This window comes from Halomonas sp. CSM-2, from assembly GCF_002119345.1.
Taxonomy (GTDB): domain Bacteria; phylum Pseudomonadota; class Gammaproteobacteria; order Pseudomonadales; family Halomonadaceae; genus Vreelandella; species Vreelandella janggokensis.
This window is the reverse complement of the sequence record NZ_NBYR01000008.1, coordinates 57,672-170,229: the sequence shown is the minus strand read 5'-3', so window position 1 is coordinate 170,229 and position 112,558 is coordinate 57,672. Positions and strand designations below refer to the sequence as shown.

The window sequence follows — 112,558 nt, the reverse complement described above, 5'->3', positions numbered from 1 at the left end:
TGGACGCCGAGATCCTGGCTGATGTCTATCTTGCCATGACCGGTGGGCAGACGGCGCTCACGCTGGATGCTGAGGTCAACCAAGAGCAGCGTAGCGATACTCCGTCCGAGGCGGGGCTGTCGGTTCAGCGCATGTCATTATCGCCTGGGCAGCTTCGGGTCATTGCGCCAAGCCAGGAAGAGCGGCAAGCGCACTTGGCGAAATGTGAAACGCACCAGCTTCGCTGGTTCGAGGATATGCCGGGCAATGCTTAGACGAGAAATACCCCATGAAGCACGGGAAGGGCGTGTTATTTACCTTTCACGCAGTCGTCTTGCGCCTGCCGAGTCGACACTAGATCGCGAGGCATTGACCCCTCTCCACCCCTGGCAAAAGTGGACTCAAGAAATGCAGCCGCTTTGCTACTGGGAGGAAGAGCCTGTTGCGCTGCAGTTAGCCTCATCGCCGGGCGAAGGATGGATAGACGGGCGGCAATGGATGGGTGAGTTGCCGACCCACTGGTATTCGCTGTTATCCACCGCCCTGCAAGTGGGAGCGTGGCTGGAAAATCATCGCTTTTGTGGTCGCTGTGGTGCAGAAGCAACAAAGCTCTCCACTGAATTTGCGATGCATTGCCACGCCTGCGGTCACCGTAACTACCCACGCATCTCGCCCTGCATTATCACGCTGGTGACCAGTGGCGAGGCGATGCTGCTGGCACGCAGCCCGCGTTTTCCGCCTGGCCGCTATTCAACTCTGGCGGGGTTTATTGAACCGGGAGAATCCGCTGAAGAGGCCGTACATCGAGAAATTTTTGAAGAGGTGGGCGTCCACGTAAGCCAGTTACGCTATTACCAAAGCCAGGCGTGGCCATTTCCCCATTCACTAATGCTGGGTTTTTTTGCCGAGGCGACCACACGGCGGATTCGCATTGACGGGGTGGAAATCAGTGATGCAGCGTGGTTTTCCCCCCGCCAACTGCCTACGCTACCGCCGACCTATTCGATCTCTCGCGAGCTGATCGAAACCCATTTAAACCATTGGCGATGAAAAGGGTGGGGAGCCGTCGGCTTATTCGCCGGGAAAGAGGCTCGTCAACTTGGTGGCCAGCATCACGTTACCCGTTGCCTTGAGTTTGCCGGTCATGAATGCGGTCATGCCATTGATGTCACCATTCATGATGCCTTTCAGCGTATCGGTGCTCATGCTCAGGCTGACCGACGGGTCGTCGTGCTCACCCTCTTGAATATCGAGGTTGCCATCCTGGATATCCAGATAGTGACTGCCCGCATCAGAAAAATGAAACTGGAAAATCTCATGCATCCCCTGAGCGGCTTTTGGGTCAAAGCGAGCTTGCAACTTTTCGAGGGTGTTGGTTGACATAATAGCGTTCCGTTAAAAAACCAGATGGAATGAATAATGGGATGAAATGGCGTGCAATGTGAAGCGACATCGTACCATTGGCCACCTTGGGGCGAGAGAATATTTCAAACATATGTTTCATATCAAGCGCCGTTTTCATGCAGCGGTCAACGGTGGCAGCTTGATGCACATCAATCAAGGAGACGCACGTGAACGAATGGGTCGTAGAGATAGGTACGTTTATCGTACAAGCCTGCATTATCGTCGCTGTTATCGGCATCGGTGTATTGCTTATTGCACGTGCCAAGGCAGAAGGGGAGCGCGATTTAACCCTGCACGTAGAACCCCTGCACGAGCGTCGCCGTAGCCGCGCTCGTCGCCTGCGGCTCGCGGCGACGCCTGCCGGTATTCGCAAAAAGCTGCTCAAGACTTTCCGTCGTGAGGACAAGCATCGGCGTAAAGAAAAGGGCGAAACTGAGACGCCCAATGTGTGGGTGCTGACATTCAAGGGCGATATGAAAGCCTCGGCCACCGAGCATTTTGCCCAGGAAATCTCAGCGCTTATCGAGGTCGCCAAACCTGATGATGAAGTGGTGATCTGTCTTGAGTCGCCCGGTGGGCTGGTTCACGCCTATGGTCTAGCTGCTGCCCAGTTGGATCGTTTGAGAGAGGCAGGGCTTACGACGACTGTGTGCGTGGACAAGGTGGCGGCGAGTGGCGGCTACCTGATGGCGTGTACCGCGCATCATATTAAAGCAGCGCCTTTTGCCGTGGTGGGGTCAATTGGCGTGGTCGCTCAGATTCCTAACATCCATCGCTTGCTCAAGCGCCACGATGTCGACGTTGAGCTTTTAACCGCCGGTAAATACAAGCGAACATTGACCCTGTTGGGTGAAAATACCGACGAAGGGCGTGAAAAATTCCTCGAAGATCTTGAGAATACGCATCAATTATTCAAGCGTTACGTTGGCGAGCGTCGCCCCGATATGGATATCGATGCCTTGGCGACGGGGGAGATCTGGTACGGCAGTGAAGCATTGGATCGCAAGCTGGTCGATAGTGTCGGCACCAGCGAAGCGTATTTGATGGAGCGTATCGCAAAAGCCCACGTTTATCGGGTAAAACTCGAGCCCCCCAAGACAGTTGGCCGCAAGTTTGGCCTGGCGATGGCCAGCGGCGTAGAAAATGCCGTGCTTAAAGGACTAAGCATGCTGGAAGCCACAGGTTGGCATCGTCGTTAAGTACGATTTGCTGCTGCCTATCAAGCAGCAAAATGGTCTGCCAAGGTCATGATGATGGCCTTGGCGCTATCACTGCTGAGCGAATAATAAATCGTTTGTGATTCCCGCCGGGTATTCACCAGTTGGTCACGCCGTAAAATTGCCAAATGCTGCGAAAGCGCGGACTGACTCAGTGCCAGCTGCTGATTAATCTGTGTTACCGAAAGTTCCTTACCTGCGAGCAAGCACAAAATCTGCAACCGTTTCTCATTGGCCAATGCTTTCAACAGGTTGGTTCCCGCCTCGATGGCGTGACCGTTATGATTAAGCAGGCGTGCAGCACTCTTGGAAGCCGACATGGGGATCTCCTGGTCTACCTTTGAAAGGTAGCGTTGTTATAGGTTGTTGAAGGCATGGCCGCGATGTAGTGTCTGATTATTTAATGATCAGTAAATTAGCGTGGTTTGTCCAAGTTGTTGTTTAACGGTTTATCAATGGTAATCAACGCATTTTGTCGACAATGAAACCCATTCCGCGAATTATCTCCCACTTGTAGCCCATGGTCTTAGAGAAAAGCATCGGCTTAATGCATAAAGTGTCAACAATCCTGAGAGCCTTCCCCAATCACAATAACGATAGGTGTTCCCATGCGCCGCTACCCGCAGCTTTACCAGCAATCTATTGAGCAACCAGAACAGTTTTGGGCCGAGCAGGCCAAGCGGATTCCCTGGATGATGCCGCCCACGACGGTACTGTCCTACGATGAACAACAGCACGCGCGGTGGTTTGCCGACGGTGAGATGAACCTTTGCCACGCGGCCCTGGACTACCATGTGGATCAGGGGCGAGGAGAGCAGGCCGCCATTTTCTGGGATTCGCCAGTGACGCAAACCGAGCAGACCATTACTTACCGTCAGTTACGGGATCGGGTAGCGGCATTTGCCGGCGGCCTTCAACAGTTAGGCGTTGTAAAAGGCGACCGGGTGGTCATCTATATGCCGATGATTCCGGAGGCGGTGGTCGCCATGTACGCCTGCGCCCGACTGGGCGCGATTCATTCCGTTGTATTTGGTGGTTTCGCTCCCCACGAACTGGCCGCACGCATCGAAGACGCCGCACCGAAAGTCGTTGTTGCTGCCTCCTGCGGTATCGAGGGTGGCAAGGTAGTGGCCTACAAGCCGATCATCGACCAGGCCCTGGCCTTAAGTCCGCATCAGCCCGATGCCTGCATTATCAAAGTCCGCGCGGAGTGTGACGTCGAGTTCAACGAACGGGAATACGACTGGGAGGCCCTTGTCAGCCAGGCGACTCCGGCCGACTGCGTACCGGTAAAGGGCACCGACCCGCTTTATGTGCTGTATACCTCAGGCACCACGGGAAAACCCAAAGGCATTGTGCGCGACACCGCTGGCTATGCCGTGGCGCTTGCTTACTCGATGGAGGCGATTTATGCCCTGGCGCCGGGCGATGTGTTCTTTACCGCGTCAGACGTTGGCTGGGTCGTCGGCCATTCCTATATCGTCTATGGCCCACTGTTACACGGATGCAGCACGGTTCTTTATGAGGGCAAGCCGGTCAAGACGCCCGATGCTGGGAGTTTTTGGCGTCTCATCGAAAAATATAACGTCACCAGTTTCTTTAGTGCACCTACGGCCTTTCGTGCGATTAAAAAGGAAGACCCGGATGCACAGTGGCTGTCAAAGTACGACATCAGCTGTCTCAAGCATCTTTACGTTGCCGGTGAGCGGCTTGATCCGCCGACCTATCACTGGCTTGACGATCTGCTCGACGTACCGGTTATCGACCACTGGTGGCAAACTGAAACCGGCTGGCCCATTGCCGCCAATCTGCCGGGTATCGAACCCATGCCCACCAAGGCCGGGTCGGCGACCGTACCTGTTCCTGGCTTTAATGTGCAGGTGTTGAATCGGGATGGCGAGCAAGCAGCCCCCATGGAACAGGGCAGCGTTGTGATCAAGCAGCCGATGCCCCCGGGTTGTTTAACCGGTGTTTGGGGAGATCCAAAGCGCTTTCACTCTGCCTATATGGCAGCATTTCCGGGCTATTACCTGACCGGAGATGGCGGCTTTTTTGATGAGCAGGGTTACCTGTTCATCATGGGGCGCACCGACGATGTGATTAATGTGGCAGGCCACCGGCTTTCTACCGGCGAGATGGAAGAAGTCGTGGGCGGTCATCCGTCGGTCGCCGAATGCGCGGTCATTGGTGTCCATGATGATCTAAAAGGGCAGTTGCCTGTTGGCCTGGTGATTCCCAAGGATGGTTACACTGAAGGTGAAGAAGCACTCGAAGCAGCATTGATTGCGCGTGTACGCGAGCAAATTGGCCCGGTGGCCTGTTTCAAGCAAGTCATTGTCGTCGACCGGCTGCCCAAGACACGCTCCGGAAAAATCTTGCGGAAGTTGCTGCGCAACCTGGCCGATGGCCAGGAGGTGGGCATTCCTTCCACTATCGATGATCCCACCAGCGTCGATGATGTGCATCGCGCCATGTGCGATCACCGGATCGGTCGCGCGAACGAAACGCCACCTCACGCCTAGCCTTTGCTGACCGCCGCCCACTTTTAATGCGGTCGAGAAGGCGTATAATGCGCCTCTCGCCGCACTGGGTGCGCAATACATTGAGGGTTCCCTAACCCCTCGTTATACAAAAAGGCTAGCCGCATGTTTGTTTTAAACGACGCTCAGCACCGCCGTTGCCTCGCCGTCATGGTAGCGTTTCACATAAGTATCATCGCCGCCAGTAACTATCTGGTTCAGCTTCCTTTCAGCCTGTTCGGTTTTCATACCACCTGGGGCGCCTTTAGCTTTCCGTTTATCTTTTTGGCCACTGACTTGACCGTCAGGCTGTTTGGCAAAGGGCCTGCGCGAGCGATTGTTCTGCGCGTCATGCTGCCTGCGCTGGTCGTTTCGTATGTGATCTCCGTGGTGTTTCCGCAGGGCGATTTCGCAGGTCTGGGCGCATTGAGCGAAGGCAATCTATTTGTCGCGCGTATCGCAATGGCAAGCTTTTTGGCTTACGTTATTGGGCAGTTATTGGATGTGCAGGTGTTTGATCGTCTGCGACAGTGGGTATGGTGGGTCGCGCCGGTGTTTTCTACCGTGCTGGGCAACCTGGCCGATACCTTTGCATTTTTTTCGGTCGCCTTTTACCAGAGCCCGGATCCCTTCATGGCCACCCATTGGGTGGAAATTGCTGCCGTCGATTACGCCATAAAGCTTGCCATCAGCCTGCTGTTTTTCCTGCCACTGTATGGCCTGTTGCTATCCTGGTTAACGCGTCGGCTGGTGGTCTGGACCGATCAGACTGACGTCGCGCCGCGACCGGCCTGATAGCCCATCAACCGACGAGGAGCCACGATGAATGACGCCATGCCGATAGATTTACACTACCTTGACCAGCCCTCGGAAGAGCACGCCGATGCGACTCCGATGGTCGTCATTCACGGTCTTCTCGGCAGCGCCGACAACTGGCGCTCGCATCTCAAGGTATGGCAAGCCTCACGGCGGGTGATTGCGGTTGACCTACGAAACCACGGCCGTTCGCCTCATGTCGAGGGAATGAGCTACGCCCAAATGAGTGCCGATGTCGTCGCCTTGCTCGACAAGCTCGGATTATCGCAGGTTCATCTGGTGGGGCATTCCATGGGCGGCAAGGTGGCGATCAGCCTGGCCCGTCAACACCCGGATCGCGTTGCCTCACTGGTGGTGGCGGACATTGCCCCAGTGGCTTACCAGCATGGCCATGATGATGTCTTTGCCGCGCTCGAGCGGGTGAGGGAAGGGCAGCCCGCTAATCGCCGCGCAGCGGATGAACTGCTTGCTGAACACGTCGATTCCCGGCCGACCCGGCTGTTTCTTGCCACTAATCTGGTGCGAGGCGAGCAAGGTGGGCTCAAACTGCGCGTTGGGTTGGATTACATCCGCCAGGATTACGAGGCAATCATCGGTTTGCCGTCGGGGGAGGCGCCTTACAACGGACCGACGCTGGTACTACGCGGCGATGAGTCCCCCTACGTGAGCGACGCCATGCTGCCTGCGCTGCGTGAGATACTTCCCGCCGCACGTGTCGTGACGCTAAAACAAGCCGGGCACTGGCTGCATGCCGATCAGCCTGTGGCTTTCCAGCAATCAGTTGACGCATTTTTGACAGCGCAAACTTCTTCAGTCAACTCATAGAGCCTTGATGGATAGGCCATACTCATCAGGTTCACGTAAGAAACGCTGCAGGATCCGATAGCTGTCGATATCGAAGCTGGCTGACTCGGCATCCAGCTTCTTGGCGGCGGCTAAAGTGGCGGCACTTCCCAGGTAGCACCACTGATTTACCACGTGCCAGGCCACTGCCTTGTGCTCCGGTGGGGATTCCTTGATGACAATCCGCCCCGGCCACGGCCAGGTGTTGACCTGTAGGGGCTGCAACGCTGTCTGCGCGCGCTGTGTGTGGTCGCTGATTGTTTCGTTACCGCAACAGGCGCCCCGGCACTTTCCTACCTGGCTGGCAAAACAGCGGCCTTTACCCGCTTCCAGGCCCAGCACCTGCGGGCAAAGCTGATGCGTTTCGGCTAGCCCACGTAAGGCCTCCTTGGCACTGGAAGCATTTCGGTAAAGACCGAAGAATCCTCCCGTTGTCGGTTGATTAAGCGCCGTGCCGCTGAGCAATTGTGGCTGTGTCGCCCCCTCTGGCCAATGCCAGGTGGTCAGGTTGCGCTGCTTGCGTAATTGACGGTTCATGATCGGTAGCAGTGACTTGACCAGTTGGGCTTCCCGTAGCTGGGCACCCAGGTCGCCAGCTGTCTCTTCCCATTCTATATGCTGTATCTGCTCGACCATTCGCATCGCTTTATGATCGTGGCGGGCTCGCCGAAAATGGTCGCGCACGCGGTCGCGTAGGCGGATACTCTTGCCGACGTAAAGCGGTAGCCGGTTATGGCCATAAAACAGATACACTCCAGGCCTGGATGGTAGCTGGTCGAGCATGTCCTGATCAATCCGTGCCGGTCGTTGACGACCCCGGGTTTCATCCAATTGCGTTTGCCGTTTGGTCGGTGATTAACAGCCCCCCGACTAGAGGGTATGGGGATCGATGGCCAGGCGTGACACTGGCAAAAGCTCATCGCTGAGGCCTTGCTGTAAAAGAAATTGTTCAAAGGCCTGATAGCGGCGGTTATCCACCGCACCAGGTGACAACGCGATACGCCTGAGGAGGTCTTGCCAATTTGCTGCATTAATGGGGTTATCAAGCACCGGTTCGGCACTGATCAGTAACTCCCAGGCGGCATCGGGGTTTTCCAATATCCAGTAATGCGCGTCTTCAATGGCCCTGACAATGTGAGACCAGGTCTTGGCACGACGGGCGGTACCGTCTCGGTTGGCCAACAGTATCAAGCCGTCGTAGCGCGGAATATCCAGGGCACTGTGGCGTATAACCTGCGTATTGATGCCTTCATTCGCCAGTTGTTCAGGTAATGAATGAAAGGGCGCATCGATGACCGCATCGACCTGCTCCTCAGCGAAAGCACGGCGAATGTCAAAATGCAGATTAACCGGAGGCGCGACATTGCCAGCCTGGGTGAGTGCCTTGGGGATCAAATAAGGGATGAACAGGTCAAGACCTTCGCGGCTTGTGTAGCCGTAGCGCATCCTTGCAAGTTTATCCTTGATGGGATCTTCAATCTCACCTGCCACGACCACTGCGCTTAGCGGTGTTTCGATCAGCGTGGCGATACGTACGATAGGAGCTCCATCATGCACGTAGAGATGCAGTGAAGGCTGGCGACTTAAGGCAAAATCGATTTCATCGGCCGCTAATAGCTTCAGTCCGACGCTTGGGTCTGCCGGTGTCTGGAGCTCAACCTTCATGCCTTGGGCGGTAAACAAGCCACGTTGCTGAGCCACGATGAGCCCTGCGTGCTTCGGGCTCAAAAACCAGTCCAGCATGATGCTGACCTGTTCAAGGGGTGGTGGCTCAAGGGGAGGCGCTGGGGTGACGGCGTTGGTAGGCGCCTCCTGTTGGGGCTCCTCTGGTTCGGCATCGGGCGTCCACCAGGCGGGGGGAACCTCGACGCTGCTGTTAAGTTCGAGCTGGCTGTCACTGTTCGTCTTCTGAGCATCCGACTCATTTGCGTATGTCATTGAACTTACGAATAATAAAACGACCTTTATAGACAGCAAAACATACCAAGTGCGACACAAACGGGTCAGCATCATCAATCACTCCCAGTAACAGAAAGCAAAGTGTATCTGGCACGCTAATCATCTGACCAGCCTTCAATTACGCCTTGTCAGTCCATGAGGCGCAGTAAATTCAACGCTGGCATGCGATAATCAGCGTGCTTAGAGAAGAGACGGAGAGTCATGGACGCAATCTACACGTTTTTCTTGGTCGGCGGTTCCTTGATGGCGCTCAGTATTCTGGCGAGTCGTCTTTCCTCGATGATGGGGGTTCCCCTGCTCCTGATCTTCCTTGCGCTGGGGATGGTCGCCGGTGAAGAAGGACTGTTAGGGCTCCAGTTCGATGACTATTACATGGCGTTCACCATCGGCCATTTAGCGCTGGCGATGATTCTACTGGATGGTGGCCTGCGCACACGCCTGAAAACTTTCCGCGTCGGCTTCAAGCCGGCGCTTTCACTTGCCACCTTCGGGGTCTTTATCACCAGTGCCATTGTCGGTGGCATCGCCATGCTGGTGTTTGATCTATCGCTCGCCGAGGGGTTGCTGGTGGGTGCCATTGTAGGCTCCACCGATGCCGCCGCGGTGTTTTCAATGCTAAGCGGACGAGGTGTCAATCTCAATGAGCGGGTAGGGGCCACGCTTGAAATCGAATCGGGTACCAACGACCCGATGGCGATTTTCCTGACCTTGATGTTGGTCGAATTGTTGGTTGGTGATATCGGCGGTCCCATTGAAACGCTGCTGTTTTTTATTACCCAATTCGGTATCGGCCTGGTGGTGGGACTTGGCGGCGGCTGGCTGAGTGCCAAGCTGTTGCGCTGGCTGGACCTGGCCCCGGGCCTCTACGCCATGCTAGCGCTTGCCCTGGGCTTCAGCGTCTTTGGCCTCACCAGTGTACTCGGCGGCAGTGGCTTCTTGGCGATCTACCTGGCGGGCTTGATGATCGGCAACCAGCCGGGCCGCCATCTCAACTTTATCCTGCCCGTTCACGATGGCCTGGCGTGGTTGAGTCAAATCGGTCTTTTCCTGGTGTTGGGGCTTCTGGTAACGCCCAGCGAGCTCTGGGACGTCGCGCTTCCCGCCGCCTTGGTAGCGCTGGCCCTGATTTTCATTGCCCGCCCGCTGGCCGTGTTGATTACCATCAAACCGTTTTTCAAGTTTCGCTGGCGGGAAACGTGGTTTATTGCCTGGGTGGGTCTGCGCGGCGCGGTGCCGATCGTGCTGGCCATTTTCCCCTTGATCGACGGTGTGGAAAACGCCTCGCTCTACTTCAATGTGGCCTTCGCGGTGGTGCTTATGTCGCTTCTGATCCAGGGTGGCTCGCTGACTGTCATGGCTCGCTGGCTAAAGGTGGAGGTGCCGACGGGTACCACGCCTGATCGACGCGGTCCGCTGGGTATATTGCCGGAAAACGACTACGAGATGTTCGTCTACTCAGTTGACAACAAAGACCTTGAAGACGTGCCCATCCGTCTTCTGCGCTTTCCCTCCGGTGCACTTATCTCGGCGCTATTCCGTGAACATGCCATGCTGCACCCGAAAGGCAGCACCCGACTCAAGCTGGGCGATGTAATTTGCGTAATCGGCCGTTCGGAAGACCTGAATGCGCTCAACCGTCTGTTTAACGGTGATTCAAAGTTAAAAAGGGATCGTGCCTTTTTCGGTACCTTTACCCTGGATGGCAGCGCCCAAATGCAAGATATTGCCCAGGCTTATGGTCTGACCTTGAGCCCAGGTGAGAAGGACATGACCCTGGCCGAGTTTGTATCGCTCCGCGTAGGCGGTCACCCTGTGGTAGGTGACGATGTGGACTGGCATGGCATCCATTGGGTTGTCAGCGATATGCAAGGCGGAAAAATCACCCGTGTCGGGCTAAGGTTGTACTAAAGGCGTTGACTTCCAAGGAAAAGCTGGTAGTATATGCATCCGTAAGCCGGAGGGATGGCAGAGCGGTTGAATGCACCGGTCTTGAAAACCGGCAAAGGTTAATAGCCTTTCCAGGGTTCGAATCCCTGTCCCTCCGCCACCTCTATATTAAAGCCCCGTTTTTACGGGGCTTTTTTGCGTTTCTAGTCCCTTCGTTTCTTGTTCAATACCCCTTCTACTAAATGCACAGGTCCTTTACTTGGTCCAGATCGTGTCTACGGTTGTTTAGCAACCTCCGTCGGCGCTTGGCGCTCTTGTTGTTTTCACCTTTCAGGTGAGGTGGGGCGTTATCAACGTTGATACGTGACCAGATCATCTTGAGAAGCTCATTCATGCGGCCTTAGGCCCAATAGAATGACGTCTGCGCACCGCTGCGTTATGTTTTGGATGCCGCTAAAGACCTGACTGCTTCCTAGTGGGTGGTTCACCTACTGTCCTTCTGGCTTCCTTTAGCACCCTGTCGCAACCAGGAGCTATCACCATGCGCTTGATTCAAAAGCACGACCAGAACATGACGGGCAGGGACTTCATTGTCAGCGATATCCATGGGCAATACGACTTGCTGCTGGAGTCCATGGCGCAGGTTGATTTTGATAAGACCAAGGACCGCCTGTTTTGCGTGGGTGACTTGATCGACCGCGGCGCTGATTCGTTGAAGTGTCTATCGCTACCCTTCGAGCCTTGGTTTTTCGGCGTGCGCGGCAATCACGAAATGCTGGCATTGGAGGCTCTAGAAAGGGGTGGAAACGCTGAAAGTCTTTGGATGATCAACGGCGGTACTTGGGCGAACAAAGAGAACCGGACCGAAGTTCACAGATTACTCCTCAAGGCGTTGAAGTATCTGCCCTATGCACGCCAGGTGGAGGTGATGGGGCAGCAGATAGGCATCGTTCACGCGGAGTCGCCCGCTGACTGGTCAATGATTGAAGATGCAGGCCCTGCCGAAAAAGAACAAATCGTGTGGGGGCGTTCCCGTATCAAGCGTATGGAAAAAACGCCGGTGACTGGCATCGATGCGGTGGTGGTCGGGCATACGATCATCGAGCGACCGACGTGGTTGGGTAATGTGTTCTATATCGACACCGGCGCTTTCCAAACCGGGCGATTGACGTTGATCAATGCCCGGGAGGTGTTGGCATGAACGGGAGCGAATGTCGGCCACCCAGTAGGGCTAGTGCGTTCTAAACGGTAGTTTCGCGGGGATGATCTCTTTCGCACCGCTAGTTGAATAGTATGATGATTCCCGTCAAATAAAGGCCGATTATTGCCATGCTTTCAAATCCAATACGGCCCGGCCCTTGCTCTTGTCGATGCAGAAGGCCCAACATGAGCACCCCCGTCATCAATACCGTAAGGGCAACCCATAACATCACATGATTGGGGATGACGTGATAAATGGAGCCGCCCCGATAAGCTACATCTGATGCGGCGGCAAACAATGTATCAAACGCATTACCACCGATAATCCCAGCCACTGCGAGCGTTAGCGCTCCCCGTCGCACCGCTGCAATCGTCGTTACAAGCTCGGGTAACGATGTGACGACTGATGTGAGCAGGACACCGACGGCGGCTTGGCTAAGCCCTGTTTCGGCAGCAATAATCGTCGCGCTACGTTCCAGCAACCAGCCGGTGAAGCCTATTGCAAGCGCGAGACCCAGGAAAATGAGCCATAGCCGCTTGAGCGTAATTTTTCCAGACGGCTCATCGGGCTGGTCCTCACGCGTCTCGCGGGTTCTTGTCGGGGACCACATCGGCCGTGTGTGAGCATTTTTAATCAGCCTTAGACCAAATAGGTAAGCAATAAATAATAACGGTGTGATCGGATGTATCTGCCAGAAAATCCACTCAGGCGCGAAACGCCCCACCAGCAACAGGCTGAGAAGGCACAAAAGTAATGCCCCCTGAATCAGGTTACCAAGAGAGGCTGCCGCGTGTTCGAGATTTGCACGTCGATATACCATGTCGGCGATCGTTAAAAATAGCGTCTGGACGGCGATACCGCCTAGCGCATTACTCATTGCCAGTTCGGGTTTATCAGTCCAGGCAGAAGAGACCGATACCACAATGCCTGATAGCGAGGTAGCCATTCCAAGCAAAACAGCTCCCGCAATCGCTTCACCTAAGCCAGTGCGATCAGCGAGGCTATCAACCACTCGAGTGAGTCGGGTACCCACGATACCAATGACAACTGCGCAAAAACCGAAGAGGGCAAACGCGGCCAGAAGCGAAATATCATTGAGCAATGTGAACATTCAGTTTCCCTCGTTAGGGCATATCGCTGTGTCATGCCGAGAATGTTTAACACTGGCTCATTAGAAAGCATGAGTTCAAGCAATAAGTGCCTCACCAACAGTATTCAGGATCGATAAAAAAACATTAAGCTGTGGGGCATGCGATATTACCTCAGCTAACGATCGGTGAAGTCAGCTTCGCTGGCTAAATTCTAGAAAAATCGCCGTTTTACTCGGGGAGTATGGGACCTTGTCGTCACTAAAAACGCACTACCAGGTGCATTGGTTGACCGGTCAGTTCTGTGGCGGTGGCAGTGAGTCAATGTATCGCCAGTCCATTGAGTCGAGGGTGCGGTTTGAATCCTGCCTTTACTTGATTGTGGCCGCGTTGATCTTCGGCATGTTTGCCATTTCGGATTATTACCTTCTGGGCATCACCAGAGAGTTTTATTTGCTGCTCGCTATGCGTATCGGGGTGGTGAGCTTCTGCCTTATGCTGGCCTTCATTATCGGGCGCTGGGGCGGCTATTCGAGAAAAGTCTGGCTGCATGCTTTGCCGCTATGGCTACTGGCGACGGGTATCATTTTGATTGTGCCATTACGCCCCGAAAGCCTTCCCACTCAGGTAACAGCGGTAGTGGTAGCCACGATGGCTTTTTATCTTTTGATTCCCAACCTCCTGACGGTAGCGGCGCTTGCCAGCCTCTATTTGAATATTGGGTTTTTGGTCTTTGCAGTGCTGTTTGCGGCGCTTGGCCCAATGACAATGCTTCGCATAGCGCTGCTGTTGATTATGGCCAACGTGGTGGGGTTCTGTGCATTGCTGCGTATTGAGAGCCTACAACGTAAGCAATTTGCGTTGCTTCACGAAGAACGTGGTCAGAATCAGCAGTTGCATGAGGAAATCGTTCGCCGAAAATCACTGGAAACGCAGCTGCGCGAAGTGGCAGAGCGGGATGCTCTGACAGGATTAAATAACCGCGGTCATTTCATGAATTTGGCCGAAAAACTATTGCAGCACTCACAACTGGAAAAGGTGCCGTTCGGCTTTTTCATGATTGATGTGGACCACTTCAAAGTCATCAACGACACCTGGGGCCATCGCCATGGGGATTGGATTTTGACCAAGATTGCCGAGGTCTGTGTTCAATCTCTGCGCCCTACGGATGTGATAGGGCGCTTCGGAGGGGAAGAATTTGTGGTGGCCCTTCCTAATATCAGTCCTGAAGACGCGCAAATGGTGGCAGAACGACTTAGAAAACAGGTCGCAGATCTGCCATTACAAAAAGAAATGGAAAAACTATGCCCAAGCGTTACGATCGGCATAGCGATAGCGCACACCCAGGACGTTGATCTCGAGACGCTGATCACGCGAGCTGATCAGATGCTTTACAGCGGCAAACGTCAAGGCAGGAACCGGGTGGTAATGTACGACAACCCGCGAATAATCCGGTAACCACTCCTTCCACAACGCCGAAGATGGCGGCAGCCAAAAATATGAAGTGGGCATTTTCGTTTGGCGTGCCACCGGTAAGATTAACCACCAAGGTTCCTGCAAGCAGCTAAAAGCGCCCTGAATAAGGGCGCTTGCTAATACGGGGTTTTGCGGAAAACGTACCCAAAACGAAGCTTCATCACGCAAGCGGCATTCAGGCCGGTAGGATGTTTTGGTTGACGCGGAAGAGGTTTGTCGGATCAAACTTCTTCTTGAGCTCCACCAGTCGCTCGTAGCTCGCGCCATAGGCGAAGGCAATGCGGTCGGTTTCATCATCGGTCAGGAAGTTGATGTAGGCGCCATCACTGGCATAGGGCTGGGTGCGGGTAAAGAATTCACGCGCCCAGTCGATGCAGCGCTCGTCCTCGGCAGCCGTCTCCCAACGGGCATGCACGTTTAGCACGTAGTTGGCGTCGCGGCTCGAGTAGGCCATCGCTTCGGATTGGGCCCGGCCCGTTTGGCCGCCTAACGTGGCAATAAATATCTCGCACTGTGAAGACGGTAGAGTGCCGGCGTATTCGATGATGGCATCGACCGCCCCTTCGCCAAGCGACGAGAAATTATGCGACTTCCAGTAGTTGCGGGCGCCTGAGGTTAACAGTGGATCGAACGCCTGTTGCCAATCGGTATATGGCTGTACGCCGATATGCTCACCATGGGCGGTACCGAACCCACGCAGCGGTTCGATGTGTTTCTCGCCTTCAGCAGGATCACCTGTGTAGCAAATGGCCAGTGCGACAATCTCTTTCCCGTGGACAGTCTTGGGCAGGAAGGGCAAGGGAGGTGCCTTGCGGGTCACCATCCACACGTTGAGTTCATCAGGCATCGTTTCCGTAAAACGGGCGAACTGCGTGATGACCGATTTCGCCTGATCGAAGGGAAAGACGATGAGACCGCACAGCACATTCGGGCCTACGGGATGCAGCTGGTACTCGAAACGCGTCACGATACCGAAGTTACCGCCTCCACCGCGAAGTCCCCAGAAAAGGTCGGCGTTTTCCGTTTCACTGGTGTGCAACTGTTGGCCATCGGCAGTAATCACGTCCATACCGAGCAGGTTGTCGATGGTCATGCCGTACTTGCGGCTGAGCCAACCGAAACCACCTCCCAGGGTCAGGCCGGCCACACCCGTGGTGGAGTTAATGCCCAGCGGGGTGGCAAGGCCATACGCTTGGGCAGAGGCATCGAAATCTGCGAGGGTGCAACCAGGCTCAGCATATCCGCGATGAAGCTTCTGATCTATGAGTACGCCCTTCATTAATGAGAGGTCGATCATCACACCATTGTCACAGACAGAATTGCCTGCAATGTTGTGACCACCGCCACGTATGGAAAAGGGCAAGTCGTTGGCGCGCACGTAGTTCAGGGATTGGACAATATCGTCCAGTGAAGAGCAGCGGGCAATCATGGAAGGCCTGCGGTCGATCATGGCATTCCAGATCTGTCGCGTTTCTTCGTATTGCACATCATCCGGAAGCATCACACTTCCCGAGAAATCGGCCTTAAACGCCTCTATTGCGGTTTGAGAAATATGGTTCATGACGACCACCGTTGCGTGTGCCCGAGGCAGGGACGCATGGAAAGAGCGTCGGGCGGAGAATGGAAGAAAACAAATCGGCTGGCGACTCGCCCCCAATCCTCACAGCGACCCTTTGATTGGCATTTCGTCAGTGGATCATCATAGTGTAGGTCAGACTGTTAACAATCGCGTTTATTTATTGGGTGGACTCATGGAGAATCCTAGTCTCATAGCGACTGGATCTCTGGCAAGTAGTTATCGCCGTTCGTTTTCGGTAACTCTCGGCCCATATAGTGAGTAGAGCCATTGATGAAACGAGCGGGAAGCTACAGTGTTTCTTCCAGGAGCAAGGCCAATCGCTTGAGATGCAGTTCATAGGCGGTTGCATTAAAAGAAGGAGCGTCCTTGGCCGTGAAGCCGTGGGCTGCGCCTTTGTAGAGTTCGGTGGTGAAGTGCACGCCAGCGGCGGCTAGCGCAGCGTCCATGCGGGCGATCTGCTCCGGTGGCAAAAGCTCGTCCTGGTCGGCATGTCCCAAATAGACGTGCCCCTGAATATTGCCGACCACGTGTATCGGACTGTTCGGGTCGTCTGCTTCCGCCAGCCGGGCCGAATGGAAACCGGCCGCCGCTGCAACGCGGTCGGGGTGCTCAGCTGCCATGCGAAGCGCAAACGCCCCAGTCATGCAATAGCCGACCGCCGCGATCTTGCCGTCAGCAAATTCGGCCTCGTTATCAATGCCGTTCAGAAGGGCAATGAAGTCACGGGACTGTGCCTCGGGCGTGAGGTGACCGGCATACGCTAATAGCGTTGGCCTTACGTCCGGGTCACGAAAGGATTTGCTCTCCGGCACGACAGAGCCTTGCGCATCACGGTAGTAGACGTTAGGCATCAACACGGCATAGCCATTGTTGGCGACCTGCTGGGCTTTCTCGTGATAGCAGGGCCGCAAACCGCCGATATCCGTGAACAGAATAACGGCCGGAAAGGGGCCTACGGCGTTCCCGGGCGTGAAGATATGAGCGTCGATGGTGCCGTCGGTGGCGGGAATTTCGATAGCACGAGACATGAATAAGCTCCGGCTTGTCGATAGCGAGTGGTTGTTATCACAGTCGAATATTACACAGATAAATCTAGCCGAATAAAGGCTTGTCATCCTCGTAACTTGGCGTGATCGACGTAAAACTCCTATGTTGTCGGAAAGGCGATAGGAGTAACAATAATGGATGCACTTGCGCGGAAGCTCGGCCTCAGGACGGATCCCACTATATTTTTCACCTCCGCAGGGATCATGATCCTTTTCTTGGTAGTGATTTTAATTGCGCCGGGCCCCATAGGCGATGCCTTCGGCGCCGGACGGGAATGGATCGTCACCAATCTTGGCTGGTTCTTTATTTTCGGGGTGACGAGCTGGGTGGCCTTCCTGCTTTGGGTGGCGATCAGCCGTTATGGGGCAATCCGCCTGGGTGGCAATGATGCCAAACCGGCTTATAGCAATATCTCCTGGTTCGCCATGCTGTTTGCGGGCGGTATCGGCACGGTGTTGATGTTCTGGGGCGTAGCGGAGCCTATTTCCCATTTTACGACGCCACCAAGGCCGGATGTTGAACCCTTCTCTGTAGAGGCCGCTGACGATGCCATGAGCTTTTCGATCTATCACCTGGGGCTGCATACCTGGGCGATCTTCGCCATGCCGGGCCTTGCTTTCGCCTACTTTATCTATCGTTTCAATCTGCCGATGCGTTTTAGCTCGGTTTTCTACCCATTGATTGGCGAGCGCATTTACGGTTCCGTCGGTAAATCCCTCGATATCTTTGCCATTCTCGGTACCCTTTTTGGCGTGGCAGTCTCCATTGGCCTGGGGACTCAGCAGATCAATGCGGGGTTAACGGAGTTGTTCGGTATTCCTGATGCAGTGATGCCCAAGGTGCTGATCATTGCCATTCTGACAAGCGTTGCTGTCGGTTCGATCGTGGCAGGGCTGGATTCAGGTGTAAAACGGCTTTCCAATATCAATATCGGTATGGCCGTTGGCCTGATGATGTTTGTGCTCTTTACAGGCTCTACCGTTTTCCTTTTACGTGCCGTTGTCGAGACATTTGGGCTCTATATATCGAACCTGCTGCCCATGGCGTTCTGGAATGACACCCTGGCGACCTATACCAACGATGATGGCAGTGGCTGGGGATGGCAGGGCAGTTGGACCGTATTCTACTGGGCCTGGACAGTCACCTGGTCGCCGTTCATAGGGATCTTCGTGGCACGGATTTCCCGCGGGCGGACCATCCGCGAGTTCGTGCTTGGGGTGCTGTTCGCGCCCTCCATTTTCACGTTGATCTGGTTTGCGATCTTTGGCTGGTCGGCGATGGAGATTGACGGAATCGGGCCCGAGGCCCGGGAAGCAATGGGCGAGCAGGCCGGTGTCTTGTCTGCTGCCGTCGGCGAAAGCATTCCACTCGCCATGTTTGCGTTTTTCGAGAATTTCCCGGCCGCTACATTGATTCAGGGTCTGGCGGTCGTCATCGTTGCCATCTTCTTTGCCACGTCATCAGACTCCGCGTCCCTGGTGGTCGACATGCTATGTACCGGCAGCCCTGACCCTGGCCCTTGGCATCAGCGCGTATTCTGGGGGGTCTCTGAAGGCATGTTGGCGGCAATGCTCATTGTGCTTGCCGGCGATGCAGGGCTGACGGCATTGCAGGAGGTGATTACCGTTGTCGGTCTGCCAATGTTCATTCTGGTGTTTGCCATGATGTTCGCGTTGTTCCGTGGGTTGTCCCACGAAGACCTTGGGGCGGTGAAGGTTGGTGATCCACCCAAACCTGAGGAGTTATCAGCGAGCGAGAAGGGGAGAACCTAAGCCCCTTTCGAAGATCAAAAGATTCTAGGAAACTTGAGACAGCATTTTCCGGATCCATTACCGCAAGGGGAGAATGGCAATGAGTCAACGCGATGAATTCATCGAGGAAATGAAAGCCAGGCTTGATGAGTGGAATGCTGAAATCGACAAACTAACCGCTCAGGCCCGTCAGGCCAGTGATGAGGCCAGAGTCAAATACCACGAAGACATTGAGCGACTCAAGAAGCGCCAGGCGGAGACTCAGCAAAGGCTCGAGGAACTGCGCCATGCCAGTGAAGAGGCCTGGGATACCGTTCGCCAGGGCATGGACGATTCCTGGGAATTGATGCGCAAAGCTTTCCGGGACGCCTCCTCTCGTTTCAAGTAGCCGGCGCTAGCCCCATTAGTTGGAGGCACGACCGTCCTGCGGTTGCGCCTCATTGCCTTCGCGTAGTCGTTCGATAGACGCACTTCCCTGCTCTGACAAAGCGGCGAGGCGGTCGATCTGCTCATCCAGGCGGGGCAGGGCTTCCTGACGGTAGGTTGAAAGGTCGTCGATTGCGCCCATCACCTCGCCAAACGCCTCTTCGAGCACCTGCATGTCGAGCATCGCCGAGGAGGCCCGCTTCTGGATGTCCACGCCCTGCTGGCGTAGTGCCTTGGCGGTTCCGCCGATCATCTGCGATGTGGTGGAATTTAGGGATTCGATGCGGTCCAGCACCAGACGCTGATTGGCCATGGCCATGGCGACCGTCACTGCAACGGTAAGGGCCGAGACGGTCACGTTGATGGCCCTGTCCACACCGCGCATCAACTCCCGGTTGTTGCGGATGATGACTTCCAGCGCCAGTACACCCTGCTGGCTCACCGCCAACTGTTGCTGAAGATCGACAATGCGTTGACGAAGCGGAAAGAGCAGCTCCTCTTCGATAAATTGACGCCGTGGGTCATTCACGTCACGGTCGGCGACATCATCCTGAAGTCGCTGATCGATCAAGCGACCCAGCGTGATCTGGCGGTTCAGCTCACTGAGGATGTCATTGAGCGCCTTCTGGTCATCGCTAAGAGTGAGGTTGTCACGATGTAGCATGTCGCGACCGCCTTCCAGCTCCTCGATGATCGCGTCCAGGGCCTGCTGGGCATTCTCGAACTTGCGGAAGTAGCGCTGCAAGCGGCTGTCGACGCCGGGAATGATCGCCATCACGCGATCCAGTGCGCTGGGCGCCAGGCGATGACGGGCGGGGTCGAGGCCTTCCATCCGCCCCCGTAGGTCACTTAGCGCCTTGGCAACCGGCCCACCTTCGTCGCCCTGGTGGGCCAGCTTGCGGAGCGGTGTTTGCAGCATGGCACTGCGATGGGCGGCCTGCTGCTGAAGCTCCAGGCCCATTTCGTCCACGGCGCGGCGCTGGCGAACCGCTGATGCCTCGTCGCCTTCGGCTAGAATGTCCTCGATAAAACGGTCAGCCAGGGACGCGAGTTCGGGGTCGATATCCTGCTTGTCAGGCTCAACTGACTCGTCCTGGCGCGCCCCCAATTGGCTGGCGATCTCGTCCACCGGTGGCAGGGAGAGGCGAGGTTGGTCATCCGATGGCTGAGTCATGAGCGTCTCCAGAGGATAAAAAAACTAAGTGATCAAAAGACCGTCGTAAAACGTTACTCTATCAATGGCTACCGGATCAGTCTTTGCGCGCATACCGATCGGCGCCTTCGACGAAGCGGCGCAGATCTTCCAGCGCTTTATCGGTGGTAACGGACGCCTGGGGTCGCGTTGTTTCGATGCGTGACATGGAAACGGCGGTATCGTCGAGCACGGTAAGCGCCGACTCAATTCGGGCGGCTCGCTCATTGAGCCGATGTTCGGTCTCCACCAGCAAGTCGAGGCGACGCACCAGGGCGGCACGTTCCTCATCGCTTAGCCGTTTGCCATCCCGTTCCAGCCGACCGCGCACGTATTGGCCGTCCACGCTGACCACGCCGCGGGCCTGGGAGGCCATGGTCGTCAGTGTATCCACCGCGCCGAGACATACCTGGGTGACCAGCCCGCGCGAGCGCTCAAAGGCCAGCTCGCCCGTGTGGAAGCGACCGCTCAGGACGTCCATGACATGGCGGTAGCGGCTGTAGAGACGGTCCGCGAGAATCGCCAGGTCAGGACGCTTGACGTCCAGCAAGCTCTGCTTGGCCCGACACATGGCCAACACAAGATCATCGGCACCCTCGGGTGGTCTTGCCGGATCGAGCACCGAGACGCCAGCTTCATAGGCCTTGCGCTCCTCCTGGGCTCTGCGCTGCTGCGCTTCGGCGATACTTTGAGCCTCTCGACGGCGTTCACGGCGGCGAGCAAGCCAGCCGCGTAGCGTTCGCTCGATGGGCAGCGCCACCGGAATGGCAACAATGCCCGCCAACCAGCCAAACAGACTAGGGCTGAAACCACCCCAAAGAGAGGTTAGCCATAGCAGCATGCTGATGAAAGGGATGATCAGGCAATAGCGGAAGACGACCTGTAGCCGCCCTTGGGTTGCCACCGGAAGCGCTATACCGGGGTTGTACAGGCCGACCAGTAACCAGGGGAGACAGGTCATGAAGAGGCCATAGGAAAATCCCTGCAGGAATCCCAACATTGATGCGATTATCCTTGAGTGATTGAACGCCTAGAGTAACCGAGCCGGGATGATCAGCACCAGCAGCGCTGGCACTCTAATATTGACTTGCATCCTCCATGTGGATGGTATTGATGAATTTATGGATCAACATTGCACTTCACCAACAACTTGATTGCGCCCGTGATGCTTGCCTGTGTAGAGAGAGGTATCCGCACGATGAAGAATGCTTTCTTCTGTTGCGTCATCCGCAGTGAAATGCGCAACCCCGCAGGTGACAGAAATATAAAAGGTAGCACCGGTATGCGTAGTGAAGGCAGTGTTGGCAAGCTTTTGTCTGATATCATCAGCGATTGCTAATGCAGCGTCTGGCGTTATTTCAAACAGCAGCACGGCAAATTCCTCTCCACCCAAACGCCCGATGACATCGGTCTCTCTGAACCGTTCCTTGAATAAGCGGCAAACTTGCTTCAGTACCTTATCGCCTACGGCATGCCCATAAGTGTCGTTGACGTTTTTAAAATGGTCGACATCAAAAAGCAGGACGGCGGCGTTATGTTCGCTTCGACAAAAATGAGAAAAGGCTTGTCGAAGTCGTTTCATAAAGTGACCTCGGTTGAATGTGCCGGTGAGGTCATCAGTGATTGCTTGATTTCTTAGGTTTTTCTCCAGCACCTTGTGGTCGGTGATGTCCTGTAAAGTGCTGAGGAGAATATCAGGGTCGTCGGGTGCAGAGTTATCGGCAACTTCATGTATCCAGCGCACATTACCACCAGGCTGGACGATACGATATTTGATATCAATGGCGCCGGTTTTCTTAAGTGTCTGCTGTGCCTTGGCAACTTTTTTCCGATCAGAGGGATGCACCAACCTGATAAAGTCCTTTCTATCAGGTATGAACCGGTCAGGGTCAACGCCAAAGAATTCGTAAACCATCTCTGACCAATACATCTGCCCAGTTGATAGTGACATCTGCCAGTAGCCGAAGCCTCTTATCTTATGCAGTTTTTGTAGCATGATCGCGAAGGACTGCCACTCTTGCGATGTCGAAGGCATACCGAAAATTCGAGATGAAGTCTGCATGCCATGATTTGCGGGGTTGATAGTGTTCCTCGATGCCATTTTTACGGCTGCCGAATGAGGGCCCTGAGGCCATACCTCTTAAAAATTAGTGCTTGGGTCAGCATCCATAGCCAGTACCCAGATTATCCAATGTACTTGAAGGTCAATGAATTGTTCGACTGCTGATTTTTCTATTGGCCTTGAATAAAGATGCCACCATCTTTTCCTTAAGCACCCTTTAAGGCGCTCTATCATTGGGTGTGTCAATGTCGTTTTATGTACCAACCGTTGTAAGGGGCTGAGATGCCTTGCGTGTTGAAGGCATGCCAAAGATCCCGTGCTGGTATGTGGAGATGTGATGAAGTGCCTGAATGCCATTTACATGGCTGCAGGATGAGAGCCCTGAGACCACGCCTCTAAAAAATTGAGTGCTTTGTCGGCATCAACGGGACGGCTGAACAGGTAGCCCTGAAGGACATCACAGCCAAGCTTTTCCAATAGCGTCTGCTGTGTCTGGTATTCAACGCCTTCGGCAACGACCGTCAGACCAAGGCCGTGAGCGATGCGGATAATGCCGCTCACGAGATTGATGGCTTTTTCATCATGAGGCAGGTCGTCGATAAAGCTCTTGTCGATCTTAAGCACGTCAACGGGTAAGCGCTTGAGATAATTCAGTGACGAATAGCCAGTACCAAAATCATCCAGCGCCAGAGATATACCGCTGTTTCGCAGCTTATCCATGGTCGAAATCGCGCGGTCGATATCTGTCAGCAGGCTTTCTTCGGTAAGTTCCAGCGTCAGGCGCTGTGGGGCCAGGTTGTGCTCACCAAGGGTCCGCAGAACCTGCTCGACAAAATTGGGTTGATAAAACTGGTTAGCGGGGATATTGACCCCGATTTTCAACGAGGGGTCGCTGAGCTTGAGGGGCCAATGGAAGGCTTTTTGGCATACAAGCTCAAGCGACCAGTCAGTCAGTAACCGTGACAGCCGTGCATTTTTTTCGGCAATGGGGACGAACTCTCCAGGGCTGATGGCCCCCAGCTTGTTATCCTGCCAGCGCGCTAGTGCTTCGAACCCAACCACGCCGCTGCCATCGGCGGAGACCAGCGGCTGGTAGTGTTGCTGCAATTTATTCCCTGACAGAGCCGCTTCAAGGCGCTGCTCAACCTCATGTCGACGTAACGCACTTTCTTCTGTGCGATGGGTAAAGACATGAATGTTTTCATATGTCTTGGGTGCCTTTAGCGCTGTACGAGCCCTTTCCAGCAAATCATCCGGGTTGATTCCATCACTTGGTGAGACGCTGACCCCTACGTCGATTTTCGGTCTTACCGTATGACCATCGAGATCAATGGGAGCGTTCAGCTTGTTGATAATCGGCTTGATAACGCCGAAAAGATCGCGCAGTGAATAGATGGATACCACGGCACCAAAACGATCAATGTCGATATTGCCAGCTGTCAGGATACCGATATCAGGGGCAATGAGACGATCGGCCAGGCATTTAAGAATCGCGTTACGATACTTGCGACCATGAAGCCGACTAATCTCGTCTAGGTTGTTGATCCGCAAGTGCAAAACAACCAGATGGTAAGATTCGGTTTCAGCAAGTTGGACTAGATTGTCCAATGTTTCGCCCAGCAAGGTTTCGTCGGGTAGGCCCGTTCGCGCATCCCGTTGATTAATACGGCTGGCCTGGTGGCGCATCTCGAGTATCTGCGTCTTGATGTTGATCTGCTCTTCGACAATATTGCCAAAGGCGAGCAGCCATGAACGCTCAACTTCATTGAGTGCGCGCGGCTGGATATCACTAAGACAGAGCGTACCGATTGCCTTTCGGTTTGGGTCGCGTAACACGACGCCAGCGTAGAACCGAATATAAGGATATGAAATCACGGCCCTATGGCGTTTGAATAAATCGCTCTCCAATGTATCGGACACTTCCATATAACCGTGCTCTAGCGCATGGATACAGAAAGAAAACTCGCGTGAGATTTCACGCCCTTCCATGCCGACTGACGATTTCAGCCGCTGACTATTTTCATCGAACAGTGAAATGAAAGCGATGGGCACATTGAATACCTGGGACACCAGGTGGATAAAACGATCAAAGTGCGCTTCTGGGGCGGCATCTGGTGAATACTGAGGGGTGAGGCCGTTGTCATCGTTTTGCAAAGGGGGGCAGCGGTTACTTTCGTCATCCATTGAATATGCCTGCTTGAAGCTGAGCACGCAGGTAACCAGCCGGGGCATTGACACTCGTGCTTTAAACGATAGTAATTGATTTAATCATTCCTGCGGGTATGTTTCAAATGTTCTAGGGGTTTTTATGTATATATTGGTGCTCATGTGCCTCTTAAAAAGCTGTTCACGACGAGGAAGGTAAGTATTCTCGTCAGGGGGGTGTAATAAATCGTTTTGCTCAGCAGTCAGTGGGAGCGTCCAAAATCAGTGGGGCATGCCGTAAAACAGCATTGATTAATGAGGAGTGCGAAGTGAATCCACAAGAAGGTTCCGGGTCAGCTATCAGAGTGTTGGTTGTCAACGAAAGCGGTTTTATTCGTGAGGGACTTTGCAAGGTTATCGAGCGGTTCAGGGGAGTTGACGTGGTGGGCAGCACTTCTTGTGCTCATGATCTGGACGCGGTGGTGCAAACCTTGTGCGTTGATGTTGCCTTGATTGACGCACAATTCCCCAGTCAGGCGGGGTTTGATGCCGCTCGTCAGCTTCACGAAAGCGGCGTCGAAACGCGGGTGGTCATCCTGTCGGTCAATCCTAGCCTGACGGATGTAAGAAGAGCATTTCAGGCAGGGGCTATCGGTTTTTTGCTGCGTAGCGCTGGTATCAGCGACCTTGAAATAGCGCTGCGTGTCGCTGTTAAGGGGGAGATGTTTTTGTGCCCAACCTTACTCAAACGGTTGTATGAATCATCGGCGTCAGAAGGTATTCTAGACGGCGAAAACATAGGTGCTGACACCCATCAAAATTGTCATTCGATTGAGGATATGCTCCTTAAGGCACAGCACTTGGGTATGCTCCAGCAGGATAGCTAGTCAGGGTTTTTACTTATACTGCTTTGTCGATCACTGCGTTAACGTGCAGGAACGAATATACACCTAAATTTCTAATGTTAACTTTTTATCCAGTAACGGGGTGATGCGCCTGCTAGGTTCACGATTCACGATTGAACACACCCTCAGCCAAGAGGGAGTTACAGGCAACAACCTGTCAAGGTCAACAGCATAAATTCATGAAATCTAATGACAATACTATCCAGATACTACTGGCGGATGAACATCAGCTCGTTCTTTCTGCGATCAGCTCGCTTATTGAAACCTTTGATGACATGACGGTGATTGCCGAGGTTGGCTCTGCGCAACAGTTGCTGAAAGACGACGACGTATATACCGATGTTGATGTGGCACTTATCGACGCAACGTTGCTTTCGATGAAGGGAGTCGCGTCATTGAGTCGTCTCAGGAAGCGGTGCCCCAAAGCGCGGGTCGTGATTCTATCCAGCTATTCCAGCGATAGTTTCATTCGCCGCCTTTTCGAAGAAGGGGCACATGGATTTCTACATAAAAACGCTGACGTCGATACACTGGAATTGGCAATCAAGAAAGCGTCGATGGGCGAGTGTTTTGTATTTACTTCCATGGAACCTGAGCAATTCGTTGAAGCAGCCTCCGTTGTCGGGACCTCCGCCATCCCGGATAACCCCTTGACCTCGCGTCAATGCGAAGTTCTTGAGCTGGTGGCAAAAGGCTTTCGCAGCAAGGCCATTGCTGACCAGCTTAACGTCAGTATTAAAACCGTCGAGACCCATCGAGCCGATATTATGCGTCGCCTGGGGGTGAGGCATACGGCAGGGCTCGTTCATGAAGCGATTCGATTTGGCTTATTGGTTTCACCCAACGAAACGGATGAACCTGAATGAACAACACGATGGTTATCCATGTCCTCGTTTAGTCCTTCCAGATGGCTGCCCGGTGGTCATTTGCAAACGCTGTATAGCCCATTGTTTCGTTCAGAACTGCTTTTAGCGCGCGAGCGTGAGCGGATGACACTGAAAGATGGGGACTTCCTTGATCTCGACTGGTATGGCCGTCGTGACGACGATACGCCTTGCGTCATACTGCTACACGGGCTGACCGGCAGTTCTTCGTCACGTTATATCCTGGGCCAGCAGCAGGCGTTAGCCTTGAGAGGCTGGCAGAGTGTGGCCGTGAATTGGCGCGGCTGCTCTGGACAGCCCAATCAGCTCGCTCGCGGTTATCATTCTGGGGTGAGTGACGACCTGGCTGAGGTTGTCGGGATGCTATCCATGCGCCGACCGGCCCAGCCTCTGGCGGCCATTGGTTATTCGCTGGGCGGCAACGTCCTGTTGAAATACCTGGGCGAGCAGGGCAGTGCCACCCCGTTGCAGGCAGCCGCCGCCGTTTCGGTACCGTTTCGTCTGGACCACAGTGCCGAGAGGATTCGTCAGGGCATGTCGAAAATATATCAAGCCCGTTTTTTACGCGACCTGGGTCATTACATGAAAGACAAGCGCCAGCGATTCTCCATCAATGGCGACCCCGATGAATACGCAAAGCTGTTAGCTTTGGGGTCGCTCAAGGGGATGTCCACGCTATGGGAATTCGATGAGCGAGTAACGGCCCCCTTGCATGGTTTTTCAAGCGCTGCCGACTATTACCAGCGATGCAGCAGTCTGTATTTTGTTTCGTCGATCACTGTGCCGACGCTGATCATCCAGGCACAAGACGACCCCTTTCTTTATCCGGAAAGTGCACCACCTCCACAGTCATTACCTTCCAGCGTGACGCTTGAGTTTCACCGCCAAGGAGGGCACGTGGGCTTTATTGAAGGCACGCCCAGATCCCCCGGCTATTACCTGGAGCGGCGTCTGCCAGCGTGGTTGGCGTCTACGCTATCAAACGCCGAGAAGTGGGCGAGCTGCGCGTGAAATATTGATTGTGTTAGTGAGGCGTTGCACTACTATGCAGCTATAAGGCTCATTGGGAGCCCTTATGGAAAGACGCCATGCTAAAAGGTCTGATTATCTGTTTTGCTGTGCTGTTTGCACAATTAGCGGTACTGCATGTGATTGACACGCGTCTCTACAACTCATCGCAGGACGCACGTCAAACCGCGGTGACCAAGACCACACCGCTGAAAGACGATGAGGAAGACGTGCAAAGTTGAGGCGCGGACATCAACATACCCAGCGGGGCTAACCGCTGGGTCACTCGATTTAGAGCATGTCCTCCAGCCAGACCGTAAAGGCTTGCCAGGAGCGCCGGTCGGCACGTTCATGGTAAGCATCACTTCCGAAGACGCTAAAGGCGTGTGGCGCGCCAGAATAGATACCGACTTCGTAGGTAACTTCGGCGTTTTCCAGTTCGCCGGCCAGGGTCGCTACATCGCCGAGGCTCACCGATGAATCGGCGCCACCGTGGGCAATGAAGATCGGTGCCGTATCACTTGAATAGGCCTGCCCCTCGGGCGTGGTCAACCCACCATGAAAGCTGGCATACGCCGCAATATCTTCGGCCTCATAAGAACGGGCGATCTCCAGTGCCACTGCACCGCCAAAGCAGTACCCCATGATCACGGTGTTATCGGCGGCACCCTGTTGCCTTGCCTGCGAAAGGCCACCGAGGGTAAGCGCTCTCATCCGTTCCCTGTCTTCGTAAAGCCGATTGGTGGCCGCCCGTTTGTCTTCAACTGCCTGGGGCCGGTTGCCTTCCCCGAACAGGTCCAAGGCAAACACGTCAAAGCCTTTTTCGGCGAGCATATCGGCACGTTCCCGCTCATAATCATCCAGCCCGTCCCAGTCATGAACGATCAGCACGCTGCCTTGTGCGTCGTCACCACCCGAGACGAAATAACCTTCGAAATCTTCATCATTGATGGAGTAAGCCACATCCTGCCCGGCGGGGGAGAAAGCAAAAGTAGCCTGAGCCAATGACATCAGCACGATGGTGCTGGCAGGGAATAGAATTTTTTTCATCATCTTGGTGTCCAAGGTGGGAATGGGTATCAAGGAGGTTCTTAGCAAGCATAGCTAACGCTTGCTAAACTGACACAATGTTGAAAGTCTCAACGCTGAAAGACTAATAGCGTGGAAGACAAAGACTTGCGTCTGGAACTCGGTAACGGCATGCTGGTCAACTGTTTGATAGATCATTACGGAGCATGAACACATGAGTTACAACGACTCGCATATTGCGCAATCAGCCTCTGGCGGTGTAGCCAATTCGGTTAGCACCAACAAAGTGCTGCGTAACACCTACGCGTTGTTGGCGATGACGCTACTTTTCTCTGCGGTCACCGCAGGCGCCTCCGTCGCGATGGGCGTTCAGCAACTGAACATCTTCGTGTTCTTCATTGGTGCATACGGGTTGATGTTCCTGGTCCATAAAACGGCCAATTCAGCGCTAGGGCTGCTTTCTACCTTTGCCTTCACAGGCTTCATGGGCTTCACCTTAGGGCCGATCCTGTCCGCCTACCTGGCACTGCCCAATGGCGGCGCCTTGATCATGAATGCCCTGGCCATGACCGGCATCACCTTCATCGGCCTATCAGCCGTCGCCCTGATAACGAAGAAAGATTTTGGCTTCCTGGCCAACTTCATGGTGGCCGGTGCCATCGTGCTGGTGCTCGCGATGGTGGCGGCGTTGATTTTCAACATCCCCGCGCTTTCACTGATGGTATCGGCTGGCTTCGTACTGTTTTCTTCAGCGGCCATTCTTTACCAGACCAGTGAAATCATCCATCGCCAGGGTGAGACGAATTATATTCTGGCCACCATCACGCTCTTCGTCTCTATCTACAACCTGTTTATCAGCCTGTTGTCGCTGCTCGGTTTCATGAGCAACGAGTAACCCATCTGGCGTTACACATAGCAGCATGTCTCAACAGACCCTATTACCAGGGTCTGTTTTTTGTTATATGCAGGATGTCACTCGCCACACCGATAGGTAAGGGCAATGAATTACGGACTGTTAGTCATGGGGGCCCCCTACAGCCAGCCGGCGCCTCATTCGGCGCTCAGGTTTGCCCATGCGGTGTTGGCAAGGGGTCATCAGCTCGCCGGCGTTTTCTTTTATCACGACGGTGTTCATAATGCGTCAATGCTAATGACCCCGCCGCAGGATGAGTTGAACCTGCGCGAAGCCTGGAAAGCGCTTCATAAAGACCACAATGTGGCGCTGGATGTATGTATCGCCGCGGCGCTGAGGCGTGGTGTCATCAGTCAATCTGAAGCATCCCGCCATGGCCATGATGCCTTTAACCTGGAAGCTCCCTTTGAGCTGACCGGGCTTGGTCAGTTGCTGACGCTGCAACAACGCTGTGATCGTTTGATTACCTTTGCCAGTTGAGGCCGTCCATGCATGAATCAGAAGACCTGTTGGTGATCATTCGTCATGCTCCCCATAATTCGAACTGGCTGCGTGAGGGACTTGACGCCGCTCTGGTTGGCGCCGCCTTTGGGCAATCTGTCAGGCTGCTGTTCATGGGGCAGGGTGCGTTGGCACTGTGCAGGGAACAGCAGGCAGGCGCCCCGGGGCAAAAGGCCAGTCTGCCGACCATCGACATGCTCGAGATGTACGATATCGACCAGTTGAATGTCCCCCAGCGAGTGCTCGACGACCTCAAGCTTCCTCTCGATGCGCTTGTCGATGGCGTAACACCGCTCAGCGAGGAGCAAGTCAAAGCGCTGTTTAGCCAAAACCGCCCGATCCTCAACTTCTAGGGTGTTTCATGATCCTGCATATTTTGACAACCCCTCCCACCCATGAGGCCGCCCAGCAGGTCGAGCAGGCCATTCAGGCGGGGGATACCCTGTTGCTGACCGAAGCAGGCGTGATGGCGGCGCTTAACCCAGATTTACACTGCTGGACGCAGAATGACTACGCGGTATTTTTGCTTGAAGAAGACCTCGTCGCCCGAGGGCTTTCAAGCATTGCCGCAACCCATGGGTTGGCGGCCGTGGATATGGAAGGGTTTGTAGCGCTGACTGAGCAGCATGCACAGTCGGTCACCTGGTATTGAATAGCTGATAGGCAACAGTGAGTACACTGATGGAGAACACCGACGCTAACGTACTGCTTGATCCGGAAGGGTACCTCGTCGACATGAGGGACTGGTCAGAAGCGGTTGCTGACCAGTTGGCCGTCGATGAAGGCATCGAATTGACGTCCGAGCACTGGGAAATCATCCACTTGGCGCGCGGTTTCTATCGCCGTTATGAAATGGCACCGGCAATGCGACCGCTCGTCAAAGCCACTCAGCAGACGCTGGGTAGTGACAAGGGCCGCTCTATTTACCTGATGCGGCTCTTTCCTGGCAGTACCGCCAAGGTGGTGGCGCGCATTGCAGGGCTTCCCAAACCCACCAACTGCCTTTGAAAACAGCCAGGCAGCGTAACCGCTGGTCGGCCGTTAGCTCGATGCCGCAAAAGGCAGGCCCAGCAATGCCTTGAGATGCGCCTCCACACCGCTTGCCAGCGATGTCGGGTTATAGCCGCCCTCCAGCGAGGAGACAAGCCGGTTATCGGCATACAGCGTGGCAATTTCCATCGCCATGTGCGTGATCCAGTAGAAGTCCTCATCCACCAGGCATACATCGCCCATGGGGTCATCACGGTGGGCATCGAACCCGGCGGACATCATCACCAGGTCAGGCTTGAAGCGGTGCAACGCCGGTAGCCATTGGCTTTCAATCAGGCGACGGAATTCGGGCCCTTGCGTGCCGACTTCCAGGGGCGTATTGACGACGTTTTGCCATTCGCTACGTAAATATCGCCATGGGTAGAAGGGATACTGGAAGCTGGTGCAGATCAGCACATCCGGATCATTCTTGAAAATATCGATCGTGCCGTTGCACTGGTGGACGTCAAAATCCAGGATGGCAATGCGCTGGGCACCGTAGCGTTCCCTTGCATAGGCCGCGCCGACCGCTATGTTGTTGTAAAAGCAAAACCCCATCGCCTCGGCGGCTTCGGCATGATGCCCAGGCGGGCGAATCGCACAAAACACATTATCGGCTTGGCGCTTGAAGACCTGGTCGATCCCTTTGATAACCGCACCAGCGGCATAACGAGCGGCTTTCAGGCTATCCGGGTTCATCAGAGTGTCGTTATCAAGCGATACGATGCCTTGCCCGGGCAGACATTTGGTAAGGGCGTTAAGATGACGTGTGGCGTGCACTCGATTGAGTGCCGCTTCATCCGCTTCCCTGGCATCGGCCTGCATGGTTTGCTGCAATAAGCCTGACAATGCCAGACGCGCTCGAATCGCCTCCAGTCGATGAGGGTTTTCAGGATGTTCCGGCCCCATATGATGCAATAAGCAGTCCGGGTGGGTAAGGTAGGCAGTGATCATTCAAGCGCTCCATGGTAGCTAGTATCACCTTAATCGCGACACGCTGATAGGCGACAGTGTCCATAAGTCTTACATCGCGCTGCACCGTTCCAGGAGAGGCAAACGTGAGTACACGTTTCTTGCACCATTTTTTCGAACCCCGCACGCTTGCCGTCATTGGCGCATCCGAGAACCCAGCGTCGCTTGGGGGCTTGGTGCTTCGCAATATTCATGAAGGCGGGTTCAAGGGGCGACGTTGGGCGGTTAATCTGAAAGGCTATGATCAGGTCTTCGGTGACCCCTGTGTCAAGCGCGTTGACGACTTGCCTGAGGTGCCTGACCTCGCCATCATCTGCTCGCCCATTGACGGGGTGCCCAAATTGATCCACCAGTTGGGCAAGTTTGGGGTAAAAGCCGCCCTGGTACTTTCCGGTGGCGCTTATCTGGATCGCGACACGGGCAATAAAGGCTCGATACGCGAGCGCATGCTGAAGGCTGCCCGTGAATCCGGCATCCGCGTGCTGGGGCCTGAGTGCATGGGCCTTATCGTGCCAGCTAAAAAACTCAATGCTTCATATGCCAGTCAGCCGGTCAAGGCAGGCCGAGTGGCGTATCTTGGCCAGTCAGGCATGTTGGCCAACGCCATGATCGATTGGGCAGCCGGGCGCGATGTGGGGTTTTCGCACCTGATTACCGTGGGTGACAGTGTCGATGTGCTATTGCCGGATCTGATCGATTACGTAAATCAGTTCTCACCGGCGCAGGCAATTCTGCTCCATCTTGAGCGGATTTCCGACGCGCAGCATTTCATGACCGCGGTACGTGACGCCTCGAGAAACCGGCTCGTGCTGGCCATCAAGAGCGGAAGAACCTTTGCTTCGGATATTTCCGGCATGGCCCCGACGCCGGGTATTGCCAATCGCGATGTCGTGTTTGACGCGGCTTTTTCACGCGCCGGGGTAGTGCGTGTCGACGACTCCGACGAGTTGCTGGATGCCCTGGAAACCCTCTCGCGCATGAAACCATTACGTGGCGACCGCCTGGCGGTGGTGTCTAACGGTTTGGGGCCTGCCATGCTGGCTATCGACAAGCTGGTCAGCGCCGGAGGCAAGCTGGCCGAGTTCAGCGATGAAACACAACAAGCGTTGCATCAAAGCCAGGTCGATTTCAGCAAACCCGGTGAAAACCCCGTTGACCTGGGCGGTAATGCCACGCCCGAGCGGTTTGTCGAGGCGCTGAAAATTGTCGCCGCAGATGCCAATGTGGATGCGGTCCTCGTGGTGCATGCACCAACGCGCCTGGCGCCTTCGCTGGTCACCGCACAAGCGCTGATTGCCAACCGCAAGGCCTTCCGTCGTAATTTATTGACCAGTTGGATGGGGCTCAAAGAGGCGTTGAATGCTCGCCACGAATGCAACCTGGCCGGCATTCCCACTTATATTTCGCCCGAAAAAGCGGTGAAAGCCTTCATGCATATGGTGGACTACCAGCGCGTTCAACAGCTGCTTCAGGAAACACCGCCCAGCCTGCCGTTTTCCACCAGTGCTGATATTCGCGCAGAGTGCCGGACATTGATCAGCGAGGCGAAGGCCGAGGGCCGTCAGACGTTAAGCCACTCGGAAACGGCGCAAGTGCTTGAGGCTTACGGCATTCCTGCAGCGACCAGTTATTACCTTACCAGTGCCGAGCAGGCGTTGGACATTGCCGGGCAGATTGAAGGACCCAAGGCGCTGAAGGTGGTGCATGAGGGCAATTGTCGACCCTATCGCTATCGCAAGCACCCGCATAAGATTTCGGCAGGGCTGCTTCAGGATCTTGAAACCCCCGAGCAGGTGGCGGATGGCGTTCGCCAACTGGGCGAAAAGGTGAACGAAAAGTACCCCGAATACGCGATCCATGAATACTGCCTGCAGCCCATGCAGCGCGGCAAGCATTCCATGCAGGTGTGCGCGGGCATTACCCGGGACCCGGTATTCGGCCCGCTGATCGTGTTTGGCATTGGTGGCTATAAAGTCAATGTACTTGCTGACCGCCAAGTCGCTTTACCGCCCCTCAACATGAGCCTGGCGGCGGATGTGGTCAATCGCACCCACGCCGCATCGTTGATCCGCGAACACTCGTCAGACCCCGACCGGGATACCCAGCACTTATGCCAACTGCTGGTAAAGCTGTCACAAATGGCCTCGGATCTGGGCGAGCTGCGTGGGCTTGAACTTAACCCATTGCTGCTCAACCGGGACGGCATGCTGGCCGTCGATTTTGCCATGGACCTCGGCCCCCCGGCACGCTTTGCCATCATGCCTTATCCGGAAGAGCTGCGTGAATGGCTGACGTTGAAAAACGGCTGGCAAGTCGAGGTGCGGCCGATTCGTGCCGAAGATGCGCCGTTGATTACCAATTTTCACCGCCAACTTTCCGAAGAAAGTATTCGTTTCCGCTATTTTCATAACAAGTCGGATTTAACCCAGCGCGATCTTTCGATGTTGTCGCATATCAATTACGACCGCCAGATGGCGTTTATTGCCGAACATCAACGCGATGATGGCAGCAAGGAAATGCTCGGGGTGGTGCGTGTCTGGAATGATCCGGATAACATTCGAACGGAATTTTCGGTCATTATTCGCGACGACATGCAGGGCCTGGGGATCGGCAGCCTGTTAATGAAGAAAATGGTCGCTTATTGCACCCACATTGGCACCCTGGAAATGGTGGGCAAAATCATGCCGGATAATCATCCCATGCGGGCACTGATGAAACACCTGGGCTTCACTTGTCGTTACAACATGGAAGAACAGGTAATTGATGCCATCATGCGGCTCAACGAGCCCGAAAGTGAATGGCAGCGCCACCGGCTGGAAAGCCTGCCGGACTAGCCGCTGGGCATGGCTAGCCCGCCACCTTGGCCAGCCACAGGGCAGAGGGGCTCAGGGCGCCATGCGGAAAGAGTTCCACTCGCCGCCTTCGCGACGCTCAAAGCGTATACGGTCGTGCAAGCGACTGGGTTGGCCCTGCCAGAATTCGATCATATCGGGATTCACGCGGTAACCGCCCCAGTGGTTGGGACGCGGAATTTCTTGCCCTTCATAGGCTTGTTCAAAACGCTTTTGCCGTTCTTCAATCCAGTTACGGTCCGGTATCACTACACTCTGGGTGGCAATCCAGGCACCTAACTGGCTGCCACGTGGGCGGCTGGCGAAATACGCGTCGGACTCTTCAGCGGCCACCTGCTCGACGGCTCCCTCAATACGCACCTGGCGGGAAATCGATGGCCACCAGAAGGTAAGCGCCGCGTAGGGCACATTGTTGAGTTCACTTCCCTTGTGGCTATGGTAATTGGTGTAAAACACCATGCCGCGCTCGTCGAACCCTTTCAAAAGCACCACGCGCGCGTGAGGGCGCCCCTGGCTGTCGACGCTTGCCAGCGTCATGGCATTGCTGTCTTTGCCTTCCTTTTCGATAGCCAGATTGAACCATTCATCAAACAACACGAGGGGATCATCAGGGGCCTGGGATTCATCGAGTTGGCCACCTTCATAATCACGCCTGATATCCGCTATGTCGCGTGCCATTGCTAGGCTCTCCATCAAGAATTTTTTACATGGTGTCGGGTGTGGTCACAAAGCTCAAGCCCTGATTAGCCCTGAGCACGTAATTGGCGGCTGCGAAACCGCGCAAAGGCCATGCAACCGGTAAACAAAGCGAGCGAGAGAACGGCCTCGGTGACGCCACGCAAGGTTTGAGTGGGTAGGGTGGCCACCATCACGCCCTGGCTGAAATACAGCAGGCTGACAAAGGCTAACCAGGCATGCCCTCGCGGTCGCCTTCCGATAATAGAAGGTAGAAACAGGATCAGGGGAAGCACAAAGGCTGCCATGGGGCGCCAACTGAACGCCGCGTCCTGCACCATGAAACCACGTAACAGCATCATTATCAGCAACAGGCCAAAACTTGCCAATACCCACTGCCGTGCCCGCAAGGTGAGAAGATCAACGCCGTGCCGTTGCTCAAGCCGCTCCAGCCACTGCTTCATGATGTCTCCTCGCGCATTGTCCGCATCGCCAGCGCCAGTTTGGCGAGGCGCTTGCCCTGAGCGACGCACAGGGCGCGCTCGTGTTCATCGACTGAGCGGTCGCTCCTTGGCCCTGCCAGGTGGCTTGAGCCATAGGGCGTTCCACCGGTTTCTGTGGCCAGCAGCTCAGTGGCGCTATAGGGCACGCCAGCGTAGACCATGCCGTGGTGAAGCAGCGGGACCAGCATGGTCAACAACGTGGCTTCCTGCCCACCATGCAGGCTCGAGCTTGAGGTAAAGGCGGTTGCCGGCTTGTCGATCAGGGCACCATTGATCCAAAGGCTGCTGGTGGTATCCAGAAAATATTTAAGTGGTGACGCCATGTTGCCAAACCGGGTCGGGCTGCCAAGCGCCAGGGCGCTACAGTGACGGAGATCGTCGAGCTCGGCATAAATCGCGCCTTCCTCGGGGATCTCGGGGGATGTCGCTTCGCAGGTGGGGGAAACCGGCGGCACAGTGCGCAGGCGCGCTTCAATGCCTGCCACTTGCTCTACGCCGGCGGCCATCTGCTGAGCCATGGTGGCGGTCGCACCCGAGCGCGAGTAATAAAGTATCAAGACATAGGGCAATGAACCGGACATAGTAACTCCAAGCAGATTATTCTCTTAGGGTACCAGAGCAATGTGGGCAGCGGGTAATGCCAAACGCATACCTTGCGCATTGGGCAGCCGTTGATAGACCCAGGCACGGGTGCTATCGGCAAGCTGCTTCTCCACCCGCTCGTAGCGAACCCCCAGGCGTTCATAGCGATCCAGGCGAGCGAGTTGATCGGCGGTGACGCTCAGGCGAAGCCCTTTCACCTGGCTGCCAGGCGAAGGCGATAAATCAAGCCCGTTGCGCTGATGGTCTTCAAGCGTGGCTGGTTCAGGGTCGCCCGAACCGCCCATCACCACCCAGCGAACCGGCGCATAGCGCAACGTGCCGTAGACAAACACCTGGTGTGTGCGCTGTTCGATATCCGCAAGATCGTCGGGTCGCTCATAAAACCACGGGCTGAGCATGGTCAGCCAAAGCCACCCGGCAAGGCCCAGTAGCAGTATTGTACATAGCACCAACAGGCGTTTTACCCAGGCCATGGTGTTTCCTTATGTAGCAGGCAGAAAGCGTAGCGTGGCGTGCGTCAGCGTGGAACACAAGCGTAACAAGACGCTTAAGCAATCAGTGCGTGTTTGGTAGGATAAAAAGCCTATCCTGTCGGAGAGCCTGCCATGAACCAGCCACTTCGTGATGAAACAGACTTTCGGGCGCTTGTGGGCGACGTGAAACCGCTAGCGGATAAAAACCGCGCAGATACCGGTGATGCGCGCAAGCGTCCTTCCGAGGCCCAATTGGCAAGGCGCGAACGCGCTGAAGCAGAGATTGATGAGCGTAACTTTCTATCCGATGATTTTGTCGACCTGATACCCCCCTTTGACCCCATCGAGTACCGCCGCGAGGGAATCCAGCAGGGGGTGGTTGATAAACTCAAGCACGGCGGCTACCCGGTCCAGGCACAGCTTCACCTGCTCAGACGGCCTCTGGCCGAATGCCGGAGACTGGTATTTCCCTTTATTCAGGATGCTTATGCGCACGACCTGCGTTCGGTACTGATTGTCCACGGGCGTGGGCGGGAGATCGACAGCCCGGCCAATGTGCTGCGCTCCTATATTGGCAAATGGCTGATCCAGTTTGATGAAGTACAGGCCTACATCTCCGCCCAGCCGTCGGAAGGTGGGCTGGGGGCTACCTGGGTCATGCTACGCAAGAGCGATCGGGCGAAAGCCAACAACCGTGAACGGCAACAGAAGCGTCGTGGCTAGCCAGCGACACATAAGCCGTCAAAACAAAAGGGGCAGCCGTTGGCTGCCCCTTTGCGTTTAGATGACTGACGCACTTAGTGGCTAGCGTTAAGGCGTTTTTCAAACAGTGCCTGGCGTTCTTCGACATCCGGCTGGTAGCGCACACTGAAAAAGCTCAACGCCCGCAGGGCATCTTCGGGATGCTGGTCATCGCGCAGCGCCATGGCGGTAAAGCCACAGCGGCGCATGTATTCCAACTGGTCGACCAGCACATCGCCAACTGCGCGCACTTCACCGTTGTAGCCGAAACGCTCGCGTAACAGCCGGGCAAGGCTGTAGCCACGGCCGTCGGTGAATGCCGGAAAATGAATGGCGACGGCCGGGGCCGAACGGATCTCATCGGCCAGGGTCGCCGTCAGTTCGCAATCGCTTGCCAGCAGCGGTGCCAGCTCGGTGTCTTCCTGATGAGCCTTCCAGAGCGCCAGCGGTACAAAAGCAGGGCGTTGCTCGGGAAGTGCCTCAGCGTCGTAAGACACGCACCAGGCATTTTCCGCCGCCAGTTCGCCATTGGCGATCAGGTGATCGGCATGAACCGGCGTCATCTCAACCGCCTCGGCCTGTTTGTCATTAGGCGGCATACACACGCTCCTTGAAGGGTTTCAGTCCAATACGGCGATAAGTGTCCAGGAAGCGTTCATCTTCATGGCGCTGGGCCACGTAGACTTCCAGCACTTTCTCGACAACCCCGGGGACGTCTTCACGGAAGAAGGAGGGGCCAAGAATCTTGCCCAATGAGGCATCATCGGTCGAATTGCCGCCAATCGATACCTGGTAGTACTCCTCGCCCTTTTTATCGACGCCCAGAATGCCGATATGGCCCACGTGGTGGTGGCCACAGGCATTCATGCAGCCGGAAATATTCAGATCCAGCGGCCCCAGGTCGTAAAGGAAATCGAGGTCTTCAAAGCGTTCCTGCAATGCCTGGGCGATGGGAATCGACACCGCGTTGGCCAGGCTGCAGTAATCGCCGCCAGGGCAGCAAATAATGTCGTTGAGCGTGCCCACTGTCGGGTTGGCCATGCCCAGTGTTTCAAGCTCTTGCCAAAGGGCTTCCAGCTCGTCCACCGGCACGTCGGAAAGTACCAGATTCTGCTCATGGGTAACCCGGACTTCACCGAAGCTGTAACGGTCCGCGAGGTCGGCGATGGCGTCCATCTGGTCAGCCGTCACGTCGCCAGGGGCATGCTCGCGGCGCTTGAGCGATAGCGTCACGGCCTTGTAGCCGTAAACCTTGTGGTCAGCCACGTTATTGGTCACGAAGCGTGCAAAGCCTCGATTTTCCTGACGAAGGCGCTCGTAATCCTGCACAGCACTTTCAGCCACGCTGCGACGTTCCGGTTCGGGGAAGTGGCTTTTGGCTGCCTCGACCGCCGCCGCATTGAGCGTCTGGGGGCCGTCTTTCAAATGCGCCCACTCTTCCTCGACGCGACGGCGGTACTCTTCGATGCCCAACGCCTTGACCAGAATCTTGATCCGCGCTTTGAACTTGTTGTCGCGACGCCCGAACTGGTTGTACACCCGGACGCACGCTTCCAGATAGGTCAGCAGGTGCTGCCAGGGCAGGTCGTCGCGCACCACATCGCCGATCATCGGCGTGCGGCCCAGACCACCACCCGCAAGGACTCTTACGCGCAATTCGCCTGCCTCGTTGTACCACAGACGCAGGCCGATATCGTGGACCTGGATGGCCGCACGGTCCTGGGAAGCACCGCTGACGGCGATCTTGAACTTGCGCGGCAGATAGGCAAATTCAGGGTGCAGCGTCGACCACTGGCGAATCAGCTCGCACCAGGGACGCGGATCTTCCACTTCATCGTTGGCAATACCGGCAAATTGATCGCTGGTGGTATTGCGAATGCAGTTGCCGCTGGTCTGGATCGCGTGCATCTGGACGTTGGCCAGATCCGCCAGGATATCCGGCACGTCTTCCAGGGCAGGCCAGTTGAGCTGAAGATTCTGGCGCGTGGTGAAGTGACCGTAGCCACGGTCGTAGCGACGGGTAATACTCCCCAGCGCACGCAGCTGATGGCCAGCCAACATGCCGTACGGGATCGCAATACGCAGCATGGGCGCATGGCGTTGGATATAGAGACCATTCTGCAAACGCAGTGGACGAAACTCTTCTTCTCCCAAACGCCCGTCGCGGTAGCGATCCATTTGATCGCGAAACTGAGCGACGCGCTCATCTACCAGCGTTTGGTCATGAATATCATAGCGATACATGGGGCACGGTCCTGCTAAAGCGAAGTTGTCACGTTGAAACGGGACGAATCAGTGTCGCCACCTTAACGCGGGCATCATATTCTACAAAAGAATATATAATTATCTTTTTATCTCAAAATGGTATTTACGCTAGCGACGTCGCCCACCGGCGGCGTTGCCATATCCAGAAAAAAGCAGCTGAGTTAATGATGCGATACATCAACTGCATTAGCCAAATGCCGAGCAGCCCATAGCCGAGACTGACGCCAACCCACCAGGCCAGCGGTAAAAAAAGCAGCCACTGCAGGCTCAACGTTAACAGCATGACGGTTCGCTGAGCGCCCGCGCCCATCAGGGCCTGGGCGAGTACCAATGCGGCGACGTCAATGACCATCATCAGGCCCGTTAACTGAAGCGGCAAAGTGCCAAGCTTAATCAATTCCGGCGCCTTGAAAAACAGGCCAAGCAGTTTGTCCGGCATCCATAGCATGGGCAGGGCCAGTACGACCAGCAGCAGTGCAGCTACCCAGAGCGCGTCCAGACCCCAGCGGTGAGCTTCTTGCTCGGCGTCCCGCCCCAGGGCTTCACCCACCAGGCTCATTGCGGCAACCCCGACACCCACGCCCGGCAATATCAGCAACAGCGACAGGTTGATCAGCACGTGCCCCACCGCAACACTCGCGGTGCCGAGCTGGCTCAACAGCCAGAAAAGCACGGCATAGCCAGCGGCAAACCAAAGCTGCTGGGCCGAGTGCGGCAACGCCAGCCGGGCCGTGGTTCGCAGCCCCTGTATGTCAGGTCGTAACTGGGCCCATGTCAGAGCGCTGCTGTGGCGGGCGGTGATGCCTATCCAGAGCAACAGCCCCACGCCCACCGACAAGCTGGTGGCAACGCCAGCACCACTGGCTTCCAGTTCGGGAAGCCCGGCAAGGCCAAAAATCAATCCCGCGCTGAGCACCACGTTAAGCAGGTGAACCGCCACAATAATGCGCAAATACAGGCGAGTGTACTGACGGCCATTCCAGTAACCACGAAAGCACAGGGTGAGCGCAATCGCCGCCAGCGACAGCACACGCCAGCGGAAGTAATCAACTGCCACGTCATGAACGTCCGGCGTCGGCGAGATCCAATGCATAATCAAAGGCGCCTGCCACCATGCCAGCAGCGCCAGTAATGTGCCACTGATCAAGCCAAGCAGCAGGCCCGCCTGCAACGGCAGGGAGAGGCCAGAATGACCCGCGCCCAGGCGCTGGGCGGTTTGTGATTGAACGCTGGAGGACAGCCCGAACACCAGGGCGGTCATCATGAACATGGCGTAACCGCCAAGGCCAACACCCGCCAACGCTGTTTCGCCTAGACGGCCCACCAAGGCGGCATCGACCAGATTGAGCATGCTCTGCGAGAGCATGCCCAGTATGACCGGCCAAGCCAGACGAACCACTATGCCGTGGCGGTGGGCGACGTAGGGCACAGTCAGCTCGGGTCGTAGGAAAGCACTGGTGACAGCCAGCGCTCCATTTCCTCGAGCGGCATCTGTTTACGCTCAGCCAATACCTTGACCTGGTCTTGGGTAATCTTGCCGGTTGAAAAATATTTGGACTGCGGATGCGAGAAATACCACCCTGATACCGCCGCGGCAGGCCACATGGCAAAGTTTTCGGTCAGCGCCAGTCCGGTATTGGCGGTGGCGTCAAGCAGTCTGAACAGCGTTGCCTTCTCGGTGTGGTCAGGGCAGGCCGGGTAGCCGGGGGCAGGGCGGATACCCTGGTATTTCTCGGCAATCAAGGCGTCATTATCGAGCGACTCCTCGGGCACATAGCCCCAGAACTCCTTGCGCACACGTTCGTGCATGCGCTCGGCAAAGGCTTCCGCCAACCGGTCCGTCAGGGCCTGAACCATGATGGCGTTATAGTCGTCCCCCGCCGCTTCATATTCTTTGGCCAGTTCATCGACCCCGTGCCCGGTGGTCACTGCAAAGCCACCAATCCAGTCCGCTTTGCCGCTGTCCTTGGGGGCGATGAAATCCGCCAGGCTGTAACAGATGCCGTCGCGCCCTTTGGTGGTCTGCTGACGGATATGGTGAAGTCGTTCGACGACATCGGTACGGGATTCATCGGCGTAGACTTCAATGACGTCGTCGTCGACAGTATTTGCCGGCCAGAAGCCAATCACGCCCCGTGCCTGGACGCGCTTTTCATCAAGCAGCTTGCGCAGCATCACCTTGGCATCTTCAAACAGGTTGCGGGCGGCTTCACCGACCACCTTGTCATCCAGAATCTTGGGGAACTTCCCTGCCAACTGCCAGCTCATGAAGAAGGGTGTCCAGTCGATCCGCTCGACGAGTTCATCAAGCGGGTAATTATCGAAGGTTTGTAGCCCCAGTTGATGAGGTTTGCCCGGTGTGTAGCTGGCCCAGTCGGTCCGGAAACGCCGCTTACGCGCCTGGGTGTAGTCAAGGTCGGCGGCTTTGGGGCGACGCTTGGCATTGCGTTCACGAACCTTTTCGTACTCTTCGCGTATTTCGGCGATATAGGGCGTCTTGAGGGACGGGGTAAGCAACCGGCTGGCCACCCCAACGGCCCGGGACGCATCGGTCACATAAATCACCGGATGGTCATACTGGGGTTCGATTTTAACCGCCGTATGCGCTTTCGAGGTCGTTGCACCGCCAATCAGCAGTGGCAGGTCCATGCCGCGACGCTTCATTTCCTTGGCGACGTGAACCATTTCATCCAGGGACGGCGTGATCAAACCGGACAGCCCGATGATATCGGCGTTGTGATCCTTGGCGGCCTGGAGGATTTTCTCGGTGGGCACCATTACGCCAAGGTCAATAACCTCGTAGTTGTTGCACTGAAGCACCACGCCGACGATATTCTTGCCGATATCGTGGACGTCGCCCTTGACCGTCGCCATGACAATCTTGCCCTTGGCCTGGGTGTCAGCGCTTTTTTCGGCCTCGATATAGGGAATCAGATAGGCGACGGCCTGCTTCATGACGCGAGCGGATTTGACCACCTGGGGCAGGAACATCTTGCCCGCGCCAAACAGGTCGCCGACCACGCTCATGCCGTCCATCAATGGCCCTTCAATGACCTCAATGGGGCGTTCCGCCTCGGCGCGTGCCAGTTCGGTATCGTCTTCGATATGCGCTGTGATGCCTTTGACAAGGGCATGTTCGATACGCTTGTTGACCGGCCAGCTGCGCCACTCCAGGTCTTCTTTTTTCGCCGCGCCGCTGCCATCGCCTTTATAGTTATCGGCAATATCGAGCAGGCGCTCGGTACCGTCGCTGCGACGGTTGAGTACCACGTCTTCCACGGCGTCGCGCAGTTCGGCCGGCAGATCGTCGTAAACGGCCAACTGACCGGCATTGACGATCCCCATGGTGAGCCCCGCACGAATGGCGTGGTACAGAAAGACCGAGTGAATCGCTTCGCGTACCGGATTATTACCCCGGAACGAGAAGGAGACGTTGGAAACGCCCCCGGACAGCATCGCATGGGGCAGGTGTTCGCGAATCCACTGGGATGCCTCGATGAAATCAACGGCGTAGTTGTTATGCTCTTCGATACCCGTGGCAATGGCGAAAATGTTGGGGTCGAAAATGATATCTTCCGCCGGGAAACCGATTTCATCTACCAGCAGGCGGTAGGCGCGCTCACAAATCTCGGTCTTGCGGGCGAAGGTATCAGCCTGGCCTTCCTCGTCGAACGCCATCACGACGATGGCGGCCCCGTAGCGCCGGCATTTGGTCGCCTGCTCGCGGAAAGCTTCTTCGCCTTCCTTGAGCGAAATGGAGTTCACCACTGCCTTGCCCTGCACGCACTGAAGGCCGGCTTCGATGATTTCCCATTTGGACGAGTCGATCATGATAGGCACACGGGCGATGTCGGGCTCGCCGGCGATCAGGTTCAGAAAGCGCACCATGGCTTCCTGGGATTCCAGCATGCCCTCATCCATGTTGATATCGATGATCTGGGCGCCGTTTTCCACCTGCTCCAGCGCGACTTCCAGCGCGGTGGTGAAATCTTCTTCCACGATCAGTCGCTTGAAGCGCGCCGAGCCGGTCACATTGGTGCGCTCGCCGACATTCACAAACAGCGAGTCGGCCTCGATGTTGAACGGTTCAAGTCCCGATAACCGGCATGCGCGCGAACGCTCTGGTACCTCCCGGGGCGCCAAACCGTGAACGGCTTCTGCAATGGCGCGGATGTGTTCCGGCGTCGAGCCGCAACAGCCGCCGATAATGTTGACCAGGCCGCTCTGTGCAAACTCGCCGACGATGGCCGCCATTTCTTCAGGCGTTTGGTCGTATTCGCCAAATTCGTTGGGCAGGCCCGCGTTGGGGTGGGCCGATACAAAGGTGTCGGCCTTGGTGGAAAGCTCTTCGACGTACTGGCGTAATTCCTCGGCACCCAACGCGCAGTTTAGGCCCACGGAAAACGGCTCGGCATGGCGAATCGAATTCCAGAAAGCTTCCGTGGTTTGCCCCGACAGCGTCCGCCCGGAAGCATCGGTGATGGTGCCGGAAATCATCACTGGCAACCGGTTGCCCAGGGACTCGAACAGTTCATCAAGGGCGTAGATCGCGGCCTTGGCATTCAGCGTATCGAAGATGGTCTCGATCATGATCAGATCGGCGCCGCCTTCGATCAGCGACTTGGCTGCTTCAAGGTAATTGTCGCGCAGCTCATTAAATGTGACGTTACGCTTGGCAGGGTCGTTGACATCCGGCGACAGCGACGCGGTTCGCGAGGTAGGGCCCAGCACACCCGCCACATATCGCGGTACGCCGGTCTCTTCGGCAACGGCGTCACACACTTCCCGGGCCAGCCGTGCCGATTCCCGATTCAGCTCCGGCACAATATCTTCCATGCCATAGTCAGCCTGGGAGAGGCGCGTGCTGTTGAAAGTGTTGGTTTCAATAATATCGGCACCGGCCTCGAGATAATCGCGGTGAATGCGGGTCACCACGTCGGGGCAGGTCAGCGCCAGCAAGTCATTGTTGCCTTTCAGGTCCGACGGCCAGTCACTGAAACGCTGGCCACGAAACTCCTCCTCGCTCAGCTCGGCATTCTGCAACATGGTCCCCATGCCGCCATCCAGGATATGGATACGTTGATTCAGGCGTTGGGAGAGGGTGGCAATCAAATCACTAGCAGCCATGGCAGGGGGATGTCTCCAGCGTCACAGTCAAAAAAGGTATTTTTATCGTCGGCAATCGCCGTTCAAATGAACCAACGGCGCACTATGATAACAAAGGGTGCCAGGCGGGGCAGCAATGTATTGTTTATGAATGCCATAGGCCCCATTAACAATACACCGGAAATAGCCTAGTAAAACAGTCGGGATTGTGTCGGCGCGCTGTTTTGCTTACCATAGACACAAAATGACATGTGAAGTGGCCCCGCCACTGCCACGGGAGGAAAACAACCCTCATGACCACGACAGCAGAAGCCGATACCAACGTCGATACCCAGGGTATTGATATCACGAACAGTGCGCAGGATTACCTGGCGGAATTGCTGGAAAAGCAAAACGTAGAAGGCATCGCCGTGCGCATTTTCATCACCCAGCCAGGTACACCTTACGCCGAAACGTGTCTGGCCTATTGTCGCCCGGGCGAAGAAGAGCCGACTGACGAAAAGCTTGAGCTCGAAAAAATCAATGTGTTTCTCGACAAGAACAGCTTGGCGTTCCTTGAAGAAGCCGTGGTCGACTTTAACGCCGACCGCATGGGCGGTCAGCTGACCATCAAGGCCCCAAACGCCAAAATGCCCAAGGTCAACGCGGACAGCCCACTTGAAGACCGCGTCAACTATGTTCTGTACAGCGAGATCAACCCAGGTCTGGCCTCTCACGGCGGAGAAGTCAAGCTGGTCGAACTGACCGAGCAGAACATGGCGGTGCTGGCCTTCGGCGGTGGTTGCCAGGGGTGTGCGGCCGTTGACCTGACCCTCAAGGACGGCGTCGAAAAAACGCTTATGGAACGTATTCCCGAGCTTGGCGGCATTCGTGATGTGACCGACCATTCGGACACCACCAACGCTTACTACCGGTAAGCGATAGCGTCCCAACAGCATTATGATGCCCAGCACCCGCTGGGCATTATCGTTTAAGAGTGCCCGTTGATGCTAGCCGTCTACTCAAGGCTATCTTTATCTTCGCGCTCACCGTCCTGATCACGCGACAGTGATGTCGGCAGGTCGGTTAACTGTCGCTGCATGGCGTCCATTCTTGACCAAAGCTGCTCCTGCCAGGCCTTTTCGCGAGCGTCATGCTGCCGCGCTTCTTCGGCTAATGCCGATTCTGCATCGTCGAGTTTCTTGATCGCCTCTTGGTAGCGTTGCTCCAGCGCATTCAGCGCTGCCTGAAGCTGCTGTTGAGCTTGCTGCTCGGCATGCGCCTCCAACTGATACTGATAGATTGATTTTTCCAGCGTTTTAACCTCTTGGGCCAGTTTCTCGTTGCGTTTATCAGCCTGTTTCAGCCGCTGCTGGTAGGCGCTTTCTTCCTGTGCCCGTTCCTGTCGGGCGCTGTCCAGCAAGCTCATTAGGCGATCTTCGGCAGCTTCATGGCGCTGCTCTTCCTGAGTCAGGCGCGCCTGCCATTCGGCTTGCTGTTGGCTGAGCTGATCGGCATGTTGCGCCTGATGCTCACCCAACTGTTGCTGGGCTCGCTCATAGGCGGACTGCCACTTGGCCACCTCTTCACGTGCCTCTCTTGCTTGAGTCCGCCACTGGGCTTCATCGGCTTGGCTGGCCGCCAGGTCTCGACTAAGCCCCTCGACGCGCGTTTCTGTATGACGCAGATGTTCCGCCAGGGCGCTTTCACGCTGCTCCGCATTGGCGGCCCGCTGGTCGGCGTCGTTGGCTTCAAGCTTTGCAGTCTCAACCTGGCGGTCGGCTTCTTCACGGTAATGGCATAACGCATCGTGCGCCGCCTCCCTGGCTTCCTTCCATAGTTCACTGGCAACGCTGACCACTGCCTCAGGCAACCCTTTGGGCGGTGGGACGTCACGGTTGTGCTCACGCTCAAGACGCCACTGGCGGAAATGTTCACTGATGGTGGTGAAGCTACCCGTACCGAGCACTTCACGAATACGCTGCACGCTGGGCGTATCGCCTCGGCTGAGCAACGTATCGATGGCCTGCTGTACATCTTGATATTGAACGCCGCTGCGTGCCATTTGCGAGCTCCTTATTGGGGTTAGTGGCAGTCATTATCCCGCCCCGGGTCATACAAGGCAATATTACGTAATATGTAAAGTGTAATTTATTTATTTTAAATTGGTTAAATTCAAGATTACCCGTATTATCTTGAATTTATAAGGTATAAAAGGCAGACTTGGCGCACCCGTTAGCAACTGGGCCGAATAAGAAGGGAAGAGGGACGATTAGGGTGAGAGAGGAGCAGGGTCGCCAATGGAAACGCGAGATAATACAGCTATCGCCAACCCGATATCGCCGCTGGAAAACCTCAGCGGTTCGCCGGTTTTGCCACACATTACCGCCAACACGGATGTGGAAGCGGTGGCGGCGTGGCTCGCCGAGTACCAGGACAGCCCGCAAACCTGGAAGTGCTATCGTCGGGAAGCCGAGCGCTTGCTGCTGTGGCTCAAGGCTCAGAATTTGACGCTTGGCCAGGTAAACCGTGACGTGCTGCGTCACTTCGAGAACTTCCTGGCCGATCCGCAGCCAAGCGCGCAGTGGGCGGGGCCTACCAAGCCCCGTCATCACCCGCAATGGCGCCCGTTTCGAGGTGGTCTTTCCCCGGCCAGTCGCCGGCAAAGCCTGATCATTCTGCAGGGGTTATTCAGTTGGCTGGTAGAAGCAGGCTGGGTGCGCCATAACCCATTTCGCCTGATGCGCGATAAATCGCGTCGCTTGAACAACCAGGCGCCGCGGATTGAGCGCTATCTGGAGCGCGAGCTATGGGGGTGGCTCTGGCAGTGGCTTAACCAGCCAGCGGGGAAGGGCGAACGCGACCGTTACGAAATGGCCAGGCGACGTTTTATCTTTGGTTTTGCGTACCTGCTGGCTCCCCGCGTGAGTGAAATGGCCGATGCCCGTATGGGCGATTTTCATCAAAGCGAGGGCCGTTGGTGGTGGTCCGTCGTTGGCAAGGGCAATAAGGTCGCCCATATTCCGCTACCCGCTGACATGCTGGAATGCCTGGCTGAATGGCGACAAACCCTGGGACTCGCTACCACGCCACCCCATCACGACGATACGCCGGTACTTCGCGCTTTGGACAAGAAGCGGGGGATTGGTCATAACCAGCTCTACCGTCTGATACGTGAGACTTTCAACGAAGCGGCCAACGCGCTGGAAGCGGCTGAAGGAAGCCCTGCTAATATCGCGGCGTTGCGTCGAGCAACCCCCCACTGGTTGCGCCATACGTCCATTACCCATCAAGCCCAGGCAGGCATCAGCCTGCGGCATCTGGCCGACAGTGCTCGCCACTCGCGCCTGGATACCACGGCGCGCTATCTGCACAATGAGGCTATCGAGTGGCACCAGCAACAGCAGCGCCATCAGATTGAGCCGAGAGTCACCCAAGACGACGCTGAGACGTTATAATGGGCGGCATACGTGACACCAACGCTAAAGGAATCACCATGAGCACGTCCGGTGCCGAGTTAGCCCAGCAGGAACTGATCGAAGAGTTCGACATGTTTGATAACTGGATGGACCGTTATCAATACATCATTGATATGGGCAAGCAGCTCCCCCATTACCCAGACGAGTGGAAAACTGACGAGTATAAAATTCAGGGGTGTCAGTCGAACGTGTGGATGCACCATGAACAGCAAGACGACAAGCTGATCTTCAAGGCGACCTCTGATGCGGCGATAGTCTCGGGCTTGATTGCCGTGCTGCTGCGTATTTACAGCGAAAGAACCGCTGCCGAGGTGAGCGTCACAGAGCCGCATTTCATGACGGATCTGGGCCTGGACAAGCACCTGTCGCCAACGCGTAGTAACGGCTTGCATGCCATGTTGGAGCGCATTTACCAGGTTGCCCGGCAGAGCGCTTAATCACGCCGGGAGTGATGGTGACCATCGGTGTGAGCGTGTTCCTCGTCTTCCCGGCACAAGGCTTCGCTGCGCCCGCCGGGTACGGGGTCCATCCCGCCGTTGCTTCCCGGGTGGCATTTCAGAATACGCTTCATCGCCATCCAGCTACCTTTGAACGGCCCGTGTACCTGAATGGCTTCAATGGTATAAGACGAACAGCTTGGCCAAAAACGACAGCGCGGGCCGAGCAGGGGGCTTAACGTATATTGATAAGTGCGCACCATGACAACCAGGCAATGACCGACCAGCCAACGAACGGCACTAACCAGTGCGCGCCAAGCCGTCATGGTGATGGCTTGGCGTAGAGCTCGGCGGGGTCAATAAGTGGCTCGCTGTTGACCGTCACGCCTTCACTTGAAAGTGACAGGTAAAAGCAGCTTCGCCGACCCGTATGGCAGGCAGGTCCTGTTTGGTCCACCTGGAGCAGCAGCGTGTCTCCATCACAGTCGAGGGCCGCTGATACGAGATGCTGCTGCTGGCCGGAAGACTCACCTTTTCGCCATAATTTGCCGCGCGAGCGTGAGTAATAGCATACCCGCTGCGTTTGCAGTGTTTCTTCCAGGGATGCGCGGTTCATCCAGGCCATCATCAATACTTCGCCGGTATCGTGCTGTTGGGCGATGGCTGGCATCAATCCGTCCGCATTAAAAGCGGCGGCATCGAGCAACGCCGTGACTGAGAGAAGGGTATCCGCGGGAGATGCCGACTCAAGGTCTTTGAGTAATGAATTTTTGGAGGACATGTTCACGATTCCTCATGGGGTTGGCAGCGCTGGCATAGCCCCTGTAGCTCAATGGTTTGGCGCTGTACATTGAAGCCTTGACGCTGGGCGAGGGCAGCCAGTTGATCGCTGATTTCATCCAGGTGGAGTTCTTCCACGTAGCCACACTGTCGGCAGATAAGCAGTTGAAAGCCATGGGCATGCTCCGGACATGCGCAGGCAACATAGGCGTTTTGCGATTCGATACGGTGCACCAGTCCCTGCTCGATAAGAAACTCGAGGGCACGATACACCGTCGGGGGGCGAGCAGCCGCGTGCTCTGTGGAGAGTTTATCAAGTAGATCATAGGCCTTTAAGCCGCCGCCATGACGCGCAATCAGTTCAAGCACACGGCGCCGAATAGGCGTAAAGCGCACCCCCCGCGTGTGGCATTGGGATTCTGCCTGTTGTAATAGCACATTGGCGTGTGTCATAGACGTCTCGTTGACCATGGTGAGCGCAGTTCACGCGCTGAAGAGTAGTTTACGCGCTTGCAGGAGGCGTGTCAGGTGGGTCAATCAACTCACTCACGCGGGCAAAATGATGCTGTGCAAACGCCACACGCTTCTCGGCCGGCACACCATCGGGCTGACGTTCAATAAGGTCCAGGCGGCGGCGCAGCCCTTCACCGTTGGTCATCTGGATGGCAAGACCGGGGCGGGCATTGAGCTCTAATAGCATCGGGCCATGCTGGCGGTCGAGCACCATGTCGGTTCCCAGGTACCCCAAGCCGGTCATTTCATAACAACCGGCCGCTAAGTTAAGCAAGGTTTCCCACTGCGGAACTTTGAGACTAGCAAGATCATGCCCTGTATCGGGGTGGACAAAGCAGGGACGATCAAACTGAACGCCGCGAAGGGCAGCGCCCGTTGCCATATTAAGCCCCACCCCGACAGCCCCCTGATGCAGGTTGGCCTTGCCATCCGACGCCGCCGTGGAAAGTCGCATCATGGCCATGACGGGGTAGCCTTTAAAGACGATGACACGAATATCGGGCACGCCTTCATAGGTGTAGGCCATCAGGCTTTCATCAAAGTTGATCAGTGTCTCGACAACGGCGACATCGGGTGAGCCGCCAAGCGAATAGAGTCCTGACAGGATATTCGATACATGGCGCTCGATGTCGGTGATCGACAGGCGAGCACCGCTGGGCTTGATAAAATCGTCGCCCTCAATCTTTTCAACCACCAGAATCCCTTTGCCGCCGCTGCCTTTGGCCGGCTTGATCACAAAGCCATGGTGGCCTGCCAATATGCGTCCGATATGTTTGACCCCAAACTGCGTCGTCACCGTGCCGATTAACGCCGGAGAGGTAATTCCATAACGCTGCGCCAGTAGCTTGGTTTTCAGCTTGTCATCGACCAGCGGGTAAAGACGCCGATTGTTGTAACGCCCGATATAACGGATGTTACGCCGGTTCATACCAATGATGCCTTTGTCACGCAGTTGCGTCGGCCATGTCCAATTGCTCAGCAAGCTCATGAGGGTTTGTCTTCCTCGGTAATGGGCTTGAAGCGCCTCAGTTCCAGCAGGCGGTAACCGGTGTAATTACCGAGCAAAAGAATCAGCGCCATCAAGATAAACTGAACCCCCAGGAAGTTGAAGGTGATGTGTCGCACCCACGGATTGTTCATGGCCAGGAACGCAATGACGGCTGTCAGCAAGCTCCCGCCGCCCTGTATCAGGACCTGCTTGGGACCTTCTTCTTCCCACAGAATCGACATCCGCTCGATCGTCCAGGCCAGAATGATCATCGGGAAAAAGGTAATGGTGAGTCCGGCGTTCAAGCCCATTCGGTACGCCAGCACCGAGAACACCGAGATGATGGCAATGACGGTGATGATCACCGCCGAGACCCTGGCAACCAACAATAAATTCAAGTAAGACAAGTAATTGCGGATTATCAGGCCTACCGATACGACCAGCAGAAAACCAATTAATCCGGTTGCCAGACTGGTCTGGATGAAGGCGAGGGCAATCAGTACAGGCATGAAGGTGCCCGAGGTTTTGATGCCTACCAGTACGCGCAGGAAGACGACGACCAGCGCCCCAATCGGGATAAGCAAGATGGTTTGGAATAGGGCCTGTTCTTCCAGCGGGAGGCTGTGAATCGAGAAATTCAGCAGCGTATCGTTGGAGTTGTGGTTACGTACCGCCGCGGATGCGGGCTGATAGTGGGTCATCATCGAGAAGCTGACCCGGGAATTGGTCCCGCCTTGTACCTCAAGTACAGCGTCGCCGGTCGTTTCCCATAGCAGCAGATTGTCAGGCTTGCCTTGGACACCGGTAATGGGATGAAAAAGCGACCATGTTTCATCGTTTTCATCGAAGACCTGAATCCAGGTGCTCAGCGTTTGTCGGCGACGGCCATCGTCAAGTAGCAAGCCGCTAACCCCTCGAGCTTTCACACCTGCCTGGTTAAGCAGGCGAACAACCAGTGGTGCAGGGTCCATCTCGCCAAGCAGAAGGCGAGCATTTTCATCCTGGCGTTCTCCGTTTGTATCGCGAATCAACTCCCGGGCAAAGGTGGCGTTATTGGCACTTCGCTCCCAGGCTTCCTCGATAAGCTGCTCAGCAGCTGAGTCGTAAGGACTTTCCCATTCGACGGCAGGAGGAAGCTCAGGTGCAGTCTGCACCGGCGCTTGCGCCTCGGGCGATACCAGCATTTGAACGGAATAATACAGCTGCTGTTCACCATCAGCCTCGCGAATCGTCCACTCCGCACGCCGACCTGCTTCATCTGCCTGGTAAGCCAGCCCATAACCGGAAGACGCTGTGTTCTCGGTGAGTATGCGGTATCCGGCCTGCTGGGTCGGCAGTGCAAGATCAACCTCTACAGGCCCATCCTGAGCATCAAAGGTGATGACGGCCTCGATTTCCCATACCTGGCGCTGCTCACCTGGCACCCAGGGTATTTCAAACTGCAGGTGACGATGTACACTCATCGCAATGCCGGCTGCGAGCAATAAACCGACAATAAAATAAAAGGGTAGCCGTGACATTAAGATTCCTTTCAAAAGTGACAGTGGCGACTGTCGTTATTCTTCACTATCGTCCGAGTCGGCCGCTTCATCCTCAGCCGCTTCGTCGGCGGGCTCACCACCTGGGAATTCAGGTCGATCGAAGCGATAAGTTTCAGCCACATCAATAAGGGCAATATCGAGTAAAAAACGACGACCAAGCAGAACAGGGTAGTCCAGGTGACTGCGGTTACTAAGGGTGAACTCCACATTTTCGCTAAGCGGACCCAGGGTTAGCAGCAGGGAAATCACCAGGCGCGATTCTTCTCCGGAGGCCTGTACAATACGGACGCGACGCTCGATAGGCGCTTCAATCCACTCATCGCGGATACTTTCAACCACGACATCTTCTTCATTAAGCGCCAACTTGAAGCGCACCCAGTCTTCACCGTCACGCTCAAAGGGCGTGATGTCACGGGCAGATAGCGATGATGTATTGGCGCCTGAATCCACTTGGGCCTGGAGATAGGTACCAATACTCGGCAATCCCACCCATTCATTGCGGCCAAGCAGCGTTTTATTTTCAAGCAGGTCGTTTTCAACGTTACATTCTTCACGAACCACGATGGATTCTTGGTTGTGCGCATCCAGTTGCTGCACGTCGTTACGTAGGCGACGAAGCAGGCTGCCAACTTCACGCACATCGGCGGTGAAGACTTCCTGCTGGTCAAGCTGGCGTTGCTGCAAGGAAGCGGTCTCGCCACACTGCTGGGACAACTGGGTCTGTAACCTATCCATGCGCATGTTGAATGCTGCTTCATCAAGAGGCGGAGGGCCTTCGGGAGCAGGCTTCGGCAATGCACAGCCAGACACCAAAACAGCCGAACCTACTATCAACCAAACAACACCTTTACGCATAACATGGACATCCGTGATCAATAAGAAGATGAATGATAAGGAGTAGTGAGACCGGTTGTCCAACAACCGCGTGGTGTTATTTACCGGCAATCCATTCAATTTAACATAATATATATTATGCGAACCGAAAGGATAGATTGGCTTTAGCCACAATTCCTGCGATAGTCTTGACAGTAATTATACATGCCACGTTGTCTATATAGGAAAAACGCGATGAGAAAACCTGTACACGCTACCGTTATCGCCCTCTTGGTTGTTTTCCTTGCCAGCTGTTCGAGTGTCGACATCGAAGATTACGCCGATACAGAACCGCGACTGGATATTGCGGAATACTTTACCGGCTCAACACGCGCCTGGGGCATGGTACAGGATTACAGCGGCGAGGTTCAGCGCCGGTTTACCGTGACCATCGATGGCCGTGTTGAAAACGGCACGCTCATTCTGGATGAAGACTTCGTGTTTGCCGATGGCGAGACAGACAAGCGCGTATGGCGCTTCGAGCGTATCGATGAGCATCGTTGGGTGGGTACTGCCAACGACGTCGAGGAGCCCGTTGAAGCCCGCCAGTACGGTCATGCGTTCCACATGAATTACCCACTTGATGTGGCGATCGGCGATAGAACGATAAACTTCACCATGGATGACTGGATGTACTTACAACCAGATGGACGATTGATCAATCGTACCGCGATGAAAAAGTTTGGTTTAACCCTGGGTGAGATCACGCTGGTTTTTGAGCAAGCAACGCCGCGATCAAAATAATAGTCGCTTTGATGCATCAGCCTCTGCCGCACCCAAAAACAGCCTGCTGATCAGCAGGCTGTTTTAGTACTAAGGTTTTAGTACGGTGTGCCAAAAAAGCTTGAGCCCCATGGCTCAATCATCGGCTGGTGCGTACGAGCCATCTTCACGGTGTACTTCGTTGCCTGTGATTGGCGGTGTGAACACACAGGCCAGATGCATCGTTTTATGAGCACGCAGCAGGTGTTCGTCATGCTGGTCAAGAATGTAGATGTCACCGGGCTTGATCGGCCAGATTTTGCCATCTGCCAGGGTTTCTACCTCACCCTCACCTTCGATGCAGTAGACGGATTCATAGTGATGCTTGTAATGAATATGCGTTTCGGTGCCTTCGAAGATGCGCGTAATGTGGAACGAGAAGTTGCCACCATCATCAGCCAGTACCAGGCGCGTGCTGTCCCAGTTTCCGTTTTCGGCTGTCACTAAGCGATCTGTTTGGCGAGCTTCTTCAATGTTGCGAACGATCATACGTGTGCTCCAGTTCAGAGGCGGCCCGGACGGTACCGCGTACGTTATATCTTAGCGGAAGATCAGTAGCGTTGTTACTCGCTAGCGACGGCTTTGACACATTTTTCCAGGATATCCAGCCCTTCCAGCAGGTCTTCATCGCTGATGGTCAGCGGGCACAGGCACTTGACCACTTCACCGTCTTGACCGCTGGTCTCGATAATCAGACCGTGTTCAAACGCCATACCGGTGATTTTATCGGCGATATCACCTGATACAACGTCGATGCCACGCATCAAGCCACGGCCTCGCTCAGTCGCTGGCATGCCGTTTTCGGAGAGAATAGCGGCTAACGATTTAAAACGCTCTTCTACAATACGGGCTTTACGCTGCACGTCACGCTCGAAGGTATCGTTTGACCAGTATTTTTTGAAGGCGGCAGTGGCCGTGACCATCGCCAGATTGAAACCGCGGAAGGTACCGTTGTACTGACCTGGCTTCCACTTATCCAGTTCAGGCTTGATGAGCACATGGGCAAACGGCATCCCGAAGCCTGACAGCGACTTGGAGTTGGTCACCATATCAGGGTTGATGCCCGCGTGCTCGAAGCTGAAGAACTTGCCGGTACGACCACAGCCTGCCTGGATATCGTCAATGATCAACAGAATGTCGTGGGCTTTACAAATCTCTGCCAGGCGTTTGAGCCACTCGATACCGGCGACGTTGATACCGCCCTCGCCTTGCACCGTTTCGACAATCACCGCGGCTGGCACATCCAGACCGCCCGATTTATCCTTCAATAGCTTCTCGAAATAATCGAGAGTGTCGGCATGTTCGCCCATGTAGCCATCAAAAGGCAGGAAGCTTGCTCCCTGGGTCGGGATGCCACCGGTGGCTTCGCGGAATTTACGGTTACCGGTGGTTGCCAGGGCCCCCATGGTGACGCCGTGGAAACCGTTAGTGAAGGTGACGATGTTGTGACGCCCTTTCGCAACACGCGCCAAGCGGATGGCGGCTTCTACCGCATTGGTGCCGGTAGGGCCAGGAAGGTGAACTTTATAATCCAGTCCACGAGGCTTGAGAATGACATTTTCAAGCGTTTCCAGATAATCGCGTTTTGCATCGGTCCACATATCCAGGCCGTGAACGACACCATCTGTTGCCAGATAGTCGATCATGGCTTGCTTCAGATGAGGGTTATTATGCCCATAGTTCAATGTGCCCGCACCGGCGAGAAAATCGATGTATTCTCGGCCGTTTTCATCGGTCAATCGGGCATTCTGCGCCTTGGTGAACACCACAGGGAAAGAGCGAGAATAGGTACGAACATTGGATTCCATGCGTTCGAGTGTCTGGGTCTGCATTAGCGACCTCCTTTTTAATAAGAATCAGTTTGCCAAGCGAAAGGAAACAAAGGTAACGCGAGCGGGAAAACCGGTCAGATGTTGTGGGTATTGAACGGACCAATACGCACCAGGTTTTCCGGATCGTGCTCGCCCCCGAGTTGTTCGGTTGAAAAGTACTCGCGGCTGTTCAGTGGTGCCTGCCAGCGGCCTGCCAGCCGTTTGAACAAGCCCCATGAAGCTTGGTTATCGGGCGTGATCGTCGTTTCAAGGTGGTGGACATCGGCCAATTCCGGGCGCGACATGATGGCTTCGACCAGGCGACGTGCCAGCCCGGTTCCCCTGGCCTTTTCACCCACGGCCACCTGCCATAAAAAATACGTATCCGGCGCATTGTCCTTTACATAGCCAGATACAAAACCAACGATTTCACCTTCTTCATTGGTCGCAACGGCACAGGTGTCACGGAATTGGGTGGCTAGCAGAAGATAGGCATAGGCGGAATTTACATCCAGCGGGGGGCACGCTTTTATCAATTCATATACCCCCCAGCCGTCTTCGGCATTAGGCTTGCGAATGTACAGCGGGGTGTCCGCATGGCCAACAACGGCATCGGCGACGGTCGGTCGTGCCAAGTCTGCTGAAGGGGTAAACGGCGGTATTGGGGTGCTCATGGTTATGCTTCGCTGTTGCGATTTTGGATGTGATTATAACAGCTGCTTATGAGCAATTCAAAAATCATGTTATTCAACTCCCTATTTTCGATAATTATTTATTATACGAGAAGCCTGTCCTTGGCGAACTGGATGCCGTTACCCCTCTACTGCCTATGATGAGTTTAGCTTAAAGACAGTGGCTGCCCAGGGCATATTGAAGCGCCACTATCTCCGGGAAGGCGTACGCATCGTGACAAATTCTTCAGCGCCGGTGGGATGAATCCCGACCGTATTATCAAAGTCTCTTTTGGTTAATCCTGCGCGCACTGCGATGGCAATTCCCTGGATGACTTCCCCCGCGTCGTCACCGACCATGTGGGTACCGACAACCACATCGGTCGCATCATCCACCACGAGCTTCATCAGGGTGCGTTCCTGGCTGCCTGACAGCGTATGCTTCATGGCTCGAAAGTCAGTGCGATAAACGCGGATGGCGCCAAATTGCTCCCGTGCAGCTTCTTCCGAAAGGCCGACCGTGCCAATGTTGGGGTGGCAGAAAACGGCCGTTGGCACGCGGGTGTAGTCCAGGGGAGCAGGCGCCGGGCCACCGAAGTGGTGGTCAGCTAATTGCATGGCTTCCGCAATGGCGACCGGGGTCAGCTCGGGCGTATCAATCAGGTCCCCAAGGGCAAGAATTGACGGGACCTCAGTTTCAAAGCGTTCATTGACCGATAGCTTGCCCTGCTCATTTAGCGAAAGGTCTACCGATTCCAGGCCCAGTCCGGACACGTTGGCACGGCGCCCTGTCGCAGCCAGAACGGCATCCACTTCAAGAGTATCCCCATTGCTGAGCGCAACCTGGTAGCCAGTGTCAGTTTTCTCGATTGTCTCGATATTGGTATCAAAATGGAGATGGACACCTTGGCGGTCCATTTCCTGACGCGTGAACTCACGCACCTCGTTATCAAAGCCTTTCAGGAATAGGTTGCCGCGGTAGATCAGATGCGATTCGCTGCCTAGCCCATTAAAAATACTGGCAAACTCAACGGCAATATAGCCACCGCCTAGCACCAGGAACCGCTCCGGCAGACGTTCAAGATCAAAAATCTGGTTGGAAGTCAGGGCATGCTCATTGCCAGGGAACGTCGGTACCCAAGGCCAGCCGCCGGTAGCCAGAAGGATACGCTCGGCCGTCACATGCTGCTCGTCGCCCTGCTGATCGGTAATCACGACCGAGTGCTCACTGTTCAGGCGGGCTCGGCCGTTATAGAGGTTGACGCCTGCGGTCTCAAGCAAACGCTGATAGATGCCATTGAGTCGTTTGATCTCGCTGGTTTTATTGTCCCTTAGCGTCGCCCATTCAAAACGCGCCTCGCCAGGCAGTTGCCAACCGAAACCACTGGCATCATCGAACGCGCTATGGAAATGGGACGCATAGGCATAAAGTTTTTTAGGCACGCACCCCACGTTGACGCAGGTGCCGCCTAGATAGAGATCCTCTACAATGGCGACGCTGGCCCCCTTGGCAGCGGACATGCGTGCAGCCCGCACGCCGCCGGACCCGGCGCCAATCACCAATAAATCGTAGTCGTAACCTGCAACCTCTGACATTTCAAACTCCTATATCGTCAACGCGGCGAATGTTGACCCGCTGTCGAGAGAAGGTTAAAACCTTCCTCTGATTAATGTACGTGATGGCTGCCATGATTAACGATGAGCATGCCGGACGTAATGATGAAAAAATTAAGTAATCGGAGACCCAATGTCTGACCCTATTGAGACGTTACTAGAGAACAATCGCGCCTGGGCGAAGCGCATGTGCGACGAAGACCCTGATTACTTTAAACGACTCTCCGAGCAGCAAAATCCTGATTATCTCTGGATTGGCTGTTCCGACAGCCGGGTGCCCGCCAATCAGATCATTGCTTTGCCCCCTGGCGAGGTATTTGTCCATCGCAACGTCGCCAACCTACTGCATCATACCGATATGAATGCACTTTCAGTGGTGCAATTTGCTGTGGATGTGCTCAAGGTCAGCCATATCATGGTGGTTGGGCATTACGGCTGCGGGGGAATCAAGGCAGCGGTAATGGGTGGCGAATGCGGCGTCGTCGACTATTGGCTACACTCGGTTCGCGAGCAATACAATCAACATCGTCGTTCGCTTGAACATCTCCCGCTTGACGAGCAAATTGACCGCATGTGTGAGCTGAATGTAAAAGCGCAAGTCAATAGCCTGTGTCGCACCAAGATCCTTCAACGTGCCTGGCAGCGTGGGCAGCAGATTTCGGTTCATGGTTGGGTCTATGGCTTGAGCGATGGACACGTAAAAGACCTCAATTGCACCATCAACGGCCTTGAACAAGTCGAAACGTTATACCGCATTGACCGTCTTCAGACCGATGATTGACTGCCTCTCGCCCGCGGGTTCTGCGCGGGCGACAGTAACATCCAGCAGGTTATCCGATAGGACAGCTGACACCCGTACCCTTGATGCCACAATAGCCATTGGGGTTTTTGTATAGATATTGCTGATGATACGCCTCAGCATAATAAAAAACGTCCAATGGCTTGATTTCAGTGGTGATATCGCCTTTTCCAGCGGCGTGAAGTGCCTCCTGAAATACCTTGGCACTTTCCTCGGCTGCCTGATGCTGCGCCGTTGTCGTCGTGTAAATCGCTGAGCAATACTGAGAGCCAACATCATTACCCTGGCGGTTTTTCTGGGTAGGGTCGTGCTGCTCCCAGAAAACATTCAGCAATGTTGCCAGTGAGACCTGGCTCGGGTCGTAAATAATTCGTACGGCCTCGGTATGGCCGGTACGCCCCGTGCAGGTTTCTTCATAAGTCGGGTTGGGTGTTTGCCCCCCGGCATAACCTGCCGCCGTCACATAGACCCCCGGCAAATCCCAGAAAAGACGCTCCACGCCCCAGAAACAGCCCATGCCCACAACCAGTTCCTCAGTCTCTGAAGGAAAAGGCGGGTGCAGAGAGTGGCCGTTAACGGCATGGTGATCACTGGTCGCAATGGGTGTCTCGCGACCCGGCAGAGCGAGCTCCGCCTGGCGAGTGGCATTATGGGTGTCAAATATAGACATGCTGCTTACCTCATTGCTGATCGAAAATAGTTGGGTTACCAGAACGACTGAAGGTGTAGATCAGATCGACTGCCTGATTGGCCCCGGAAACCGCCTGTACATAAAGGTTGCGCCACAAAGTGTAGCGTAACGTTAGTTCTGCAATGGGTGAAAAAATTCCCACCCCGTAGCTTATCCGGATATCGTCAGTCAGTTGCCCACTCAATGCCACCTGGCTATCTTCACCGGAACCTGCCGTATCCAGCGTCAAATCGTCGATGCCAAAGGCCTCGCCAATAGAGCCAACCGCCCCGCCCGTGCGACCCAACGACATGCCAATCAGCGCGGTGGTTAAAGCGCTGTCGACACCACCGCCTGAAGCCTCCGGGGCTCGCCCTCTCAACACGTAGGAAAGCGCACGGCTCTCATTCATGGGGGGCTCGGAAAAAATGGCAATATTAGGCTGTTCAGCATTACCCGTTACACGAAGGCCGGCAATGACATCGTCTTGGGTCACATCCGGGTTGCGTATGGCCTCAAAGTCGAGAATGGGCAGCCCAGGTGGGCCACTGAACAGCAGTTGGCCGCGGCGAATGAGCAGGTCCTGGCCAAATGCCTGGAAGCGTCCGTCGATCAGGTTGACCTCGCCAAATAGCTGTAGCGAACCGCTATCCTGACGAACTTCTAATGTACCTCCGAGCCGAGATTCCAGCCCATAAGCTGAAATCATCATGTCGCGGCCTAACGTCAGGGTAATTAACACATCCAGCTCCATGCCATCACTGGCCAGCTCATCCGCCGCACTGGGGCCGTCTTCTCCACGTTCTGCCTGGCGGCGTGCCTCCTCGGCCGCCTGCCTATCCTGGCGCTCGGTAATAATCACTTCATCGGGGCTGGGTGAGATGGCAGACGACGGCAGGTCTCCCACTTCTAGCCGTGCCCATGGCAAGTCAACATTGCCGCGGACTTGCAGTCGCTCGGGAGTGACCCGGATACGAATATCCGGGGCGGCTTCCAATCGCCCAAACTGCGGTAATACCACCAGTATGGGTGATTGGGTTGCGTTGAGGTTTACGCCCACTCGCCAGTCATCATCCGCTGGCCAGTTGGCATTCCCGTCAATATCAAGCTGGCCTCGCTCGGCTGCCAGGAACCCATCAATCGTCCCTTCTTCGCCCTCGAACGTTATGTTCACCTCGCCATCTTGTACATCGACAGGAATATCGGGGCCATTTACCTGGATGCCAAGCAGCGCAAGCTCGCCCTGCAAGTCCGGCTGAGTGGTGGTGCCAGAAATATCGATGCGGCCATTCAAATCCCCCGCAAGCTGCTCAAGGGATACCACCATGGGCCGATACGGAGCCAGTGATACGCCATTGGCTTCAAGCGAGCCGGACAGCTCCCCCGCGCCGAGTGGGTCCAAGACCGATAGCGCAAGTTCGATATCCCCCGCCTCTTCAAGCGATAGCAGCACCCTGCCATCCGCCTCGGCCTGTGTGGCGGATACCTGAGTATCCAATGAGATACGCGGCAGCTCAACGGGCTGGCCATAATCATTAACCGCCGTGACTGCCAGTTCGCCTAGCACCTCGACATCGGCTTGCCAACGCTGGCCTCCCTGGCTCCATTGGGCGGCCAGGTCCGCGGTTGTATCACCATCGACCTGCCATGCTTCGGGTAACCAGGGTTCCAGCGCTTCGATAGGAATATCACGCACGCTAAGCGCCGCTTGCCCCTGGTCAGGCGATGCGACCGTCGGTTGGTCAGCGCATACCCGGCCACCCTGCTCGCGAACCAGGCAAAACGGCGTCAAACGGGCCTCACTGCTGGCGAGATTGAAAACGATCTCAAGCGGATCTTCCAGTCGAATATCGCCTGCCTCGGTGTCAATTTCCAGCGGTGTCAGACGCGCCTGGTAGCGCTGAGCAGCCTGGTCGAACTGACCACTGAGGCTGATCAAGGCGCGTTCCAAGGCGCCGTTCGGCTGACCATCCACATTGATCTCCAGTTGATGCGATGACAGGCGTCCATCCAGCGTTAGATTCGCTGCAGCCAGCGACTGACCGCCGGCAACCAGATTCTCGAGTGCCAATGAAACATCCAGTTGTGGATCTTCCAGCCCTTCCACATTAGCGTTCAGGCGCAACTGTTCAATGCGGTTTTGGGCAAACCGCAGCACGTCGCCGTTGAGCGTCGCTTGAAGCTGGGGTTGCTCCAGGCTACCCCGAGCTTCAATGTCGCCGCGGATCGTACCAGCAAGATCAGGGGAAAGCGTTTGCAGCTCGCGCAGATCAATATCGGCGTCCACGGCAAGCGCGTCAGGCTGAACCGAACCGCTCGCCGACAAGCGATTCTCACCCTGACGAAAGCGCAAACGCTCAATGTTGGCCTGCAAGTCACTGTTGGCATCAAAGGCAGCATCAAGCTGCAGTGGGTAGTCACGCAGGTCACCGCTCAAGCTTAAATTCGGCACATCGACCAACCAACGTGTGTCTTGCTGACGAACGGTGAAAGCGAGTTCGCCGTCGATATCGCCTTCTAACTGGTCAATAAACAAGGCGGGATCAAATTGCTCGAGCCCAACCCGGGCATTAACCGTCAGCGGCGCCGTCCAGTCGACACGGCCTTCGCTTGTCAGTTGACTATCGCCTGCGACGAGCGTCAATGGCTGCCAGATGAAATGTGCCGTATCGCCTTTTCCGTTCACCGTGATGTCGGTTTCGGGCAATCCAGGGCCCTGAGCCTTCAAACCCAGCTGTAGTTGATAAGCGTCGAGGTTACCGCTGGCCTCCAGGTCCATATCATTGATGACAAACCCCTCACTTGAAGAGGTTTCTTGAGGATTTTCGTTAATCGCCGCATTGGCCGGCAGCGGCCATGTCAGCTCATTACTTTGCAGGTGCGCCTTAAAGGGGAGCACCGGGTCCAGGGCATTCACCTGGCCTTCCAATGACGCGTTAATGGCCCCTTCCGCGTCAAACTGTGCCGTCAAATCGCTTAGATTTCCCGACAGATCCAGTGTGAATGCCTGACCCTTCAGTGCCGGTAACGGTTCCTCCAGAAACAGTGTGGTTTCAGCCCGTAATTCCAGCGGATAGTCGTCACGCAGTGCAACATTACCCGCCAGGTTAAACGTTGCATCGGCAGACGACACCGCGAAGTGTTCGATTACAATGTCATTACCCTGGGCTCCAACCCCGAGACTTAATCGTTCGACGAGATAGCTGAAGCGACCCGCCACCTCGATATCATTAACCGTCAGCGTAGCGAGGTGAATATCGACAGGCAGACGAACCTCGGGCAATTCGATGGGAGAGCGATCTGAGGCTACGGACTCAGTGGTCGCGCCAGTCGTTTCTGCAGGTGGATTTTGTAACGCGATCGAGGCATCAATAGCCGCAGCGGTTAACCCTATTTCACCCTCTGCTGGCGCCAGGCGTGCCCCCACTGACGGCGGCAAATAAAGCCGTGGGTTTTCCCAGTGCGTCGGGGCAATATCAACCTGTCCGGCGCTTGCACTTAACGAGGTGCGAAAAGAGGTCCAAGCGAACCGGGTCCCATCAGGTAGTTGCAGGGCGACATCATCCAGCACCAGTTCCCTGAGCTCGACGGGAAAGGGAAAACGGAATGGAGACGTGCCCTCTGAACCTGCCGCCTCTGCGGGGGCTTCTTCATCACCGCCGCCGCCAGACAGGCGAATATCAACGCCTTCCAGGCGTAGCGTATCCAGGCACAGCTTGCCGGACAGGACACAGTCATCCGCCCATGCAAGCTCAAGCTCGTCAATCCGAACCTCTGCGCCTGGGGCGTCAAGCCGGAAACCGCTAAGCCGGAACTCATCGAGTACACCGCCCACGTGTTCTTCGACGCTGAACCAGCCGCGATCCTGGCCCTGGGATAGCAATACGCCGGTTCCCCACGGTGACAGCGCGACCCCCAACAATAGCGCTATGGCGCCAAACAGCCATAGTGGGAATAGCAACACCAGCCGCAGCATACTCCAGCACAGTAACCACAGGCGGTAGCGACGTGATAACGCTCGGCGACCAGTCGCAGGCGTTTGCTTAGCTTGAGACACATCGCTCTCCTAGAATTCGGGTCCAATCGAAAAGTGCAAACGCCAGTTATCGTCGGCGTCGTCAAAAGGATGCGCCACGTCCAAGCGAATAGGGCCAACCGGGGACACCCACCTAACTCCTAAGCCCGCGCTTTTTTTCAGATCAGCGGGGCCCCAGTTGTCAAAGGCATCCCCGGCATCGATAAAGGCGGCTCCCCACCATGCACCGGTCACGCGGCGCTGGTACTCGAGGCTAGAGGTAAGTTTTTGCTGGCCACCACGCAGTTTGCCTTCATCGTTACGGGGCGAGAGTCCTTCGTAGGAATAACCGCGTACGCTGCGATCGCCGCCGACAAAGAACCGCAGGGACGGGGGAATCTTATCGAAATTTTGGGTCTCGATGGCCCCGACACTGACGCGTGCCAAAAAGCGGTTATCATCGCCGTAGGTGCGAATCCATTCGGTGTCACCCGTTAGGCGTAAAAACTGGGCGTCCGATCCCCAGACCGGATCAGAGTACTCCACCGAAAACTGCTGGCGGTCCCCCCACAGAGGAAAGCGCTGTGGCCTGGTGCGCGTACGTGACCATTGAATGCCGGGGTAGAATAACCACACTTGATCGGCCTCCCCCCCTTGGTTGAAATCCTCATAGGTCGTTCGAAAGTACAGCGACTGTACCCAGTCATTGTCGAACTCCCAGCGCCGAGCGATTTCAACGGTACCTTCCAGCGAGTCGGTATCGCTGTCATCGACGTTGCGGACACCGTATTGAAGGCGATAGCTATCACGCAGCGGGTCTTCGAGGGGAACGTCGTAGACGCCGGTAAAGCGCTGCTCAGGCGCTGACAGGTAGAGATCGTGATCCAGGCTATGGCCATAGCGGTTGATCCATGGCTGGTCCCAGCCGAACCGTAACCGTGCGCCTACGTCAGTGGCGAAGCCTATGCCTGTTTCAAACTGGTGCCGATTGGCAGGCTCTACACTGACATCGATGGGCAGGGCTGTGTCGTCGGTTTGTTGCGTGCTCAACGCGCTGGCAAGTGCGGCACTGGTAATCCTTGGCCGCTCAGGCTGCGATTCGGTTGCCGATACCCACCATGGGTCACCACCACCAGGTGGGGCGAGTGTCAGTTCTTGGGCAGTTTCCAGGCGTGGCTTGACGGATACTGAGCTAAACCATCCGGTCTCGGCAAGACGTTGGTTAAAACGCGCAAGGGATTCAGCCAAATAAGGTTCATTCACCTGGTACGTGCGCATCTGCTGCAGACGTTCGGGTTGAATGTGGCTCCCAGTGATCATCGTCTTGCCAAACCGGTAACGCGGGCCACTGTCAAAATCCATATACAGCCGGGCACTTTGCAAGTAGGGGCGAACTTCCATTCGACGCTCAGTAAATCCCCAGTCGAAGTAGCCTCGTTCAATCGCCAAACCGGAAAACTCACCCCGCAGTCGATCCCAGGGCGCGTGGCGCAGGGTATCTCCCACTTTCAAGGGGAATCCCGCCAACGCCTCATTGAATGGCTCATCCTGAGCGGCGTCACCGAGTATGTTGATATCCAGTGTTTCGATGGTGACCTGGGGGCCTGGCTCAATGGTCAGGTGTGGATTACCCTCCGCTGGTAAGTCGATGGAAATATCGGGTTCATAATAACCGTAAACGCGCATCGCTTCCTGGGTGCGTTGGCGGATTTCACCCACCAGACGGCTTTCGGTGTACTCGTCTCCTTCGAGATTCTGCAGATAGGCGCGAATATTGCCCTCTACCTCATCTTCCACACCTTCAAGCGTCGCGCTCAGTGCCCATACGGCGGGTGCAGCCATCCCCAGCGGCAATGTTACCAAGTGTGCGATGACCGCTGCTGAAAGCCACTGCCGTTGTCTTCCCATACATTTTCCCTAACCTAATCATCGGCGTGCTGCCTTTCAGCAGGTCGTGTCAATTAACGCAACATTTCAAGTTGTGCACTGAATGCCAGTTGCGCTTGGCGAACCTGGCGTAAATCGTTTTCGAGTTCATCCAGTCGCTGTGACAATCGACTCTCTAGTGTTTCGTTGTCGCTCTTTGCACTCTCTAGCTCACTTAGCGATGCTTCAAAGCGTGACCATTTCTCTTGTCGCTCGGCGTCGCGGGCACTGAGGCGTTCGTCAATATCGTTCGCCAAAGCGGCCACTGACGTCTCCAACGCTTCCAACTCTTCGCGGCTTTGAGCCTCTACATGAGCGATTTCCTCGGTTAACGATCTACGCCCCGATGTCCCAGCTTCTTCCAACGCATCCAGCGACGTGTGTATGGCGGCAAGCTGGCTATCGCGAACAGCCGCTCGCTCGCGCTGCTCCTCCAGTCGCTCAAGCAATGGATCAATGGTGTCAGTGGCAACAGTGCTTTCATTTTCGGTAAGTACGTCGTAAAGCTCATTACGAGTATCCGTTAGCGCTATCGACAATTGTTCCTGCTCTTGGAACAAGGTACTCATCTGAGCTTGGACAAAGGTTAACGTATCTTGTACATCACTGTCACCCGAGTCTAGTCTAGCGTGCATGTTCGATACCTCACCACTGACCCGCTGCAACTCCTCCTGAAGCCGCTCGCGCTCGAGGTACAGACCAATCGCGGCCGCCACCAACAGGCCAATCAACAAAAACATGCACAGCCAAAGCGGCCATAGCGAAGGCCCCTTACGATGCTTGACATGCTGCGATGCAATACTCTGATCGGCATCCGGTACAATGCGCGAAGATGGGGCTCTATCGGACATGCAGTTTCCTCACAACGACGTTGGATCGGCGCGCCGACCTATTCCTCGATACTGTAACCCACAGCTGGCCACAAATTCAGGATCATAAATATTTCGGCCGTCCAGTATCAGCTTATCGCCAAGCTGTGAAGCCAAGTGTTTCCAGTCTGGATTCCAGTAGATTTTCCATTCTGTTACCAACATTAACGCATCGGCATCTTCACAGGCATCGTACGGGTTATCGACAAAGGTAACCAAATCATTCCTTGGGCCAACGGCCGCCATTAATGCAGGCGTGGCCGCAGGGTCGTGAAGCTTGACGTGAACCCCTTGCGCCCAGAGGGCGTTCAATAACGTCAGTACCGGCGCATGATCAATACGTGCTGTGCCTGGCTTAAAAGCGGCTCCCCAGATGGCAATCGTCTTCCCTTCAAGCGCGCCGCCGTAGTAGGACCATAGCTTTCTGAATAATGTCTCTTTCTTCTGTTCATTGATATCCAGCACGTGTTCAAGCAATGCAGACTGTCGCCCGCTGGCGACCTGCACGTCGGCAAGCCTCATCAAATCCCGCGAGAAGCTTGGCCCGCCAAACCCACAGCCTGGATAAAGGTATTCATACCCGATACGTGAATCGGCCCCCATTCCCTGCCTTACATGCTCGACATCAACGCCCAGGGTATCTGCCAGCCCCGCAATTTCGTTCATGTAGCTGATGCGCGTGGCCAACATGCCGTTAATGGCAAGCTTGGTTAACTCAGCGGCACGCGTGGGCATCACCTGAAAAGCATCACGGCGTCGATTGAAGGCTCTCAGTAACTCTCTTAGCTTTTGCTCGGCCAGTTGATCATCACAACCCAATAGCCAACGGCCAGGGCGTGTAAACGACGCCCAGGCTCGCCCTTCTTCCAGCGTATCTGGCAAGGCAACGCCCAGAGCGCACTCCCCTGTCAGGCGCTGTAACCGTTCGGTATCACCGACCGGGAAGGTCGAGTTATTGACCAGTATGCTATCGGTCTGCCATCTCAGCGCGGGGTGCTGCAGCAAAGCGGCTGCCGACTCGCGCTGTGATGGTGAGAGTGCTAACCACAGCACATCGACAGCCAGATGCGTTTCCGGCTGGGCAATAACCGTTAAAGCGCCACTCTCCAGAGCTTGCTGTATCTGCTCAACGAGTTGTGGTTCGCGGCGTAGCCAATCCTCGTTGAGGAGCGTCGACCACGGTGTATCTCCATGAGGAAGCCATGCCACCACATGGCCCACAGAGGACAAGGCCGCCGCCGCGGTTGCGGTGCTTAATTCACTACCGTACAGGAGCACCCGCATCGATTAGGCTCCCTGATGGTAGCGCGCGAGCAATGCTTTAAACTCATCACCCAAGTCAGGGTGCCTGCGTGCATAGGCCAGCGTTGCCTCCAGGTATCCCAGTGGTTGTCCGCAATCGTACGTCGTCCCTTGCATACGATAGGCCTGAACGCCCTGCTGCTCACGAAGCGTTTCAATGGCATCGGTGAGCTGAATTTCCCCACCGGCGCCGGGTGGCGTCTTGGCAAGAATAGGAAAAATCGCGGCGGGCAAGGCATAGCGGCCGATGACCGCCAGATTCGAGGGAGCCTGGTCACGCGCCGGCTTCTCAACCATGCCAACCAGGTCGGCAGAGCTGGCGGGAGCCGGCACATCACCTGCGGGGGCAACAATGCCGTATTTTTCCACAAGCTCCCACTTGACTTCCTCGACCATCAGCTGAGCGGTGCCCTGCTGGTCGTAAGCCTCGAGCATTCCTTGCAGATCGCTGCGCGGGGTGTCGCTGTTGTCCACCAACACATCCGGCAATAGCACGGCAAAGGGTTCATCGTCGCCAATAACTGGCTGTGCGCAAAGTATGGCATGTCCCAGTCCCAAGGGCTCACCCTGGCGTATACTGATGATATTGACGTCATCAGGCACCATTTCCCTGAGCGAGGCCAACAGATCATGCTTCCCCTTTGCTTCCAGGCTCGCCTCTAATTCAGCATGGGTGTCGAAATGGTTTTCGATGGCGCCCTTATTACTGCTGGTGACAAACACGATATCGCGAATACCTGCGGCAATTGCCTCCTCGACCACGTATTGAATGACTGGCCGATCCACAATGGTGATCATTTCCTTGGGAATGGCTTTGGAAGCGGGCAGGCAGCGGGTACCGAATCCCGCAACAGGCAATACAGCCTTACGAATCATAAGAGGTCCTTTTCATGCGTTCCGGCTCAGGAGTGGTTAGAATGCCTATCATACTGAACGCGCGTTGGGTTTCCAGTTCGCCGTTACACTGCAAGTATCAGGCCACGGTCTTTCCCATGCTTGCTCAATGTTGATGGAGTCAAAACATGTCAGCGACACCAAAGGATAGCATTGCTCACCAATACCAAGGCAATGTTGATAACGCCGAAGTGGCGAAATTTGAAGCACTTGCCAGTCGCTGGTGGGACCCGCAGAGTGAATTTAAACCCCTGCACGATATAAATCCCTTACGACTCGACTTTATCGATGCCAGGGCAGGATTAGCGGGCAAGAAAGTGCTGGATGTTGGCTGCGGCGGCGGTATTTTAAGCGAAGCCATGGCCCGCCGTGGTGCAAAGGTGACCGGTATTGACCTGGGTGAAGCACCCTTGGGCGTTGCCCGCCTGCATGCTGAAGAGCAAGGCGTGACGATTGATTACCGCAACATCAGCGTGGAAGCACTGGCGGATGAACAGCCAGGCCAGTATGACGTCGTCACCTGCATGGAAATGTTGGAGCATGTTCCTGACCCGGCGTCGGTCGTGCATGCTTGTGCGGCCTTGGTGAGACAGGGTGGCTATGTGTTTTTCTCTACCCTTAACCGGACGCCGAAATCCTACGCCTTTGCCATTCTCGGTGCCGAGTACGTGCTGAAGCTACTGCCTCGGGGAACGCACGACTATGCGAAATTCATCCGCCCCTCGGAAATGGCGAGTTGGAATCGGCATAGCGGTCTGGAAGTGCGCGAACAGATCGGGCTGACCTACAACCCCCTGACCCGACGCTATCGGTTGACCGAAAACGATGTCTCGGTCAATTACATGATGTATTGCCGTAAGGTGCAGGCATAATGCCTGTCTGCTCATCGCCCCGTGCCGTGCTGTTTGACCTTGACGGCACCCTGGTGGATACCGCGCCGGACTTAGCTGTCGCCACCAATGCATTGCGTCAACACCACGGTTTGACACCGCTACCGTTCGCCACGATTCGCACCCAGGTGTCAAATGGCGGTAACGCCTTGGTGAGCCTGGCGCTGGGCAGTGATCTTGGCGTTACTCATCAGGCAGAGGCTCGTCAGTTTCTGCTGGACGCCTATGAAGCCTCGGTTGCGGTTCACAGCCGGGTATTTTCACCTCTGGATCAATGGCTCGCTGAATGGCAATGCCAGGAACGCCCCTGGGGAATTGTCACTAACAAACCCCGTCGCTATACCACGCCGTTGCTCGAGGCCTTGTCGCTGACGCCGGGTGCCCTGCTTTGCGCGGATGATCTGACCGTCAAAAAACCCGATCCCGCTCCGCTGATCGAGGCCGCTCGGCGATTAGGTGTCAAACCACAGCATTGCTGGTATGTCGGCGATCATCTCAGAGATATGCAAGCCGCCAGAGCAGCCGGCATGACGGCGGTGGCGGTTGGCTACGGGTATATTGCGGAAGGCGATGATTATCGTCTGTGGCCAGCACACTGCTGGTATCAGCAGTGTACTGAGCTGGTCGATGCGCTGCCTGATATCGCTTGAACACCCCTCAAAGGTCAAGTCTGCTTGGGGGGTTGGGCATCGATTTTCTGACCATGGGTGCCTGCGCTATCGGGCCCCATCAACCACAGGTACGTGGGCATAATGTCATCGGGGGTACGCAAGTTGGCGGGGTCTTCACCAGGATAAGCATTACGCCGCATTTGCGTCCGGGTAGCGCCTGGATTAAGGGTGTTAATGCGCAGGTGGGGCTCACTATCCAATTCGTCGGCCAGTACCTCCACGAACCCTTCGGTGGCAAATTTGGATACGGCGTAGGCCCCCCAGTAGGCACGGCCTTTGCGGCCGACACTGGAAGAGGTAAAGATGACCGAGGCATCGTGGGAGCGTTGCAACAACGGCAATAGCGCCTGGGTCATCCAGATGGGGCCATTGATATTGACCTGCATGACCTGCTCCCAGAGTGCGGCATCGTACTGCGCAAAAGGGGTAATACGACCCAGTAGACCGGCATTGTGCAGCAGACCGTCCAGACAGCCGAACTCTTTTTCGAGGGTGTCGGCCATGTCGTGAAAATCCTTGAGCGTGGCGCCCTCAAAATTGAGCGGAAAAATGGCCGGTTGAGGGCCTCCGTCCGCCTCGATTTCATCGTACACACGCTCTAACTTGGCAATGGTGCGGCCAAGCAGGATCACGGTCGCACCATGGCGGGCGTAACTTAGCGCCGCCGCACGCCCTATGCCGTCACCTGCGCCAGTGACCAACACGACACGGTCACGGAGCAAATCGGGCGCTGGCTGATAATCAATTTTACATGTCATCGCAGACCCTCCTGGCGGCTTTTGCCATCAACTGCCCTGGCGAAGAAAATCATCGGCCAGCCCCGCCGCACTGCTTTGTGGATAATCATCCTGCACTTTTTCGAGGAACGCACGACTTTCTTCCGCTTCGCCCTGCCGGGCCTTGACCAAGCCAAGCTTGTACAACGCATCCGGCACCTTGCTGCTACCATCATAGTTGTCAATCACGCGGGTGAACGCTTGCTCGGCGGCATCCAGTTCGCCTTCCGCTGCATACAGCTCACCCAGCCAGTAATGGCCGTTGGCGGTCAAGCTGGTATCGGGATAGGCTTCCACAAAGGCTTCAAAGGCGGCGATGGCTTCGTCGAAACGGCGCGCCTGTACATGTGCGAAGGCGTCCTGATACGTCTGCCGCGCATCCTCACTCACATCGCTTGGTGAGGGAGTATTGGCAACTTCCTCGGCGGCGTCAGGCTCCACCTCGGGTGTCGATTCCTCGATTTGACTCTGCCCAATGCTCATCAGGCGGTCTTCAATATCAAGGTATTGCTGCTGTGATTGGCGGCGAAGTTGCTCCAATTGGTGACGCAGCTCTTCAATTTCACCACGAAGACGCTGAATTTCCTGCTGGTGCTCCTGCACCGTGTTGAATAAGACGAGGCTTCCATTGGAGCCTCCGCCCTGGGTCTGGGCTTGTTCATAAAACCCGCCGCCTGAACCTGAAAGGTCTTCGACAACGGGCTGTTGGGCAACACTGGCAAGGGGCAATACGGATAACGGGAGCACTAAGGCTCCCGCACCGCACAGCCTCTCAATGTAACGCTTGAGACTGTGATTCATGATGACTCCAAAATGACGAATCCTAATGCGTGTTGATTATCACGCGGGTCATCAATAATTGAACACAACGCGACGGTTTTGTGAATATGCAGCCTCGCTGCTACCACGTTCAGCCGGACGCTCTTCCCCATAGCTCACCACGCTCATTTGCGAGGATGAAACGCCTTGAATGTTCAGAAAGCGCTCGACGGCGTTGGCACGGCGTTCACCGAGGGCCATGTTGTATTCACGGGTACCGCGTTCATCGGTATGCCCGTGCAAGACGACGTTGACATCCGGGTTTGAACGCAGATAGCGCGCGTGGGCCATCACGACAGATTCGTATTCGCTTTTAATCGTGTCGCGATCGTAGTCAAAATAGATGGTTTTGACATCCGGAATACGCGAGTCGGCCTGTTGACTGCGATCAGCGCCTGATGTGGCGCTGCCATACTGACCGCTCGTTCCGGTGCCCGAGGTGCTGCTGGCGCTTCCATCACGGCCATCCTGGCTGCCGTATGAATCACCGTCTTGAGTGCCGCCGGTGCTTGAACAGCCTGCGATAACGGCGATAGAAAGCGCGACTGCCAATGAGCGAGCCAACGGTTTAAGTTGCATAATCAGACTCCTTGCCTGAAAACATGAATGGATTTCAGTTGTTTAAAAACGGTGACCATGCGGGGTCACGCACATCACCTTGGGCAGCGGGCAACCTGAATGACGAACGGCCATCGGCAGAAACGGCACTCAGCACCCCGTTGTTACCCTGTTGGGTAGCGAAGATTACCATGGTCCCGTTCGGTGCAACACTGGGTGATTCATCACTAGTGGAATCACTCAACGTGACCAGGCGACCACTGTCGATTTCCTGACGTGCGACTTGAAAACCACGGTCAGAACGGTGGATCAAAAACAGGTTTTCGCCATCCGGCGAGAAACGCGCCCGAGCGTTATAATTACCCGTGAAAGTCATACGCTCCGTTTCACCGCTACCGAGCGTATGCTGATAAATTTGCGGCCCACCGCTACGGTCGGACGTGAACACCAGACGGCGACCATCCGGCGACCATGCAGGTTCGGTATCGATACTGTTGCTATCCGTAACGCGAGTGAGCGAACGGTCGGCGATTTCCATGACATAAATATCGGGCTGACCGTCTTTTGACAAGGACATGGCCAACCGGCGGCCATTTGGCGACCAGGCAGGTGCACCGTTAATCCCCTCAAACGATGTAATCCGCGCACGATTACCGCTACTCACTTCCTGAATATAGATCTCCGGGCGTCCACTCTCGAAAGATACATAAGCAAGCTTGCCACCGTCCGGTGACCAGGCAGGTGACAAGATGGGCTGGTCGGACGTCAAAATCTGCTGGCTATTGCGCCCGTCTGCGTCGGCTACGTACAGGCCATAGTCGGTGTTATCGCCAACCCCTTGCGCGGTGACATACGCAATTCGCGTCGAGAAAGCACCGCGAATGTCAGTAATCTCCTCAAAAATCTGGTCGCTGATATAGTGCGCGGCACCACGCAGATCATTTTCACTGGCCGTCACGGTTTCGCTCATCATGCGCCGCTGGCCGCTGATGTCCATCAGATCATATTGGATTCGATAGCCAGTGTCTGTCCGTTCGGTTCTGCCAACGACCAGATAACGAACATCCAATGACCGCCAGGTGCTGTATTGAACATCCTCTGCCTCGTTGGGTTGCTCAAACATCGAACCGCGATCCAGGGGATCAAAAAAACCGCTGCGATCAAGATTGTCATGAATGATTTGTGCCACGTCTTCGGGCATACCCTCTGGACCCTCGAACGGCACCACGCCTATGGGTAGCGCCTGATCACTGCCGCGGGTAATTTCGATGGTTAAATTGGCGCTAGCAACTGTGCTCATTGCCAGCAACAGACAGAATAGCCATACCTTGCTTATGGTGTGCATCAGCGAACATCCCCCGGGGTAAATCGCAGATTGAATTGACGTAAATTGCGCTGCTGTCCAGCCGGCAGCTCACGCAGCTCAACGAACGGTGCTGCATGTTCGATTGCCTGCATCGCCGATCGATCAAAGTTGCCATCGCCGCTTGACGATACCACCGACGTGGTCAGCACTTCGCCTGACGGCCCTAACCTGACTTCAAGCGTAGCACTCATCGAGTCGCTTGCGTCTGACGGAATTATCCATGCCTGCTCGACGGCGCGCTTAACAATCGTCAGGAAGCTATTGGCGGCTTGCTCGGCTTGTTGTGCTGCAGCAGCGGCCTGGGCTTCACCTTCCAACTGTCGCTGCATTGCGGCTTCTGCCTCTTCCTGAAGGCGCTGTTCTTCGGCTTCGCGTTGACGCTCGGCCTCGGCTTCTGCCTCTTCCTGGCGGCGTTGCTCTTCGGCTTCCCGCTGACGCTCGGCCTCGGCTTCTGCCTCTTCCTGGCGGCGCTGTTCTTCGGCTTCCCGCTGGCGCTGGGCCTCGGCTTCTGCCTCTTCCTGGCGGCGCTGCTCTTCGGCGGCCTCCTGACGGCGTTGCTCTTCAGCTTCCCGCTGACGCTCGGCCTCGGCTTCTGCCGCTTCCTGGCGGCGCTGCTCTTCAGCTTCCCTTTCACGTTCGGCTTCAGCTTCGGCTGCCTCCTGGAGGCGTTGGGCTTGCGCTTCTGCTTCTGCCCTGGCAGCTTCCAGGGCTTCTTCGGCAGCAGCAGCTTCAGCCGCTTCCTGTGCAGCCTGTTCGGCAGCGGCCTGCTCTTCGGCGGCTGATGTATCGGGTTCTTCTATTGTCTCCTCAGCTTCCTCAGCCCCCTCCATGGCAGCTGACTCATCATTGGCCTGCTGGGCCCGGTTCGTGAACGCCTCTGTGCTGATCAGGGTTGCCTGTACAATAGAAGAGGAATCTGGCTCGGCGTCACTATCTGGCCATTCAACCAACGAGAACAACACGATCAGCAGGTGCACGGCAATCGCAAACACCGCTGGCCAAAGGTAGCCAATATCTTGAGGATCACGAGGTTTTTTTACAGCCATGCCCTGTGCGTCCTTACTCATTCTGTGGTGGCTCAGAAATGAGCCCCACATTGGCCACGCCCGAGCGCTGCAGATTACTCATCAACACGACCACTTCACCATAAGCCACATTCTGGTCGCCACGAACCATCACCGGCGTGTCAGGCTGCTGCTCTATAATAGCGCTAACCCGGCGAGTGATATCATCAGCAGAGACCTGGGTCGAATCGTCTCCGAGGCTAAGGTAGTACTGTCCTTCGCGATCGATGGAAATAATGATCGGGTCGTTGTCTTCCTGACTTTCTATTGGCTCTGAACTGACCTGGGGCAACTCAACGTCCACTCCCTGATTCAACATCGGAGCGGTAATCATGAAAATGACCAGCAACACCAGCATGACATCGATAAAGGGGACAACGTTGATTTCACCCATAGGCTTACGCTGTCCGCCGCGTTTAAACGGTCCTTGCATGGGGCAACTCCCTTAGCTTGACGCGCTGTCGCGCCCTTGCAGATTGCGGTGCAAGATAGCGTGGAACTCTTCAGCGAAATCCTCGTACTTGCCCAACAAGCGACTGGCGTTGTTGGAAAGCCGGTTGTAGAAAATCACGGCAGGTATCGCGGCGAAAAGGCCCATTGCCGTGGCAATCAATGCCTCTGCGATCCAGGGGGCGACCGTTGCCAATGTGGCTTGCTGGGTCATGGAGAGCGATTGGAAGGACCCCATGATGCCCCACACAGTGCCAAACAGGCCTATATAGGGGCTGGCAGAAGCCACTGTCGCGAGAAAGACAAGATGCTGGGTCAGGCGGTCTTCCTCACGTGACCATGCGACGCGCATGCTGCGCTGAACACCTTCCAGAACCGTTGTGGTATTACGGGTCTTGGGCATCAGGCGATTGAATTCACGAAAGCCTGCCTGAAAGATATGTTCAGCCCCGTGGCGGGGATCGTCAGCAGGGATTTCACGGTAAAGCTCATTCAAATCAACGCCTGACCAGAACGTTTCTTCAAACTGGGTATATTCTTTTTGCGCACGGCGCAGGGCGATGCCGCGTTGAAAAATCACCACCCATGAAAGAATGGACCCCACTGTTAATAGCAACATGACCAGCTGAACAACGACGCTGGCATTCATAATCAGGTGTGGAATAGACATGGCATTATCGTTCACAAGTGCCCTCATCAATCATCAGTAATGTGGTGTTAGGTGCCCGCATCGTGCGTTACATAAGCGATTTGAGCGCAGACGGCCATGCCATAGGGCGCAGATCCTGCGCACTCAAGCACGCTATCTCGACCGTGGCGGCGCAAAGACGTTCATTTTCCCGCCATACGTGCTGCTCAAATGTCATCCGGCAGCGGCCAACACTGACGACATCGGCACTTACGTCAAGCGCATCGTCTAGTCGCGCAGGCTTGGTGTAATGACAGGACAAGCGATATACCACTAGCTGAGTGCCTGCGTCCAGCAACGTTTTCTGGTCGATCCCCAGGGATCTCAGCCATTCACTGCGGGCACGTTCCATAAACTTCAGATAGTTAACGTAGTAGACAATCCCCCCCGCGTCTGTATCTTCCATGTAAACGCGGACCGGGTAACGCGGCGACTGGTTCATGAACGCTGCTCTCCCTGGGCCTCGATGGACGCCTCATGGGGAACACGCTCAAAATGCAACCAGGCCTGCCGCGTGACGACGCGCCCGCGAGGCGTGCGCATCATCAGTCCCTGCTGGATCAAATACGGCTCGATGACGTCTTCAATGGTATCGCGTTCCTCACCGATGGCGGCTGACAGTGAATCGACACCTACTGGCCCGCCGTCGAATTTATCGATCATTGCCAATAACAGCCTGCGATCCATATGGTCCAACCCATGGTGGTCCACATTAAGCATGTTTAGCGCCGCGTCTGCCAGACTTGCATCCACGGTGCCATCGCCCTTCATTTCGGCATAGTCGCGGACTCGGCGAAGCAAGCGGTTGGCAATTCGCGGGGTGCCCCTTGAGCGACGGGCAATTTCAACGGCACCGTCATGATGAGTTTCAACGCCAAGCAGCTTGGCTGAACGGGTCACGATCTCTGTCAACTCGGTCAGGTTATAAAACTCCAGCCGTTGAACGATGCCAAAACGATCACGCAACGGCGAGGTGAGGAGCCCTGCTCGAGTGGTGGCGCCCACCAACGTAAAGCGCGGTAAATCCAGCTTGATCGAGCGTGCAGCAGGCCCCTCACCAATCATGATATCGAGCTGAAAATCTTCCATCGCCGGATACAGCACTTCCTCGACAACGGGCGATAAGCGGTGGATTTCATCGATAAACAGGACGTCCCCAGGCTCCAGGTTGGTGAGCATGGCCGCCAGGTCACCGGCCCTTTCAAGCACCGGGCCCGACGTCGACTTGAGCCCCACGCCCATTTCCGTGGCAATAATGTTGGCCAAGGTGGTCTTGCCCAAGCCTGGTGGGCCGAACACCAATGTATGGTCAAGGCTATCTTCACGCAGCCGGGCGGCCCCAATAAAAATTTCCAACTGCTCGCGAACGCGGGGTTGGCCAATATAGTCCTGGAGCCGTTTAGGGCGAATCGCATGGTCAATGCGACCTTCACCCTGCTCTGGCTCAGCGGCAATCAGTCGATCGTGCTCTAGCATAAGCGTTCATTTACGTCCTTGGTTGTACGCGTTCAGCCCTTCATGCGCTGGGTAAGTGCCGCCTTGATGAGGGCCTCGGTCGACTGAGAACCATCAAGGTCGGCCAGCATTTTCGTGGCCTCGGTCGGTTTGTAGCCAAGACTCACGAGCGCCGACTCGGCGTCCGCCAAGCTGTTTCGGTGATGAGTAGCCTGTCCATTGGCGGCTTCGAGAGGAAGCGTGGTATCGCGGCCATTTTCCCACTCAGGAAAGCGGTCACGCATTTCTATGATCAAGCGCTCGGCGGTTTTTTTACCCACGCCTGGAAGTTTGGTGAGCGCCTTGCTGTCATCATCGCGCACACAACGCATAAAAGCGTCTTCATCCATACCCGACAAGATGGCCAAAGCCAGTTTGGGCCCCACGCCATTCACTTTGATCAGGGCGCGAAACAGGGCACGTTCATGCTCGCGACCAAATCCATATAGCAGATGGGCGTCGTCACGTATCGTGAGATGAGTATATAAAAAAATGCCTTCACCCACCGGCGGCAGCGCTACCAACGTTGTCATCGACGTTTCCAGCTCGTATCCCACGCCATGTACATCCACCACGATCCAAGGCGGCTGCTTCTCAATTAACTGGCCTTTAAGCCGTCCAATCATATCTATGCTCGCGCTAAGCCAAACCAGTCGCCACTATAAAGCCACTCTGTACAAGTGACCAGTGGTTGACGGCTGATTATCAGAGTCGCCAGCGCCCGGAGGAACGGCGACGCCCTCCTCCTTGCGTGGTTAGCGCCTTGGGTCCTTGGCTGGCGTAGGCATGGGTCAGTGCAATCGCCAGTGCATCGGCCGCATCCGCCTGCGGTGAAGCCGCCAGATGCAAGATAGCCGTTACCATATGTTGCACCTGCAACTTATCGGCGCCGCCCTGACCGGTTACCGCCTGCTTGATCTGCCGCGCGGCATACTCATCAACTGCCAGACCATGGTTGGCCATACAGACCAGCGCCACCCCTCTTGCCTGCCCCAGTTTGAGCGCTGAGTCGGGATTTTTGGCCATGAAAACGCGCTCAATGGCTACAGCATCTGGGCGGTGCAATCCGACCACCTCCCCTAGCCCTGCGTAGATTTGAGCCAAACGCTGCTCGAGCGGACCTTCAGCGGTACGAATGCAGCCGCTAGCAACATACCGGGGAACAAGCCCTACCAGCTCAATGACACCATAGCCGGTAATGCGCGAACCAGGGTCAATGCCCAGGATACGCAACGGATTGGATAAGGCAGGTGTCTGCATATAACTGCACTCAAGTCGTCCAAACAAAAACACCGACGCCTGGGCGCCGGTGCAAGGTGGTATATGAAGAGCGCTTATTCGGCCGTGGTATCCGCTTTGGCTTTCTGACGCAAACGGATATTAAGGTCTTTGAGCTGCTCTGAGCTGACTTCGCCCGGGGCGTCGGTCATCAAACAAGCGGCACTTTGGGTTTTCGGGAACGCGATCACTTCGCGGATGGTCTTGGCACCCGCCATCAGCATCACCAGGCGGTCCAGGCCAAAGGCCAAACCACCGTGAGGCGGCGCACCGTACTGGAGGGCGTCCAGCAGGAAGCCGAACTTTTCCTGGGCTTCTGCCTGGCCAATTCCCAGGATGTCAAACACCGTACGCTGCATGGTTTGATCATGAATACGGATCGAGCCGCCGCCAAGCTCGGTACCATTCAGCACCATGTCGTAGGCGCGCGACAAGGCGTTCGCCGGGTCATCCTTGAGTGCTTCAGGCGAGCATGACGGGGCAGTAAAGGGATGATGCAGCGGGCTGAGGCGGCCGTTATCGTCCTCTTCGAACATCGGGAAGTCGACGACCCAGAGAGGAGCCCAGTCTTGGGTATACAGGTCGAGGTCTGCCCCCAGCTTAACGCGCAATGCGCCGATCGCTTCGTTGACGATACGCGTTTTGTCAGCACCGAAGAAAATAATGTCGCCATCTTTGGCGTCGACACGGTCGAGCAGATCCTCTACCACATTCTCCATGAACTTGACGATCGGCGACTGCAGCCCGTCAAGGCCTTTCGCGCGCTCGTTGACCTTGATCCAAGCAAGCCCCTTGGCGCCGTAGATACCGACAAATTTGGTGTATTCGTCGATTTCCTTGCGTGAAAGTGATGCACCGCCAGGAACCTTCAACGCTGCAACGCGGCCATCTGCCGCATTTGCCGGGCCGGAGAACACCTTGAAGTCAACCTGTTGCATCAAGTCATCGACATTGGTCAATTCAAGGGGAATACGCAAGTCGGGTTTGTCTGAGCCAAAGCGGTCCATGGCTTCCTGCCACGTCATGCGCGGAAACGCAGCCAGTTCGACATCGAGCACTTCCTGGAAGAGTTGACGAATCATGGACTCGGTAATGTCCATGATGTCGTTTTCTTCAACGAACGAGGCCTCGATGTCGATTTGGGTGAACTCGGGCTGGCGATCGGCACGCAGATCTTCGTCGCGGAAACACTTGGCAATCTGGTAGTAGCGGTCAAACCCCGCCACCATCAACAGCTGCTTGAAGAGCTGCGGCGACTGCGGCAGTGCAAAGAAGTTGCCCGCATGGGTACGGCTCGGCACCAGGTAATCGCGCGCCCCTTCGGGCGTCGCACGGGTCAAAACCGGGGTTTCGATATCCAGAAATCCCTGATTTTCGAGGAACGCGCGTACGGTGTGTGAAATACGCGAGCGCAGCCGTAGCTTGTCGATCATATCGGGGCGGCGCAAATCGATATAGCGGTGCTTGAGGCGGACCTCTTCACCGACTTTGCCATGCTCGTCGAGCTGGAAAGGCGGCGTCACCGCGGTATTAAGCACTTCGACGTCTTTTGCCAGTACTTCAATCATCCCGGTGGGCATATTGGGATTCTGCGTACCTTCGGGGCGCAGACGAACCCGCCCGGTAATGCGCAGAACGAACTCATTGCGAGCACGGTCGGCATTGGCAAACGCGTCGGCGGTATCTGGGTCCACGACGAACTGAGCGACGCCATCGCGATCGCGCATATCGAGAAAGATAACCCCACCATGGTCACGGCGGCGATGCACCCACCCGCATACGGTGACCGTCTGGTCTACCAATGTTTCGTTTAGCTGGCCGCAATAATGACTGCGCATGTTTCATCCTGTTGTGTTTCGTGGCAAAAGGTAATTGTAGGACCTTGATCGGTCTGACGACGTCGGCTAGGCCGCCGTGTCTTTTTTCTTGGCCGCCGGACTGGCGCTATTCTGACCACCTGTCTCGGGCGTTGCGCTTTTGGCATCAGCAGCTAAATTCTTTTTACTGCCGGTTTTAAAATCAGTTTCATACCAGCCGCCGCCCGCCAAGCGGAAACCGGCAGCGGATACCAGCCGCGACAAGCTGGCGCTTTCGCACGCAGGGCAATCCGTTAACGGATCGGCGCTGATTTTTTGCAATTTATCCATGCGATGGCCGCAGGCCTTGCACTCATATTCATAGATGGGCATGTTGATGACTCCAGATAAAGCTCAACTCCGACAAAACAGCAACATGAATGCTGCCAAGCTGCAATATGCGGCCCGTCGGGATAAATTCCAAGGCGATGATTATTCACGCCAGCTTATTATACCCTTTTGTGCCCCCTGCCGAGCAAGGCTAGACGCCACCGGCAGACAGTGGAGGTCAGAAAAATGCCAAATGCAGTCATATTGGATGCCGAGAGTCTTGGTCCGCAAATCGATCTAACCGCTATCCGTCAGTCGGTATCGCACCTTGAGGTGTTCGGTCAAAGCACGTCTCAACAGGCTCGTGAGCGCCTGACCAATGCCGATATCGCCATTGTCAATAAAGTTGTCCTGGATGCGGAGACACTCAATCAGTTGCCCTCGCTGAAATTGATCTGTGTGCTGGCTACCGGGCTTAACAATATCGATCTGGAAACTGCCAATGCCAGAGGGATAGCCGTTAAGAACGTTGCCGCTTATGGCACCGCCAGTGTGTCGCAGCACACCTTGATGCTGATGCTGACGTTGGCAAACAGACTGCCGCTTTATCAACGGGATGTTGCCGCGGGCGCCTGGCAAAACAGCGACTTTTTCTGCCTGCAGCATTATCCGACGATGCAGCTATCGGACAAGCACCTGGTGATGGTAGGCCAGGGCGAACTTGGTTCGGAAGTAGCACGTCTGGCTGAAGCACTGGGGATGCGCGTCACCTTTGCAGCCCGCCCGGGGAATGAAGCGAACGACGCCCGTCCGTCACTCGACGACCTGCTGCCAGAAGCCGACGTTATCAGCCTTCACTGCCCGCTAAATGACGCCACCCATCACCTGATCAATGCAGGACGCCTGGCCAGGGCCAAACCTTCGTTATTGCTGATTAACTGTGCCCGTGGGGGCGTTATCGACGAACATGCCGCGCTCTCGGCACTCAGGGATGGGCATATAGGCGGGCTTGCCGTCGACGTGCTACCCAATGAGCCGCCACGCGAAGGACACCCACTGCTAGCCGCGCTGGATGAACCACTCAACCTGGTTGTCACGCCCCATAATGCCTGGATTACGCCAGAGGCCAGGCAAAACATTGTCAGCCTGACCTCTGAGAACATCCAGCAGTGGCAGGCAAACCGCTAATAAGTCGCAAAATGATCCGGGGCGTGGCACTGATCCAGCACGTTAAATTCGACATGGGTCACCTGCGCCCCGTCAGGGCCTTTCCATAACCACTCGCTGACGGTTTTTACATCCTCTGGACCGCCGCAAAGCAATACTTCAACACGACCGTCAGGCAAGTTTTTCGCATAGCCGGTTAAACGATACTGCAGCGCCTGATGTTGGGTAGAGCGCCGAAACAAAACGCCTTGCACTTTTCCCGTCACCCAAGCACGTACACAACAATCTGCCATTGTCGTCTCCTGTTTTAGCCGTCATCATTTTCCTGATATTTGATAACAACAGCGCTATTGCGTGGCACCAACGGTCGACCTCTGCGCAAAAGAAGTGAGCGGGTAAAGGCGGCGCCAAAGAGCAAAATGAGGGATGAATAATAAACCCACAGCAGCACCATCACCACAGAACCAGCCGCACCGTAAGTGGAAGCCGTTGCCGTATAAGCAAGATAGACAGCGATGACACTCCGGCCAATGGTAAATAATACGGCGGTTACCACAGCACCTATCAAAACATCCTGCCAACTTAATACCACATCGGGCAAGACCTTGAAAATAGTGGCGAAAAGCAAAGCAACAACCAATAGCGAAACCAGCGATTCGGCCACTTGGCTCAGCAGGCCTACATAAGGTAGCAGTTGATCTGCCGCACCGAGCGCACCCCGGATGGCCACACCCAACACTAACGAGACCAGTAATATAAACCCGATCGACAGCACAACCGTTAACGAGAGTATACGATTTTTAATGAACACCAGCGCCCCGTTGGCAGTCGGCTTGGCGGTGACGCCCCAGATCGTATTGAGCGAGAACTGCATCTGAGCAAACACCGTTGTGGCACCCACGACAAGTGCGCCCACGCCGAGTATTGTCGGCATTATCCCCGCTTCCTGAATGCGCGATTGAGCGACGGCTTGTTCCACTACCGCTGCGGCATCACTGCCGATCGTGCCTTGCAGTTGTGCCACGATCTGACCCTGCGCCGCCTCCTCACCCAGCACAAGGCCAATGACGGTGACCGCAATAATAATGGTGGGGGCCAGTGAAAAGAGGGTGTAAAACGCCAAGGAGCCTGCATAGCTGAAGGCGTTGCGCTTCAACCATAATGACGCTGAATCCCTGAGCACGTTGCCCCAAAAATATGCGCTGCGTTTGAGCATGAAAACTCCCTAATCAATTGATACAGGGCCAACTCTCCATGGCCTATTATAATTAGCATACCCAATCATACCGTTGGCTGCAGAGCTAGATTGCGCCGCCTCGCCAAGCCCACCATAATGCGGGGCCATGATTGACAGACAAAGGACAGCCTCGCATGCCAACTGATGCCTCACACCCGAGCCAGGCGTATGACTTTGACTGCCTCGTCTTTATTGGCCGTTTTCAGCCCCCTCACCTGGGGCATCTGGCGGTTATTCGTGAAGCACTGAAACAAGCCCGTCAGGTCATCGTGTTGGTCGGCTCCTCCTGGCAGGCACGCTCGCTGCGGAATCCATGGCGTTTTGAAGAACGGCAGATGATGTTGCGCTCAGGTTTTGACGAGGAGGATAACCAGCGACTGGAAATCACACCGCTACTGGATGCGCTTTACAACAACGACGTCTGGGTTCGCGATGTTCAGCGTAAAGTAAGGGACTTGACCGCGCCGGCAAATGCCAGACTGCCACGGATCGGTCTTATAGGGGCTAGCCGGGGACAATCCAGCTACTACCTATCACTATTCCCGCAATGGGAGTCGGTGAGTGTCCCGTTGGTCGAAGGTATTTCAGCAAGCCAGATCCGTGAACGTCTGTTTCGCTCGCCTGGGTCCACCGACGACTACCTCAGTACAGGTGCCTACCACGACCTACCACCTGGCGTGGTTGATCGTGTGGCGCTTTTTTGCCGGGGAAGCGACTACGAACAACTGCTGGAGGAGCAGCAACTGCTGGACCAGTATCGTAAAGCCTGGCAACAAGCGCCCTACCCTCCCATTTTTGTTACCGTCAATGCCGTGGTGGTCCAGTCAGGCCATGTGCTACTGGTACGCCGTACTGCAGCACCGGGTAAGGGGCTGTTCGCATTACCAGGTGGCTTTATCAATCCCCATGAACGATTGCTTGACGCCTGCCTGCGGGAATTGCGTGAGCGTATCCGTCTGAAAGTACCTGAGCCGGTTTTGAAGGGTTCATTGAGAGGCCAGCGTCTGTTTGATGAACCTCACCGCAGTTGGCGTGGCCGAACGCTGGCTGAAGCCTTCTACTTTGCCTTGCGCCCCGACCAGCAGTTGCCGCAATTGAAACCCGTCAAGGGCGGTGACCATGCCCGCTGGGTCGCCCTTGCCGACCTTCAGCCCGATAGCCTGTTTGAAGACCATTTTTTTATCATTCAAAATTTTCTTGGCCTGCCTGCCGACTTTACGAGCGAGTCAGCGCACTAATTCATTACCCCTGCAGAAAGTCCCGGGGCAGCTTCATCATTTGCCGCCACAAGCGCTCTACACCAGGCTTGTGGACCAGTGAACAGCGGTACAGCCGGATTTCCAGCGGGATATCCCAGTTGGCATCGGCAGCACGCACCAAACGACCGCTCTTTAGTTCTTCGCGAATACAAAAATCGGGGATCCATGCCATGCCTACCCCTTGAAGCACCATCCCCTTCAGCCCCTCCGCCATGGCGGTTTCATAGACGGTGCGCAGTTTCATACGCAAGGGGTCGTTTTTCAGCAGCATGCGTACACTGCGCCCCAAAAAGGCACCCTGCGTATAAGCCAGGTAGGGCACAGAGTCACCTACTTGAAGTGAAAACAATGGTTTGCCCTGGGCATCGGGTAATGACACGGGGAGCATATTGACGTTGCCAATCGAAAAAGACGGGAACACTTCAGCATCCAGCTGCATGGTGGCGAATGGATCATAGTAGGCCAGCATGAGGTCACAGTTGCCTTCACGAAGCACGTGAATGGCCTCTCCGACATTCATCGCGACCAATCGGGTAGGCAGCTCACCGAGGCCTTTTTGCAGTCGCGATATCCAGGGCGGATAAAAGCTCAGCGCTAACGAATGCGCGGCGACGATATCCAGCGCCTCATTGGCAATCGAGAGCCCCCGTAAATGGCCTAACGATTCGTTAAGCTGCTCAACAAGGTTTCGCGCGGTAACCAGAAACAGCTGTCCTTCTGAGGTCAAGCCCACCGGCGTCGTTGAACGGTCAACCAACGTCACCCCCACCGCCTGCTCTAAAGCCCGGATACGCCGACTGAACGCTGGCTGAGTCACGTGCCGCTGCCTGGCAGATGCTGAAAAACTCCGGGTATTGGCCAATGCGACGAAATCTTCCAACCATTTTGTTTCAAGGTTCACCAACGACTCCTTGTCACCCTAGTTATTTGAATTGATCTGGCACGGAGCCGTCAGTTTACTGAATGGGCGCCGTTAAATAGGCCGCCCGTGATACCACTTTTTTCCACCAGGGACGCTGGGCAATCTCATCCAGGCTGATACGACGACATCTTGCGAAATCGTTCTCGAGCATCAAGCTAACCTGGGCAGCAACGGACGGGCTGGGCATAAAAGCGGTGATTTCAAAGTTTAACCGGAAAGAACGGTTGTCCATATTCACTGTACCGACCGTTGCCGCCTTGTTGTCGACAAGCATCACTTTCTGGTGGAGAAAACCAGGAAGATAACGGTATATTTTTACTCCAGCGCGCAACATATCGGGCAGGAATGAAAAGGCCGACAGGAAAACCAGCAAGTGATCAGGCCGTTCAGGTATCATGACCCGGACATCCACGCCACGCATGGCGGCTAGCCGAAGCGCATCCTGAACACCCTGGTCCGGCACAAAATAAGGGCTGGTAACCCATAGCCGCTCTTCGGCACTCTGTATTACCTGCTGTATGAGCAGGCTTGCTGTGTCCTGGCGATCTGCAGGTCCCGAGGGGACCACGACCACGTGGTGATTACTTGCGAAGGTTTTCACGGGCTGCCAATCCAGGGTTATCACTTCGCCTGTCGCCCAATGCCAATCTTCCCAGAAGGCTTCCTGAAGCCCCAGAACACTCGGGCCTTCAAGCTTGAGATGCGTATCGCGCCAGGGGCCACGATTAGGATCCTCGCCCAGATACTCCACGCCGACGTTAAACCCGCCAAGCCAACCTTCATGCCCATCGACCACCATCACTTTACGATGATTGCGAAAGTTCAGTTGGAAAGGATGCTTAAGCCCCCTGGAGGATCGAAACGCACTGACTTCGATACCTGACTGGGCCAAATCATTTAAATAGCGATCGCTGAGCTTTCGGCTGCCCATCTCGTCGTATAGGAAGTAGATATTGATACCACGCCGCACAGCCTGCTGAAGGTACGCCATCAATCGGCGGCCAAGCCGATCATCCCGGACGATGAAAAATTGCAGAAGAATATAGCGCTGGGCACGCTCAATGCCCGCAAACAGGCTTTCGAAGGTCTCCTCGCCGTCAATCAGCAAGGTTGCCTGGTTACCCTGGGTCATTGGCATCATGGCCAACTGTTCAACGGCTCGAATATCGGCGCTTTTAGCCGTCACACCATAGGGGTCAATGTTGGCGCGATAACGTACCAGCATGCGGCGTAAAATATTGTCACGCACCCCGCGGGCCGTCACGTAGCCATAAAACCGTGGCCGTCCAAATAGCCAATAGGCAGGTACGGCAACATAAGGAAACGTGAGTAGTGAGATAATCCAGGCGACCGCGCCCTGGGAGGTCCGGCTGGACATCAGCGCCATCACCGCTGAAACAATCCCCAGCACATAGATCAACAAGATGCCGGTCCCTAGCAACCACGAGGTCATAGTGGTGTCCTCATTATGGGTGTCAATTCCATTGCGATGCGCTGGCCGAGAATGGACATAGGCCCCGCCACTGGCAGGGCCTATATCGCCTGAAACACGCGACTCCTTTCCAACATTCAAGCCGTCTGGGCGATAATGTCCTTCCACTTGGCAGGCCCGGTCTGGTGCACCGATGTTCCTGCACTATCCACGGCGACGGTAACCGGCATATCTTCCACTTCAAACTCATAAATGGCTTCCATGCCGAGATCCTCGAAGCCAACCACGCGGGACTTCTTGATTGCCTGGGCAACAAGATAAGCAGAACCGCCTACCGCCATCAGATAAACCGCCTGGTTATCGCGGATGGCGTCAATCGCCGCCTGCCCTCGCTCGGCCTTGCCCACCATGCCCAGCAAGCCTGTTTCTTCGAGCATGGTGCGGGTGAACTTGTCCATGCGTGTGGCGGTGGTAGGACCTGCAGGGCCGACCACTTCGTCACCTATCGGATCCACCGGGCCCACATAGTAGATAAACCGCCCTTTCATATCGACCGGTAACGGCTCGCCCTTGGCAATCATATCTACCATGCGTTTGTGGGCCGCATCACGCCCGGTCAGCAGCTTGCCATTCAACAAGAGCGTATCGCCGGGCTGCCAGGTTTTGACATCGTCGGGGGTCACCGTATCCAGATTGACACGTTTGACGTTGTCGCCGGCTTCACGGGTAATTTCCGGCCAATCTTCCAACTTGGGGGCAGGTAGCGCCACGGGGCCAGAGCCGTCCAGTGTGAAGTGGGCATGGCGAGTGGCCGCGCAGTTGGGAATGATGGCGACCGGCTTATTTGCCGCATGCGTCGGATAATCCTTGACCTTGATATCCAGCACAGTCGTCAAGCCACCCAAGCCTTGTGCGCCAATGCCACTTTTATTGACCTTGTCGAACAGCTCGAGACGCAGCTCCTCGGCGCGATTGCTGGCCCCTCTTGCCTGCAAGTCCTGGATATCGATAGGATCCAGCAGTGCCTCTTTCGCAATTTCCATGGCTTTTTCGGCCGTGCCGCCAATCCCGATACCCAGCATACCAGGCGGGCACCAGCCAGCGCCCATTTTAGGCAATTGCTCCATTACCCAATCCACCACGCTGTCAGAGGGGTTGAGCATGGCAAACTTGGATTTTGCTTCGCTACCACCGCCCTTGGCTGCCACATGGATATCGACTTTATCGCCCGGCACAAGCTTATGGTGGATAACCGCCGGGGTATTGTCCTTGGTATTCTGACGCTTTCCATCAGGGTCCGCCAGGACAGACGCTCGCAAAATATTGTCGGGTAGCTGATAGGCGCGACGCACCCCTTCATTGACCATGTCATCCAGGCTCATGCCAGCGTCCCAGGTGACATTCATACCCACGTGAACAAACACCGTGACGATACCGGTATCCTGACAAATTGGGCGATGACCGGTGGCACACATACGCGAATTGATCAAAATCTGGGCAATCGCGTCCTTGGCGGCAGGGTTTTCTTCACGCTCATAGGCAGCCGCCATGGCATCGATAAAGTCTTTGGGATGGTAGTAAGAGATGTACTGCAGTGCATCGGCAACGCTTTGAATCACGTCGTCCTGGCGAATCACGGTCATGGACAAACTGCTCCTCGGTTATCGTCTTGTCGGCGGCCTAAGCGGTGATGGGAATAGCGGCCTGTTTAACGTGTAAACATTATACCGTATTGGCATTATTCCGGCAGCAACACTGTATGTCTGCAATTCTAGGGGGTGTGTTGGTTTAATTGTTTTCAAACAGAAAGATAACGGTATAAATCATGGTGTATCTATTTGACAGCCGGGGCACCAGTAAAGCCGCCGGGAGCCGACCATCATACGCTCGATAACGCGACCGCAACGATGGCAGGAAAGTCCCGCTCGCTCAAAAACACTGAAGCGCCATTGGCGACGCGGTTCACCGGCGGCGATGGCGTTTTCAATCCAGGCCTTTGTATTGGTGACCCCCGCCTGCTGGTAGGCCTGTCGAGTTATGTCGATCATAAAAATAGCCAACTGCTGGCGCTGCCGCTCGGTTAAATCAACCGGGCGCTGTTTGGGGTGGCACTGGGCAAAAAAAAGAATTTCCGAGCGCAGATAATTGCCTAACCCCGCGACAAAGCCCTGGTCCAGAAGTAATGCACCCAGGCTACGTCGGTGAAACTGCTTAAGGCTCATGCGCTGCTGTACTTGCAGCGGGGTCACCTTCTGGCTCAGGAGGTCAGGCCCGAGCCGGGATAAAAATGGGTGTTCTGTGAGATTGTCTTCGTGCCAGAGTGAAATATCGGAAGCACTATACAGACTGGCGCAGCGCCCATCTGTGGTTATTCGAACACGCAGCGAGCGCCGGGTGCTGGGGGGCTTATCTTCTTTGTGAAGCTTCCAAACCCCATACAGTTGATTGTGGGAGTAAAGCACGCGCTGGTCGGCAAACCAGATCAGCATTGCCTTGCCCCGAGTATCTACCCGCGAAACCCGCACCCCAAGCAGTGACGCTGCCTGCTCGGCAAGTTCCGGGAAGGCGAACCAGGCATCGTCAATCACCTGGCCGCCTATCTGCTGCTCAATGCGATCGGCCGCACGACGGATTTCCGGACCTTCAGGCATGCCCTACCCTAGCGCCAGCTGTTTTTCTTTCATCTTGTGCAACTGGTCGCGCAAGCGTGCCGCTTCCTCAAACTCAAGGTTTTGCGCCGCTTCAAACATGGCATCTTCGATTTTGCTGATCGCGGCAAGGAAATCGTGCTTGTCCATGCTCGCGGTATCGTACTCGGCAGTACTCTCGGCCACTTTGCGATCACTACCCCGCTTGCGGTTGCTTTTCTTGCCCGGTGCCTGTGCGGCTTCCATGATATCGGTTACCGAGCGGGTAATCGTGGTTGGGGTAATACCATGGGCTTCGTTATGCGCCTTCTGTTTGTCACGCCGACGCTCGGTTTCATCCATCGCCCTGCGCATGGAATCGGTAACCCGGTCGCCGTAAAGGATAGCTTTCCCCTGGGCGTTACGTGCGGCGCGGCCAATGGTCTGGATCAATGAGCGCTCGTTACGCAGAAAACCTTCTTTATCGGCATCAAGAATGGCAACCAATGAGACTTCCGGGATATCCAGCCCTTCACGCAGCAGGTTGATCCCCACCAGCACGTCGAATTTCCCCAACCGCAGGTCGCGGATGATTTCCACCCGCTCGACGGTATCGATATCCGAATGCAGATAGCGGACGCGGATGCCATGCTCGTCCAGGTATTCGGTCAAGTCTTCGGCCATACGCTTGGTGAGGGTGGTCACCAGCACGCGTTCGCCCACCTCGGTGCGAAGCCTGATCTCGGACAGCAAATCGTCAACCTGCGTGCTTGCCGGACGCACTTCAATCTCGGGGTCCAGCAAGCCCGTCGGCCGCACGACCTGCTCGACAACCTGGCCTGCATGCTCGGCTTCATAAGGGCCCGGTGTCGCCGAGACAAAAATCGTTTGCGGTGAAATGGCTTCCCATTCTTCAAACTTCATCGGCCGGTTATCGAGTGCAGACGGCAAGCGGAATCCGTACTCCACCAGCGTTTCCTTGCGCGACCGGTCACCTTTGTACATCCCGCCTACCTGGGGCACGCTGACGTGGGATTCATCAATAAACAGCAGCGCATCGTCTGGCAGGTAATCGAAAAATGTCGGCGGTGGCTCGCCGGGGGTGCGGCCCGATAAATAGCGAGAGTAGTTTTCGATACCGTTGCAGTAACCCAGTTCGAGCATCATCTCGATATCGTACAGCGTGCGCTGCTCGAGCCGCTGCGCCTCGACCAGACGCTCGTGCTTGCGCAGCCACTCCAACCGCTCTTTAAGTTCTGCCTTGATGTCGTCAATCGCGCCTAGAATCGTTTCTCGAGGCGTAACATAGTGGGATTTCGGGTAGATGGTCATGCGCGGGACTTGCCCGCGCACGTCGCCCGTCAAAGGATCAAAGAGCCGGATCGAGTCGATTTCATCGTCAAACAACTCCACCCGCACGGCTTCTTCTTCGGCATCTGCCGGGAAAATATCGATCACATCGCCTCGCACCCGGTAAGTACCGCGGCGAAAATCCATATCGTTACGCGTGTACTGAAGTTCCGCGAGACGACGGAGGAAAGCACGCTGGTCGATCAACTCGCCGCGGGTAAAATGCAAGCGCATCTTGAGGTACTGGTCAGGGTCGCCCAGGCCATAAATCGCTGACACCGATACGACAATCAACGCATCCCGGCGCTCCAGAAGTGCTTTCGTCGCCGACAGGCGCATTTGCTCGATGTGGTCGTTGATGGAGGCATCTTTTTCAATGAAAGTGTCCGACGACGGCACATAGGCTTCCGGCTGGTAGTAATCGTAGTAGGACACGAAGTATTCAACGGCGTTATCCGGGAAAAACGCTTTGAACTCACCGTATAGCTGCGCCGCCAACGTCTTATTGGGCGCCATGACAATCGTTGGCCGCTGCTGCTGCGCGACGATATTGGCCATGGTGAAGGTTTTCCCCGAGCCGGTGACACCGAGCAGCGTTTGATGGGCAAGTCCCGACTCTAGCCCCCCCACCAGGCCCTTGATAGCGTTGGGCTGGTCGCCTGCGGGCTCAAATTTCGATTGCAACCGGAAATCCTTGCTCATCGTCACTCCTGATCAGGGTAAGGCGAGCTACGTGGTGCTCGTCGTAATCTCCACGGTCGATGTGGTCATCAACCGTTGGATGGGGCAGCGGTGGCTGATATCTTCCAGCCGGGCACGCTGCTCAGGATCATCAATGCCGTGAAAGGTCATCATCACCGCCAGCTTGTACTCACCTTTCCTTTCCTGGCTGTCATCGCGCTGAACAGTGACGGTAATGCCTTTCAGAGGCCATTGCTTTCGCTTGGCATACATCTGTACGGTAATTGCCTTACAGGTTCCAAGGGCAATATCAAAATAGTCATGAGGGTCAGGCGCGCTGCCGTCACCGCCCACGACGGGCGGCACATCGGCGGCCAGATCCTCAAGGCCGTCAACCTCGACGCGCTGGCGAAAAGCGCTGTTGCGCTCACTGATCACCGTAATCGGCTTGTGCATCATGTTACCTTTATGCCCAGCTTGAGCTTTTCAACGGCCTTGATGAGCGCCTCACGCTTTACGCGACCGTCCACTTCAGCGCCATAGCGACCCACTTCAGCGCTGTCCACGCCGTCGAGCATCATCAGCGCGGTGGTAATCTGATTGACCTGTTCAGCGGATTTCACACCGTGAAAGGTTAGTGATTGCTGTGCCATCGGCTAGCCTTGTTTCAAATACATTTTACCGTCACGGGTCAATGCCAACTGGATTGGCTCTCCGAGCGAATTGATATTGTCCTATGCAAAACTGATTACAGACAACGAGTCTAGCACGCGGCAGGACCCTTGCAATTGCGGTCCATTGCCCATACTTAAGACAATATTGATTCGCAACATGATCCAGCCACCCCTTCAACAGGAGTTGTCATGGCGACCGTTCCCTCAATCGATGCCCTTAACAGCGGTATTCGCCTTAACCATTTAGCGGCATTGGATATCCAAGGACCCGATGCCGAGAAATTCTTGCAAGGGCAAACCAGCGCTCAGGTCAGTCTTGCCGACGGGCGTTTTGCGCCGCTTACCTGTTTCTGCACGCCAAAGGGACGCATGCTGGCAAATGCCCAGTTGATGAAGGTTGGTGACAGTCATTATCGGCTACTTCTCAGCGCGTCGCTGCTTGAAACGCTGAGCAGCCACCTAAAAAAATTTGCCGCTTTTTATAAAGCGGAGCTAACCCCACTTCCCGGGCTATTGCTGGTCGGCGTGGGAGAAAATGCCCGCTCAGTTGCGGAAACGCTGGACCTCCCCTTGCCCAACGCGCCTGGCACTCAATCCACAAACCCACACGCCAGCGTGCTGTGCTATCCAGGCGATACACCACGCTGGCTGTTCTGTCTGGAAGACGACACTCTTATCGAGACACTTGACGATGAAGGCGGACGGGCCGCCTGGCAATTGGCTGACATCCGCAGCGGCCTGGCATGGCTGACCGAGGCACAGCAGGACCATTTCCTGCCGCAGATGCTCAATTGGGAAGCGCTGGGCGGTATCAGCTTCAAAAAAGGCTGTTACACCGGTCAGGAAGTCGTTGCCCGGGCTCATTTTCGTGGTCAGGTAAAAAAACGCCTGGTGCGTGCCGAACTTTCGAGTATCGAGGCGCCAACAACCGGGGACACGATTATCAATGAAGCCAATAAGGCCGTCGGCGAAGTCGTTACCAGCGCTCTTAGCGAAACAGGCAGCATTGAGCTTCTGGCTGTCATGAATACCAAGGTGATGGAAGAGGCCATGCCCGTTTATATCGGGGAGGCCCGCTTGACACTACTCGATCTTCCCTACGCTATCGAGCGGCTCGACCCCGAGCAGCTCGCCATGGGCCTGGCGAATTGAACGCTGATTAATCGACCGCAACGGGTAAGCGAAACAGGCGGACAGCATTGGCGCTGCTGATGGCGGCGACATGTTCGCGTGCTTGTCCGCGTAATTCGGCCACGACATTGCAGACGTCACTTACTCGGCAAGGTTCATTGCGCTGTCCCTGATAGCCACTTAGCGGCATGTCGGGGCTGTCCGTTTCCAGCACAAAACTGTCATCGGGCAATGCCTTGATAACCCGGTGCAATCGCTTTGCCCGGTAATAGGTCGCCGCGCCCCCCAGACCCAGGACATAACCAAGATCCACAAACTTCCTGGCCTGCTCGTAAGACCCGGCAAAGGCATGGATCAACCCGGTTCTGGAAAGCGTGCGTTGACGAAGCCGTTTGGCGACGGTGTCGTTGGCTTTGACACAATGCACGACCACCGGCAAGGCATGCTGCTTGGCCAAGGTTAATTGGGCATCAAAGTACGCCCATTGGGCATCAAGGGTAGTGTCAAAGCGAGCGTCAATCCCGCATTCACCGACGGCGACCAGCTCGGAGCACTCTTTCAGCAAGCACTCGAGCTCAGCCAGATCCTGGTCACGGTGTTCACCCGTAAAGTAGGGATGAAGCCCTGCGCAAACGCTGACATCCTGACATCGCTGTCCCAGCGCCAGCACGGCTTGCCAGCGAGCACGCGTCGTCCCCGGCACGATGAAGTGCTTGACTCCCACGCCTCTTGCGGCTGACATGACTGCATCACGATCAGGGTCGAACACCGCAAAATCAAGATGGCAGTGGGCATCAATCAGCATGGTCGCCTCGTATTGCCCGGCTAGTGCTCGCGCGTCGGCTGGAAGCGAATATCCGGCCAGCGCTCCTGGGTCATTTGCAGGTTGACGCGGGTCGGTGCGATGTAGGTCAAGTAGCCGCCGCCATCGATCGCCAGGTTGGTGCTTGCCTTACGCTTGAATTCCTCAAGCATCTTGGGATCTTCGCAATACACCCAGCGCGCTGTCTGAACATTGACGGCTTCATACAGACAGTCGACCTTGTATTCTTCTTTCAAACGGTGCGCCACGACGTCAAATTGCAGCGTCCCCACTGCCCCCAGAATCAGGTCATTGTTGTCGATCGGCATGAAGACCTGGGTAGCGCCTTCTTCGGAGAGCTGCTGCAAGCCTTTCTGCAAGGCTTTCATTTTAAGCGGATCTTTCAAGCGCACGCGTTTGAAAAGCTCCGGCGCAAAATGCGGAATACCGGTGAAGCGCATATTCTCACCCACGGTAAACGTATCACCAATCTGGATGGTGCCGTGGTTGTGCAGGCCGATGATGTCGCCAGGCCAGGCTTCTTCCACCTGAGAGCGGTCGGAGGCCATGAACGTCAGCGCGTCGGCAATCTTGACGTCCTTGTTGATACGCACATGGCGCATCTTCATGTTCTTGTCGTACTTGCCCGAGCATACCCGCAGAAAAGCGATACGATCGCGATGATTGGGATCCATATTGGCCTGGATTTTAAACACAAAGCCAGTAAAGCGAGAATCGTCAGCCGGCACATCCCGCACATCGGTTTCCCGGGGTTGGGGAGCCGGTGCATATTCGACAAAGCCATCCAGCATTTCGCGTACGCCAAAGTTGCCCATGGCCGTCCCGAAATAGACGGGCGTCAATTCCCCACGGCGATAAGCATCAAGGTCAAACTCATGGGATGCACCGCGCACCAGTTCAACTTCCATGCGCAGTTCTTCAGCCTGTTCTTCACCCAGCACTTCGTCTACCTCGGGATTATCCAGCCCCTCGATACGCTTGTCCTCGGGGATACGACTGCCCTGACCCTGGGTATAGAGATGAACCACATCATTATAAAGGTGATACACCCCGCGGAAGTGCCGTCCCATGCCGATGGGCCATGTCATTGGCGCACACTGTATGTTGAGCACCGTCTCGACCTCGTCCATCACCTCAATAGGATCACGTATATCGCGGTCCATTTTGTTGATGAAGGTCAGAATCGGCGTGGTGCGTAGACGACAGACGTCCATCAGCTTGATGGTCCGGTCCTCGACGCCTTTAGCGCCATCAATCACCATCAGGGCGGAGTCCACCGCCGTCAGGGTACGGTAGGTGTCCTCAGAGAAATCTTCGTGACCTGGCGTATCGAGCAGGTTAACGATGCGTCCCCCATAAGGAAACTGCATCACGGAGGTTGTCACCGAGATGCCCCGCTCCTGCTCCATTTTCATCCAGTCCGACGTGGCATGGCGATCATTGCGCTTGCTCTTCACCGATCCGGCCAGCTGAATGGCATTACCAAACAGCAGCATTTTCTCTGTAATGGTCGTTTTACCGGCATCGGGGTGCGAAATGATAGCAAAGGTTCTTCTAAGCCCGGCTTCCTGGGCTAATTGAGTATCTTTCATCGGGCCTCATCATTAACGTGGACTCAGCCAGGCACATAGATGCAGGGTGTCAGCGGCTGAGCTGTGTGGCATTGAGCGCAATTGTACCCTCGCAGACAGTATGGGGCCACAAGAGGACGGTTGTGGGACGGTTTAGTTAAGCGAGACTGCGGTCATGAACAGCAGGAGCCATGAAAAAGAGCCAGGCGTGAATAACCGGACATAAAAAAACGCCGGGAAACCGGCGTTTTGCGTAAAGCTGTCGGGAACGTATTACGTTTCAGGCAAAGGTGTTGACCTGAGTCCCCACGGTGCCCTCTTTTGCCAGATCAGGCTGTGCACCGGTATCGGCAGACGCCATGATGTCAGTCACTTGCTGCGCCTGGGTATCCAGTGCTTCCTTGAATACCTGCATTTGAGCTTGCTCAGCACTTTGCGCCTGATTCATGTAAAGCGCCGTACTGACGGCGTTGCTGACGGCTACATCCATATAATCACCTCAATGTAGTACGAATATACTAGGAGACTAGCAAATGGTGTGACAACACGCAAAATCGCGCGCTAAAAACGCTCGGCCCTGAAGGGGGCCATATCAATGGCTGGCGTTTTACCTTCCATCATGTCCGCCAGCAGGTAGCCCGTCGCCGGCCCCAGGGTAAACCCTTGATGGCCATGCCCGAAGGCCAACCAGAGGCCTTTATGACGGGGCGCCGGGCCAATCACCGGCTTCATATCCGGAAGACACGGGCGTGCGCCCTTCCAGGCGGCTTCATCAAGACGCTCAGCCAGCGGAAAAATACGTCGTGCAGCGCTTTCCGCCGCGCTTAGCTGGCCTTCATGAGCCGGTGACTCAAGGCGGTCCAGCTCGGCACCCGTGGTCAGACGGATGCCTGCATTCATGGGCGCCAGCAAGTAGCCCACCTCGGCATCCATCAACCAGTACTGCAACCGAGCCGGTGCTTGAGTGGCATAATGCATGTGATAGCCCCGTTTGACGAAGGTCGGGAAGCGATAGCCCAGCCCTTTGAGCCACTCGCCTGACCAGGGTCCCAGTGCCATTACAACATCATCTGCCACCACTTCTCCATCGCTGGTCGTCACACGCCACTGGGTTTCACGCTGGGTGACCGACTGAACATCACTTTGCACAACGCGTCCGCCATTGGCGACAAATGACGCCGCGTAGGCAGCCACCAGCGCGCCTGGGTCGGCGACTGTCCAGGAATCAAGCCAATGAATGGCCCCAATGATGTCATCGCCAAGGTCGGGCTGCTTGTCTCGCAATGCCTGTCGATCCAACACTTGAAATTGCACATCGTAGAGGTCCCGCATTTCTTCGGCCTCTTTTGCGCGCTCGGCCAGCTTCTCCGGGGTTCTATATATCTCCAGCCAGCCTTGACGACGCACCAAGTCCTCGACCCCCGCGGCCTCAATCATGGGCTCATGGGTTTTAAGACACAGCTGAATCAAGGAGGCATATTCCGGCACGATCTGCCGGTAGCGACGCGGCGAAGAATGATGCCAATAGCTCAATAACGGCGATGCCGCATCCAGCATCCCGCCGGTACGATAGCGAATATCCACGCGCCGATTGGGCAATACGCTCAGGATAGTTTTCAAATCGCGAGGAAAGGGATACGGTTTTACCGCTTCACGTTGGATAATACCGGCATTGCCAAAGGATGTTTCCCGGCCTGGCTGGCGCCGGTCCATCAGGGTGACCTGAATACCCCGCTGCTGCAGTTGCCATGCAATGCTGACACCTACCATACCTGCCCCTAACACCACTGCATGACGCGACATTGAAACACCCTCCGATCTGCAAATTACACGACACGCGGGCTCGTTACACCGCACGCCTATTTATCTAAAAAATAGCACTGATAAAGAACCATTAATACAGTCCAAAAAACTGTTTTTAATAGATAAATCAGAAATTAATATCGCCTTAAGCACAAAAATCGACAGCGCCCGACATTGCGGCACAGCAATTGCTTGGCCTTATTACCGGGTGAATCATCATCAGGGCAAAGAACATTAATTCAGCACTGTCTTAACAACCTTTGCATAGCGCCATGCACCGAAAAGGTGCGTGCCACGCACCAAAAATACCAAGGATACCGCCATGCCGCTCACACCCATTGTCGACACCGAACTGCTCGATACGCTGTGGGTATTATGGGCAGCCGCGCTGGTATTTGTCATGCAGGCGGGGTTTTTATGCCTGGAAGCCGGCACAACCCGCAGCAAAAACGCCATCAATGTCGCAATGAAGAATATTGCGGATTTTGCCATCGCATTGAGCATCTTCTGGCTAGTGGGCTTCGGGTTGATGTTCGGCGTTTCGGAAGGCGGCTGGTTGGGCACAAGCCTGTTCGGGTGGCAGCTCAACTCTGTATCGAGCTGGGTAATCACGTTGTTTATCTTTCAAGCCATGTTCTGTGCTACCGCTGCAACCATTGTGGCGGGTGCCGTCGCCGAAAGAATGCCATTTTTTGCCTACCTATGGACCGCCCTCTGGATAGCGCTACTCATCTACCCCGTATTTGGACACTGGGCATGGGGCGGTCTATTGGGAGGCGAAAGCGGCTGGCTCGCCTCGCTGGGTTTTGTCGATTTTGCCGGCTCAACCGTCGTTCACAGCGTGGGGGGCTGGGTCGCGCTTGCAGCCGTCCTCGCCATCGGCCCTCGCCAGGGACGCTTCAACCAAAACCAACCTCCCACCGCCTTCCCGGCAGGCAACCTTCCCCTTGCCATGTTAGGGGCATTGTTCATGATACTCGGCTGGTTTGGCTTCAACGGCGGCAGCACGCTGGCTGTTAACAATCAGGTACCTGGCATTCTTGCCAATACCGTCCTGGGCGCCGCCGGTGGCATTTTATCCGCCATGCTGATGGGCTGGCGAACCCGTCGCTATGCTGACGTCATGTATGCCATCAACGGCGCCATTGCCGGGCTGGTCGCTGTTACCGCAGGCGCCCATGCGATTTCGATGTCGGCAGCACTGGGGCTCGGGGCTGTCAGCGGCGTTCTGATGGTGGTCACCAGTGAATGGCTACTCAACCACCGCATCGATGATGCCGTAGGCGCTATTCCGGCGCATTTGATTCCCGGCATTTGGGGCACGCTCGCTCTGCCCTGGATAGCCAACCCCAAGGCACTGGCCACGGGACTGAGCACCTTGGAGCAGGCAGGCGTTCAATTGCTGGGCGTCGTTGTCTGCGGACTCTGGAGCTTTGGTATTGCGTGGCTGCTGTTTCGTATCTCGGGGCGCTATTTTCCACTTCGCGTTAGCGCTGAAGATGAAAAAATGGGCCTCAACCTCGCCGAGCACGGTACCCATAACGAACTGACTCAATTACTGGAACACATGCGCCGTCATGAGCAGCAGGGCGACATGCGCCAGCGCATCGAGGCAGATCCTTTTTCTGAAGTGGGTGAAATAGCGGCAGGCTACAACCGCGTCGCCGCGGCACTGGAAAGCGCTATCGGGCATACCCGCGTGATGCTGCACAACCTGCGCGACGGCGTGCTTACCTGGCAAGCCAATGGGCTGCTAACCAGCCTTAACCCCGGAGCCGAACAGCTGTTCGGCGTTCAAGCCGAGCAAATGATAGGTACCCCCGTCAGCCGCTTACTGGATAGCTGAAACCTGGCACCGGGTGAGCGTCACGAGATTAAACTGCGCTCCGCCACTCAGGAAATCCGCTACCTGGAAATTCAGGTAAGCGAAGGTGCCAGTGGCTCGGCCTCCGAACGCTCCGGCATGGTGCGTGACATTACCGAACGCAAGCGCCTGCAGGAGCAGCTAAACCGCGAGAGAGACCTGGCAAGAACAACCCTTGCTTCCATTGGCGATGGCGTTATCACCTGCGACGCCAGTGGCTTGATCACGTTCATGAATAGCGAAGCCCAGCGGCTGACCGGCTGGCACCTTCGCGACGCACGTGAAAAACCGATCCAGTCTATTTACCGGCTCATTGACGACAATACCGGTAGTCTAAGGAGCAACCCAGCGCGTCAGGTGCTCACCCAGCATCGCGCCATTCATTCAACGGACGATGGCTGGCTTGAACACCGCGACGGACAGCGAACGCCCATTCAGCATAGCGCCGCCCCTATTCGCTCGCGCAGCGGCATTACGCTGGGCGCAGTGGCCGTCTTTCAGGATATCAGCGTCACCCGCCAGCTTGCCGACCAGCTTAACTACCAGGCCAGCCACGACAATTTGACAGGGCTAATCAATCGCCGAGCATTTGAAACAACACTGAGCCATTTGCTGAATGAGAAGGAAGGATCGCACGTTTTATGCTATCTGGATCTTGACCAGTTCAAGATCGTCAACGATACCTGCGGCCATATCGCCGGTGATGAGCTCCTCCGGCAGGTGGCCACAAAGCTGCAGGTTTATGTGCGCACCAGCGATACCGTCGCACGACTTGGTGGCGACGAGTTCGCCCTGCTGCTGCCCAACTGCCCTATTGATCAAGCCTGCCAAATCGCCGATGCCATCCGCTGTGATATCGAAAACTATCGCTTTGCCTGGCAGGAGCACACCTTTGGTATTGGCGTCAGCATCGGGCTGGTCGCTCTGACGGATCACAACATGCAGCTAACCGATGCGCTTCACGCCGCCGATGCCGCCTGCTATACCGCCAAAGAGGCAGGACGCAACCGCCTTCACTGCTACCAGGCCAATGACCATTCGGTACTCGAACGCGACGGCGAACTTCGCTGGGTACAGCGCTTACAGAACGCCCTCGACAATGATCATTTCCGACTCTTTGCCCAACCAATCAAAGCTGTCTGCGCCAAACGCCCCGCTTACCAGGAAATACTTTTACGCCTGGAAGAAGACGGCAACCTGATCACACCGGGCAGTTTTTTACCTGCCGCCGAACGCTATCACTTTATGCCGCGCATTGACCGCTGGGTAGTTCGCAACACGCTTGCATGGCTGTCCGATATTACCCGCTCAGCCCCAGACACTGCCTGGGGCTGCTGGGGGGTCAATCTCTCGGGCGCGTCACTGTCTGATGGCGATTTCTGCAGGGATTTGATCACCCAGGTACACAAAGCCCAACTGCCCAAGGGCAGCCTGTGCTTTGAAATTACCGAAAGCGCGGCCATTGCCCAGCTTTCAAGCGTGATCGAGCTCATCCACACGCTTAAGCAACTTGGCTGCCGATTTGCGCTGGATGATTTTGGCACAGGGCTGTCTTCCTTCAGCTACTTGAAACAGTTGCCCGTTGATTATTTAAAAATCGACGGTCATTTCATTCGCCATGTTCATGAAGACCCGATAGATCGAGCGATGGTGGAAGCCATTCATGCCGTGGGGAAAGCGCTCAATATAGAAACCATCGCTGAATTCGTCGAAACACAGCAAACCCTGGATACACTCACGACGCTCGGCATTGACTATGCCCAAGGTTTTTTACTCGGACACCCAGGCTCACTCACCCAGGTAGGCGGACAGCCTATCAAGGTAATGCCACGTTAATCAGAAACCGGAAATAACAAACCCCGGCAAATCAACTACCAAGGAAGAAAGGCGAAAGAACGAACTTGAAGAACGAGCTTGAATAATTAACTGAGGAGTTATAACAGAGAAATAACAGAAAAGAGGTTAATGGGGTGGATGATGGGGATCGAACCCACGACCACCGGAGCCACAATCCGGGGCTCTACCACTGAGCTACATCCACCATAACCTGTAGAAGGGAATTGCTGCTTGCTGTGCTGTCACTGGGGTGGATGATGGGGATCGAACCCACGACCACCGGAGCCACAATCCGGGGCTCTACCACTGAGCTACATCCACCATTGACAACTGCAACTGACGAGACATCAAGGCTGATCGCTACTGGTACAAATGGCGCGCCCAGCAGGATTCGAACCTGCAACCTACGGCTTAGAAGGCCGTTGCTCTATCCGGTTGAGCTATGAGCGCACATGTAATATCTGTAGACAAAGACATTGATGAGCACTTGACCACAACCATCGCCTGGAAAAGCAAAACTACCTTTCGCGTTAGACGTGGTCGGGGTGGAGGGATTCGAACCCCCGACATCCTGCTCCCAAAGCAGGCGCGCTACCAGACTGCGCTACACCCCGATTTCATTGCCTAAACGCTGCCGCCTGGCCCGTCTCAAGCGAGGCATATATTACTGTTTTTAATTTTAAAGTCAACCATCAACATGACAACTTACCGTGGCACTTTGCCTGACTGCCCCATCATGCGAAAATTAGCGATGTCAGACCTTTGATTAACACTCGTGTTTTTGTTCGCCCTTCAACCTCTACGGGGATTTCTTTACATGACCGCCCAACTCATCGATGGCAAAGCGATCGCCGCCAATGTCCGTCAGCATGTTGCTCAACAGGTAGCTGCCCGCCAGCAGGCGGGTAAACGAGCACCCGGACTTGCGGTTGTGGTGGTAGGAGATGACCCCGCTTCACAGGTCTATGTCAACAATAAACACCGCGCCTGTGAACAGGCAGGCATTCTTTCCTTTCAGCACGCCCTGCCCAGCCATACTTCCCAACAGACACTTGAAGCACTGGTTGACCAGTTAAATGACGACCCTGCCGTCGACGGCATCCTTGTCCAACTGCCCTTGCCTGAATCGCTTGACGCCGAACCGATACTCGAACGAATTCGCCCCGACAAGGACGTCGATGGTTTTCACCCCTTCAATATTGGCCGTCTTGCCCAGCGCATGCCTGCCCTTCGTCCCTGTACCCCGAAAGGCATCATGACGCTGCTTGAGCAGAGTGGCGTCAAGGTCCGCGGTCTCGATGCCACTGTCGTCGGCGCCTCTAACATTGTCGGCCGACCCATGGCGCTGGAACTTATGCTCGCTGGCGCCACCACCACGGTATGTCACCGGTTTACCAGGGATCTGGAAGCACATGTACGGCGTGCCGACCTTGTAGTGGTCGCCGTCGGCAAACCCGGCATTGTCCAAGGCGATTGGATAAAACCCGGTGCTGTGGTGATTGATGTGGGTATCAATCGCCAGGAAAACGGCAAGCTGAAAGGGGATGTCGGTTTCACCGCTGCGGCCGAACGCGCCAGCTTGATCACCCCCGTCCCCGGCGGCGTGGGACCGATGACCGTTGCCACGCTGCTGGAAAACACCCTGGCGGCCGCTGAACAGCACGACCAATCTGACAGCTAATCGTGGCTGTTTATCTTCTTCTGATGGATAGGAAAACAACATAGTGAAGCGTATCGGCATCATCGGCGCCATGGCCCAGGAAGTCAGGATCCTGGCGTCCCAGCTCGAAAACCCGGAGCGTTATGAACACGCTGGGTTTATCTTTCATCGCGGCACACGCCATGGCCTCGATGTGACAATCCTTCAATCGGGTATTGGCAAAGTGAACGCCGCGGTGGGCACTGCGCTACTTTTAGAGCGCCATCAACCTGACGCGGTGATCAACACCGGCTCAGCCGGCGGGTTCGCCAGCGACCTGAAAATCGGCGATATCATCATTTCCGACGAAGTTCGCCACCATGACGTAGACGCGGTGGTATTCGGCTACGAAATGGGCCAGGTCCCCGGCATGCCCGCGGCTTATCTGGCCGATAAAGCGCTCCGCAAAGTGGCTCAGGGAGCCATCAAGACACTCGGCGAGGTCAACGTGCGTGAAGGCTTGATCGCCACTGGCGATGCCTTCATGGCCGACCCGGCCAGAGTCGATGCCACACGCGCCTTGTTCCCCAGCATGCTGGCGGTGGAAATGGAAGCCGCCGCTATTGCCCAGACATGCCACCTTTACCAATGCCCGTTCGTGGTTATCCGCGCGCTATCCGATATTCCCGGCAGTGGCGATAACCACCTGTCCTTTGAGCAATTCCTGGATGTGGCTGCCGACCATTCCTCGCGCATGGTCGACCAGATGCTCCTCACTTTAGGCGCTAGCTGATTGACCAGTCGAGCGTCTCCCCCGCCAGCAGCGGAATAATCGCCTCGCCATCGGCATAGGGGTAGCTGGCGGGGACGCTTTGCGGGCTCCGCGACAAGGTAATCGTATCGCCATTGGGCGGCAGCCCGTAAAAGCGCGGTCCGTTGAGGCTGGCAAACCCCTCCAGCGCCGACAGCGCCCCGACTTCGTCAAACGCCGTCGCATAAAGCTCTATCGCCGTGGAGGCCGTGTAAGCGCCCGCACAACCACAGCTGGACTCTTTGGCGGTTTGCGCATGGGGAGCGCTGTCGGTGCCCAGAAAGAACTTCCCGCTGCCACTGGTCGCCGCTTTCAATAGGGCCTGACGGTGCCTTTCGCGCTTGAGAATGGGCAGGCAGTAATAGTGCGGCCGAATCCCCCCGACCAGCATTTTATTGCGATTGAACAACAGGTGATGCGCGGTAATCGTCGCGGCCACGGTATCGGGTGCCTGGGCAACGAACTCGGCGGCTTGTTGTGTCGTGATATGTTCGAACACCACTTTCAGCGTTGGGTGGCGCGCTAAAAGCGGCGTCAGCACGCGCTCGATAAACACCGCCTCGCGATCAAAAATATCAATATCTGGGTCGGTGACCTCGCCATGCATCAACAACGGCATGCCTGCATCGGCAAGCGCGGCAATGGTAGCATCGCAGCGGGTCAGATCTGTCACCCCTGAGGCGGAGTTGGTGGTCGCCCCTGCCGGGTAAAGCTTGACGGCGTTGACAATACCGCTTCTTGCTGCCCGTTCAATCTCTTCCGGCGGAGTGGTATCTGTCAAATACAATGTCATGAGCGGTTCAAAGCGGCTACCGGCAGGCAATGCATCCAGAATCCGCTCACGGTAAGCGATAGCTTGCTCGGTCGTGGTGATCGGCGGCGTCAAGTTCGGCATAATGATTGCGCGCCCCATTTGGGCCGCGGTGTGGCCCACAACCGCTTTCAGCGCTTCGCCATCGCGCAGGTGGAGGTGCCAGTCGTCTGGCCGGGTCAAAGTAATAGCGTCCACGGAAGATCCTGTACGTCGTCAGTTATCGCAGTCAATGAAATGGGCGCCCTGCGCCTCAAGCAGCAGTATACCGGATACACCATCAGGTTGAATCGAGTGCAATTCACCCACAGCTAACCCGATGTGGCGTATGATAATTATCACTGGTTGGTCAAAGGATACACGTTATGCAGAAGGTCCGGCGAAATGCCGACATTATTGCCAGCCTCGAAGGCTTGCTGTGGCTCGCGCTAGCGTGGTCGGTGTCGTTTTCAACGTATTACGGCAGCACCGAAGCGACAGTCACCATGTTGCTGATCGTCGCCACCCTGGCATTTTTCAGCTGGGCACACCGGCCGCTTCGCTACCTGCTGCGGCGCTATCATGTGCGCAAACGGCGGACCGATATGTGGATTCACTTGCTGGCGCTGCCGGTGCTTATTGCGATGTTTTTCCACATCATGATTGAGGGCCTGCTGGGCAGCGCCTGGCTGCCGCCCAAGATGCTGGTATTCAATATTGTTGCCACGGCGGGATGGTTAACCTACGTCATGACACTGTTTATTAAATTCCTGATCCATCGCTTTAAATCCACCGCCAGGTGAGCAAGATGCCAACCGAGCTCCCGCTGCCGTTATCGACCCCAAACCGTAATCTGGTCCGATTGACCATTGTACGAGGCATCACCTGGACGGGTTTTTTAATCGCCATCATCGTGGGCGTCAAATTCCTCTCGTTCGAACTACCCGTTCCTGAGGTGGTCAGCGTTGTCCTGGCAATGGGACTGCTCAACATTGCCACCTGGTGGCGGCTGGGTCGGCCGCGTGCGGTTGGGCATCTTGAGTATTTGCTGCATCTGCTTGCTGATATAGTGGGCTTGACGCTGCTGTTCTATTTTTCCGGGGGCTCCACCAATCCCTTCATCACCTATTACCTGGTACCCATTACCATTGCGGCCGCGACCCTGCCCTGGCGTCATGCGTGGATCATTGCCGGCTGTGCCATGGCCGCCTATAGCTTCTTGATGATTGACTACCATCCGATCCCCCAACTGGGCCATATCAACAGCGGCAGCCCGCTTAGTCTCCACGTACTGGGCATGTGGGTGAATTTCGGCATGTCAGCGGGGCTCGTCACTTTCTTCATCTATAAAATGGCCCATGCCTTGAGACGTCGCGACCAGGCCCTTTCGCGCACCCGTGAAGCGGCGTTACGCAACGAACAAGTGTTGGCCGTTGCCACCCAGGCGGCGGGCACCGCGCATGAACTGGGCACGCCACTATCCACCATGGCCGTACTGCTCAAGGATATGCAGGAAGAAGCCAAGGACCACCCGGAGCGTCAGGAAGATATCGAATTACTGCGTCAGCAGGTGGATATTTGCAAATCGCGCCTGCAGCATCTCGTCAACCAGGCGGACCGGCGGCGCATGGCAGAACCGGAAGTGCTCGACGCCGAAACCTGGCTGGGCGGTGTTGTCCAACGCTGGCTGGTATTGCGGCCCGATGTCAGCCACCAATTGGACATCGCCAGCCGCCGTGGGCGACCCTGGCTGGCGGTTGACGCCACCCTTGATCAGGCGCTGACCAATCTGCTCAATAACGCTGCGGACGCCAATCCTGAAGACATCGCCATCGGGCTGGACTGGCACTCTGACCGCGTCGTCATCGATATTCGTGACCACGGCCCAGGCGTTGCCATGTCGATCGCCGATCAGTTGGGCGATACGTTCATTTCCACAAAAAGCAAGGGAATGGGCATTGGTTTATTCTTGACCCACGCCACGATCAATCGCTTTGGCGGGGGCGTCAGTCTTTACAACCATCCCGAAGGCGGTACGTTAACCGAGGTCACGCTACCCAGTGCAGACGCTGACTAGGCTATGTGGCGCTCTCGTTTTAGTGATTAATTGAGGTCATCATGCAAACACCCAACCAGCGGTTATTGATTGTCGACGACGACGAGATGTTTTGCCATGTGCTAAGCCGCTCCCTCACCCGGCGAGGCTTTGAGGTCGTCGTGGCACATGATGCGGACCAGGCCCTGGCACTTGCGGCCCAACATGCCCCCACCATGGCCACCCTCGACTTGAAGCTGGAAAATTCCTCGGGGCTCAAGTTATTGCCCGACCTGCTGGCAGTCGTGCCGCACTGCCATGTGGTCGTCTTGACCGGCTACTCGAGTATTGCGACCGCCGTGGAAGCCATCAAGCTCGGGGCCGTCAATTATTTATGCAAACCGGTTGACGCTGACGATGTACTGAACGCGTTCGACCGCTCCGAAGGTGATCCCAACATTGAAGTTGCTGATAGCCCACCTTCCATCAATCGCATTACCTGGGAACACATCCAAAAGGTCTTGCAGGAGCACGATGGCAATATCTCGGCCACTGCCAGGGCGCTCGGCATGCACCGCCGAACGCTACAGCGCAAATTGCAAAAGCGCCCTGTACGTCGCTAACCGTTTATCTGCCTCCGCTTGCATGGCAACGGAGGCGGTTTAAGACGGACTAATGGGCGGTCCAGCCAAGGTCGATATTCCAACTCGCTCCGGTCACCGCCCCTGCAGCGTCGGAGGCCATATAGGCAACCAGCTGCGCTACTTCAGCGGGTTCGATCAGGCGTTTCACAGCGGCATTCTTGAGCATGATATTTTCAATCACTTCCTGCTCGCCCATGCCATGCAGCTTGGCCTGATCCGCAATCTGATTATCGACCAGAGGGGTTTTCACGTAGGCCGGGCATATCGCATTAGCCGTAATCCCCTGCTCACCACCTTCCAGCGCAGCCGTCTTGGTGAGCCCGATCATGCCGTGCTTGGCACTGATATAAGCGGCTTTCCCCGGCGAGGCCACCTGGGCATGAATAGACGCAATATTGACGATCCGGCCCCAGCCCTTTTCACGCATGTGCGGCCAGGCTGCCTGGGTCAGCAGGAAAGGGGCTGTCAGCATCAGGTCGATAATGTGACGCCATTTCGCTTCGGGAAAGTCTTCAATCGCCGCCACATGCTGAATCCCGGCATTGTTAACCAGGATATCCACGCCGCCAAAGCGTTTGACCGCCTCCGCAACGGCACCGCGACAGGCCTCCGGGTCGGTCAAATCTGCCTGGTAGAACGTAGCCCCTGCCGCCTCGGCGATCTTTTTACCCTCAGGGTTGAAATCGACCGCCAATACCTGGTGGCCCAATTCGCAAAAGTGTTTGACCACTGCTTCGCCAATACCGCTGCTGGTGCCGGTAACCAAGGCAACACGGGGGGTCACTGCTGTCGTCGTCATGGCAAATCCTGTTGATTAAGTGAGTGGGCTTGCTGGGTTCAGTCTAGTTGATTGCTTACCGCTTCACTGCGCCTCTTCGAAAAGACGCAGATGATAACGTGACTCAATAACCTTTTTAGCGTTCCCCTATTGGATAACACTGGCGGGTTGATTCACAATGTTCTGTCGTTCTATCACCAGCAAAGGAGTCATGTATGTTTGTGGTCATTTTTGGACGCTTGTCCTGCCCGTTTTGTGTCCGCGCCAAGCAGCTTGCTGAGCAGCTGGAACAAGCGGGGAACATTGAAGGCTATCGCTACGTCGACATGCCGTCTGAGGGTGTCAGCAAAGACGATATTGCCAAAACCGCCGGCAAGCCGATTCATACCGTTCCCCAGGTTTTTGTCGATCAGCAGCATGTCGGTGGCTTTACCGAATTCGACCAGTTTGTGCGCGACCACCAGCTACTGAGCACCTCGTCGACTGCCTGAGTCAGCGTTAGCCTGCCGTTTAGCTGCGTTGAACCGTTCACCTGTCACTTGCCTATACTGACTTGATAGCAACCTAGACGTTAATGGTCCGATACCTTGGCAAGGAAGGCAGTATGCATCGCGAGGAGTTCATCCAGCAGTTGTGGCTGGATTATATCCATACTCACCCTGATATCGGGGCACTCCGCCTCTGGCCCCTTTCCACGCCAGCGGATTACCTCACCCTGGTGACGCTCAACCATGGCGGTTTTTCCGCCCAAGCGCTATCGCCTTCGCTTGCCCATATGGGTTATCGCCACATCGGGCATTATGCGATGGCCGACAAGGGACTGCTCATCCATCTCTTGGCGCCAGCGGAGGGTGGAAGCTGCCTGGTTCTTGTCGAATTACAGACGGGCACCCTGTCAAAATCGCTACGTGAAGCGCTGCTGGGCCTCGTCCAGCAAACGCACCCGCAAGACAGCAAAGGCCAAAACCTGCTGTGTAGAGGTCGCCCCTGGCCAATGCCTGCCTGGGCACTTTATCAGAAGCTACACGATGAACACCCGCTCGCCGCCTGGTTAGCCGTTATGGGGCCCAGGCTGCACCATGTCGGCTTTGACTGCGAACAGCTTGGCAGCTCAATGGAAGCCATTGACCGGCAACTATTACAAAGCGGCCTGACCCACATGGTAGATCAGCAAAATGGGGTATTCAGCGTTTCCAACCTGCTTGTCCATCGTTTTTACCCCGCCACCCCGCAAAAAATGATATTCGACCAGGGTGACGAACATCGTCTCTGTCTGGGCGGTCTGGCCATAGTTCAGAGGCACCTGGAAAGCAATCACGAACGGATAGCCGAGCTATTGCTGCCTGTTCATGCCCGCTGCGAGATGGCGTAAGCGCCAGGCGACGCTTACGCCTTGACTTGCGTCAGGCACTCGGGGGCCGACTAGCCTTGGGCAAATGTCATTTCGGGGACGTGGTCGGGTACCACCAGCTTGCCTGCAGTCTTTTCGACGATTTCTTCAACGCTCACGCCCGGCGCACGCTCTTTCAGAATGAAAGTGCCGTCCTTGATTTCAAGGTATGCCAGGTCCGTCAATACACGGTTAATACAGCCTGCGCCGGTCAATGGCAGATTGCATTTTTCGAGCAATTTGGACTCCCCGTGTTTTGACGCATGAGTCATGGTGCAAATGATATTTTCCGCACCAGCTACCAGATCCATGGCGCCCCCCATCCCCTTGATCAGCTTGCCGGGAATCATCCAGGAGGCAATATTGCCATTCTGATCGACCTCAAACGCCCCCAGTACCGTCAGATCCACGTGGCCGCCGCGAATCATCGCGAACGACTCTGCCGATGAAAAAATCGCCGCGCCCGGTCTTGCCGTAACGGTTTGCTTGCCGGCGTTGATCATGTCGGGATCAACTTCTTCTTCGGTGGGATAACGCCCCATGCCCAGCAAACCATTTTCCGACTGAAGCATTACGTCCATATCCTCGGGGATATAGTTAGCCACCAGGGTCGGAATGCCGATTCCCAAATTAACGTAAAAGCCGTCTTCCAGTTCCCGCGCCACACGCTGAGCCATTTGTTCACGTGTCAGTGCCATGATCAGTTCCTCATAGTGAATCGATTAAAAGCCAAAACAACCGGGTCGTTCGGTAGCGCTGCACTCTTAACTGTGAACCGTGCGTTTTTCGATGCGCTTCTCAAACGTGCCCTGAATGATTCGGTCTACATAGATGCCCGGTGTATGGATCTGACTGGGCTCCAGTTCGCCGGGCTCAACGATCTCTTCGACTTCAACGACAGTAATCCTGCCCGCCGTTGCGACCATGGGATTAAAGTTCTGCGCCGTATGGCGGTACATGACATTACCGTAACGGTCGGCTTTCCAGCCCTTCACAATGGCAAATTCACCGGTTATGGCCTCTTCCAGAATATGCGGACGACCATTGAATTCACGGACTTCCTTGCCTTCGCCAATGGGAGTGCCATAGCCGGTGGCGGTATAAAACGCCGGGATACCGGCTCCGCCTGCGCGCATCTTTTCCGCGAGCGTCCCCTGAGGGGTTAGCACCACTTCGATCTCGTCATTGAGCATTTGCTGCTCGAACAGCGCATTCTCGCCTACATAAGACGCCAGAATCTTGCGTATCTGACGGTCTTCGAGCAACAGGCCGAGGCCAAAACCGTCAACGCCACAGTTGTTCGATACAACGGTCAGGTCCTTGACGCCACGTCGCTTTATTTCAGCAATCAGATTTTCGGGAATGCCGCACAGGCCGAAACCACCGGCCAATACGGTCATGCCGCTTTCAATGCCTTCCATCGCTTCTTCGTAGGAAGCAACACGCTTATCGAATCCTGCCATTGTTATACCTCGCCTTGTTGTCGATGACGGTTGTCAGTGATACACCAATGTCGCTGAGCCCACGAGATCCAAGGTGTGACGGCTATCGCGACGCAGGCTTCTGGTTGCAGTGTTGTGCCAGACAATATATTTGTTAAGTTTGTTTTTCTTATCAATTTATTTGCATAACTTATAAAGAGCCGACCATGACCGTCAAACAGTTGCGCGCCTTCCTGGCCGTTGCCCAGACCCTGAGCTTTACTCAGGCCTGCGAACGGTTACATTTGTCCCAGCCTGCCCTTAGTCTAGCCATAAAAGGGCTCGAAGATGCTCTGGGCGGCAAACTATTGCTACGCAGCACTCGCAGTGTCCGCTTAACCCCCGAGGGCGAGTCGCTGCTGCCGCTGGCCAAGCATTTGCTCGCCCAGTGGGACAATACGGAAGAACGCCTGCGTCAACGCTTCACTTTGCAACTGGGCCGCCTCAGCGTCGCGGCCATGCCTGCTTTTGCCTGCAACCTGCTCCCCGGGGCATTGGTTAGATTCCGTCAACAATACCCCAAAATCAATGTGACCGTGCACGATGTCATCAACGAAGATGTTAACGACATGGTCCGTTCGCGCCAGGTGGAAATGGGCATTGCGTTTGCACCAGAAGGCACCGGCAGCCTGACATTCACGCCTCTGTTCGAGGATCATTTTGTCGCGGTTGTTTCCAAAGGCTCACGGTTGAGTAAGCGAGCCTCACTGTCATGGGCGGACTTGCTAGGCGAAGATTTCATCACCTTGCAACGACCCTCAATGGTCCGCCGACTGCTGGAACAGGCTCTTTCCCGACAGCAAATGGATTTACCGGTCGCCTTCGAAAGTCATCAATTATCGACCGTCGGCCGAATGGTGGCAGAAGGCCTGGGCGTCAGCGCCGTGCCATCAATGTGCATTCCGCAAATGCAGGCGCTGGGCGCTCGATACCTTCCCCTGACCTCGCCAAGCGTTGCCTGTCGCGTGGGGATACTGACGCAACAGGAGCTATCAGTCGCTGCACATGCATTGCGTACGGTATTGCTGGAAACCGTTCAGGCGCCTTACTTACCCGAGCATGAGGCTGGGCAGGCTGGTTAATATCCTTTAGCATTCAACATTACGCACCAGTAAGGAAACGCGGTATGCCGATGTTAAAAGGGGTGGTTAGCGTTGCCTTGCTAGCCCTCAACACGCTTTTTTGGGGAATCCCCCTGACAGCGCTGTCGCTGCTCAAAGTAATAACCCCCAAGGGTCGCGTTCTAAAGGCAGTACAAGCAGGCATTGGTCACGTCACCATGAACTGGATAGGCGTTAACCTGTGGTGGATGCGGCACTGGATACAGCCTCGGCTTGATGCATCTGTCCCCGATAACCTGCGTCCGGATCAGTGGTGGTTGGTGATTTCCAATCATCGTAGCTGGACCGATATCTTTATGCTGTTGTTGGTTCTGCATCGGCGCATTCCCATGCCGCGTT

Annotated in this window: 111 protein-coding genes and 5 tRNA genes (2 of these 116 only partly in view); 44 read left to right on the top strand and 72 right to left on the bottom strand. The window is 55.7% G+C overall.

Annotated elements, in window-relative coordinates; translation table 11 throughout:
- Together dnaQ and nudC are read left to right on the top strand one after the other, a co-directional pair.
- On the top strand, positions 1 to 254 hold the 3' end of the coding sequence (dnaQ, locus tag B7L15_RS08790) for a DNA polymerase III subunit epsilon (RefSeq protein ID WP_085918610.1). The gene continues 478 nt to the left of window position 1, outside the view; only the last 254 of its 732 coding nucleotides appear in the window; its start codon lies beyond the left edge, outside the window; the stop codon is at positions 252 to 254.
- Positions 247 to 1,029, top strand: a complete 783-nt coding sequence (nudC, locus tag B7L15_RS08785; RefSeq protein ID WP_085918609.1) for an NAD(+) diphosphatase — start codon at positions 247 to 249, stop codon at positions 1,027 to 1,029. Before dnaQ ends, nudC begins: the two co-directional genes overlap by 8 nt.
- A 21-nt stretch (positions 1,030 to 1,050) precedes the next feature.
- Here the strand turns inward: nudC and B7L15_RS08780 are convergent, their stop codons facing one another.
- Entirely contained in the window at positions 1,051 to 1,362 is a 312-nt protein-coding gene (locus B7L15_RS08780; protein ID WP_085918608.1) for an SCP2 sterol-binding domain-containing protein, read from the bottom strand.
- Between the two features lie 188 nt (positions 1,363 to 1,550).
- On the opposite strand from B7L15_RS08780, the gene sohB reads away from it, so the two are divergent.
- Positions 1,551 to 2,582, top strand: a complete 1,032-nt coding sequence (gene sohB, locus B7L15_RS08775; RefSeq protein ID WP_085918607.1) for a protease SohB — start codon at positions 1,551 to 1,553, stop codon at positions 2,580 to 2,582.
- Positions 2,583 to 2,602: 20 nt separating this feature from the next.
- On the opposite strand, the gene B7L15_RS08770 is transcribed toward sohB, so the two are convergent.
- A complete protein-coding gene (locus tag B7L15_RS08770) occupies positions 2,603 to 2,920 on the bottom strand; it encodes an ArsR/SmtB family transcription factor (protein ID WP_085918606.1) in 318 nt (105 codons plus the stop codon).
- A 288-nt stretch (positions 2,921 to 3,208) separates the two neighbouring features.
- On the opposite strand from B7L15_RS08770, the gene B7L15_RS08765 reads away from it, so the two are divergent.
- The 3 genes from B7L15_RS08765 to B7L15_RS08755 all read left to right on the top strand — a co-directional run bounded on the left by B7L15_RS08765 (position 3,209) and on the right by B7L15_RS08755 (position 6,760).
- On the top strand, positions 3,209 to 5,122 hold the full coding sequence (locus tag B7L15_RS08765) for a propionyl-CoA synthetase (protein WP_085918605.1): 1,914 nt from the start codon (positions 3,209 to 3,211) through the stop codon (positions 5,120 to 5,122).
- A gap of 123 nt (positions 5,123 to 5,245) precedes the next feature.
- On the top strand, positions 5,246 to 5,914 hold the full coding sequence (locus B7L15_RS08760; RefSeq protein ID WP_085918604.1) for a 7-cyano-7-deazaguanine/7-aminomethyl-7-deazaguanine transporter: 669 nt from the start codon (positions 5,246 to 5,248) through the stop codon (positions 5,912 to 5,914).
- Positions 5,915 to 5,941: 27 nt separating this feature from the next.
- On the top strand, positions 5,942 to 6,760 hold the full coding sequence (locus tag B7L15_RS08755; RefSeq protein WP_085918603.1) for an alpha/beta fold hydrolase: 819 nt from the start codon (positions 5,942 to 5,944) through the stop codon (positions 6,758 to 6,760).
- Here the strand turns inward: B7L15_RS08755 and B7L15_RS08750 are convergent.
- Together B7L15_RS08750 and B7L15_RS08745 are read right to left on the bottom strand one after the other, a co-directional pair.
- Entirely contained in the window at positions 6,755 to 7,609 is an 855-nt protein-coding gene (locus B7L15_RS08750; RefSeq protein ID WP_254902893.1) for a GIY-YIG nuclease family protein, read from the bottom strand. The two genes, B7L15_RS08755 and B7L15_RS08750, sit on opposite strands and share 6 nt — an antisense overlap.
- A 39-nt stretch (positions 7,610 to 7,648) precedes the next feature.
- Complete coding sequence (locus B7L15_RS08745; RefSeq protein WP_233337404.1) at positions 7,649 to 8,716, bottom strand: ABC transporter substrate-binding protein; 1,068 nt, start codon at positions 8,714 to 8,716, stop codon at positions 7,649 to 7,651.
- A gap of 222 nt (positions 8,717 to 8,938) precedes the next feature.
- Between B7L15_RS08745 and B7L15_RS08740 the strand changes: the two genes are divergently transcribed.
- The 3 genes from B7L15_RS08740 to B7L15_RS08730 all read left to right on the top strand — a co-directional run bounded on the left by B7L15_RS08740 (position 8,939) and on the right by B7L15_RS08730 (position 11,825).
- The gene (locus B7L15_RS08740; protein WP_085918601.1) at positions 8,939 to 10,645 is read left to right on the top strand and encodes a potassium/proton antiporter; all 1,707 of its coding nucleotides are present in this window, start codon (positions 8,939 to 8,941) and stop codon (positions 10,643 to 10,645) included.
- A 48-nt stretch (positions 10,646 to 10,693) separates the two neighbouring features.
- Positions 10,694 to 10,784 (top strand) — tRNA-Ser (locus tag B7L15_RS08735).
- Between the two features lie 381 nt (positions 10,785 to 11,165).
- Entirely contained in the window at positions 11,166 to 11,825 is a 660-nt protein-coding gene (locus tag B7L15_RS08730) for a metallophosphoesterase (protein WP_085918600.1), read from the top strand.
- 79 nt (positions 11,826 to 11,904) lie between these two features.
- On the opposite strand, the gene B7L15_RS08725 is transcribed toward B7L15_RS08730, so the two are convergent.
- Positions 11,905 to 12,936 (bottom strand): sodium:calcium antiporter, encoded by a 1,032-nt coding sequence (locus tag B7L15_RS08725; protein WP_085918599.1) that lies wholly within the window; start codon positions 12,934 to 12,936, stop codon positions 11,905 to 11,907.
- A 256-nt stretch (positions 12,937 to 13,192) separates the two neighbouring features.
- On the opposite strand from B7L15_RS08725, the gene B7L15_RS08720 reads away from it, so the two are divergent.
- Positions 13,193 to 14,371 (top strand): GGDEF domain-containing protein, encoded by a 1,179-nt coding sequence (locus tag B7L15_RS08720; protein WP_254902892.1) that lies wholly within the window; start codon positions 13,193 to 13,195, stop codon positions 14,369 to 14,371.
- 193 nt (positions 14,372 to 14,564) lie between these two features.
- Here B7L15_RS08720 and B7L15_RS08715 read toward each other — a convergent pair whose 3' ends face one another.
- Positions 14,565 to 15,950: an FAD-binding oxidoreductase gene (locus tag B7L15_RS08715; protein WP_085918598.1), complete on the bottom strand. Its 1,386-nt coding sequence runs from the start codon at positions 15,948 to 15,950 to the stop codon at positions 14,565 to 14,567.
- 305 nt (positions 15,951 to 16,255) lie between these two features.
- On the bottom strand, positions 16,256 to 16,996 hold the full coding sequence (locus B7L15_RS08710) for a dienelactone hydrolase family protein (RefSeq protein WP_085918597.1): 741 nt from the start codon (positions 16,994 to 16,996) through the stop codon (positions 16,256 to 16,258).
- Between the two features lie 153 nt (positions 16,997 to 17,149).
- Between B7L15_RS08710 and B7L15_RS08705 the strand changes: the two genes are divergently transcribed.
- Together B7L15_RS08705 and B7L15_RS08700 are read left to right on the top strand one after the other, a co-directional pair.
- A complete protein-coding gene (locus tag B7L15_RS08705; protein ID WP_085918596.1) occupies positions 17,150 to 18,787 on the top strand; it encodes a BCCT family transporter in 1,638 nt (545 codons plus the stop codon).
- 79 nt (positions 18,788 to 18,866) lie between these two features.
- On the top strand, positions 18,867 to 19,154 hold the full coding sequence (locus tag B7L15_RS08700) for a conserved coiled coil protein (RefSeq protein WP_085918595.1): 288 nt from the start codon (positions 18,867 to 18,869) through the stop codon (positions 19,152 to 19,154).
- Between the two features lie 15 nt (positions 19,155 to 19,169).
- On the opposite strand, the gene B7L15_RS08695 is transcribed toward B7L15_RS08700, so the two are convergent.
- The 4 genes from B7L15_RS08695 to B7L15_RS08680 all read right to left on the bottom strand — a co-directional run bounded on the left by B7L15_RS08695 (position 19,170) and on the right by B7L15_RS08680 (position 24,678).
- On the bottom strand, positions 19,170 to 20,366 hold the full coding sequence (locus tag B7L15_RS08695; protein WP_085918594.1) for a toxic anion resistance protein: 1,197 nt from the start codon (positions 20,364 to 20,366) through the stop codon (positions 19,170 to 19,172).
- Positions 20,367 to 20,442: 76 nt separating this feature from the next.
- On the bottom strand, positions 20,443 to 21,384 hold the full coding sequence (locus tag B7L15_RS08690; protein WP_085918593.1) for a cobyrinic acid a,c-diamide synthase: 942 nt from the start codon (positions 21,382 to 21,384) through the stop codon (positions 20,443 to 20,445).
- Between the two features lie 126 nt (positions 21,385 to 21,510).
- Positions 21,511 to 22,446 (bottom strand): GGDEF domain-containing protein, encoded by a 936-nt coding sequence (locus B7L15_RS08685; RefSeq protein ID WP_176243660.1) that lies wholly within the window; start codon positions 22,444 to 22,446, stop codon positions 21,511 to 21,513.
- A gap of 357 nt (positions 22,447 to 22,803) precedes the next feature.
- Entirely contained in the window at positions 22,804 to 24,678 is a 1,875-nt protein-coding gene (locus B7L15_RS08680) for a bifunctional diguanylate cyclase/phosphodiesterase (protein ID WP_254902891.1), read from the bottom strand.
- 179 nt (positions 24,679 to 24,857) lie between these two features.
- On the opposite strand from B7L15_RS08680, the gene B7L15_RS08675 reads away from it, so the two are divergent.
- From B7L15_RS08675 to B7L15_RS19545, 4 genes are all read left to right on the top strand, one after another.
- Positions 24,858 to 25,478: a response regulator gene (locus B7L15_RS08675; protein WP_176243659.1), complete on the top strand. Its 621-nt coding sequence runs from the start codon at positions 24,858 to 24,860 to the stop codon at positions 25,476 to 25,478.
- Positions 25,479 to 25,675: 197 nt separating this feature from the next.
- A complete protein-coding gene (locus B7L15_RS08670; RefSeq protein WP_085918590.1) occupies positions 25,676 to 26,362 on the top strand; it encodes a LuxR C-terminal-related transcriptional regulator in 687 nt (228 codons plus the stop codon).
- A gap of 18 nt (positions 26,363 to 26,380) precedes the next feature.
- Positions 26,381 to 27,391 (top strand): hydrolase, encoded by a 1,011-nt coding sequence (locus tag B7L15_RS08665; protein ID WP_085918589.1) that lies wholly within the window; start codon positions 26,381 to 26,383, stop codon positions 27,389 to 27,391.
- Between the two features lie 77 nt (positions 27,392 to 27,468).
- Positions 27,469 to 27,630: a hypothetical protein gene (locus tag B7L15_RS19545; protein WP_176243658.1), complete on the top strand. Its 162-nt coding sequence runs from the start codon at positions 27,469 to 27,471 to the stop codon at positions 27,628 to 27,630.
- Between the two features lie 49 nt (positions 27,631 to 27,679).
- Here B7L15_RS19545 and B7L15_RS08660 read toward each other — a convergent pair whose 3' ends face one another.
- Complete coding sequence (locus tag B7L15_RS08660; RefSeq protein WP_085918656.1) at positions 27,680 to 28,438, bottom strand: dienelactone hydrolase family protein; 759 nt, start codon at positions 28,436 to 28,438, stop codon at positions 27,680 to 27,682.
- A gap of 193 nt (positions 28,439 to 28,631) precedes the next feature.
- Between B7L15_RS08660 and B7L15_RS08655 the strand changes: the two genes are divergently transcribed.
- From B7L15_RS08655 to B7L15_RS08635, 5 genes are all read left to right on the top strand, one after another.
- On the top strand, positions 28,632 to 29,312 hold the full coding sequence (locus B7L15_RS08655; RefSeq protein WP_085918588.1) for a Bax inhibitor-1/YccA family protein: 681 nt from the start codon (positions 28,632 to 28,634) through the stop codon (positions 29,310 to 29,312).
- Between the two features lie 105 nt (positions 29,313 to 29,417).
- Positions 29,418 to 29,810: a sulfurtransferase complex subunit TusD gene (gene tusD, locus B7L15_RS08650; RefSeq protein ID WP_085918587.1), complete on the top strand. Its 393-nt coding sequence runs from the start codon at positions 29,418 to 29,420 to the stop codon at positions 29,808 to 29,810.
- A gap of 8 nt (positions 29,811 to 29,818) precedes the next feature.
- On the top strand, positions 29,819 to 30,184 hold the full coding sequence (locus B7L15_RS08645) for a DsrE family protein (RefSeq protein ID WP_085918586.1): 366 nt from the start codon (positions 29,819 to 29,821) through the stop codon (positions 30,182 to 30,184).
- Positions 30,185 to 30,192: 8 nt separating this feature from the next.
- Positions 30,193 to 30,483: a sulfurtransferase complex subunit TusB gene (gene tusB, locus B7L15_RS08640; RefSeq protein ID WP_085918585.1), complete on the top strand. Its 291-nt coding sequence runs from the start codon at positions 30,193 to 30,195 to the stop codon at positions 30,481 to 30,483.
- 29 nt (positions 30,484 to 30,512) lie between these two features.
- Positions 30,513 to 30,839, top strand: coding sequence for a TusE/DsrC/DsvC family sulfur relay protein (locus B7L15_RS08635; protein ID WP_085918584.1), 327 nt, complete (start codon positions 30,513 to 30,515; stop codon positions 30,837 to 30,839).
- Positions 30,840 to 30,872: 33 nt separating this feature from the next.
- On the opposite strand, the gene B7L15_RS08630 is transcribed toward B7L15_RS08635, so the two are convergent.
- Entirely contained in the window at positions 30,873 to 31,814 is a 942-nt protein-coding gene (locus B7L15_RS08630; protein WP_085918583.1) for a histone deacetylase family protein, read from the bottom strand.
- Positions 31,815 to 31,918: 104 nt separating this feature from the next.
- Between B7L15_RS08630 and B7L15_RS08625 the strand changes: the two genes are divergently transcribed.
- Positions 31,919 to 34,666, top strand: coding sequence for a bifunctional acetate--CoA ligase family protein/GNAT family N-acetyltransferase (locus B7L15_RS08625; protein ID WP_085918582.1), 2,748 nt, complete (start codon positions 31,919 to 31,921; stop codon positions 34,664 to 34,666).
- 51 nt (positions 34,667 to 34,717) lie between these two features.
- On the opposite strand, the gene pdxH is transcribed toward B7L15_RS08625, so the two are convergent.
- From pdxH to B7L15_RS08605, 4 genes are all read right to left on the bottom strand, one after another.
- Complete coding sequence (gene pdxH / locus B7L15_RS08620; protein ID WP_085918581.1) at positions 34,718 to 35,362, bottom strand: pyridoxamine 5'-phosphate oxidase; 645 nt, start codon at positions 35,360 to 35,362, stop codon at positions 34,718 to 34,720.
- A gap of 65 nt (positions 35,363 to 35,427) precedes the next feature.
- Positions 35,428 to 35,823, bottom strand: a complete 396-nt coding sequence (locus tag B7L15_RS08615) for a DUF2069 domain-containing protein (protein ID WP_085918580.1) — start codon at positions 35,821 to 35,823, stop codon at positions 35,428 to 35,430.
- The gene (gene wrbA / locus B7L15_RS08610) at positions 35,820 to 36,443 is read right to left on the bottom strand and encodes an NAD(P)H:quinone oxidoreductase (protein ID WP_085918579.1); all 624 of its coding nucleotides are present in this window, start codon (positions 36,441 to 36,443) and stop codon (positions 35,820 to 35,822) included. Before wrbA ends, B7L15_RS08615 begins: the two co-directional genes overlap by 4 nt.
- Positions 36,444 to 36,467: 24 nt before the next feature.
- The gene (locus B7L15_RS08605) at positions 36,468 to 36,938 is read right to left on the bottom strand and encodes a gamma-glutamylcyclotransferase family protein (protein WP_085918578.1); all 471 of its coding nucleotides are present in this window, start codon (positions 36,936 to 36,938) and stop codon (positions 36,468 to 36,470) included.
- A 132-nt stretch (positions 36,939 to 37,070) separates the two neighbouring features.
- On the opposite strand from B7L15_RS08605, the gene smrA reads away from it, so the two are divergent.
- Positions 37,071 to 37,661: a DNA endonuclease SmrA gene (gene smrA, locus B7L15_RS08600; RefSeq protein WP_085918577.1), complete on the top strand. Its 591-nt coding sequence runs from the start codon at positions 37,071 to 37,073 to the stop codon at positions 37,659 to 37,661.
- 74 nt (positions 37,662 to 37,735) lie between these two features.
- On the opposite strand, the gene B7L15_RS08595 is transcribed toward smrA, so the two are convergent.
- From B7L15_RS08595 to metH, 4 genes are all read right to left on the bottom strand, one after another.
- Positions 37,736 to 38,278 carry a DUF934 domain-containing protein gene (locus B7L15_RS08595; protein ID WP_085918576.1) on the bottom strand — a complete coding sequence of 181 codons (543 nt, stop codon included), beginning with the start codon at positions 38,276 to 38,278 and terminating at the stop codon, positions 37,736 to 37,738.
- Complete coding sequence (locus B7L15_RS08590) at positions 38,268 to 39,923, bottom strand: nitrite/sulfite reductase (protein ID WP_085918575.1); 1,656 nt, start codon at positions 39,921 to 39,923, stop codon at positions 38,268 to 38,270. Before B7L15_RS08590 ends, B7L15_RS08595 begins: the two co-directional genes overlap by 11 nt.
- A gap of 124 nt (positions 39,924 to 40,047) precedes the next feature.
- Complete coding sequence (locus B7L15_RS08585; protein WP_254902890.1) at positions 40,048 to 41,373, bottom strand: MATE family efflux transporter; 1,326 nt, start codon at positions 41,371 to 41,373, stop codon at positions 40,048 to 40,050.
- 2 nt (positions 41,374 to 41,375) lie between these two features.
- Positions 41,376 to 45,071 carry a methionine synthase gene (gene metH, locus B7L15_RS08580; protein WP_085918574.1) on the bottom strand — a complete coding sequence of 1,232 codons (3,696 nt, stop codon included), beginning with the start codon at positions 45,069 to 45,071 and terminating at the stop codon, positions 41,376 to 41,378.
- 272 nt (positions 45,072 to 45,343) lie between these two features.
- Here metH and nfuA point away from each other — a divergent pair, with 272 nt between their 5' ends.
- Complete coding sequence (gene nfuA, locus B7L15_RS08575; protein ID WP_085918573.1) at positions 45,344 to 45,967, top strand: Fe-S biogenesis protein NfuA; 624 nt, start codon at positions 45,344 to 45,346, stop codon at positions 45,965 to 45,967.
- 80 nt (positions 45,968 to 46,047) lie between these two features.
- On the opposite strand, the gene B7L15_RS08570 is transcribed toward nfuA, so the two are convergent.
- Positions 46,048 to 47,094: a DNA-binding protein gene (locus B7L15_RS08570; protein ID WP_085918572.1), complete on the bottom strand. Its 1,047-nt coding sequence runs from the start codon at positions 47,092 to 47,094 to the stop codon at positions 46,048 to 46,050.
- A 235-nt stretch (positions 47,095 to 47,329) separates the two neighbouring features.
- Between B7L15_RS08570 and B7L15_RS08565 the strand changes: the two genes are divergently transcribed.
- Both B7L15_RS08565 and B7L15_RS08560 read left to right on the top strand, forming a co-directional pair.
- Entirely contained in the window at positions 47,330 to 48,487 is a 1,158-nt protein-coding gene (locus tag B7L15_RS08565) for a tyrosine-type recombinase/integrase (protein ID WP_085918571.1), read from the top strand.
- A gap of 38 nt (positions 48,488 to 48,525) precedes the next feature.
- On the top strand, positions 48,526 to 48,945 hold the full coding sequence (locus tag B7L15_RS08560; protein ID WP_085918570.1) for a SufE family protein: 420 nt from the start codon (positions 48,526 to 48,528) through the stop codon (positions 48,943 to 48,945).
- Here B7L15_RS08560 and yidD read toward each other — a convergent pair.
- Genes yidD through B7L15_RS08530 form a run of 6 tightly spaced genes read right to left on the bottom strand, consistent with a single transcriptional unit; the run spans position 48,942 to position 53,622 of the window.
- Positions 48,942 to 49,271, bottom strand: a complete 330-nt coding sequence (yidD, locus tag B7L15_RS08555) for a membrane protein insertion efficiency factor YidD (RefSeq protein ID WP_085918569.1) — start codon at positions 49,269 to 49,271, stop codon at positions 48,942 to 48,944. The genes B7L15_RS08560 and yidD overlap by 4 nt on opposite strands.
- Entirely contained in the window at positions 49,268 to 49,726 is a 459-nt protein-coding gene (gene hisI / locus B7L15_RS08550) for a phosphoribosyl-AMP cyclohydrolase (protein ID WP_085918568.1), read from the bottom strand. The genes yidD and hisI overlap by 4 nt, the downstream gene beginning before the upstream one ends.
- Before the next feature lie 2 nt (positions 49,727 to 49,728).
- Positions 49,729 to 50,178 carry a transcriptional repressor gene (locus tag B7L15_RS08545; protein ID WP_085918567.1) on the bottom strand — a complete coding sequence of 150 codons (450 nt, stop codon included), beginning with the start codon at positions 50,176 to 50,178 and terminating at the stop codon, positions 49,729 to 49,731.
- Between the two features lie 49 nt (positions 50,179 to 50,227).
- Positions 50,228 to 51,226: an alpha-L-glutamate ligase-like protein gene (locus B7L15_RS08540; RefSeq protein WP_085918566.1), complete on the bottom strand. Its 999-nt coding sequence runs from the start codon at positions 51,224 to 51,226 to the stop codon at positions 50,228 to 50,230.
- Complete coding sequence (locus B7L15_RS08535; protein ID WP_085918565.1) at positions 51,223 to 52,746, bottom strand: inactive transglutaminase family protein; 1,524 nt, start codon at positions 52,744 to 52,746, stop codon at positions 51,223 to 51,225. The genes B7L15_RS08540 and B7L15_RS08535 overlap by 4 nt, the downstream gene beginning before the upstream one ends.
- A 36-nt stretch (positions 52,747 to 52,782) precedes the next feature.
- Positions 52,783 to 53,622, bottom strand: coding sequence for an ATP-dependent zinc protease family protein (locus B7L15_RS08530; RefSeq protein WP_085918564.1), 840 nt, complete (start codon positions 53,620 to 53,622; stop codon positions 52,783 to 52,785).
- Positions 53,623 to 53,835: 213 nt separating this feature from the next.
- Between B7L15_RS08530 and B7L15_RS08525 the strand changes: the two genes are divergently transcribed.
- A complete protein-coding gene (locus B7L15_RS08525) occupies positions 53,836 to 54,384 on the top strand; it encodes a DUF3833 domain-containing protein (protein WP_085918563.1) in 549 nt (182 codons plus the stop codon).
- A gap of 114 nt (positions 54,385 to 54,498) precedes the next feature.
- On the opposite strand, the gene B7L15_RS08520 is transcribed toward B7L15_RS08525, so the two are convergent.
- The 4 genes from B7L15_RS08520 to gorA form a co-directional block, all read right to left on the bottom strand.
- A complete protein-coding gene (locus B7L15_RS08520) occupies positions 54,499 to 54,891 on the bottom strand; it encodes an ectoine synthase (RefSeq protein ID WP_085918562.1) in 393 nt (130 codons plus the stop codon).
- 74 nt (positions 54,892 to 54,965) lie between these two features.
- Positions 54,966 to 56,234 carry a diaminobutyrate--2-oxoglutarate transaminase gene (gene ectB / locus B7L15_RS08515; RefSeq protein WP_085918561.1) on the bottom strand — a complete coding sequence of 423 codons (1,269 nt, stop codon included), beginning with the start codon at positions 56,232 to 56,234 and terminating at the stop codon, positions 54,966 to 54,968.
- Positions 56,235 to 56,308: 74 nt separating this feature from the next.
- Positions 56,309 to 56,887 (bottom strand): diaminobutyrate acetyltransferase, encoded by a 579-nt coding sequence (gene ectA, locus B7L15_RS08510; RefSeq protein ID WP_085918560.1) that lies wholly within the window; start codon positions 56,885 to 56,887, stop codon positions 56,309 to 56,311.
- Positions 56,888 to 57,094: 207 nt separating this feature from the next.
- Complete coding sequence (gorA, locus tag B7L15_RS08505) at positions 57,095 to 58,480, bottom strand: glutathione-disulfide reductase (RefSeq protein ID WP_085918559.1); 1,386 nt, start codon at positions 58,478 to 58,480, stop codon at positions 57,095 to 57,097.
- Positions 58,481 to 58,631: 151 nt separating this feature from the next.
- Here gorA and can point away from each other — a divergent pair, with 151 nt between their 5' ends.
- A complete protein-coding gene (gene can, locus B7L15_RS08500; protein WP_085918558.1) occupies positions 58,632 to 59,279 on the top strand; it encodes a carbonate dehydratase in 648 nt (215 codons plus the stop codon).
- Positions 59,280 to 59,328: 49 nt separating this feature from the next.
- On the opposite strand, the gene msrA is transcribed toward can, so the two are convergent.
- From msrA to galU, 6 genes are read right to left on the bottom strand one after another with little or no spacing between them, the layout of a single operon-like run.
- Complete coding sequence (msrA, locus tag B7L15_RS08495) at positions 59,329 to 59,967, bottom strand: peptide-methionine (S)-S-oxide reductase MsrA (RefSeq protein WP_085918557.1); 639 nt, start codon at positions 59,965 to 59,967, stop codon at positions 59,329 to 59,331.
- A gap of 10 nt (positions 59,968 to 59,977) precedes the next feature.
- On the bottom strand, positions 59,978 to 64,024 hold the full coding sequence (gene tamB / locus B7L15_RS08490) for an autotransporter assembly complex protein TamB (RefSeq protein ID WP_369596853.1): 4,047 nt from the start codon (positions 64,022 to 64,024) through the stop codon (positions 59,978 to 59,980).
- 9 nt (positions 64,025 to 64,033) lie between these two features.
- Positions 64,034 to 65,890 carry an autotransporter assembly complex protein TamA gene (gene tamA / locus B7L15_RS08485; protein ID WP_085918555.1) on the bottom strand — a complete coding sequence of 619 codons (1,857 nt, stop codon included), beginning with the start codon at positions 65,888 to 65,890 and terminating at the stop codon, positions 64,034 to 64,036.
- A gap of 53 nt (positions 65,891 to 65,943) precedes the next feature.
- Positions 65,944 to 66,759, bottom strand: a complete 816-nt coding sequence (locus tag B7L15_RS08480; protein WP_085918554.1) for a hypothetical protein — start codon at positions 66,757 to 66,759, stop codon at positions 65,944 to 65,946.
- Positions 66,760 to 66,768: 9 nt separating this feature from the next.
- On the bottom strand, positions 66,769 to 68,061 hold the full coding sequence (locus B7L15_RS08475) for a nucleotide sugar dehydrogenase (RefSeq protein ID WP_085918553.1): 1,293 nt from the start codon (positions 68,059 to 68,061) through the stop codon (positions 66,769 to 66,771).
- Positions 68,062 to 68,064: 3 nt separating this feature from the next.
- The gene (galU, locus tag B7L15_RS08470) at positions 68,065 to 68,955 is read right to left on the bottom strand and encodes a UTP--glucose-1-phosphate uridylyltransferase GalU (protein ID WP_085918552.1); all 891 of its coding nucleotides are present in this window, start codon (positions 68,953 to 68,955) and stop codon (positions 68,065 to 68,067) included.
- Positions 68,956 to 69,101: 146 nt separating this feature from the next.
- Here galU and ubiG point away from each other — a divergent pair, with 146 nt between their 5' ends.
- Together ubiG and B7L15_RS08460 are read left to right on the top strand one after the other, a co-directional pair.
- Positions 69,102 to 69,845: a bifunctional 2-polyprenyl-6-hydroxyphenol methylase/3-demethylubiquinol 3-O-methyltransferase UbiG gene (ubiG, locus tag B7L15_RS08465; protein WP_085918551.1), complete on the top strand. Its 744-nt coding sequence runs from the start codon at positions 69,102 to 69,104 to the stop codon at positions 69,843 to 69,845.
- The gene (locus B7L15_RS08460) at positions 69,845 to 70,513 is read left to right on the top strand and encodes an HAD-IA family hydrolase (RefSeq protein ID WP_085918550.1); all 669 of its coding nucleotides are present in this window, start codon (positions 69,845 to 69,847) and stop codon (positions 70,511 to 70,513) included. The genes ubiG and B7L15_RS08460 overlap by 1 nt, the downstream gene beginning before the upstream one ends.
- 14 nt (positions 70,514 to 70,527) lie before the next feature.
- Here the strand turns inward: B7L15_RS08460 and B7L15_RS08455 are convergent, their stop codons facing one another.
- The 13 genes from B7L15_RS08455 to B7L15_RS08395 form a co-directional block, all read right to left on the bottom strand.
- Positions 70,528 to 71,292, bottom strand: a complete 765-nt coding sequence (locus tag B7L15_RS08455) for a YciK family oxidoreductase (RefSeq protein WP_085918549.1) — start codon at positions 71,290 to 71,292, stop codon at positions 70,528 to 70,530.
- 27 nt (positions 71,293 to 71,319) lie between these two features.
- Positions 71,320 to 72,111 carry a tol-pal system protein YbgF gene (gene ybgF, locus B7L15_RS08450; protein WP_085918548.1) on the bottom strand — a complete coding sequence of 264 codons (792 nt, stop codon included), beginning with the start codon at positions 72,109 to 72,111 and terminating at the stop codon, positions 71,320 to 71,322.
- A gap of 51 nt (positions 72,112 to 72,162) precedes the next feature.
- Positions 72,163 to 72,708, bottom strand: coding sequence for a peptidoglycan-associated lipoprotein Pal (gene pal / locus B7L15_RS08445; protein ID WP_085918547.1), 546 nt, complete (start codon positions 72,706 to 72,708; stop codon positions 72,163 to 72,165).
- A gap of 34 nt (positions 72,709 to 72,742) precedes the next feature.
- Positions 72,743 to 74,032, bottom strand: a complete 1,290-nt coding sequence (gene tolB, locus B7L15_RS08440) for a Tol-Pal system beta propeller repeat protein TolB (RefSeq protein WP_085918546.1) — start codon at positions 74,030 to 74,032, stop codon at positions 72,743 to 72,745.
- Entirely contained in the window at positions 74,032 to 75,099 is a 1,068-nt protein-coding gene (gene tolA, locus B7L15_RS08435; protein WP_085918545.1) for a cell envelope integrity protein TolA, read from the bottom strand. Before tolA ends, tolB begins: the two co-directional genes overlap by 1 nt.
- Positions 75,100 to 75,112: 13 nt before the next feature.
- Positions 75,113 to 75,550, bottom strand: coding sequence for a protein TolR (gene tolR, locus B7L15_RS08430; RefSeq protein WP_085918544.1), 438 nt, complete (start codon positions 75,548 to 75,550; stop codon positions 75,113 to 75,115).
- A 12-nt stretch (positions 75,551 to 75,562) separates the two neighbouring features.
- On the bottom strand, positions 75,563 to 76,237 hold the full coding sequence (gene tolQ / locus B7L15_RS08425) for a protein TolQ (RefSeq protein ID WP_233337408.1): 675 nt from the start codon (positions 76,235 to 76,237) through the stop codon (positions 75,563 to 75,565).
- A gap of 67 nt (positions 76,238 to 76,304) precedes the next feature.
- Entirely contained in the window at positions 76,305 to 76,697 is a 393-nt protein-coding gene (gene ybgC, locus B7L15_RS08420; RefSeq protein WP_085918542.1) for a tol-pal system-associated acyl-CoA thioesterase, read from the bottom strand.
- Positions 76,694 to 77,731, bottom strand: coding sequence for a Holliday junction branch migration DNA helicase RuvB (gene ruvB, locus B7L15_RS08415; protein WP_085918541.1), 1,038 nt, complete (start codon positions 77,729 to 77,731; stop codon positions 76,694 to 76,696). The genes ybgC and ruvB overlap by 4 nt, the downstream gene beginning before the upstream one ends.
- Positions 77,732 to 77,763: 32 nt before the next feature.
- Positions 77,764 to 78,375 carry a Holliday junction branch migration protein RuvA gene (gene ruvA / locus B7L15_RS08410; protein WP_085918540.1) on the bottom strand — a complete coding sequence of 204 codons (612 nt, stop codon included), beginning with the start codon at positions 78,373 to 78,375 and terminating at the stop codon, positions 77,764 to 77,766.
- Positions 78,376 to 78,454: 79 nt separating this feature from the next.
- Positions 78,455 to 79,009, bottom strand: a complete 555-nt coding sequence (gene ruvC / locus B7L15_RS08405) for a crossover junction endodeoxyribonuclease RuvC (protein ID WP_085918539.1) — start codon at positions 79,007 to 79,009, stop codon at positions 78,455 to 78,457.
- A gap of 74 nt (positions 79,010 to 79,083) precedes the next feature.
- Positions 79,084 to 80,865, bottom strand: a complete 1,782-nt coding sequence (aspS, locus tag B7L15_RS08400) for an aspartate--tRNA ligase (RefSeq protein WP_085918538.1) — start codon at positions 80,863 to 80,865, stop codon at positions 79,084 to 79,086.
- A gap of 66 nt (positions 80,866 to 80,931) precedes the next feature.
- Complete coding sequence (locus B7L15_RS08395; protein WP_085918537.1) at positions 80,932 to 81,216, bottom strand: FmdB family zinc ribbon protein; 285 nt, start codon at positions 81,214 to 81,216, stop codon at positions 80,932 to 80,934.
- 183 nt (positions 81,217 to 81,399) lie between these two features.
- Here B7L15_RS08395 and B7L15_RS08390 point away from each other — a divergent pair, with 183 nt between their 5' ends.
- The gene (locus B7L15_RS08390) at positions 81,400 to 82,341 is read left to right on the top strand and encodes a D-2-hydroxyacid dehydrogenase (RefSeq protein WP_085918536.1); all 942 of its coding nucleotides are present in this window, start codon (positions 81,400 to 81,402) and stop codon (positions 82,339 to 82,341) included.
- Here the strand turns inward: B7L15_RS08390 and yccX are convergent.
- Together yccX and B7L15_RS08380 are read right to left on the bottom strand one after the other, a co-directional pair.
- A complete protein-coding gene (gene yccX, locus B7L15_RS08385; RefSeq protein ID WP_085918535.1) occupies positions 82,338 to 82,613 on the bottom strand; it encodes an acylphosphatase in 276 nt (91 codons plus the stop codon). The genes B7L15_RS08390 and yccX overlap by 4 nt on opposite strands.
- Before the next feature lie 14 nt (positions 82,614 to 82,627).
- Positions 82,628 to 83,536: a YihY/virulence factor BrkB family protein gene (locus tag B7L15_RS08380; protein ID WP_085918534.1), complete on the bottom strand. Its 909-nt coding sequence runs from the start codon at positions 83,534 to 83,536 to the stop codon at positions 82,628 to 82,630.
- A gap of 155 nt (positions 83,537 to 83,691) precedes the next feature.
- Here B7L15_RS08380 and B7L15_RS08375 point away from each other — a divergent pair, with 155 nt between their 5' ends.
- Positions 83,692 to 84,795 (top strand): bifunctional nicotinamide-nucleotide adenylyltransferase/Nudix hydroxylase, encoded by a 1,104-nt coding sequence (locus B7L15_RS08375; RefSeq protein WP_085918533.1) that lies wholly within the window; start codon positions 83,692 to 83,694, stop codon positions 84,793 to 84,795.
- A 4-nt stretch (positions 84,796 to 84,799) separates the two neighbouring features.
- Here the strand turns inward: B7L15_RS08375 and B7L15_RS08370 are convergent, their stop codons facing one another.
- The 7 genes from B7L15_RS08370 to B7L15_RS08340 form a co-directional block, all read right to left on the bottom strand.
- Complete coding sequence (locus B7L15_RS08370) at positions 84,800 to 85,717, bottom strand: LysR substrate-binding domain-containing protein (RefSeq protein ID WP_085918532.1); 918 nt, start codon at positions 85,715 to 85,717, stop codon at positions 84,800 to 84,802.
- Positions 85,718 to 85,772: 55 nt separating this feature from the next.
- Positions 85,773 to 87,191 (bottom strand): cardiolipin synthase, encoded by a 1,419-nt coding sequence (gene cls / locus B7L15_RS08365; RefSeq protein WP_085918531.1) that lies wholly within the window; start codon positions 87,189 to 87,191, stop codon positions 85,773 to 85,775.
- Positions 87,192 to 87,307: 116 nt separating this feature from the next.
- Positions 87,308 to 88,813: a fumarate hydratase gene (locus B7L15_RS08360; protein WP_085918530.1), complete on the bottom strand. Its 1,506-nt coding sequence runs from the start codon at positions 88,811 to 88,813 to the stop codon at positions 87,308 to 87,310.
- 180 nt (positions 88,814 to 88,993) lie between these two features.
- Positions 88,994 to 89,821, bottom strand: coding sequence for an endonuclease VIII (nei, locus tag B7L15_RS08355; protein ID WP_085918529.1), 828 nt, complete (start codon positions 89,819 to 89,821; stop codon positions 88,994 to 88,996).
- Between the two features lie 3 nt (positions 89,822 to 89,824).
- Positions 89,825 to 91,849 carry an excinuclease ABC subunit UvrB gene (gene uvrB / locus B7L15_RS08350; protein WP_085918528.1) on the bottom strand — a complete coding sequence of 675 codons (2,025 nt, stop codon included), beginning with the start codon at positions 91,847 to 91,849 and terminating at the stop codon, positions 89,825 to 89,827.
- A gap of 27 nt (positions 91,850 to 91,876) precedes the next feature.
- Entirely contained in the window at positions 91,877 to 92,284 is a 408-nt protein-coding gene (locus B7L15_RS08345) for an OsmC family protein (RefSeq protein ID WP_085918527.1), read from the bottom strand.
- A complete protein-coding gene (locus B7L15_RS08340; RefSeq protein WP_085918526.1) occupies positions 92,284 to 92,481 on the bottom strand; it encodes a hypothetical protein in 198 nt (65 codons plus the stop codon). Before B7L15_RS08340 ends, B7L15_RS08345 begins: the two co-directional genes overlap by 1 nt.
- Before the next feature lie 210 nt (positions 92,482 to 92,691).
- Here B7L15_RS08340 and ygfZ point away from each other — a divergent pair, with 210 nt between their 5' ends.
- On the top strand, positions 92,692 to 93,654 hold the full coding sequence (gene ygfZ, locus B7L15_RS08335; protein WP_085918525.1) for a CAF17-like 4Fe-4S cluster assembly/insertion protein YgfZ: 963 nt from the start codon (positions 92,692 to 92,694) through the stop codon (positions 93,652 to 93,654).
- A 7-nt stretch (positions 93,655 to 93,661) separates the two neighbouring features.
- Here the strand turns inward: ygfZ and B7L15_RS08330 are convergent, their stop codons facing one another.
- The 4 genes from B7L15_RS08330 to B7L15_RS08315 form a co-directional block, all read right to left on the bottom strand.
- Positions 93,662 to 94,438 (bottom strand): TatD family hydrolase, encoded by a 777-nt coding sequence (locus tag B7L15_RS08330; RefSeq protein WP_085918524.1) that lies wholly within the window; start codon positions 94,436 to 94,438, stop codon positions 93,662 to 93,664.
- Between the two features lie 20 nt (positions 94,439 to 94,458).
- Positions 94,459 to 96,048 (bottom strand): peptide chain release factor 3, encoded by a 1,590-nt coding sequence (locus tag B7L15_RS08325; RefSeq protein WP_085918523.1) that lies wholly within the window; start codon positions 96,046 to 96,048, stop codon positions 94,459 to 94,461.
- Positions 96,049 to 96,307: 259 nt separating this feature from the next.
- Positions 96,308 to 96,517 (bottom strand): putative motility protein, encoded by a 210-nt coding sequence (locus B7L15_RS08320; protein ID WP_066320510.1) that lies wholly within the window; start codon positions 96,515 to 96,517, stop codon positions 96,308 to 96,310.
- Between the two features lie 71 nt (positions 96,518 to 96,588).
- The gene (locus B7L15_RS08315; protein ID WP_085918522.1) at positions 96,589 to 97,830 is read right to left on the bottom strand and encodes an NAD(P)/FAD-dependent oxidoreductase; all 1,242 of its coding nucleotides are present in this window, start codon (positions 97,828 to 97,830) and stop codon (positions 96,589 to 96,591) included.
- A gap of 322 nt (positions 97,831 to 98,152) precedes the next feature.
- On the opposite strand from B7L15_RS08315, the gene amt reads away from it, so the two are divergent.
- Positions 98,153 to 99,676, top strand: coding sequence for an ammonium transporter (gene amt, locus B7L15_RS19775; protein ID WP_254902889.1), 1,524 nt, complete (start codon positions 98,153 to 98,155; stop codon positions 99,674 to 99,676).
- Positions 99,677 to 99,793: 117 nt separating this feature from the next.
- Entirely contained in the window at positions 99,794 to 101,530 is a 1,737-nt protein-coding gene (locus B7L15_RS19770; protein ID WP_254902888.1) for an EAL domain-containing protein, read from the top strand.
- Between the two features lie 130 nt (positions 101,531 to 101,660).
- Here the strand turns inward: B7L15_RS19770 and B7L15_RS08305 are convergent.
- The 4 genes from B7L15_RS08305 to B7L15_RS08290 form a co-directional block, all read right to left on the bottom strand.
- Positions 101,661 to 101,735: transfer RNA gene (locus B7L15_RS08305), tRNA-His, on the bottom strand.
- Positions 101,736 to 101,776: 41 nt separating this feature from the next.
- A tRNA-His gene (locus B7L15_RS08300) sits at positions 101,777 to 101,851 on the bottom strand.
- 52 nt (positions 101,852 to 101,903) lie between these two features.
- Positions 101,904 to 101,980, bottom strand: a tRNA-Arg gene (locus tag B7L15_RS08295).
- An 87-nt stretch (positions 101,981 to 102,067) separates the two neighbouring features.
- Positions 102,068 to 102,144: transfer RNA gene (locus tag B7L15_RS08290), tRNA-Pro, on the bottom strand.
- 203 nt (positions 102,145 to 102,347) lie between these two features.
- On the opposite strand from B7L15_RS08290, the gene folD reads away from it, so the two are divergent.
- Positions 102,348 to 103,211, top strand: a complete 864-nt coding sequence (folD, locus tag B7L15_RS08285) for a bifunctional methylenetetrahydrofolate dehydrogenase/methenyltetrahydrofolate cyclohydrolase FolD (RefSeq protein WP_085918521.1) — start codon at positions 102,348 to 102,350, stop codon at positions 103,209 to 103,211.
- 43 nt (positions 103,212 to 103,254) lie between these two features.
- On the top strand, positions 103,255 to 103,962 hold the full coding sequence (gene mtnN, locus B7L15_RS08280) for a 5'-methylthioadenosine/S-adenosylhomocysteine nucleosidase (RefSeq protein WP_085918520.1): 708 nt from the start codon (positions 103,255 to 103,257) through the stop codon (positions 103,960 to 103,962).
- Here mtnN and pyrC read toward each other — a convergent pair.
- Positions 103,955 to 104,989 carry a dihydroorotase gene (gene pyrC, locus B7L15_RS08275; RefSeq protein WP_085918519.1) on the bottom strand — a complete coding sequence of 345 codons (1,035 nt, stop codon included), beginning with the start codon at positions 104,987 to 104,989 and terminating at the stop codon, positions 103,955 to 103,957. The genes mtnN and pyrC overlap by 8 nt on opposite strands.
- A gap of 167 nt (positions 104,990 to 105,156) precedes the next feature.
- On the opposite strand from pyrC, the gene B7L15_RS08270 reads away from it, so the two are divergent.
- The 3 genes from B7L15_RS08270 to B7L15_RS08260 are packed head-to-tail and all read left to right on the top strand — an operon-like array spanning position 105,157 to position 107,428.
- A complete protein-coding gene (locus B7L15_RS08270; protein ID WP_085918518.1) occupies positions 105,157 to 105,573 on the top strand; it encodes a hypothetical protein in 417 nt (138 codons plus the stop codon).
- 5 nt (positions 105,574 to 105,578) lie between these two features.
- A complete protein-coding gene (locus B7L15_RS08265; RefSeq protein WP_085918517.1) occupies positions 105,579 to 106,847 on the top strand; it encodes an ATP-binding protein in 1,269 nt (422 codons plus the stop codon).
- Between the two features lie 41 nt (positions 106,848 to 106,888).
- The gene (locus tag B7L15_RS08260) at positions 106,889 to 107,428 is read left to right on the top strand and encodes a response regulator transcription factor (RefSeq protein WP_085918516.1); all 540 of its coding nucleotides are present in this window, start codon (positions 106,889 to 106,891) and stop codon (positions 107,426 to 107,428) included.
- A 49-nt stretch (positions 107,429 to 107,477) separates the two neighbouring features.
- Here B7L15_RS08260 and B7L15_RS08255 read toward each other — a convergent pair whose 3' ends face one another.
- Positions 107,478 to 108,248, bottom strand: coding sequence for a 3-hydroxybutyrate dehydrogenase (locus B7L15_RS08255; protein ID WP_085918515.1), 771 nt, complete (start codon positions 108,246 to 108,248; stop codon positions 107,478 to 107,480).
- A gap of 194 nt (positions 108,249 to 108,442) precedes the next feature.
- Here B7L15_RS08255 and B7L15_RS08250 point away from each other — a divergent pair, with 194 nt between their 5' ends.
- Positions 108,443 to 108,718 (top strand): GrxA family glutaredoxin, encoded by a 276-nt coding sequence (locus B7L15_RS08250; RefSeq protein ID WP_085918514.1) that lies wholly within the window; start codon positions 108,443 to 108,445, stop codon positions 108,716 to 108,718.
- A gap of 113 nt (positions 108,719 to 108,831) precedes the next feature.
- Positions 108,832 to 109,599, top strand: a complete 768-nt coding sequence (locus tag B7L15_RS08245) for a DUF1338 family protein (protein WP_085918513.1) — start codon at positions 108,832 to 108,834, stop codon at positions 109,597 to 109,599.
- 50 nt (positions 109,600 to 109,649) lie between these two features.
- On the opposite strand, the gene B7L15_RS08240 is transcribed toward B7L15_RS08245, so the two are convergent.
- The gene (locus tag B7L15_RS08240) at positions 109,650 to 110,315 is read right to left on the bottom strand and encodes a CoA transferase subunit B (protein ID WP_085918512.1); all 666 of its coding nucleotides are present in this window, start codon (positions 110,313 to 110,315) and stop codon (positions 109,650 to 109,652) included.
- A gap of 66 nt (positions 110,316 to 110,381) precedes the next feature.
- The gene (locus tag B7L15_RS08235; protein WP_066320486.1) at positions 110,382 to 111,080 is read right to left on the bottom strand and encodes a CoA transferase subunit A; all 699 of its coding nucleotides are present in this window, start codon (positions 111,078 to 111,080) and stop codon (positions 110,382 to 110,384) included.
- A 185-nt stretch (positions 111,081 to 111,265) separates the two neighbouring features.
- Between B7L15_RS08235 and B7L15_RS08230 the strand changes: the two genes are divergently transcribed.
- Positions 111,266 to 112,180 carry a LysR family transcriptional regulator gene (locus B7L15_RS08230; protein ID WP_085918511.1) on the top strand — a complete coding sequence of 305 codons (915 nt, stop codon included), beginning with the start codon at positions 111,266 to 111,268 and terminating at the stop codon, positions 112,178 to 112,180.
- 44 nt (positions 112,181 to 112,224) lie between these two features.
- On the top strand, positions 112,225 to 112,558 hold the start of the coding sequence (locus B7L15_RS08225; protein ID WP_085918510.1) for an acyltransferase. It continues 548 nt past the right edge of the window; 334 of the gene's 882 nt are visible here — the first part of the coding sequence; it begins with the start codon at positions 112,225 to 112,227; its stop codon lies off the right edge, out of view.

What these genes read in the sequence shown, in the direction of transcription:
- nudC (WP_085918609.1), top strand. Translation starts at nt 247, where the DNA reads ATGCTTAGACGAGAAATACCCCATGAAGCACGGGAAGGGCGTGTTATT.
- B7L15_RS08780 (WP_085918608.1), bottom strand. Translation starts at nt 1,362, where the DNA reads ATGTCAACCAACACCCTCGAAAAGTTGCAAGCTCGCTTTGACCCAAAA.
- B7L15_RS08770 (WP_085918606.1), bottom strand. Translation starts at nt 2,920, where the DNA reads ATGTCGGCTTCCAAGAGTGCTGCACGCCTGCTTAATCATAACGGTCAC.
- B7L15_RS08765 (WP_085918605.1), top strand. Translation starts at nt 3,209, where the DNA reads ATGCGCCGCTACCCGCAGCTTTACCAGCAATCTATTGAGCAACCAGAA.
- B7L15_RS08760 (WP_085918604.1), top strand. Translation starts at nt 5,246, where the DNA reads ATGTTTGTTTTAAACGACGCTCAGCACCGCCGTTGCCTCGCCGTCATG.
- B7L15_RS08755 (WP_085918603.1), top strand. Translation starts at nt 5,942, where the DNA reads ATGAATGACGCCATGCCGATAGATTTACACTACCTTGACCAGCCCTCG.
- B7L15_RS08745 (WP_233337404.1), bottom strand. Translation starts at nt 8,716, where the DNA reads ATGACATACGCAAATGAGTCGGATGCTCAGAAGACGAACAGTGACAGC.
- B7L15_RS08740 (WP_085918601.1), top strand. Translation starts at nt 8,939, where the DNA reads ATGGACGCAATCTACACGTTTTTCTTGGTCGGCGGTTCCTTGATGGCG.
- B7L15_RS08730 (WP_085918600.1), top strand. Translation starts at nt 11,166, where the DNA reads ATGCGCTTGATTCAAAAGCACGACCAGAACATGACGGGCAGGGACTTC.
- B7L15_RS08725 (WP_085918599.1), bottom strand. Translation starts at nt 12,936, where the DNA reads ATGTTCACATTGCTCAATGATATTTCGCTTCTGGCCGCGTTTGCCCTC.
- B7L15_RS08715 (WP_085918598.1), bottom strand. Translation starts at nt 15,950, where the DNA reads ATGAACCATATTTCTCAAACCGCAATAGAGGCGTTTAAGGCCGATTTC.
- B7L15_RS08710 (WP_085918597.1), bottom strand. Translation starts at nt 16,996, where the DNA reads ATGTCTCGTGCTATCGAAATTCCCGCCACCGACGGCACCATCGACGCT.
- B7L15_RS08705 (WP_085918596.1), top strand. Translation starts at nt 17,150, where the DNA reads ATGGATGCACTTGCGCGGAAGCTCGGCCTCAGGACGGATCCCACTATA.
- B7L15_RS08700 (WP_085918595.1), top strand. Translation starts at nt 18,867, where the DNA reads ATGAGTCAACGCGATGAATTCATCGAGGAAATGAAAGCCAGGCTTGAT.
- B7L15_RS08695 (WP_085918594.1), bottom strand. Translation starts at nt 20,366, where the DNA reads ATGACTCAGCCATCGGATGACCAACCTCGCCTCTCCCTGCCACCGGTG.
- B7L15_RS08690 (WP_085918593.1), bottom strand. Translation starts at nt 21,384, where the DNA reads ATGTTGGGATTCCTGCAGGGATTTTCCTATGGCCTCTTCATGACCTGT.
- B7L15_RS08685 (WP_176243660.1), bottom strand. Translation starts at nt 22,446, where the DNA reads ATGCAGACTTCATCTCGAATTTTCGGTATGCCTTCGACATCGCAAGAG.
- B7L15_RS08680 (WP_254902891.1), bottom strand. Translation starts at nt 24,678, where the DNA reads ATGCCCCGGCTGGTTACCTGCGTGCTCAGCTTCAAGCAGGCATATTCA.
- B7L15_RS08670 (WP_085918590.1), top strand. Translation starts at nt 25,676, where the DNA reads ATGAAATCTAATGACAATACTATCCAGATACTACTGGCGGATGAACAT.
- B7L15_RS08665 (WP_085918589.1), top strand. Translation starts at nt 26,381, where the DNA reads ATGTCCTCGTTTAGTCCTTCCAGATGGCTGCCCGGTGGTCATTTGCAA.
- B7L15_RS19545 (WP_176243658.1), top strand. Translation starts at nt 27,469, where the DNA reads ATGCTAAAAGGTCTGATTATCTGTTTTGCTGTGCTGTTTGCACAATTA.
- B7L15_RS08660 (WP_085918656.1), bottom strand. Translation starts at nt 28,438, where the DNA reads ATGAAAAAAATTCTATTCCCTGCCAGCACCATCGTGCTGATGTCATTG.
- B7L15_RS08655 (WP_085918588.1), top strand. Translation starts at nt 28,632, where the DNA reads ATGAGTTACAACGACTCGCATATTGCGCAATCAGCCTCTGGCGGTGTA.
- tusD (WP_085918587.1), top strand. Translation starts at nt 29,418, where the DNA reads ATGAATTACGGACTGTTAGTCATGGGGGCCCCCTACAGCCAGCCGGCG.
- B7L15_RS08645 (WP_085918586.1), top strand. Translation starts at nt 29,819, where the DNA reads ATGCATGAATCAGAAGACCTGTTGGTGATCATTCGTCATGCTCCCCAT.
- tusB (WP_085918585.1), top strand. Translation starts at nt 30,193, where the DNA reads ATGATCCTGCATATTTTGACAACCCCTCCCACCCATGAGGCCGCCCAG.
- B7L15_RS08635 (WP_085918584.1), top strand. Translation starts at nt 30,513, where the DNA reads ATGGAGAACACCGACGCTAACGTACTGCTTGATCCGGAAGGGTACCTC.
- B7L15_RS08630 (WP_085918583.1), bottom strand. Translation starts at nt 31,814, where the DNA reads ATGATCACTGCCTACCTTACCCACCCGGACTGCTTATTGCATCATATG.
- pdxH (WP_085918581.1), bottom strand. Translation starts at nt 35,362, where the DNA reads ATGGCACGCGACATAGCGGATATCAGGCGTGATTATGAAGGTGGCCAA.
- B7L15_RS08615 (WP_085918580.1), bottom strand. Translation starts at nt 35,823, where the DNA reads ATGAAGCAGTGGCTGGAGCGGCTTGAGCAACGGCACGGCGTTGATCTT.
- wrbA (WP_085918579.1), bottom strand. Translation starts at nt 36,443, where the DNA reads ATGTCCGGTTCATTGCCCTATGTCTTGATACTTTATTACTCGCGCTCG.
- B7L15_RS08605 (WP_085918578.1), bottom strand. Translation starts at nt 36,938, where the DNA reads ATGGCCTGGGTAAAACGCCTGTTGGTGCTATGTACAATACTGCTACTG.
- smrA (WP_085918577.1), top strand. Translation starts at nt 37,071, where the DNA reads ATGAACCAGCCACTTCGTGATGAAACAGACTTTCGGGCGCTTGTGGGC.
- B7L15_RS08595 (WP_085918576.1), bottom strand. Translation starts at nt 38,278, where the DNA reads ATGCCGCCTAATGACAAACAGGCCGAGGCGGTTGAGATGACGCCGGTT.
- B7L15_RS08590 (WP_085918575.1), bottom strand. Translation starts at nt 39,923, where the DNA reads ATGTATCGCTATGATATTCATGACCAAACGCTGGTAGATGAGCGCGTC.
- metH (WP_085918574.1), bottom strand. Translation starts at nt 45,071, where the DNA reads ATGGCTGCTAGTGATTTGATTGCCACCCTCTCCCAACGCCTGAATCAA.
- nfuA (WP_085918573.1), top strand. Translation starts at nt 45,344, where the DNA reads ATGACCACGACAGCAGAAGCCGATACCAACGTCGATACCCAGGGTATT.
- B7L15_RS08570 (WP_085918572.1), bottom strand. Translation starts at nt 47,094, where the DNA reads ATGGCACGCAGCGGCGTTCAATATCAAGATGTACAGCAGGCCATCGAT.
- B7L15_RS08565 (WP_085918571.1), top strand. Translation starts at nt 47,330, where the DNA reads ATGGAAACGCGAGATAATACAGCTATCGCCAACCCGATATCGCCGCTG.
- B7L15_RS08560 (WP_085918570.1), top strand. Translation starts at nt 48,526, where the DNA reads ATGAGCACGTCCGGTGCCGAGTTAGCCCAGCAGGAACTGATCGAAGAG.
- yidD (WP_085918569.1), bottom strand. Translation starts at nt 49,271, where the DNA reads ATGACGGCTTGGCGCGCACTGGTTAGTGCCGTTCGTTGGCTGGTCGGT.
- hisI (WP_085918568.1), bottom strand. Translation starts at nt 49,726, where the DNA reads ATGTCCTCCAAAAATTCATTACTCAAAGACCTTGAGTCGGCATCTCCC.
- B7L15_RS08545 (WP_085918567.1), bottom strand. Translation starts at nt 50,178, where the DNA reads ATGACACACGCCAATGTGCTATTACAACAGGCAGAATCCCAATGCCAC.
- B7L15_RS08540 (WP_085918566.1), bottom strand. Translation starts at nt 51,226, where the DNA reads ATGAGCTTGCTGAGCAATTGGACATGGCCGACGCAACTGCGTGACAAA.
- B7L15_RS08535 (WP_085918565.1), bottom strand. Translation starts at nt 52,746, where the DNA reads ATGTCACGGCTACCCTTTTATTTTATTGTCGGTTTATTGCTCGCAGCC.
- B7L15_RS08530 (WP_085918564.1), bottom strand. Translation starts at nt 53,622, where the DNA reads ATGCGTAAAGGTGTTGTTTGGTTGATAGTAGGTTCGGCTGTTTTGGTG.
- B7L15_RS08525 (WP_085918563.1), top strand. Translation starts at nt 53,836, where the DNA reads ATGAGAAAACCTGTACACGCTACCGTTATCGCCCTCTTGGTTGTTTTC.
- B7L15_RS08520 (WP_085918562.1), bottom strand. Translation starts at nt 54,891, where the DNA reads ATGATCGTTCGCAACATTGAAGAAGCTCGCCAAACAGATCGCTTAGTG.
- ectB (WP_085918561.1), bottom strand. Translation starts at nt 56,234, where the DNA reads ATGCAGACCCAGACACTCGAACGCATGGAATCCAATGTTCGTACCTAT.
- ectA (WP_085918560.1), bottom strand. Translation starts at nt 56,887, where the DNA reads ATGAGCACCCCAATACCGCCGTTTACCCCTTCAGCAGACTTGGCACGA.
- gorA (WP_085918559.1), bottom strand. Translation starts at nt 58,480, where the DNA reads ATGTCAGAGGTTGCAGGTTACGACTACGATTTATTGGTGATTGGCGCC.
- can (WP_085918558.1), top strand. Translation starts at nt 58,632, where the DNA reads ATGTCTGACCCTATTGAGACGTTACTAGAGAACAATCGCGCCTGGGCG.
- msrA (WP_085918557.1), bottom strand. Translation starts at nt 59,967, where the DNA reads ATGTCTATATTTGACACCCATAATGCCACTCGCCAGGCGGAGCTCGCT.
- tamA (WP_085918555.1), bottom strand. Translation starts at nt 65,890, where the DNA reads ATGGGAAGACAACGGCAGTGGCTTTCAGCAGCGGTCATCGCACACTTG.
- B7L15_RS08480 (WP_085918554.1), bottom strand. Translation starts at nt 66,759, where the DNA reads ATGTCCGATAGAGCCCCATCTTCGCGCATTGTACCGGATGCCGATCAG.
- B7L15_RS08475 (WP_085918553.1), bottom strand. Translation starts at nt 68,061, where the DNA reads ATGCGGGTGCTCCTGTACGGTAGTGAATTAAGCACCGCAACCGCGGCG.
- galU (WP_085918552.1), bottom strand. Translation starts at nt 68,955, where the DNA reads ATGATTCGTAAGGCTGTATTGCCTGTTGCGGGATTCGGTACCCGCTGC.
- ubiG (WP_085918551.1), top strand. Translation starts at nt 69,102, where the DNA reads ATGTCAGCGACACCAAAGGATAGCATTGCTCACCAATACCAAGGCAAT.
- B7L15_RS08460 (WP_085918550.1), top strand. Translation starts at nt 69,845, where the DNA reads ATGCCTGTCTGCTCATCGCCCCGTGCCGTGCTGTTTGACCTTGACGGC.
- B7L15_RS08455 (WP_085918549.1), bottom strand. Translation starts at nt 71,292, where the DNA reads ATGACATGTAAAATTGATTATCAGCCAGCGCCCGATTTGCTCCGTGAC.
- ybgF (WP_085918548.1), bottom strand. Translation starts at nt 72,111, where the DNA reads ATGAATCACAGTCTCAAGCGTTACATTGAGAGGCTGTGCGGTGCGGGA.
- pal (WP_085918547.1), bottom strand. Translation starts at nt 72,708, where the DNA reads ATGCAACTTAAACCGTTGGCTCGCTCATTGGCAGTCGCGCTTTCTATC.
- tolB (WP_085918546.1), bottom strand. Translation starts at nt 74,032, where the DNA reads ATGCACACCATAAGCAAGGTATGGCTATTCTGTCTGTTGCTGGCAATG.
- tolA (WP_085918545.1), bottom strand. Translation starts at nt 75,099, where the DNA reads ATGGCTGTAAAAAAACCTCGTGATCCTCAAGATATTGGCTACCTTTGG.
- tolR (WP_085918544.1), bottom strand. Translation starts at nt 75,550, where the DNA reads ATGCAAGGACCGTTTAAACGCGGCGGACAGCGTAAGCCTATGGGTGAA.
- tolQ (WP_233337408.1), bottom strand. Translation starts at nt 76,237, where the DNA reads ATGTCTATTCCACACCTGATTATGAATGCCAGCGTCGTTGTTCAGCTG.
- ybgC (WP_085918542.1), bottom strand. Translation starts at nt 76,697, where the DNA reads ATGAACCAGTCGCCGCGTTACCCGGTCCGCGTTTACATGGAAGATACA.
- ruvB (WP_085918541.1), bottom strand. Translation starts at nt 77,731, where the DNA reads ATGCTAGAGCACGATCGACTGATTGCCGCTGAGCCAGAGCAGGGTGAA.
- ruvA (WP_085918540.1), bottom strand. Translation starts at nt 78,375, where the DNA reads ATGATTGGACGGCTTAAAGGCCAGTTAATTGAGAAGCAGCCGCCTTGG.
- ruvC (WP_085918539.1), bottom strand. Translation starts at nt 79,009, where the DNA reads ATGCAGACACCTGCCTTATCCAATCCGTTGCGTATCCTGGGCATTGAC.
- aspS (WP_085918538.1), bottom strand. Translation starts at nt 80,865, where the DNA reads ATGCGCAGTCATTATTGCGGCCAGCTAAACGAAACATTGGTAGACCAG.
- B7L15_RS08395 (WP_085918537.1), bottom strand. Translation starts at nt 81,216, where the DNA reads ATGCCCATCTATGAATATGAGTGCAAGGCCTGCGGCCATCGCATGGAT.
- B7L15_RS08390 (WP_085918536.1), top strand. Translation starts at nt 81,400, where the DNA reads ATGCCAAATGCAGTCATATTGGATGCCGAGAGTCTTGGTCCGCAAATC.
- yccX (WP_085918535.1), bottom strand. Translation starts at nt 82,613, where the DNA reads ATGGCAGATTGTTGTGTACGTGCTTGGGTGACGGGAAAAGTGCAAGGC.
- B7L15_RS08380 (WP_085918534.1), bottom strand. Translation starts at nt 83,536, where the DNA reads ATGCTCAAACGCAGCGCATATTTTTGGGGCAACGTGCTCAGGGATTCA.
- B7L15_RS08375 (WP_085918533.1), top strand. Translation starts at nt 83,692, where the DNA reads ATGCCAACTGATGCCTCACACCCGAGCCAGGCGTATGACTTTGACTGC.
- cls (WP_085918531.1), bottom strand. Translation starts at nt 87,191, where the DNA reads ATGACCTCGTGGTTGCTAGGGACCGGCATCTTGTTGATCTATGTGCTG.
- B7L15_RS08360 (WP_085918530.1), bottom strand. Translation starts at nt 88,813, where the DNA reads ATGACCGTGATTCGCCAGGACGACGTGATTCAAAGCGTTGCCGATGCA.
- nei (WP_085918529.1), bottom strand. Translation starts at nt 89,821, where the DNA reads ATGCCTGAAGGTCCGGAAATCCGTCGTGCGGCCGATCGCATTGAGCAG.
- uvrB (WP_085918528.1), bottom strand. Translation starts at nt 91,849, where the DNA reads ATGAGCAAGGATTTCCGGTTGCAATCGAAATTTGAGCCCGCAGGCGAC.
- B7L15_RS08345 (WP_085918527.1), bottom strand. Translation starts at nt 92,284, where the DNA reads ATGCACAAGCCGATTACGGTGATCAGTGAGCGCAACAGCGCTTTTCGC.
- B7L15_RS08340 (WP_085918526.1), bottom strand. Translation starts at nt 92,481, where the DNA reads ATGGCACAGCAATCACTAACCTTTCACGGTGTGAAATCCGCTGAACAG.
- ygfZ (WP_085918525.1), top strand. Translation starts at nt 92,692, where the DNA reads ATGGCGACCGTTCCCTCAATCGATGCCCTTAACAGCGGTATTCGCCTT.
- B7L15_RS08330 (WP_085918524.1), bottom strand. Translation starts at nt 94,438, where the DNA reads ATGCTGATTGATGCCCACTGCCATCTTGATTTTGCGGTGTTCGACCCT.
- B7L15_RS08325 (WP_085918523.1), bottom strand. Translation starts at nt 96,048, where the DNA reads ATGAAAGATACTCAATTAGCCCAGGAAGCCGGGCTTAGAAGAACCTTT.
- B7L15_RS08320 (WP_066320510.1), bottom strand. Translation starts at nt 96,517, where the DNA reads ATGGATGTAGCCGTCAGCAACGCCGTCAGTACGGCGCTTTACATGAAT.
- B7L15_RS08315 (WP_085918522.1), bottom strand. Translation starts at nt 97,830, where the DNA reads ATGTCGCGTCATGCAGTGGTGTTAGGGGCAGGTATGGTAGGTGTCAGC.
- amt (WP_254902889.1), top strand. Translation starts at nt 98,153, where the DNA reads ATGCCGCTCACACCCATTGTCGACACCGAACTGCTCGATACGCTGTGG.
- B7L15_RS19770 (WP_254902888.1), top strand. Translation starts at nt 99,794, where the DNA reads ATGGTGCGTGACATTACCGAACGCAAGCGCCTGCAGGAGCAGCTAAAC.
- folD (WP_085918521.1), top strand. Translation starts at nt 102,348, where the DNA reads ATGACCGCCCAACTCATCGATGGCAAAGCGATCGCCGCCAATGTCCGT.
- B7L15_RS08270 (WP_085918518.1), top strand. Translation starts at nt 105,157, where the DNA reads ATGCAGAAGGTCCGGCGAAATGCCGACATTATTGCCAGCCTCGAAGGC.
- B7L15_RS08265 (WP_085918517.1), top strand. Translation starts at nt 105,579, where the DNA reads ATGCCAACCGAGCTCCCGCTGCCGTTATCGACCCCAAACCGTAATCTG.
- B7L15_RS08260 (WP_085918516.1), top strand. Translation starts at nt 106,889, where the DNA reads ATGCAAACACCCAACCAGCGGTTATTGATTGTCGACGACGACGAGATG.
- B7L15_RS08255 (WP_085918515.1), bottom strand. Translation starts at nt 108,248, where the DNA reads ATGACGACGACAGCAGTGACCCCCCGTGTTGCCTTGGTTACCGGCACC.
- B7L15_RS08250 (WP_085918514.1), top strand. Translation starts at nt 108,443, where the DNA reads ATGTTTGTGGTCATTTTTGGACGCTTGTCCTGCCCGTTTTGTGTCCGC.
- B7L15_RS08245 (WP_085918513.1), top strand. Translation starts at nt 108,832, where the DNA reads ATGCATCGCGAGGAGTTCATCCAGCAGTTGTGGCTGGATTATATCCAT.
- B7L15_RS08240 (WP_085918512.1), bottom strand. Translation starts at nt 110,315, where the DNA reads ATGGCACTGACACGTGAACAAATGGCTCAGCGTGTGGCGCGGGAACTG.
- B7L15_RS08235 (WP_066320486.1), bottom strand. Translation starts at nt 111,080, where the DNA reads ATGGCAGGATTCGATAAGCGTGTTGCTTCCTACGAAGAAGCGATGGAA.
- B7L15_RS08230 (WP_085918511.1), top strand. Translation starts at nt 111,266, where the DNA reads ATGACCGTCAAACAGTTGCGCGCCTTCCTGGCCGTTGCCCAGACCCTG.